The sequence below is a fragment of the Pseudomonas sp. JL3 genome, assembly GCF_031570575.1.
GTDB classification, from domain to species: Bacteria; Pseudomonadota; Gammaproteobacteria; order Pseudomonadales; family Pseudomonadaceae; genus Aquipseudomonas; species Aquipseudomonas cucumis.
In genome coordinates, this window is record NZ_JAKWJK010000006.1 from 1 (window position 1) to 113030 (window position 113030).

The following is a 113030-nucleotide window of genomic DNA, read 5'->3' on the forward strand; positions in this document are numbered from 1 at the left end:
CGTGGTAAATGGTGCTGGGTTTGCGCTTGGTGTCTTTGGGGGTGGGCGGCTTGAGGTAGTGGTCGAGGGCACGGTCGGCGGCTTCGTGGAGTTTTTTCGAATCGAGGGATTCGTAAGGGGAAGTTGGATCGTTTTCAGGGGGATTGGGTGTGGCTTTGAACATGGTGAAGCTCCTTGATGAGTGGAACTACCGCCGTTCGCGGTCAAACGAACAAGGTGGCAGCTGTACGCGGGTTGACCGACCGGACATCAAGGAATCCGGCACACCCGAAGGTGTCCCACGCACAGCCACCGCGACACGATATTTCAGACATGCCTGAAATAGGTCTTGGACGCTGGCGCGCCTTGATTTATTCGGACGGTCAAATCCGATCGCTGATTGGTCAGCGACCCGCAAACGATAGAGCCCGACCTCAAGGCGCACAAGCCGGCGGATTCTGGCGCAGCTGTAGGCAGCGACGCAAGGTTGTGTAGCCTCAGAGAGTTTCTGGAGATGTCGATTAAACATCTTTGTTTATTGATCACTCAGGCCCTGGTTCAGGCGGAGCGAACGGTAAATAAATACGTCCCCTTTTCGTCCCCTTTTCGAACGCCGGTTAAACGAGATGGTGGGTCTTTCATGATCGTTCCCACGCTCTGCGTGGGAATGCCTCAACGGACGCTCCGCGTTCGGCTCTGGAGGGGACGCGGAGCGTCCCGGGCTGCGTTCCCACGCAGAGCGTGGGAACGATCAACACAGGAATGGCGATTTTTTATTGTGTGGGGAGCCAGGCCCGGGTTGAAGATATCCGGCCCTGAGTTTTTTGTTGGGGCTTAGGGCCTCTTCGCGGGCAAGTCGGATCGACGCACCGCCCGCGAAGCTTTTGACTCAGGTCGCCTCGTTCAGGTATTTGCCCACGGTCGCGACGTTGTCGAGCGAGTACTGCTTGCTCAGGTTGGCGATCATTTTGTTCAGGGCTTCGGTCACGTTGAACTGATTCGTGGAGCTGTCAGTGTTCTGCTCGCGGCCGGCTTGCAGGGCGGCTTTCAGTTCATCGCTGCTGACGCCACCGCTGCTGTCGCTATCCAGAACCTTGAGCAATGCGGCGCTGGTATCGGTGCTGGTCGACGAAGTGCTGTCGCTGGCCAGGGCGCTGCTCAGTTCGGTGGCGGTGACACTGCCGTCGCTGTCGGTATCGAGCTGGCTGAACAGTTCTTCGCTGGACATCTGCTGAGGTGGCGGCGGTGTTGGGGTCAGGCTGGCGACGAGTTCGTCCTGGCTGACGGTGCCGTCTTCGTTCTTGTCCAGGGCCGAGAAGATTTCTGTGCTGTCGGCCGTGCTGCCGGCGCTGGTCAGGCCATTGCTCAGTTCATCGCTGCTGATGGCACCGTCGCCGTCAGTGTCCAGGGCGCTGATCAGCGCATCGGCCAGTTCGGTGCTCGGCGCCTGATCACGCGGTGGCGGCGGTGGAGCCATCGCGGCCATTTCTTCGCTGCTCAGGCTGCCGCTTTCGTCGCTGTCCAGGTCGCTGAAGTTTTTGCTCAGGCTGACCAGCAGACCGTCGTCGGTTTTCTGCGACAGGGCGCTCGTGAGCTCGTCCTGATCCACCGCGCCGTCGCTGTTGCTGTCGAGTTTGGCGAGCAGTTCTTTCTGGAATTGCTGGCTGCGGGCGCTGTTGGTGGAGGTGCTGCTGGTGCTGGTATAGCTCGTGTAGTTGCTGACACTACCGATCATTGTGCTCACTCCTTGGAATGGGAAACCGGTGAGTGCACCGGCTTATGCAGCCTCAAGGGGTGAGTTGTCGTGGGTATGTGGGGTTTGTACCGATGGGTACACACACACACACACACACAACTATTGGTCGGCTCAGATCCTGTGGGAGCGGGCTTGTTGTGGCTTAGAGACGGGGCAGGCGGATGACTGCGGTTAAACCACCACCGAAGGTCTCTTCCAGGCTCAACTGCCCACCCAAACGCTCCGCAGCTTCCCGGGCGATGGTCATGCCCAGACCGACGCCGCCGGAGTTGCGATTACGTGAACCTTCCAGACGAAAGAACGGTTCAAACACCGCTTCACGTTTATCCGCCGCGATACCCGGGCCATGGTCGATGACCCGAATCACCAGTTCCTCGCGGCTGTCTTCAAGCGTGATCAGCGCGTCCCCGGCATAACGCAGGGCGTTGTCCAGCAGGTTATTGATGCATGAGCGCAAGGCCATCGGCTGAACCTGCAGCGGCGCGCAATGGCCGCTGGCCTGGACATTGGAACCCTGGTCCTGGGCGTTTTCGCTCAGGGATTCCACCAGCGCCTGCACGTCCATCCATTGCGGCGCCTCGCTGGTGCGCTGTTCGTGCAGGTAGGTGAGGGTGGAATCGAGCATGCTGATCATGTCGTCCAGGTCCTGACGCATCTGGCCTTGCAGCTTGTCGTCATCGATCTGTTCCAGCCGCAGCTTGAGCCGCGACAGCGGCGTGCGCAGGTCGTGGGACACCGCGCCAAGCATTCGTGAGCGCTGCTGCACTTGCTGCAGAATGCGTTGCTGCATCAGGTTGAAGGTGTGCGCCGCTTGCCGCGCTTCCCGTGGCCCCGACTCATCCAGTGGTGGACTGTCGAGATTTTCACTCAGGCGCTCGGCGGCGTCGCTCAGGCGTTGGATCGGCCGGGTCAGCAACTTGGCGCCGTACCAGGCGGCGATGATCAGCGAGACAAACTGAAAGGTCAGCGGCACCAGCGGCCCGCCGAACCACGGCCGTGGCGGCCGATTGCCGAAGCGCGGGTCCGGCGGTGGGCGTTGTCCGTCGAAGCGTTCGGAAAATTCCGACGGCGGAGGAGGGGGAGGCGGTGGACCGTAATGCCTGAACCAGAAGAACGCCAACAAGTGCGCCAGTACGATCGCCAGCAGCAGCACGCCAAACAGGCGGCCGAACAGCGTATCGAAGCGCGCACGCATCAGCCGATGTCTCGTGCGTCGAACAGATAACCCTCGCCGCGAACGGTCTTGATCAGTTGTGGGGCTTTCGGGTCATCGCCCAGTTTCTGGCGCAGGCGCGAGACGAGCAAGTCGATGCTGCGATCAAAGGCTTCGATCGAGCGACCACGGGCGGCGTCCAGCAGCTGTTCGCGGCTGAGTACCCGGCGCGGACGTTCGATGAACACCCAGAGCAAGCGGAATTCGGCGTTGGACAGCGGCACCACCAGGCCATCGGCGGCGATCAACTGGCGCAGCACGCTGTTCAATCGCCAGTTGTCGAAGCGAATATTCGCACGCTGTTCGGTGCGGTCGTCGCGCACTCGACGCAGAATGGTCTGAATCCGTGCGACCAGTTCCCGCGGCTCGAATGGCTTGGCCATGTAGTCGTCGGCGCCCAGTTCCAGGCCGATGATCCGGTCGGTGGGTTCGCAGCGGGCGGTGAGCATCAGGATCGGAATGTCCGATTCGGCGCGCAACCAGCGGCACAGCGACAAGCCGTCTTCGCCCGGCAGCATCAGGTCGAGCACCACCACGTCGAAATGCTCGGCTTGCAGCACCTGACGCATCGCGGCGCCATCGGTGACGCCGCTGGCGTGGATACTGAACCGGGCCAGGTAGTCGATCATCAGTTCGCGGATCGGGACGTCATCGTCGACGATCAGGGCGCGAATGCTCCAGCGTTTATCGTCGGCCGGCGCTTTTTGATCGTCGTTCAGAGGTGCTGGGGAGTTGTGCATGCGTGCGTTCATCTGCCAGATAGGCTGCCAACCACAAAGATAGGCTGCGAGGTTGTGGCTTCAGCATAGGCGTCCGGCCGTGAGGCGGGAAGTGCTGTAGGACCTGTTGCGGCTGCCGAGGGTAGCGTTGGAGGGTGTTGTGGGCGTGTCGTGTGTGTATCGAACTCGACACAATTGACGCAGGAGCTAGTCTTGTCTTGACCGCGACGACGAATTACCGATCATCGGGTCCCGCAGCGGCGCTGGTTCCGCTACAATGCGCGCCGATTTCGACTTGCCTGAGAGCCCACTCATGTCCGCCTGCCAGACGCCTATCATCGTCGCCCTGGATTTCCCTACCCGTGACGCCGCACTGAAGCTGGCCGATCAACTGGACCCGAAGCTGTGCCGGGTCAAAGTCGGTAAAGAACTGTTCACCAGTTGCGCCTCGGAAATCGTCGGCACCCTGCGCGACAAAGGTTTCGAAGTGTTCCTGGACCTCAAGTTCCACGACATTCCGAACACCACCGCCATGGCCGTCAAGGCCGCCGCGGAAATGGGCGTGTGGATGGTCAACGTGCACTGCTCCGGCGGTCTGCGCATGATGGCCGCCTGCCGTGAAGTGCTCGATCAGCGTACCGGCCCGAAACCGCTGTTGATCGGCGTTACCGTGCTGACCAGCATGGAGCGTGAGGATCTGGCGGGTATCGGTCTGGACATCGAGCCACAGGAGCAGGTGCTGCGCCTGGCCGCGCTGGCCGAAAAAGCCGGGATGGACGGTCTGGTCTGCTCGGCCCTGGAAGCCCAGGCCTTGAAGGCTGCTCACCCGTCGTTGCAACTGGTGACCCCGGGAATTCGTCCGGCGGGCAGCGCCCAGGACGATCAACGCCGCATCCTGACCCCGCGTCAGGCGTTGGAGGCAGGTTCCGACTACCTGGTGATCGGTCGTCCGATCAGCCAGGCGGCGGATCCGGCGAAGGCGCTGGCGGCGGTTGTTGCCGAACTCGCTTAAACGCCACTAAACCTGTGGGAGCGGGCTTGCCCGCGATAGCGGTGTATCAGACAAGATTGATGTTGACTGACACGCCCTCATCGCGGGTAAGCCCGCTCCCACAGGGTTTTGTGATTCTTTCAAAATACCGGGTTAAATTTTCAACACCAACTTCCCGAAATTCTCGCCGCTGAACAATTTCATCAGCGTCTCCGGGAATGTTTCCAGTCCTTCAACGATGTCTTCCTTGCTCTTGAGCTGCCCCTTGGCCATCCACCCGGCCATTTCCTGCCCGGCAGCGCCGAACTGGGCGGCGTAATCCATCACCACAAAGCCTTCCATCCGCGCGCGGTTGACCAGCAGCGACAGGTAGTTGGCCGGGCCTTTGACCGCTTCCTTGTTGTTGTACTGGCTGATGGCGCCGCAAATCACCACCCGCGCCTTCATGTTCAGCCGGCTCAGCACGGCATCGAGAATATCGCCGCCGACGTTATCGAAATACACGTCGACGCCTTTCGGGCATTCGCGTTTGAGGCCGGCGTGTACGTCTTCGTTTTTGTAGTCGATGGCACCGTCAAAACCCAGTTCATCGATCAGGAACTTGCACTTGTCCGCGCCGCCGGCAATGCCGACCACACGGCAACCTTTGATCTTGGCGATCTGCCCGGCAATGCTGCCCACCGCACCGGCCGCGCCCGATAAAACCACGGTATCACCTGCTTTCGGTGCGCCGACATCGAGCAGGGCGAAATAGGCGGTCATCCCGGTCATGCCCAGCGCGGATAAATAGCGCGGCAGCGGTGCCAGTTTCGGATCGACCTTGTAGAAACCTCGTGGCTCGCCGAGGAAGTAATCCTGCACGCCGAGGGCGCCGTTGACGTAGTCCCCCACGGCGAAACCCGGATTGTTCGAAGCGATGACTTTGCCTACGCCCAATGCACGCATGACTTCGCCAATGCCGACCGGAGGGATGTAGGACTTGCCCTCGTTCATCCAGCCACGCATGGCCGGATCCAGGGACAGGTATTCGTTCTTGACCAGGATCTGACCCGTCGCCGGCTCGCCGACCGGTACTTCCTGATAGGTGAAAGTCTCGCGGGTAGCCGCGCCCACGGGACGTTTGGCGAGCAGGAACTGGCGATTGGTCTGGGTAGTCATGACAGGCACTCAAGATGAATGAAGTCTTGTTGATAGACCTTCATTGGCGATGCTGCAAGGTTGGCTGACGCTGCGAATGCACATCGATCCAGTGCAGTGATAGTCAGGGCGCCGGTTCTATCACTGCAACTCATGGGCAACCAACCGGCCTTCTGATAGTGCTGCCGTGCCATACGCCCCTATGACTAGACTGGGCACACGCGATCCCCCGCATTCTTCCCTCCGAGGACATAACAATGAGCATGACGTTTTCCGGCCAGGTCGCCGTTGTGACAGGCGCGGCCAATGGTATTGGCCGCGCGACCGCTTTGGCGTTCGCCGCCGAAGGTTTGAAAGTGGTGGTCGCTGATCTGGATGCGGCCGGTGGTGAAGGCACTGTGGCGCTGATTCGCACCGCGGGCGGTGAAGCGACTTTCGTGCGCTGCAATGTCACTGTGGAAAGCGATGTAAAAAATCTGATGGACGAGGTGGTGAATGCCTACGGCCGTCTCGACTATGCCTTCAACAACGCCGGTATCGAAATCGAGAAAGGCAAACTGGCCGAAGGCACGATCGATGAGTTCGACGCGATCATGGGCGTCAACGTCAAAGGCGTCTGGCTGTGCATGAAGTATCAGTTGCCTTTGCTGCTGGCCCAGGGTGGCGGCGCGATCGTTAACACCGCGTCGGTCGCCGGCCTGGGGGCTGCGCCGAAGATGAGCATCTACGCCGCCTCGAAACACGCGGTGATCGGCCTGACCAAATCGGCGGCCATCGAATACGCCAAGAAAAAGATTCGCGTGAATGCGGTGTGCCCGGCGGTGATCGACACCGACATGTTCCGTCGAGCCTATGAAGCGGACCCGAAGAAGGGCGAATTCGCCAACGCCATGCACCCGGTCGGGCGTATCGGCAAGGTCGAAGAAATTGCCAGCGCGGTGCTGTACCTGTGCAGCGACGGCGCGGCGTTCACCACCGGGCATTCGCTGGCGGTGGATGGTGGGGTCACGGCGTTTTAGTGTTTTGCCCACTTCTTCAAGCGCCGGTTCCCTGACGACGCCGGTCAATGTGTTTCAAATGGTTAGAACCGAGGGTTTTGGCGGCGTTGTCGCACATCTTCTCGAGCGCTCCTGTGATTAACTGTTTCCCGCAAAACGGAGAGGAGTTTGCTTGCTCATGGAGTTGAGAATCGATCGAGAGGCATTGGTGCCTGTCGTGCAGCAAATCGTCGACGCATTGGCCGAATGGCTCCGTCGCGGCGAGGTGTCACCGGGGATGCGTTTACCTTCCGTGCGGCAAATCGCGCGGATCAATCTGCTCAGTCAATCCAGTGTCGTCGAGGCCTGTGAACGGCTTGTGGCTCAAGGGTTACTGGCAACGCGTAACGGGACGGGTTTCTTTGTCGCGGTAACGGCGCTGGCTGCTCAGGGGCAACAGGATCTTCCCTGGTTCGAAGGGGTTGAGGAAAAGCAAAGCAGCCACGTCGGCGAACTGAAACTGGGTTGTGGCGGATTACCCGAGAGCTGGCGCGAGACTGACGACCTGAGCTACGCCATACGCCAGGTCAGCCGCACCGATATGGCCGGATTGTTCAACTACAGCACGCCGCTGGGCTTGCCTGCCTTGCGTCAGCAGATCCTCAAACGATTGAAACAGCTGAATATCACGGTGGATGAAAGCCGAATCCTGACTACGGCGGGGGCCAGTCATGGGCTCGACCTGATCGTACGGACATTATTCAAGACGGGCGATTGCGTGGTGGTGGAGAGTCTGGGCTATTCGATGCTGTTCGAGCTGCTCAGGCTGCACGGGATCAGCATGATCGAGGTGCCGCGAACCCCTCACGGGCCAGACACCCATGCCCTCGAGGCATTGTTGCTGAAGCACAAACCCCGTGGCTTGTTCATCAACAGCTTTTATCACAACCCCACCGGCAGCAGTCTGACCCCTGCGGTGGCTCAGCAAGTTCTGCAACTGGCCAAAAAAAATGGCGTGCTGGTGATTGAAGACGACGTCTATGCGGATTTGCACAGCGGCCCCGGCACGCGCCTTGCGGCACTCGGCATTGATGACAACGTGATCTATGTCGGCAGCTACTCCAAAACCCTCAGCAGTTCGTTACGGGTCGGCTTTGTCGTGGCTGGTGCCGATGTTATTTTGCGACTGGCCAGGGTCAAGATGATCAGCAGCATGGGCGCTTCACGATTCAGCGAGTCGGTACTGGCTTGTTTGTTGGCCAGTGGTGCCTATCGCAAGTTGGTGCAGCGTCAGCGTCAGCGATTAAGTACTGACAGGGAAGCGGCCTTGCAAATACTTGAAGACGCCGAATGGGAGGTTTTCGGCAAACCGGTGGGTGGCCTGTTCATCTGGGCGCGCTCACGCAACGCTGACTATGCTCAGGTGCGGACTCAGGCGCGGCGCTACGGTGTCCTGCTGTCTTGTCCAACGGCGTTCAGTCCGACTGGCCAGGCTCATGACTGGCAGCGGATCAACGTAGCTTATGCCTGTGATCCTCGTGCCCGGGCATTTTTTCAGGCCACCGCTCGGGATCGACCTCAAGCGTTCTGAAAGCGACGCGGGCGTAGCTTTTTGCCATTATTCCGACGCCAGAGACTTGTGTTGGCACCGGCCCGTTGCGAATCTGCATCAACAGACAATGGCAGGGGACTAAGCGCAATGATTTCGGCCGTGCAAGGACGTTTTGCCAACCTCGGTATGGCGAAAAAACTGGGTGTCGGGTTTGTACTGGTACTGCTGTTGACAGCCTTGGTGGCGGCCATCGGCGTATGGTCCCTGCAAACCATCAGTCAGCGCTTCGACGGGCTCAAGCAGATGTCGTCGCTCAACAGTGGTTTGCTCAAGGTTCGCCTGCTCGAGCAGGAATACGCCTTGCACGGTAATCCGAAAACCGCGGACGCCTTGCGCGCCGGGGTGGACGCTCTGGTTGCTCTGGCAACCGAACTCAAGGCACAGTCGGCGACCAATGTGCCGGTCATGAATGATGTCGAACAATCTCTGGGGGCCTATCGCAAGGCTTTTGACGAGTTTGTCTCGCTGAGTCAGGCCAAGGACCTGGCGCTGGAAATGGCCAGTTGGTCGGTCTCCAGCGTGGCCAATAACCTCGATGTGCTGCAGGCCGGTCTCGCCGACGATGGTGCCTATACCTTGAAAGAATCCGAGGGCAAGGACGGCGCGCAATTCATCGAGCAGGCCAATCAGGTCAGCCAGGTTTCGCGCTTGATGTTGCAGGCCATGAACGAAGCGCGCGTACGCCTGGACCAGAGCCGCAAGGGCGACGATAGCGGCGGGCAGGGCAAGATCGAGCAGGCCGATCAGGCATTGACGCAGGCCGGGCAACTGAAAACCACGATCAAGGATGAGGGGTACCAGACCGTCCTCAATGAAGTGTCCGGTCACATCGCCGGTTTCAGTGAAAAACTCGCCGAGTACACCGGCTTGTTGGCGCAGGAAAAGACCGTCTACGAGCAACTTCACCAGCGCGCCGCTCAAGTGGTGGCGCGGGTGGATCAGGCCTACGTTGCCGAAGATCAGTCGATGCAGGCAGAGCTGAAAAAGAACTCGCTATTGATCATCGGCTCCTCGGCACTGGCCTTGCTGGTGGGGCTGATTGCTGCGTGGGTGATCACCCGGTTGATCGTCGCGCCGCTGCGCAGTGTGATTCGTGTGGCTCAGCAGATCGCCGCGGGCGATTTGAGTGCAACGATTGAAGTGACCCGCCGTGACGAGATCGGCCAGTTGATGCAAGCCATGCAGCAAATGGGCGCAGGGCTCAGCAATATCGTCAGTGGTTTGCAAGCCGGTATCGAACAGCTGGCAAGCTCTGCTCAATCGCTGTCGGCGGTGACCGAACAGACCAACCTTGAAGTCAGCAGTCAGAAGGAAGAAACCGAGCAGGTCGCCACCGCAATGAACCAGATGACCGCCACGGTGCATGACGTTGCACGTAACGCGGAGGAAGCCGCCCAGGCCGCGCAGACTGCCGATGGCAAGGTCGAAAGCGGTCAGCAGGTGGTGCGTCAGAGCATGGCGCGGATCGAACAATTGGCGGACTCGGCCACCTCGGCCAGCTCCAGCATCGAAAGCCTCAGTGCGGAAATCCAGAACATTGGCACGGTGCTCAGCGTGATCAAAAGCGTTGCCGAGCAGACCAACCTGTTGGCGCTCAATGCGGCCATCGAGGCGGCGCGGGCCGGCGAGCAGGGCAGGGGGTTTGCGGTGGTGGCCGATGAGGTGCGAGCGCTGGCCAAGCGAACCCAGCAATCGACCGAAGAAATCGAACGGCTCGTCAGTGCCTTGCGCTCGGCGGCGCAGTCGTCGGTGCAGCAGATTCAGAACAGTGGCGAGTTGGTGAAGCTGGCGGTAAGCGATGCGTTGCAGACCGAGAGCGCCTTGGGGAGCATTGCGGCAGCGGTGTCGTTGATTCAGCAGATGAACCAGCAGATTGCGGCGGCTGCGGAAGAGCAGAGTTCAGTAGCCGAGGAGATTAATCGCAGTGTCACCAGTATTCGCGCCAGTGCGGATCAGTCGTCGCTGGCGATGCAGGGCAATGCCGCGTCGAGTATTGAGTTGGCGCAGTTGGGGGTTGAGTTGAAGGGGATGGTGGGGCACTTCAGGTTGTAGGGGCTGCCTCTCTATCAATCCCAACGCAAAAAAAAGCCACCTGACCCGGTGGCTTTTCAGCATTTGCGTGATCAGTCGTAGATCGCTTTTTTCTTCCAGTCGGCATCCGCCTCGACGTCTTTGAGGCCTTCAGTCAATTGGTTCATCTCGCCTTCTACCGGAGCGATCTTGTCCATGACCTGGGCGTTGGCGCGGGCCAGGAGTTTCTCCAGGTATTCCAGCTGTTCAGCGTAAATCTGCGGTTCCTGTTGTTTGCGCAGGTATTGCACACCGCGTTCAAAGGCCAGGCGAGCCTGGCCGGGCTGGTTCTGTTGTAGAGAATGCTGGCCCAGGTTGTTGAAGAATTCGATATGCAGCAGGACCAGGATGTGGCGCACTTCGCGGATCCAGCGCTTGGCTTCGTTGGTCGGCAGGAAGCCGTCCTGTGCGGCGCGGGTGATCTGGCCATGCATGGCTTCGAGCAGGAAACGCACGTCTTTGGCTTTGGCTTCGGTCTGGATCGGTGCCGGCGGGTTGTTGACCGGGATCGATTCGCCCTGGGCGACCAAGGCACTCAGCTCGGTAATCCGTGCCTTCAACGTGGCGTTGGTTTTTTCCAGGTTCAGCAGGCGCTGGCAGACGTTCAGTTCCAGACGGGTCAACAGCAGCTTGAGCGCCGGTGTCATCAACTGACCGGGGAAGGTCTCGGTGATTTCGCCGCAGCGACGCAGGCGGTCATTGAGTTCAACCTTGGTGCGGGCCTTTTCCAGCTTATTGTTCTCCACCACATGGTTCATGTAGCCAATGGCGATCAATAGTGCGATCCCGGCTACGACTAGCAGGGTGATCATGAGTGGTGTCACCGGTAAGACCTCTTATATAGGGTTCGCGTGCGTGTCGAGTGTAGTGGCTTGGCATTTGGGCGCCTAGGGCCGCTCGACGAGTTGAATCGGCTATGGCTTTGCTTATATCGGCCGTAACGCTGCATATATAAGTAAATAGCGTGTGAGGTGCACAGTGCCATCATCTCGGTGTGGACTATAGCGCCTTGCTGGAAGCCAGAATATAGGCGTCAAAGGTCAGTCGACGGAAAAGCCTGAATCGCTGCTGAAAGCAGGGCGAAGTCATTGATTTAAATAAATTTATATCTGGGGGTTGACGACCCCTCAATCCATCCATAGAATGCGCGCCACTTACAGCGTAAAGCACACAGCGAAACGCGGTAGGGAGTGAATGTTGTACGTGTGTCCCCTTCGTCTAGTGGCCTAGGACACCGCCCTTTCACGGCGGTAACAGGGGTTCGAGTCCCCTAGGGGACGCCAATGCGGGAATAGCTCAGTTGGTAGAGCACGACCTTGCCAAGGTCGGGGTCGCGAGTTCGAGTCTCGTTTCCCGCTCCAGTTTTAAACGGCTTTGCTTTCGGGCAGGGCTGAGTGAAACCAGAACCAAATCTTCGGATGCGGATCTGGGCACCGAAACACACACCATGTGTTCCGGGCAGCGTGTCCCCTTCGTCTAGTGGCCTAGGACACCGCCCTTTCACGGCGGTAACAGGGGTTCGAGTCCCCTAGGGGACGCCATTTGCGGGAATAGCTCAGTTGGTAGAGCACGACCTTGCCAAGGTCGGGGTCGCGAGTTCGAGTCTCGTTTCCCGCTCCAAATTCAAAGAAAACGCCGCTCATTGAGCGGCGTTTTTTGTGCGCGTGAAAAAAACCTGCCTCAACTCCCGAGGCTCTGCACCAGGCTTTCGAGCACTTCAGCGGTTGTATCCTCCAGCGCCGGTTGCGCTGCTACTGCTCTGAGTTGGCATGTCAAACGGTATTCGCTGGGCGTGCAGTTGACGAACTGCTTGAATGCGCGAGCGAAGTAGGACGGATCCTTGAAGCCGGCCTCATAGCCGATGCTGGTAATAGGCATCTGGCTATTGTCGAGCAGTTGCTTGGCGAAGCTCATGCGCTTGTTCAAGATGTAATCGGTGAAACCAACGCCATTGGCTTCCTTGAACAGGCGGCTGAAGCGAAAGGTCGTCATGCCGCAGCGCTTCGCCAACTCCCTCTGATCGATGCTGTCCCGAAAGTGCTGATCGATGTAAAGCATGACGTTGCTCAGCGCCTGGTGTTTTTGGTGCCCCGAGGTCAGGCGGATGCTGTCCGGCAGGGTAGGGGAGTGATCGATCAACGATGTCTGGCCCTGGCCGTTGGCATTTCGGCGCAACTCGCACAGCTGCGCCACCGCCGTCAGGTAACGCTTTCTCTCGTTGGATGAGAGCGGCAGCACCATGTATTCCCAGACACTGGAGCGCATGGCCCAGACAGCCAGTTCTTCCGAGTGCTGCACGGTGAACATGGTGATCGGGATGGTGGGGGTGGTGCGTTTGATCTCCAGCAACAACCTCAAGCCGGGTGTGTCTGGGCGGTCGAAATGGATGCAGATCATGTCTGCCTGTTCCGCGATGGGCAACGCGGAATTTTTTGCCAGTTTGCAGTCGCAGGTGCCCTCGAACTGCGCGATGAGTTCCTTTGTGGAACGATCGTGAGTCTGATCGAACCATAGTAGCGATGGCCTTCTGGTCAAATTGGACGTCATGTCTCTACTCTGCGGTTCTTCGTGCCGTTCTCGGTGAGTAGTATTGCTAACGTTCGATCACTTTGCAGACTAAATGCTTATAAGGAACTCATGCTTTAATTCTATGCGCTCTATATTTCGTTCGAAAAATAGCCCCTGCCCGATTGTTTCCTAGCGTGGAATCAATGTATCGAGCCTCAACCGCTCGTCGCTTGTGAATCAACGACAATCGCACTCGCAAGTCATTTCCTTCCTTACCCCGCCGTGCCTTCCAAAAGCCAACTAACGGTAGTTGGCACCCCCGCAAAAAAGTCCTAGTGATGTGCAAAATCTTCCTAACGCCTATGCCTTGCCCCTGACTAGTGTTGCATCCAGGCAGCGCAGAACGCACTGCCTTCCGAAAAAACAACATTCGAGAGGTGGGCAAAATGATCATGCAAACAATCAAGGCTTCGGTAATGAAGTTCATCAAAGACGAAGATGGCCTGACCATTGTGGAGTATGCGGTGGCGGGTGGGTTGATTACGGTGACTGTCGCCGCAGCGTTCGTGGCGCTTGGAGGTCAGGTGGAAACCAAAATCGATGCACTGTGCGCCGCGGTCAACGGTGGGGTCGCTTGCTAACGATAACTCGCAATCGGGAGACGTGCCATGTCCATGGAATTGCTGGTGTCGATAGTTGTACTGCTAGGACTGCTGGCCGTCGCGGTGGTGAGCGATCTGCTTCACCACCGTATTCCCAACATGCTGGTCTTGTTGGGCCTTGCCCTTGGATTGGCCGGTCAGACTTATTCAGGTGGTGTCAGCGGATTGGGTGACGGCCTGTTGGGTATGCTGATCTGTTTTGGGCTGTTTCTGCCCATGTACGCCTTTGGTGGCATGGCCGCCGGCGATGTCAAGCTAATGACCATGGTCGGCAGTTTTCTTCCGTTTCATTTCGCGTTGTGGGCTGCCTTATTCAGCCTGATAGCCGGTGGCGTGTGCGGTTTTCTGATAGTCCTGGTTCGCGGTCAATTGCGCCAGACCTTCGGACGCTATTGGTTGATTTTGAGAGCGCAGGCCTATTTTTCGCCGACTTCAGATGAAGTGGCTGGCAAACCTTTTCCTTATTCGATCGCCATCCTGATTGGCACTTTAAACAGCGTCTACTGGCAACTCGTTGCTGGTGGATTGGGAGCTTAGTCATGCACGTCATCGTCGATAGTGATGCCTACCCCAGCGACCGGGATGCGGTGCAACGACTGGCGCCTCAGCCGTGCACAATCAGCGATACCGGTCTGACAGACAGTTTTCTCGGTGAGCTGGTGTGCAAGCATCTGCATGACGCCGGCGTGCTCGACATGCCGCGGCTGGTAGATCGCCTGGCGCTGACCGGCGCCGTACTTGAAGAGATCCTGGCGTTTCTGCGCAAGGACGGCCGTGTCGAAGTGCTTGGCCAGATGGGGCAATCCGGTGGGCAGATGCTGCGTTATGGCCTGACCGAACGCGGACGCAGTGCCGCCCGCGATGCCTTGTCGCGCAGTGGCTATATCGGTGCGGCACCGTTCCCGGTGAGTACCTATCGGTCCCTGATCAAATTGCAGACCATTCACCATGGTCGCATCAACGCCAACGATATGCGTAATGCCCTTGCTGGGGTGGTGCTCACGGAGGGCATGCTCGATCAGTTGGGTGTGGCACTGAACTCCGGGCGCGCAATCATGATTTATGGCCCCGCGGGTACCGGCAAGACTTATGTCAGCAGTCGGCTGATTCGTCTGTTCGCCGAGGCCATCTGGGTGCCTCATGCCATCGTGATCAACGAGTCGGTGATAGAGATCTACGATCCGCAGGTACATCAGCGGCTCGATGAAAGCAGTCAACAGAACAATCTGATGCTCAACGAAGGGATCGACCGTCGACTGCTGTGCTGCAAGCGCCCGATCGTTATTACGGGCGGCGAACTGAGCATGGAACAGCTGGACGTTCGCTATGACTCCTCCACCCGTCAGTACCAGGCCGCCTTGCAGCTCAAGGCCAGTAATGGCCTGTTCATCATCGACGACATGGGACGCCAGCGCATGGCCCCCGCCGAACTGTTGAACCGCTGGATCGTCCCCATGGAAGAGAAGCGCGACTTCATCAACCTGGGCGGTGGTCGGCATTGCGAGCTGCCGTTCGATCTGATTCTGGTGTTTTCCACCAACCTCAATCCCCTGGAGCTGGCCGATGAGGCCTTCCTTCGCCGGATTGGCTACAAGCTGCAATTCGGTTACCTGAAGCCTGAGGAGTACGAAAAGATCTGGCGTCAGGAATGCGAGCGTCTGGGCATTCCTTTCGACCCGCTGCTGCTGCGTTACGTACTGCAAAGGCTTTATGCAAGCGAAGGCATGCCCCTGGTGCCTTGCCATCCCCGAGATCTCCTGAACATGGCGCTCGATCGCCAGCGCTATATGGGTGGTTCCGGACCATTGTCACCGCAAGAGTTGGAATGGGCCTGGCACAACTATTTCGTCCAGCTCGACTTTCTTTGATACGGAGATACTGACATGAGCTCTCGTACTCTTACCCTGGTAGGCATTTCTCTGGTCATGGGCCTTGGTGCTGCATGGATGGCCGACTCCTGGCTGAGCGCCCGGCTCAATGCCAGCCCGGATGACCACCTTCGAAGCGTGGTAGTCGCCACGGTCGAGATTCCATTCGGGCAGATGGTCGAGGCCCAACAGGTCACGACCCTGCGCATGCCCATGGACACGATCCCGGACGATGCCTTCGACTCCACCGACAAAGCAGTGGGCAAGATCGCAACGTTCGACATCCTGAAGGGCGACATCATGCGCGGCGCGCGTCTGAGTGAGCATTTGGGGGGCAGTACCCTGGCTTCTCTGATTGCGACAGACAAACGTGCCATCTCGGTACGGGTAGACGATGTGGTCGGTGTGGGCGGGTTCCTGTTACCCGGTAACCGGGTCGATGTGCTGGCGACTAAAAAAACTGATGGCGCCGGCAATAACGCTGTGTCCAGGACCATCCTCGAGAATTTGCGGGTGTTGGCGGTGGACCAGACGGCGGGTACCGACAAGACCCAACCGGTAGTGGTGCGTGCAGTGACGCTGGAGATGACGACCGCAGAGGCTGAAACCCTGGTCACGGCGCAAACGGAAGGGAAACTGCAACTGACCCTGCGCAATCCGCTGAATAGCGAGAAAAAAATCGCAGCCATTGCGCCTGCTGCACCGGTCATGGCGGTGGCTACCGCCACTGTGCCAAAACGCGTGATGCAGCGCAGCCGCGGCGAGAGTGGTGGGGCTATCACCATCATTCGCGGGATCGAAACCAAAGTAGTCAACATTCGCTGACAGGGCGCAACAGGTCCTAGACACCAGGTCTTGGCGGAGCCGATCCGGATCAGTATCGGCAAATGAGGGCTCGATGATGAATCTTCGTATTCGGCAGCCGTTCACTGCGACGCCAAGGCGCCAGGAAGGATCGGTGAGCGTATTGATGGTAATCGCGTTGGCGGCGATGGTGATGATGGCGGCGTTGGCGCTGGACGGCGGACACATGTTGCTGAACAAGACGCGCCTGCAGAATGCGGTAGACGCCGCCGCCCTGAGTGGTGCCAAAACCCTGAGTCAGGTGGCAGGAGAAGTCAACGCTGCCAGCGCGACGCAGGCTGCCGCGCTCAATACGCTGATGCAAAATGCCAATGCCACGGGCAATAACGAATTGGACACGGCGGTCGCCGGCAGTCCAGGCACATTTGCGGTGGTGGAACTGTCCAAAGAAGTCTATGGCCCGTTCTCCTATCCTGGCCCGACGGATGCCAAATACGTTCGGGTATCGGTACCGAGCTATAACCTGACGGGGTTTTTCTGGAACTTTGCTCAATCATTCGGCGCCGTGGGGAACAAAGCGGTGGCGGCGATTGCCACTGCTGGACCCAGCCCTACCAGTCCGTGCGATCTCGCACCTTTGATGGTCTGTGGCGAAGCGAGCCAATATGACCCGGATGCCGGCATGTTCTGGGGCTTCCAATTTGGTGATTTGCAAGTATTGAAGTCGGCTGCTGGCAATTCGTCCCCCATTGGTCCGGGCAACTTTCAGTTACTCGATTTCGGCTCGGGTGGCAGTTCAGTCAGGGACGATCTGGCCGGAGGAGGCTCGGTCTGCCGCAACGTGGGGGAGAATGTCCAGACCGCGCCTGGCAACAAGGTCGGCCCTGCGTCTCAAGGCCTGAATACACGTTTCGGTATTTACAATGGCCCAGTCAGCTCCTCGGACTATCCGCCGGACCTGGTGACGACGTCCAGTAACCCTGCGATCACTTATGACGACTCAGTCACCCCGCCACAAGCGAAGTATCAGGGGCAACCCGTCACATCGAGTGGTGGCAACCTTACCGCGGGCGGCAACACGATATATGACTACAACGACTGGCGTGCGAGCGTTGCCGCGTGTGTGGCAGGGGGCGGCAGTGGCTGTGAAAGCAACGGGGTGTTCGAGCGCCGGATGCTGAAAATCGTGGTGGGCGACTGCACCGGCAAACAGGGCGGTTCAACCACGGTCCCGGTTCTGGGGTTCGGTTGCTATTACGTGGTCCAGCCAATGAGCGGCGGCGGCACGGAGGCGCAGATCTTCGGACAGTTTGTGAAGGAGTGCGAAGGCGACAACGTGCCCAGCCCTACACCGGTGAACGATTCCGGTCCGCAGATCATTCAGCTCTACAAAACCTATCTCAACGGCAGCGGCACTCCGAGCACTGACTCATAGGAGGCGTCATGAGACTTCATGCTTTTAAACAATCGCAGCGCCAACAAGGCCTGGCACTGGTGGAATTCACCTTGGTCCTGCCGGTGTTGCTGTTGCTGTTGCTGACCTTCGGCGAGTTCGGCCGCATGCTCTATCAGTACAACGTCCTGCTGCAGGCCAGTCGTGATGCGGACCGTTTTGTTGCCAGCCAGGCCTGGAACTCGACGCTCGGTGAGGTCTCTCTGAGTAATGCCCTGCAGGACCAGACGAAAAATGTCGCGGTCTATGGTGTGCCCAGTAATACCGGCAGCCCTGTGGTGTCAGGGTTGACGACCGGTATGGTGGAGGTCGCCGCCGTGGGCTTCGACCATGTGCGGGTCACCATCACTTATACGTTTTGCCCGGTGATTGGCAGTGGCAATTGTACCGGCTCGATTCCGGGTTTTTTTGGTAGTCAGATTGCGCTGAGCATTCCGCTGGTCGCCACGACTGTCATGAGGGCACTGTGATGAATCGCAAACGCATGCGCGGCACCTATGTCGTGGAGTTCGCCATCATTGGCATGCTGGTATTCACGCTGTTGTTCGCCGTATTGGAAATGGGCCGCCTGTACTTCACGGTCAATGCATTGGATGAAGCAGCCCGTCGCGGTGCACGCCTGGCGGCAGTGTGCAATATCAGCGATCCGGTGATCCTGCAGCGGGCGATTTTCAATGCTGCGGGGGATGCCGGTACGAGCCAGCTGATCACCGATCTGACCACCAGCAACCTGGTACTGACTTATCTGGATGCAAACGGCGCTCTGGTGGCCAACCCTGGCGACACGAGTGGGGTTACTGGATTCCGTGCCATCCGCTACGTCCAGTTGAGCCTGCAAAACTTCGTTTTCAACCTGTTTATTCCCGGGTTCGGCGTGCCCATTACCTTGCCCACATTCAGGGCAACCTTGCCACGCGAAAGCCTCGGGCGTCATTCCGATTCCGGGGAGATCACACCATGCTGAATACCAAGGAAACGCCAGTCTCCAGCTCGACTGGCAAAGCCGGGCTCCGGTTGCTGATCAGCAGCCGTGATGCCACCTCTTTGCGCGATCTGCAGAGTGTCTGTCAGCGCATGCCCGGCCTTGAGGTGAGCACTCGCCTGGTGAGCAACGGGCATGTCGATCCGCTCTACGGTCTGGACCGGATGCCCGATCTGTTGCTGTTGCGCGTCAGCCACCTGTGGCGCGAGGAGCTGGCAGCGCTGTTGCTGCACCCGGCCCATGAGCGTCCACCGATGTTGGTTTGCGGTCTGCTGAGCGAACAGGAAGGCATGCGCATGGCGATGCAGGCCGGCGCCCGTGACGTGCTGCCCGAGCCCATCGCCGAGACGGAATTGGTTGCCGCCTTGAATCGGCTGGTCATGGAGGTTCGGACCGGCAGTGGGGCAGAAGGGAAATTGATCGCTGTGATGAGCGCCAAGGGCGGCTCCGGCGGAACCCTGGTGGCTTGCAACCTGGCCCAGCAGCTCAGTGCCAGGGGCGGCAGTACCCTGCTGCTGGATATGGATCTGCAATTTGGCAGCGTGACGCATTATCTGGATGTGGCGCAGTCACACAGCCATTTGGAGGTGTTGCACCAGATCGACGGCATGGACAGCGTCGCGCTACGCGGTTTTTGCAGTCACTTCAGCCCGACCTTGCATGTGCTGGGTGGCCGGGCCGGTGAGCTGTGCCTGCCGCAGGATGCCCAGCCCGAGCAGCTTGATGCCCTGTTGAAGTTGGCCCGCGCCAGCTATGACTGGGTGGTGATCGACCTGCCGCGACAAATCGACCACCTCACCGGCTCTGTGCTGGAGCAGGTGGATCGGGTGTACGTGGTGGTGCAACAGAGCGTCAGTCACCTGCGCGATGCCAGCTCCCTGGTGCGGATTCTTCGCGATGACCTGGGCGTGCGCGGGGATCAATTGCAGATAGTAGTCAACCGCTTTGACAAGGCGGCAGCGATCAGCCTCAAAGATATCGGCGAGGCGTTGCGCTGCACCAATCTGGCGAAATTACCCAACGACTTCAACCTGGTCAGCCAGAGTCAGAACACTGGCGTGCCGTTGGGGCTGCATGCGCCGAGGGCAGCGATTACTGCCGCACTGCGCGACATGACCGAGGACCTGGTCGGTCAACAGGTAGCCGGGAACAAAGGCTTACTCAAACGCGCCTTCAACCGTTTTTTCGGGGGATGACCCATGATCAGCGACTTTCGTAACCGCTTGCGCAAACAGTCCGGTAAACCCGCCTCTTCGTCGGCTACTCAGCTGGGCGACGACCTGCTGGACCCGGCAGAGGAAATAATGGCGTGGGAACGTGCGGCGCCGGACGTTCTTTACGAAACCAGAAGCCAGGTCACCCCGGTGGAAGCCGAGTGGCGGGAAAAGATCTACCAGCAGTTGCTCAAGGTCATGGACCTGTCCCTGCTGGACTCCCTTGAACAGGCCGAAGCCACGCGGCAAATTCGCGATATTTGCCAGCGCTTGCTTGATGAGCATTCGGCGCCAGTGAGTTCCGTCAGCCGCCAGTTGATCATCAAGCAGATCACCGACGAGGTGCTCGGCCTGGGTCCCCTGGAACCGTTGCTGGCCGATCACAGCGTGTCCGATATTCTGGTCAACGGCCATGCCTCGGTCTATGTCGAGCGCTTTGGCAAACTGCAACGGACCGATGTGCGCTTTCGCGATGATCAGCATTTGCTCAACATCATCGACCGCATCGTCTCCAGCCTGGGGCGGCGTATCGACGAGTCCTCGCCATTGGTGGACGCCCGGCTCAAGGACGGTTCGCGGGTCAACGCGATTATCCCGCCGCTGGCCATCGACGGCCCGAGCATGTCGATTCGCCGCTTCGCGGTGGACCTGCTCAATACCGACAGCCTGATCTCGGTGGGGACGTTAACCCCTGCAATTGCCCTGCTGCTCAAGGCGATTGTCCGTGGACGCTTGAACGTGTTGATTTCCGGCGGTACCGGCAGCGGCAAGACCACCATGCTCAATGTGCTGTCCAGTTTCATTCCGCAAAACGAGCGGATCGTCACCATCGAAGACTCGGCCGAACTGCAACTGCAACAGCCCCATGTGGTGCGCCTGGAAACCCGGCCTTCGAATATCGAGGGGCGTGGCGAGGTGAGCCAGCGGGAGTTGGTGCGTAACAGCCTGCGGATGCGTCCGGACCGTATTGTGATCGGCGAAGTGCGCGGCGCCGAGGCGCTGGACATGCTGACCGCCATGAACACCGGGCACGACGGCTCGCTGACCACCATCCACGCCAACACCGCGCGCGATGCGTTGGGGCGAATCGAGAACATGGTGTCGATGACCGGGGCGACTTTCCCGATCAAGGCCATGCGGCAGCAGATCGCTTCGGCCATTGATGTGGTGATCCAGCTGGAACGCCAGGAGGACGGCAAGCGCCGATTGGTGAGCGTGCAGGAAATCAACGGCATGGAAGGCGAGATCATCACCATGACCGAAATCTTCTCCTTTGCGCGTCAAGGCATGGGCGAGAACGGCGAAGTGCTTGGCGATTATCGCCCCAGCGGCATGATCCCGGCCTTCCGCGATGTACTGGCCAAACGCGGCATCGAATTGCCGCTTAACATGTTCAGGCCTGAATGGATGGAGGCACGGCAGTCATGAACAATATTCCCAGTGAATTCATTCTGATGTTCCTCGGCATGGTGTTTATCGCCGTATTCCTTCTGTCCCAGGGCGTGGTGGTGCCGGTGTTCGGCGAGGCCGGCAAGATGCGCAAGCGCATCCGCGGTCGTCTGCATGTGCTGGAGAAAGCCAACAATTTGCCCAACATGCAGACAGTGTTGCGGCAGAAATACCTGACGCGCTTGTCGCCATTGGAGGCCATGCTCGAGCAGTTGCCCTTTATGGCGAACCTGACACAGATGATCGAGCAGGCCGGGCATGAATATCGTGCTTATCGGGTGCTGTTGCTCGGGCTGTTCCTGGGCGTCTGTGTGGGCATCTCGATCTGGATGATCTCGTCGGTCTGGTGGATGGCGCTGCTAGCGGGTTTCGGGGTGTTCTGGTTACCCCTGCTGAAAATTTCTCGTGATCGTGGCAAACGCTTCGCTGAGTTTGAGGAAGGCCTGCCGGATGCGCTGGATGCCATGTGCCGTGCCCTGCGCGCTGGACACCCGTTCAACGAAACCCTGCGCCTGGTCGCCGAGGAGCATAAGGGAGCGGTCGCTCATGAGTTCGGCCTGACCTTCGCCGATATCAACTATGGCAACGATGTACGCCGGGCCATGCTCGGCCTGCTCGAGCGTATGCCGAGCATGACGGTGATGATGCTGGTGACCTCGATCCTCATCCATCGCGAGACGGGCGGCAATCTGACTGAAGTGCTGGAGCGTCTGAGTCGACTGATTCGTGGGCGCTTCCGTTTTCAGCGCAAGATCAAAACCTTGTCGGCGGAAGGGCGGATGTCCGCCTGGATACTGGTGGCCATTCCCTTCGTGCTGGCGATCGCGATCATAGTTACAAGCCCCACCTACATGCCTGTTCTGCTCAATGATCCCATGGGCCAAAAGCTGATCATCGGGGCGTTCTGCTCCATGTTGGTCGGGATTTTCTGGATACGCAAAATCATCCGGATTCAGGTTTAAGCGGTATTCGCTACCGGGAGGTACAGTTCATGGACTTTTTACTCGGGTTGTTCAGTCGGGTCACGGGGAACGAGGAGATGGGGCGTCTGTTGTTCCTCGGCGCAATCGGTTTGAGTACGGTGCTTGCGGTCGTCGCCGTGATTTTGCTGATGCTGGGTCTTCAGGACCCGGTGCAGCGTCGCCTGGCGCTGATCAAGCGTGGTCATTTAGGCAATACGACCGGGCAGGACGCTCCTGGTAATCTGCAACTGTTGCTGGAGCGGGTCGGCCAGCGCTTTGCCTCGACCGAATCCGCTCAGGCGTCCGTCACCCAGACCCTGTTGACGCATGCAGGGTACCGTTCCTCTTCAGCGGTGCAGATATATTGGGCGGTGCGCTTGCTGTTACCACTGTTGTTGGTCGGCATTGCGTTGTTGCTATTACCGATGATTCCCAAGGTTTCCTTGATCACGGGACTGTTGTTGGTGGTCATGATGGCCGCTGTCGGATGGCTGCTGCCAGCGATATATGTCGGCAAGCGCAAACAATCGCGACAAGGCCGGCTGCGTGCCGCGTTTCCGGACGCACTGGATCTGATGGTGGTGTGCGTGGAGTCGGGCCTAGCCCTGCCCACGACTATCGAGCGGGTGGCTGAAGAGATGTCGGTCAGTCAGGTTGAGTTGGCTGAAGAGCTGGCCTTGGTCAATGCGCAGATCCGCGCGGGCATTTCCAGTACCGAAGCGCTCAAGCAACTGGCCGTGCGCACCGGTCTGGATGACGTACAAGGGTTGGTCAGCCTGTTGGCGCAGAGCATCCGCTTTGGTACCAGCGTGGCCGATACTTTGCGCATCTATGCCGATGAGTTCCGTGACAGGCGTACGCAGGCTGCCGAAGAAGCGGGGGCAAAAATTGGCACCAAACTTATCTTCCCGCTGATTTTCTGCCTGTGGCCGAGCTTCTTCCTGGTCGCCATCGGCCCTGCCTTGATCGGTGTGGTGAGAGCATTCGGGTGAGGTAAACGGGTGGAGGCTGTCGAGCACGATGGCCTTGCCGCCCGAGTCTGATCTGCATTTGCCCGCCATAGGTTTACACATCCTCTGTAGGCGCTGCCGAAGGCTGCGATCTTTTGATTTTTCTGGCAGGCAATTTATTGCCTGGGCCTCTGAATCAAAGGATCGCAGCCTTCGGCAGCGCCTACAGAGATTTGCGTACATCTGTTAATCACGACTTGGCGCTGATTGTCGCGATACGCTCGGTGACAGGCTGGTCAAGGCAGAAGCAGTGGTTGCCAGGCACCCCTTTAAGGAACACCGACGCGGTCAAGCGTAGGAGCTGGCAAAGCCTGCGATCTTTTGATTTTGATGGCCGAGGAGAATCGCTGAGGAGCAAAAGATCGCAGCCTGCGGCAGCTCAGAGTAATCCGACCTGGCTTGGATAATCTGTAGATACCAATGCTTTCCTGCATACGACGTCTAGCCCGGCTTTGCAGCCAGGCCACTCTAGACGACGCCAGAGGCTGATCATCCATTGACGTGCCTCAGTTACTGCCAGGGATCTCTCCCGCCATATCCTGATCAAAAAACTCCGGAATCGGGTAGAGGAAACTATTCAGCCAACGCTGCATGGCCAGGTCACGTTCGGTAGCCGAAGCGGTTTGCAGTTTAGGCGAGGCAAACACACCACGAATCTGCATCTGCAACCACTGCTCGGTACCTTTTTGCTCCTTCGAAGAGGGGCCTGGTTCAATCGCCCAGGCACTGGTGGACAGGCAAGCCATGCACACGATCAACAGCCTCTTGGTATTCATCTCGACTCCTCGTACGTTTTACTTTGTCGCACTGGGTGAGGCAGCGGCTACCTCAGTCCTGCGATTCCCCTCCGAAGCCGCCACTTTTTTTGCGGAGGCCTTGAGTTTTTCCGCGCGGCTTTGAGCCTCGGCGACTTGCTGAGGACTCAAGCTGGCACGGTTCGCGAGTTCGGCAGCCGACTTCCAGTTATCCTGATAGATCAGCAGCGTCACCAAATTGAGTGCCGCCAATGAATTGGACTGTTTGAGCTCCATGGCGGTCATGAACTCGAAGCGTGCTTCAGGGATACGTCGTTGATTGAGGTAGACGACCCCCAGGTCATTGCGCATCCTGTCATCGGTGGGGGCCATCTTCACCGCACGCTCAAGGTGAGTGGTCGCGGTGGCGTAATCATTTCTGGCCGCGGCCAACTGGCCCAAGCCATGTTCCCCATCAGCGGCCAGACAGGTGCCGAGCAAGCTTTGATACAACGGCCCCGCCTCGTTACGCCCCATCAAGCGCAGCACCCGAGCCTTGCGCAGGCGAACCTGAACCAGGTTCTCGGGCAAACCTTCAAGATTCGCCAGGCTGGCATACAAACGGCCATCGTTGGCCATGTTGTCGGCCAGACTCAGGGCCAACTCTTGATCCGAATCGGGCTTGGCACAGATAGGAGGTCGCGAAGACAAACCATTAGTGGCACAACCCGTCAGCATTAATGTCGCCATTATTGCAATGACTGCTTTCATCGAATGTCCTTTGGCTACAACACGTTGAACGCTTGGCCAATGGCAATAAAGCTGGCCCGGCAAGCGCTCAAGGTCACCGTTAGGGGTGAGGGCGAGGCAAGTCTGATTCAGGCTCTGGCTCATTGTGAAAGCCCGGAGCGACTGTCGAAATCGCCATTTTCGAGGAAGAACATGCGGTAGAAATTCGGGTCGTAATTGCGCAGCTGTTCGCCAGGCAATGACGGTAGTTGTGCGTTGACAGCCAGTGGCTGGACCAGATGCGGGGTAACGATCATCAGCAGTTCACGCTCTTCACGGTTGATGGTGTTGTCGCGGAAGAACGCGCCCAGAATCGGGATATCGCCCAGCCCCGGAAACTTGTTCACCTGGGAATTGTTGCGGGTGCTGATCAAGCCGCTGATGACGAAGCTTTCGCCGTCGGCCAGGGAGATGCTGGTGTCGGTTCGGCGTATGGTCAGCGCTGGAACAATGGTGCCGGCGATGCTCACGGCGTTGGTGAAGTCCAGTTCACTGACTTCCGGTGCCACCTTCAGCGCGATACGGTTTTTGCCGATGATGGTCGGCGTCAGGGTCAGGCGGATACCGAATTCCTTGTACTCGATGGACACGTTATCGCTGCCGGAACTGGGCACTGGAATCGGCACTTCACCACCGGCCAGGAAGCTCGCACTCTGCCCGCTGAGCGCTACCAGGCTTGGCCGTGCCAGGGTGTAGGCGAAACCGCTGCCTTCCAGTGCGTTGATCGACACTAGAGTATCGCTGGACGCAAAAGCGAAGTTGAACATGCCGTTGTTCACTGGCACCGACGGCGTGACAATGCCGCCGACGGTGGGCAAGGTTCTCGGTGAGCCGAACAGGAAATTGCCTTGGCGGCCAAAAATCGAGGCATTGGCTTCCTTGAGTTTGGTCCGGCTGACTTCAACGAAGCGGATGTCGGTTTGCACCTGGATCGGCAACAGCGGGTCTTCGGAAGGCACTGTCGAGACGCTGGTCAGCGCCGCGGTGGCCTTGCCCTTGACGAACACCATGCTTTGGCGCGGCGTTTTCGAACAGGCGGTCCAGACCATCAGGCTGGTGGCCCCCGGCGCGAGGCCCGTGAGTATGAAGGCGTTGCTGCCGCTGGGTTGCACGTCGGCAATTTTCGGATCGCCGACTGCCAACTGCGTCACCGGGACGGGGACGCGCAGTTCATTCTGAAGCCCCTGACCGACCTCGAACGTTGCCGGCAAACTATCCAGTTGCGAACAATTGGCCGGCGCGGCCTGAGCCGCATTCACGCTGAGACCCGTCCAGAACAGGCCATGGATAATTCGCTTGAAAGCGGGCACGGTACGATAGCTCATTAAGTGCATCCTCGCTGAATAGGCCATCTTTGAGGCTAACTGGGTTGCCTCGGATCACTACAAGGGGCCTTGGTCGGCCCTCTACCCCGCCAGACCCCTGACTAATGGCCCCGGCAATATTCCGTGGTGCTACATGCAAGCAGGTGCAATACGCTGGTCTGACTGAACAGCGAGTGACCTTCGCTACAACGGTTTTTAGTGATCCAGATACCTGAGCTGTCGACCCGAACGATATGTTCAAGCTCGACCGCAACAGCAGCTAAAGACGGCACTTTGCGCCGACCTGACTCCCCTAAAAAGCAACCGGCAATCAACGTAAAGAGCCGGAAAATGCTTGCCAGGACCATAGTGAGGTAACTCCTTTTGCCATTCCGCTATCTGATCGCTGAACCTAACGTGCAATTTCAAACCGTTATGTCTTCTTCTTGTTTGAAAGGTAGTTCAACCAAGGCAAAGCGCCATGCCTTGAACGAAAACTTTCGATACAGATGTTGGTTTTTTTCTGAACGCCACGGTCAGGCCACGCAATCATTGGCATTGCGCCGGATGCTGATGAAATAAGGGGTGCTTCACGGTCCCGCGAGTTTTTCTTGGGGTTTTGCGCTGCATATTTCACAAAAACGCCACTCAATGAGTGGCGTTTTCAGGCGTGCCGTGTGTACTTTTCGAATGCAGACCAATAGTAACAACGGCATCTGGCGGGATATGACAAGCAAGCTGAATACGACGGACTATGTAGCTCTACACCTGTGAAGTGCAGGTTGGAGTATTGGCGCGCTTTGGTAAGTGTCTCGGTTATCGAACAAGAAATAATATCGACGGCCCACCAGTCAGCCTGGCGGGCCGTTTGTTTTACATCGACAGAATCAACCGGCCAGCGAACAGAATCAGGATCACCCCCATGGTTCGTTCGAACCAGTGCCCCATGCGCATGAACAGCAACCGCACCCGGGTGCTGGAAAAAAACAGCGCCACGATCACGAACCACAAGGCATTCACGAAACACATCCACACCCCGTACAGCGCCTGAATCTGCAGCGGTGTCGAGGCGCTGATGATGGTCGTGAAGATTGCCAGGAAGAACAGCGTGGCCTTGGGGTTGGTGGCGTTGGTCAGAAAACCTGTGGTGAACGCCTTCAGCAACGTTTGCTCGACCACCGGTTCGTCTGCACCTTTGTCGCCTTCCAGCACGGTTTTGGGTTTGCTGCGTATCAGGCTCACGCCGAGGTACAAAATGTAGGCACCCCCCACGACCTTGGCCACCGTCAACAACCAAGGCGTGGTGTGCATCAGTGCTCCCACGCCGAGCAAGGTGTAAAGCACATGCACGGAAATGCCCGCGCCGATGCCCAGCGCCGTGCAAATCCCCACTAAGCGGCCGAAACGCACGCTTTGGCGGATGGTCACGGCGAAGTCCGGTCCGGGAGCAACCACGGCCAGAAAGTGGATCGTGGCCAGCGCCAGAAACTCGCCCAGGTAATTCGAAAACATCTCAGCTCCAGAAAGTCAGGGGTGAAGCATTGCCGCGATAGCCGACAAAGAAGGAAAGGCTCAATCGCGGGTCGTCCACACCCGGGGTCACCGAGTGCATGCAGCGCGAATTGAACATGATGAAATCACCCGGCTCAGGACGAATCTCCAGGGTCGGCGGGCCGAGCAAGGCCGGGTCGATGCCGTAACTGTCGCCACGCATTTCGTCGAACTGGTCCGGGGAAATGTCGTGGTCCCACATTTGCAATGCGCCGCCCTCGGTCGGCATGTTCAGGTAGACGTTGCAGGCGAACTGCGCTTCCAGGCTTTTGGCCTGGAAACTGTCCGGGGCATCCTTGGCGAAAATGTCGTGATGGGCGAGGAAGCACACCCCAGGCTTGACGACCCGGGATAGCCCCACATACATCTTGCGGCCATAGAGATTTTCCAGATGCGCCCCCGCCGGCCAGGACTCGTCGAGCATGCAGCGCAACGTGTCGACAGGAGAGGAGTAGGGCGCGCAACGGCTGCGCAATTCGGCGATATTGCTGGTGGCGCGCTCGAAATAGTCCTCGATCAGCAGCGGCTGGTTTTCCGCTTCATAAAACGCCATGCCGATGCGGCCGATGCTCGGCGCGTTGATATAGCCTTCGAAGCCAGGGGCGAGGATCTTGTCGCCGATCTGGATCGCCAGCGGTCCAGGCAACAAGCCTTTGACGCGGATGGCGAGGACTTCTTCGTTGGCCAGTTTTTGTATGCACGTCTCATCGAGACGCTCGACGTCAAGCATCATGTTTTTAGGTCCATCTATCGATAGTCAACAGAGCCCGCGAATGCAGGCTCCCCCGGCGTCAGGCGATGACGGGGCCGACATCGCCCAAATGTTCAGTCCACGCTGTAGTGGACTGACAGCGTTCCCTTTTTCTGTGAAAGGGAAGCGATCGTGACCGTGCCCAAATCCTTCAGGCTCCGTACATGGGTACCGCCGCAGCCGTAGGCGGGCAGCTCACCGAAACCGATTTCCCGGGCGCCTTCGCGCAACGACGTCAGGCGCGGCAGGTCATGGGCGATCCATTGCGTGATGCCATGCTGAATCGTCTGCGCATCGACCTCCTGCGCGCTATCACCCGGCTTGAATTGGACACGTCCTTCATCCGGCCAGTGATGAGCCTTGGTCGGCATCCAGCCCATCGCCTGGACGAAGTGACCGATCAGGTGCCCCGCGGAATGCATGCGCGTGTTGAACCGGCGGCGTTGCTCGTCGACCCGAATCTGGGTCATGCCGAGTTTTACCGGATGATCGACGAAATGGATGATCCGGTCCGGATCCTGAACCACGCGCAGCACCTGGCTTTCGCCGATCCAGCCGGTATCCCAGGGTTGCCCGCCGCCCTGAGGATGAAACAGTGTGGCACGCAGCACTACTGCGAATTCGTTCTCGTAGGGCGTGCAATCCAGGACTTCCACATTGGCCTTGAGGTCATCACTATGGAAAAAGAGGCGAAGCGTCATATTCCATGCCCTTATTAAAGTTTCTATTTTTATTATATGAATCGTGGAATTGCGTGATAATCCGTTCAATCATCAAAGGACTGTTGCGCTGTGAGCATAAATCTTCCCCTGCCGCTGCTCGGTGAAATGGCGATTTTCGTCAAGGTCGTCGAGACTGGCAGTTTCTCCGAAGCAGCACGCCAATTGGGCTCCTCTCCCTCGGCGGTAAGTCGCAGCATTTCGCGGCTGGAGAAGGCACTCGCCACGCGGCTGCTGCAACGAACCACGCGCAAGCTGCGCCTGAGTGACGGTGGCGAAGAGGTGTTCAAGCGTTGCCAGGAGATGGTCAGCGCGGCGAAATCGGTGATGGAAATCAGCGGTCAGTTCACCCATGAGGCGGAAGGGCTGGTGCGCGTCAGCGTGCCTAAAGCCGTCGGGCGATTCGTGATTCATCCGCACATGCCGGAATTTCTGCGGCGCTATCCCAAAGTGAACGTGGAGTTGTTGCTCGAGGACCGTCAGGTGGATTTGATCGATGACAACGTCGATCTGGCGATCCGTATTACCGATCGCCCGCCTGCGGGGTTGGTGGGGCGGCAGTTGCTGACCATCGATCATTTGCTCTGTGCGACGCCGCAGTACCTGGCTGAACACGGCACGCCGACTCATCCCCACGACCTGCTTAACCACAGCTGTATCTATCTGGGCGAAACCCCGAGCGATGCGCGCTGGAAATTCAAGAAAGGCAGCAAAGCCGTCACCGTCGGCGTGCGCGGACGTTATGCCGCCAATCACACAGGCGTGCGACTGGGCGCGGTATTGCAACACATCGGAATCGGCAGCCTGCCGTACTTCACCGCCCGGTATGCGCTGGAACAAGGGTTGATCGTGCAAGTACTGCCAGACTGGACTTTTCTGGCGTCCTACCACGGAGGCGCCTGGCTGCTGCATTCGCCAACCCGTTATCTACCGCCCAAGTTACGGGTGTTTATCGACTATCTGGTGGAATGCCTGGAGAAGGAGCCAACCTTGAGCAGGCCGGGCAAGCCAAGTGGGTTGGGCAAGGTCGCGGCGGAGTATGAATTGCCCGAAAGTGATGGGTTGCTTTGATCTCCCCGGCCAACAAAAAAGGCCCGCATATTCAACCATGCGGGCCTTTTGCATTACTGATTGGGGATCAGTGCTTGCTGTCCTGGTTCGACATCGCCAGCAGCTGTTTTTCCTGATTCCAGTCGAACGGTTCATCGTTCTGTTCGGCTTCGAAGCGACGCTCTTCAAGGGCCTGGTACAGGTCGATTTCTTCGTCGGACAGGTAGTGCAGGCAGTCGCCGGCGAAGTACCACAGCAGGTCCCGTGGAATCAGGTGGGCGATTTGTGGATAACGGGAAATGACCTGCGTCAGGATGTCCTGGCCCAGGTACTGGCTTTCGATCGGTTCGATCGGCAGTGACGCCAGCAGTTCGTCGAAGCGCTCCAGGAACAAGGCATGGCTTTCTTCGGGAACCTGTTCGGCCTCACCTACGGCGACCAGGATGCTGCGCAGGTGGTCGAGCAAGACGAGATGATCGGCAACGACGTTGGACACGAGATAAGTCCTCAAGAGCAAAACGGGCGCGAGAGTATAAAGCTCTTGCGCCCCTTTTCCCATGATAGAGAGCACATAGTAAAGAGCCCCATGCAAGACACAGGCTCCGCCGGATCAGCGGACCTTGCCTTTGGCCATTACCAGCTCCTTTGGGTCGAAATCATCGACATCGATCACCTTGCGTCGCGCCACTTCTGCCTCGCGCAAGGCCTGGGCTTCAACCGGTTGCAAGACGCCACCCTCCAGAGCGGCATCGATGGCAGATTCTCCGAGAGCGGGTTTGACCTGGCGACTTTTCAACGCCGTATTGAGTTTTTTCTGTACCGGTTTGGCAGCGTTCAGCAAATCGCAAGCGTGCTGCAGGGCGCCGACTGAATCCTCTGGTGATTGTGGGCGATAGCAGCCACCCAGTAACTCCTCAAGTGTTGGATCGCCCTTGGGACGGCCGATGACGGCTGCGACTTGGGCCGCCAGTCTGTCCGACGGGCCTCTGTGGCGACGACCGAAAGGGAACACCATCACCCGCATCAGGCATCCGAGTACCTTGTTCGGGAAGTTGGTCAGCAGTTCGTCCAGCGCACGTTCGGACTGCCCGAGGCTCTCCTCCATGGCCCAGGCGAATAGCGGATGCATATGCTCGGGTGAATCGAGATCGTGATAACGCTTGAGTGCGCCGGAGGCCAGATACAGGTAGCTGAGCACATCACCCAGACGTGCGGACAGCCGTTCGCGACGTTTCAAATCACCGCCCAGCAGCATCATGCTCAGGTCTGCAAGCAGAGCAAAGGCTGCGGCCTGACGGTTGAGGGCGCGGAAATAGCCTTGGCTGAGCCTGTCCCCGGGCATGTGTTCGAAATGCCCGAGGCCGAGGTTCAGCACCAGGGTGCTGGCGGCGTTGCACACGGCAAAACCAATGTGGTCGAGCAGCAGCGCATCGAACTCGATCAGTGCCTGTTGTTTGTCTTCGCGATGGGCGAGGGCCATTTCCTTGAGCACGAACGGATGGCAGCGAATAGCGCCCTGGCCGAAGATCATCAAGTTGCGTGTCAGGATATTCGCACCTTCGACCGTGACGGCAATGGGCGCACCTTGCCAGTTACGCGCCAGGTAGTTGTTTGGCCCCATCATGATGGCCCTGCCGCCGTGAACATCCATGGCGTGGCTGATGCACTCGCGACCGCGTTCGGAGAGGTGGTATTTGATAATGGCCGAGGGTACCGACGGTTTTTCGCCGAGGTCGACCGCGTTGGCGGTGAGCATCCGTGCGCTGTCCATCAACCAGGTACTGCCGCCGATCCGCGCCAGTGCTTCCTGAATGCCTTCGAAGGCTGACAGCGGTGCGTTGAATTGTTCGCGAACCTGGGCATATTGGCCTGTCACCAGGCTGCTGAACTTGCCCGCAGCGGTACCGATGGCAGGCAGCGAAATGGAACGCCCGACCGACAGGCAGTTCATCAGCATCATCCAGCCTTCGCCGAGCATTTCCTGACCGCCGATGATGAATTCCAGCGGCACGAACACGTCCTTGCCAGCGTTCGGACCGTTCATGAAGGCGGCGCCCAACGGCAGGTGACGGCGACCGATTTCTACACCGGGGGTCTGGGTTGGGACCAGGGCGAGACTGATCCCCAGGTCGACTTTGTCGCCCAGCAGATGGTCCGGGTCATAGGCCTTGAAAGCCAGACCGATCAATGTCGCAACCGGGCCGAGGGTGATGTAGCGTTTTTCCCAGTTAAGACGCAGGCCGAGGGTTTCCTTGCCTTCCCATTCACCTTTGCAGATGACCCCGGTGTCGGTCATCCCGCCGACGTTGGAGCCTGCCATCGGGCCTGTCAGGGCAAAACAAGGGATATCGTCGCCGCGGGCCAGCCGTGGCAGGTAATGATTGCGCTGTTCGTCAGTGCCGTAATGCAGCAGCAGCTCCGCCGGGCCGAGGGAATTGGGCACCATGACCGTCGACGCCAGGTCGCCGCTGCGGGTGGCCAGTTTCATCGCTACCTGGGAGTGCGCATAAGCCGAGAAGCCTTTGCCACCGTATTCCTTGGGAATGATCAGGGCAAAAAAGCCATGTTGTTTGATGTGATCCCAAGCCTGGGGCGGCAGATCCAGCAATTGGCCGATCTGCCAATCGCTGACCATCGCGCAGAGCTCTTCAGTCGGACCATCGATGAACGCTTGTTCCTCTTCGCTCAGTTGCGCCTTTGGATAGGCCAGCAGCTTGTTCCAGTCCGGGCGACCGCTGAACAGCTCGCCGTCCCACCAGACCGTGCCAGCTTCAATGGCTTCACGTTCGGTTTGTGACATCGGCGGCAGGTTTTTTTGAAACCAGCTGAACATCGGGGCCGTGAAGAGTCTTCGGCGCAGATCCGGCAACAACAGGAAAGCGGCCACGACCGCGAGCATTACCCAGAAAATCAGCATCAGCCAGACGGGGGCATGGCTGAAGATGCCCATCGCCAGCAGATAGACAGCGATGATGCCCAAGGCGGGCAGAGGCGCAGTGCGCCGATGTGCCAGGTAGGCAATCCCGACCACCAGAATCAGTATCCACAACAGCAACATATTCAATTCTCCATGAAGCCAGGGGCAAAACCACTTTCAGAGCTTAGACGGCATCCATAAAAGTGGAGGTCAGAGCGATAGGTCTGAGTTTGTAGGAAGCAACGGTTGAAACTCGTCGGCTATTTCGAGGGCGGACGGTTAAGCGCTTTTGTAGAAGGGGCGCTAAACGCTGATATTTGGCCGAAACGTCGTTATCTCTGTGCTGAAGGTGTCGCTAGACTCGTGGCTTCCCCCAGGAGATTGTTCCCATGCACGCATGTCTGAGCCCCGGCCGCTTCATCGATAGTGACCATCCCTCGGTGGTGGAGTTCGCCGAAAAACATCGTGGCGCCGGGCGCGATCCGCTCGAACAGACGATCAATCTCTATTACGCAGTGCGTGAGGCCGTGCGCTACAACCCTTACACCTTCAGCCGCGATCCAGAGACCTTGCGCGGCAGCTATGCGCTGGCGGCGGGGGAGAGTTATTGCGTGCCCAAAGCCACGCTGCTGGCCGGTGCAGCCCGGCATTGCGGGATTCCGGCGCGTATCGGTCTGGCAGATGTGCGCAATCACCTGTCGACGCCGCGTCTGCTCGAACTACTCAAGAGCGATGTGTTCGCCATGCATGGTTACACCGAGTTGTACCTGAACGATCGTTGGGTCAAAGCCACTCCAGCCTTCAATCAACAGCTCTGCGAACTGTTCAATGTCGCGCCGCTGGAGTTTGATGGGATCAACGACAGCGTGTTCCACCCCTTCAACCGTGACGGCGAGCAGTTGATGGAATATCTGATCGATCACGGCCAGTTCACTGATGTGCCGGAAGCGTTCTTTTTCGAACACCTGGAAAAGTGCTATCCGCATCTGTTCGGCGAGCAATTGCCGGTGCTGCTGGGTGACATGCAGAGCGATTTGAGTCGCGTCTGATCCGGCGTATGCTGCCTGCGCATTCATCCAAGAAGGGGCGGTCATGCTGAAGATCTGGGGTCGGAAAAATTCGTCGAATGTCAGGAAGCCATTGTGGGCGGCCGAAGAACTGGGTCTGGCCTATGAAGCCATCGATGCCGGCGGCGCCTTTGGCGTGGTCGACACGCCTGCGTACCGCGCGATGAATCCCAACGGCCGCGTGCCGGTGATCGAAGACGACGGTTTCGTGCTGTGGGAATCCAACACCATCGTCCGTTACCTGATGGCCCGTCATGCCAGCGATACGGCCTGGTATCCGACAGACCTGCAGGCCCGTGCCTCGGCGGAAAAGTGGATGGACTGGACCACCTCAAGTTTTGCCGCTCCGTTCCGCACGGTGTTCTGGGGCGTATTGCGAACCCCGGAACACCAGCAGGACTGGCCGGCCATCAAGGCCGCGATCAAGGAATGCGACGATTTGCTGTCGATGGCCGATCAAGCGCTGGCGGTTAAGCCATACCTGTCGGGCGATGAGATCGGCATGGGCGACATTCCCTTGGGCAGCTTCATTTATGCCTGGTTCGAGATGCCGATCGAACGTGCGCCGCTGCCTCATCTCGAAGCCTGGTACGCGCGGTTGAAACAGCGTCCGGCGTATCAGAAGGCTGTCATGACCGCGTTGACTTAATACTCACTATCGACACGCGTGACTGTACTTGTGTGGCGGCGACAAGCACCATTGCGCTCATGCGCCGCGGTTGCATTGCTCGCCGCCCGCCCTTATTTATTCCTTTCTTCCCTTCCTGGTGCGTAAATCCGATATGAGTTCCGCTCTGTCCATCCGGCAGCTAACCAAAACCTACGGCAACGGTTTCCAGGCCCTGAGTGGTATCGATCTGGATGTCGCCGAAGGTGACTTTTTCGCCTTGCTCGGCCCTAACGGCGCCGGCAAATCCACGACCATCGGCATTCTCTCAACCCTGGTGACCAAGACCAGCGGCACGGTGAATATCTTCGGCCACGACCTGGACAAGGAACCGGCGGCACTCAAGCGCTGCATTGGTGTGGTGCCCCAGGAGTTCAACTTCAACCAGTTCGAAAAGACCTTCGACATTGTCGTGACCCAGGCCGGTTACTACGGCATCCCGGCGAAAATCGCCAAGGAACGCGCCGAGCAGTACCTGACTCAACTGGGCCTGTGGGACAAGCGCGATGTGCCGTCGCGCTCCCTGTCCGGCGGCATGAAGCGCCGCCTGATGATCGCCCGGGCACTGGTTCACGAACCACGCCTGCTGATCCTCGACGAACCGACGGCGGGGGTGGACATCGAATTGCGTCGCTCGATGTGGACCTTCCTCACCGAGCTGAACAAAAAAGGCATCACCATCATCCTCACCACTCACTACCTGGAAGAGGCTGAGCAGCTGTGCCGCAACATCGGCATCATCGATCACGGCAGGATCGTCGAGAACACCAGCATGAAGCAGTTGCTCAGCCAACTGCATGTCGAGACGTTCCTGCTGGACCTGAAGAACACGTTGCAAGTGGCGCCACAGTTGCTCGGCTACCCGACCAAACTGATCGACAGTCATACCCTGGAAGTCCAGGTCGACAAGGCCATGGGCATTACCGCGTTGTTCACCCAATTGGCGCAGCAGAACATCGAAGTGTTGAGCCTGCGTAACAAAACCAATCGCCTCGAGGAGTTGTTCGTGTCCCTGGTGGAGAAGAATCTGTCGAAGGTGGCGGTATGAGTTCCGAGCTGCAACCCAACCTCGTTGCCCTCAATACCATCGTCTACCGTGAGATCAAGCGCTTCACCCGGATCTGGCCGCAGACCCTGCTGCCGCCGGCCATCACCATGGTTCTGTACTTCGTGATCTTCGGCAATCTGATTGGTCGGCAGATTGGCGACATGGGTGGTTTCACCTACATGGAGTACATCGTGCCGGGGCTGATCATGATGTCGGTGATCACCAACTCCTACGGCAACGTGGTATCGAGTTTCTTTGGCAGCAAGTTCCAGCGTTCCATCGAAGAGTTGATGGTGTCGCCGGTGTCACCCCATACGATTCTGATCGGCTACACCCTGGGCGGCGTGCTGCGCGGGTTGATGGTCGGGATCATCGTGACGTTGCTGTCGCTGTTCTTCACCACGCTACAGGTGCATCACCTGGGCGTGACCGTTCTGGTGGTGCTGCTGACGGCGACGATCTTCTCGCTATTGGGCTTCATCAACGCGGTATTTGCGCGCAACTTCGATGATATCTCGATCATCCCGACGTTTGTGCTGACGCCGCTGACGTACCTGGGCGGGGTGTTCTACTCGATCAGCCTGCTGCCACCGTTCTGGCAGACCGTGTCACTGGCCAACCCGGTGCTGCACATGGTCAACGCTTTCCGTTACGGCATCCTCGGTGTGTCGGATATCAGGATCAGCGTGGCGATCGCCTTCATGCTCATTGCGACTGTTGTGCTGTACATCGGTTGTGCGCGGTTGCTGGTGAGTGGGCGTGGGATGCGTACGTAAGGAAGACCGAATCGCCTGCATCGCGAGCCTGCTCGCGATGACGTCAGCCCAGGCACCGCAAAAAAACGGCCTCCCAAGCGGAGGCCGTTTTTCATTCTTGCATCCGGCTTTTCTTACGCCGCTTCCACTGCCGACTCACCCACCAGCGCCAATACATCATCACCAGGCAATAGGCGAGGGCACCCAGCACCAACCCCGTGACCACCGAGCCGAGCAAGAACGGTTGCCACAGGCTTGAGAGTTCGCCGCTGATCCATTCCCAGGTCAGCTCATTCGGCAGGCTGCGGGCGGGGACGTCCATCAACCAGGCACCGGTCTGGTAAGTGCAGAAGAACACCGCCGGCATGGTGATCGGGTTGGTCAGCCAGACCAGGCTGACGGCAATCGGCATATTGCCGCGCACCACAATGGCAAGGATGGCCGCCAACAGCATCTGCAACGGGACGGGCAGAAACGCCGCGAACAGACCGACCGCCATCGCCCGCGCGACCGAGTGGCGGTTGAGGTGCCAGAGGTTGGGGTCATGCAGCAGGGTGCCGAGAAAGCGTAAGGATTTGTGTTCCCTGATGCTGGTCGGATCTGGCATGTAACGTTTGAATAAGCGCCGGGGCATAAGGCTTCTCGGTCGGTTAAGGCGGCAAGTATGTCTTGATTCTACGAACCGCCCATTCAGACTTTGTGACAATTGATAACGACATACGTGCGGCGCAGCGGCTACGCCTAGGGAGGGGACTCTCAAGGACGGGCTTATGCGCACAGGGATGATGGCGCTGGCGTTGGGTCTGCTGGCCTTGCGTTTTTTACCGGCATTACCGCCGGTCTGGTTGTGGCTGTTGTTACCGGTAGCGGGTTTGATGTTGCTGCCGTTTCGAACTTTTCCCTTGGCATTTTTTCTGTTCGGTTTCAGTTGGGCGGGCGCGAATGCACAGTGGGCGATGAATGATCGCCTGGCGCTGAAGCTCGATGGCGAGACGCGCTGGGTCGTAGGTCGTGTGGCCGGGTTGCCGCAGCAGGCCGACGAGGTGGTGCGTTTCGAACTCACGGACAGTCAGTCCCGTCGCACCAAGCTGCCTGGGCACCTGCGCCTGGCCTGGTATGGCGGGCCTCCCGTCAACAGCGGCGAACATTGGCGGCTGGCCGTCAAATTGAAGCGTCCTGCCGGGTTGCTCAACCCGCATGGGTTCGATTACGACGCCTGGCTACTGGCCCGGCACATCGGCGCCACCGGAACCGTCAAGGACGGCCAGCGCCTGAGGGAGGCGCAGTGGGCCTGGCGCGACGGCATCCGTCAGCGTTTGCAGGTCGTGGATGCCCAGGGGCGAACGGGCGCGCTGACGGCGTTGGTGCTGGGGGATGGCGCCGGGCTGAGTCGTGAGGACTGGCAGGTGCTGCAAGACACCGGCACCGTGCATCTGTTGGTGATTTCCGGGCAGCACATCGGCCTGCTGGCGGGGGTGGTGTATCTGCTGATTGCCGGATTGGCGCGTTATGGTGTGTGGCCCAAGCGCTTGCCGTGGCTGCCATGGGCGTGCGGGCTGGCGTTTGCGGCGGCGCTCGGTTACGGGCTGCTGGCCGGCTTCGAGGTGCCGGTGCGCCGGGCCTGCCTGATGATCGGTCTGGTGCTGTTGTGGCGACTACGGTTTCGTCACCTCGGCGCATGGTGGCCGTTATTGCTGGCGCTTGACGGTGTTTTGCTGCTGGACCCGCTGGCGAGCCTGCAACCGGGTTTCTGGTTGTCCTTTGCGGCGGTGGCGGTGCTGATTCTCACCTTCGGCGGGCGATTGGGTCCGTGGCGTTGGTGGCAAACCTGGACTCGTGCCCAGTGGCTGATCGCGATCGGTTTGTGTCCGCTGCTGTTGGTGCTGGGGTTGCCGATCAGTCTCAGTGGGCCACTGGCCAATTTGCTCGCAGTGCCCTGGGTCAGTCTGGTGGTCCTGCCGCCAGCTTTGCTTGGGACGATGTTGTTGCCCGTTCCTTATGTGGGCGAAGGATTGCTGTGGCTGGCCGGCGGTCTGATCGATCTTTTGTTCAAGGGGTTGGCGTTGATAGCGGGGCAATTGCCCGCATGGATACCAGTGGCGGTCCCGTTGTGGGTATGGGCGCTCGGCACGCTGGGCGCCTTTGTGCTGTTGCTGCCGCGAGGCGTGCCGTTGCGCCCGTTGGGTTGGCCGATGTTGCTGTTACTGGTTTTTCCGCCCCGACACACGTTGCCTGAAGGCATGGCCGAGGTTTGGCAGCTGGATGTCGGTCAGGGTTTGGCGATCCTGGTGCGTACCCGCCATCACACCTTGCTGTATGACGCCGGGCCACGGTTCGGCGATATCGACCTGGGTGAGCGGGTGGTGCTGCCATCATTGCGCAAACTGGGTGTGAGCAGCCTTGATCTGATGCTGATCAGCCACGCCGATGCCGATCACGCCGGCGGTGCGCGAGCAGTTGCCAACGCAATACCGGTGAAGCAAGTACTCAGTGGCGATCACTTGGCCCTGCCAGATCAACTCCACACCGAGGGCTGCGAGAGTGGTCAGCAATGGGCCTGGGATGGCGTGAAGTTTCAACTCTGGCAGTGGCCGTCAGCCAGCGACAGCAATCAGAAATCCTGCGTGCTACAGGTTGAAGCCAACGGCGAGCGCTTGCTGCTGACCGGCGACATCGATGCCGCAGCCGAGCGGGCGCTGCTCGACGGTCCATTGGCGGTGCGGACGGATTGGTTGCAGGCCCCGCACCATGGCAGTCGCAGTTCGTCTTCGGTGGCATTGCTCAGCGCCTTGCAACCCAAAGCGGTATTGATCTCCCGTGGTAACGGCAATTCTTTCGGCCATCCCCATCCCACGGTTGTGGCGCGCTATCAAAAACGCGGTGTGGCGATCTACGACAGCGCCGAGCAAGGTGCCATTCGTCTGCAACTGGGACGCTTCAGGCCGCCGTGGACGATGCTTCAAGAACGGCGCTTCTGGCGCGGTCCGCCACTATCCAGCCAGTAACCCGAACTATCGAAGCCCGACCGGATGCGACATCGCGGTCTTCGGTGCGTCCACCCCCTATGTTAGAGTGGCGCACTTTTCGAGGGGACTGTCACTGTGTGGGAATTGGTCAAATCCGGCGGCTGGATGATGCTGCCGATCATTTTGAGCTCCATCGCGGCCATGGCGATCGTCGCCGAGCGTCTCTGGACCCTGCGTGCCAGCCGCGTGACCCCGGAGCACTTGCTCGGGCAGGTCTGGGTCTGGATCAAGGACAAACAACTCAATAAAGAAAAGCTCAAGGAACTGCGCGCCAACTCTCCGTTGGGCGAGATCCTGGCCGCCGGCCTGGCGAATTCCAGGCATGGTCGCGAGATCATGAAAGAGTGCATCGAAGAGGCCGCCGCGCGGGTGATTCATGAGCTCGAACGCTACATCAACGCCCTCGGCACCATTGCCGCCATGGCCCCGTTGTTGGGGTTGCTGGGTACGGTGCTGGGCATGATCGATATTTTCAGTGCGTTCATGGGCACGGGCATGGGCACCAACGCCTCAGTGCTGGCCGGTGGTATTTCCAAAGCGCTGATCACCACCGCCGCAGGCCTGATGGTCGGTATCCCGGCCGTGTTCTTCCACCGTTTCCTGCAACGCCGGATCGATGAACTGGTGGTGGGCATGGAGCAGGAAGCGATCAAGCTGGTCGAGGTAGTGCAGGGTGACCGCGACGTGGATCTGGCTGAGGGTAAAGCGTGAAATTCCGTCGTAAACCACGGGAAACGATAGACATCAACCTCGCGTCGTTGATCGACGTGGTGTTTATCCTGCTGCTGTTTTTCGTTGTGACCACCACCTTCACCCGTGAAACCCAGTTGCGCGTCGACTTGCCGGAAGCAGTCAGCGGTTCCCCGGCCGAGGACCAGCAGGCCAAGCAACTGGACATCGCCATCAGCGCCGAGGGAGTGTTCTCGGTCAACAACCACTTGTTGCCCAAGAACGACCTGCCCAGCCTGATGGAAGCGCTGCAGAAAGAATCCAATGGCGACACCAACCTGCCATTGTCCATCAGCGCCGATGGCAAGACCCCCCATCAGTCCGTCATCACCGCGATGGATGCTGCCGGCAAGCTCGGTTTCAGTCACTTGCGCATGACCACAGTCGAGGCGGCGCCGGCGTCCTGATGGCCATGTCCGATCGATTGCTCGCGGCGTGGTACGAAGGCCATCCGGCGTTGAAGCTGTTGCAGCCTCTGGAATGGCTCTATCGACGCGTGGTCACCGGCAAGCGCAAACGCTTTTTGGCGGGCGAGGGCGAGATCTACCAACCGCCGGTGCCGCTGATCGTGGTCGGCAATATCACGGTGGGCGGCACCGGCAAGACACCGCTGATTCTGTGGATGATCCAGCATTGCCAGCGCAGCGGGCTGCGGGTCGGCGTGGTCAGTCGGGGCTACGGCGCCAAACCGCCGCAATTGCCGTGGCGGGTCAAGGCGGATCAAGATGCGGACGTGGCGGGCGATGAACCACTGTTGATCGTCCAGCGCACTGGCGTGCCGCTGATGATCGACCCGGACCGCAGCCGCGCGGTCAAAGCCTTGCTGGCGAGCGAGCCGCTGGACCTGATCCTCTCCGACGACGGCATGCAGCATTACCGGCTGGCCCGGCATCTGGAACTGGTGCTGATCGATGCCGCCCGGGGGCTGGGCAACCAGCGCTGCCTGCCGGCCGGACCGTTGCGCGAACCGATCGAGCGGCTGCAAAGCGTCGATGCGGTGCTTTATAACGGCGCCATGGCCGACCGCACCGACGGTTTCGCCTTCCAGCTGCAACCCACGGCACTGGTCAACCTGCAAAGCGGCGAACGCCGGCCCCTTGACCACTTCCCTGCAGGCCAGGCCGTTCACGCCGTGGCCGGGATTGGCAATCCCCAGCGTTTCTTCACGACCCTCGAAACGCTACACTGGCGGCCAGTGCCGCATGCATTTGCCGACCACGCCGAGTACAGCGTCCAGGCCTTGAATTTCACACCGTCATTGCCAGTGGTGATGACGGAAAAGGACGCGGTGAAGTGCCGTGCCTTCGCCGCCGCCGATTGGTGGTACCTGGCGGTCGATGCTGCGCCATCGCCGGCCTTCGTGGCCTGGTTCGATACGCAGCTGATGCGCCTGTTGCCGTCTCGTCTTTTGCCTTAAATCCGTTTCTATCCAGGGAATGTTCATGGACACCAAATTGCTTGATATCCTCGCTTGCCCGGTCTGCAAGGGCCCGCTCAAGCTCAGCGCCGACAAAACCGAGCTGATCAGCAAGGGCGCCGGCCTGGCGTACCCGATTCGCGACGGCATCCCGGTGATGCTCGAAAGCGAAGCGCGCACCCTGACCACCGACGAGCGTCTGGATAAATGACCACAGCCTTTACCGTCGTCATTCCATCACGCTATGCCTCCACCCGTCTGCCGGGCAAACCCCTGCTGCTGATCGCCGGCAAGCCGATGATCCAGCACGTCTGGGAACAAGCGAGCAAAAGCAGCGCCCAGCGAGTGGTCGTTGCCACTGACGATGTGCGTATTGTCGAGGCCTGCAAAGGCTTTGGTGCCGAGGTGGTGCTGACGCGCGAAGACCATAATTCCGGCACCGACCGACTGGCCGAAGTCGCGGCGAAACTGGGCCTGGGCCCGGACGCCATCGTGGTTAACGTTCAGGGCGACGAGCCGTTGATCCCGCCGAGGGTGATCGATCAGGTTGCCGCCAACCTGGCCGCCCACACCGAAGCGCGCATGGCCACCCTGGCCGAGCCGATTGAAGACGTGGAAACCCTGTTCAACCCCAACGTGGTCAAGGTGGTCAGCGACCTCAATGGCTTGGCGCTGACGTTCAGTCGTGCCACTTTGCCGTGGGCGCGGGACGCGTTTGCCAAAAGCCGCGAGCAGTTGCCGGAAGGCGTGCCGTATCGCCGTCACATCGGTATTTATGCCTATCGCGCCGGTTTCCTGCAGGACTTCGTCACCTGGGGGCCGTGCTGGCTGGAGAATACCGAAGCTCTGGAACAACTGCGGGCGCTCTGGCATGGCGTGCGGATTCACGTCGCCGATGCGCTGATCGCACCGCCTACCGGCGTCGACACCATTGAAGACCTCGAGCGCGTTCGTCGCTTGCTGGAGGCTTGATGCGGGTTCTGTTCGTCTGCCTGGGCAACATCTGCCGTTCCCCCACGGCCGAAGGCGTGTTACGGCATAAACTGCGTGAGGCGGGGCTGGTCGATCAAGTCGAAGTGGCTTCCGCCGGCACCGGTGACTGGCACGTCGGCAAGGCCCCGGACAAGCGCAGCCAGGCCGCGGCGAAACTGCGCGGCTACGACCTGTCCGCCCAGCGCGCTCAGCAAGTGACCCGCGCCGATTTCACCACCTACGACCTGATTCTGGCGATGGACAACAGCAACCTGCGCCACCTCAAGGCCCTGCAACCGGCCAAGGGCAAGGCCGAACTGGACCTGTTCCTGCGTCGCTACCAGTCGGAAATCGATGAAGTGCCGGATCCTTATTACGACGGCGACCAGGGTTTCGAACAGGTACTGGACCTGATCGAGCGCGCCAGCGACCTGCTGGTGATCGAATTGAAGGGACGGTTATGAGTTTGCAGGTACATCCGCTGGTATCGCTCAAGCCGTTCAACAGCTTTGGCGTGGATGTTCAGGCCCGGCTGTTTGCCGAGGCCCATAGCGATGCCGATGTGCGCGAAGCCCTGGCCTATGGGCTGGAACATGATGTGCCCATGCTGGTGATCGGTGGCGGCAGCAATTTGTTGCTGACGGCCGATGTCCAGGCACTGGTGCTGCGCATGGCCACACGGGGGATTCGCCTGCTGAGCGATGACGGCAACCAGGTGGTGATCGAAGCCGAGGCGGGCGAGCCGTGGCATCCGTTTGTGCAACACACCTTGGCGCAAGGGTTGTCGGGGCTGGAGAACCTCAGCCTGATTCCCGGCACCGTAGGCGCGGCACCGATGCAGAACATCGGTGCTTACGGCGTCGAGATCAAAGACGTTTTTGCCGGCCTGACGGCCCTTGATCGCCAAACCGGCGAGTTGCGGGATTTCACGCTGGCCGAGTGCAACTTTGCCTACCGTGACAGCCTGTTCAAACAGGAACCGGGGCGCTGGTTGATCCTGCGGGTGCGTTTCACCCTCAATCGCACCGCGCATCTGCACCTGGAGTACGGTCCGGTTCGCCAGCGCCTGACGTCGCAGGGCATCGATCACCCGACGCCTATTGATGTCAGCCAGGCCATTTGCAGCATTCGCAACGAAAAGCTCCCGGACCCGGCGGTGCTCGGCAATGCCGGCAGCTTCTTCAAGAACCCCTTGGTGCCGGCGACCTTGGTCGCGCAACTCAAGGAGCACTACCCGGATCTGGTGGCCTACGCGCAACCCGACGGGCAAATGAAACTGGCGGCGGGCTGGCTGATCGAACGGGCCGGCTGGAAAGGCTTTCGCGACGGTGATGCCGGTGTGCATACATTACAGGCGCTGGTGCTGGTCAACTACGGCACCGCAACGGGCCTGCAATTGCTGAACCTGGCGCAACGCATTCAAAAAGACATTTCAGAACGTTTCCACGTCGACCTGGAAATGGAGCCCAATCGGTATTGAGGCTACGCTTCAGGCTGATTCCAAAGCCCTGCACATCTTCAGATGTGCAGGGCTTTTTTGTTAATGCTGGGTTAACTTAGCTACCTAACGATGCAGCATTTGCTCCACCAAAGGCCCGATGCAGACGTCGCGTCCGCATAAGAGAGCCCATTAGCCTGAGTCGATCTGCGTGAAGGAACCCACGCGGCAGATTGTTCGACCCCATAACCTCTATCACTATGCGGGCGTGCCCATGATTACCCTGAAACTCAATGGACAAGATCATCAACTCGATGTCACCGAGGACATGCCGCTGCTCTGGGCGATCCGTGACGTGGCTGGTTACAACGGCACCAAATTTGGCTGCGGCATGGGCCTGTGTGGTGCCTGTACCATTCATATCGACGGCGCGCCTGCGCGCAGTTGCATCACGCCGATCGGCTCGGTAGTCGGCCAGAACGTCACCACTATCGATAACCTGCACGCCGACCCGGTTGGCAAAGTCGTCCAGCAAGCCTGGCTCGACAGCGCCGTGGCTCAGTGCGGTTACTGTCAGGGCGGGCAGATCATGTCAGCCACCGCGTTGCTGAAGTCCAATCCGAACCCCAGCGACGAGCAGATTGAAGAGGCGATGGTCGGCAACATTTGCCGTTGTGGCACCTACAACCGGATCAAGACCGCCATCCGCCAGGCATCCACTCACCTGAAGGGGGCCAAGGCATGAGCCAGTTACCGAATGACTTTGCGCTGAGCAACCTCAGCCGCCGTGGTTTCCTCAAAGGCGTGGGCGCCACCAGTGCACTGGTGCTGGCGGCAAGCTGGGGCTGGCAGGACGCGCTCGCTGCCGAAAAAGACAAAAAGTTCGGCGCCGACGGCATGCCTAACGGCTGGGTCGATGATCCTAAGGTTTACGTCAGCATCGCCGCCGACGGCAGCGTGACGGTGGTCTGCAACCGCTCGGAAATGGGCCAGGGCGTGCGCACCAGCCTGACCATGGTAGTGGCCGATGAGTTGGACGCCGATTGGGCGCTGGTCAAAGTGCAACAGGCACCGGGCGACGAAGTGCGTTTCGGCAATCAGGACACCGATGGTTCGCGCAGCATGCGTCACTGGTACGAGCCGATGCGCCGTTGCGGTGCTGCCGCGCGGACCATGCTTGAGCAAGCCGCTGCCGCGCAGTGGAAAGTGCCGGTCAGCGAGTGCCATGCGCAACTGCATAAAGTCATTCACCAACCGACCGGCCGTGAACTGGGATACGGCGCGTTGGCCGCTGCTGCCGGTGCACTGGCGGTGCCGGCCCGCGACAGCCTGCGGCTCAAGCAACCATCGGAATTCCGTTACATCGGCAAGGAAGGCACCAAGGCCATCGACGGTGCGGACATCGTCAATGGTCGCGCGGTCTACGGCGCCGATGTGCATTTAGATGGCATGCTTTTCGCCACCATCGCGCGTCCAGCGGTCTACGGCGGCAAGGTTAAATCCTTCGATGCCAGCGCCGCGATGAAAGTCCCGGGCGTAATCAAGGTTCTGCAAGTCGAAAGCCGTCCATTGCCGTCCGAGTTCCAGCCTCTGGGCGGTGTGGCCGTGGTGGCCAGCAATACCTGGGCGGCGATCAAGGGCCGCGAAGCGCTGAAAATCGAATGGGATGACGGCCCCAACGCCAGTTACGACTCGATCGCCTACCGCAAGGAAATTGAAGCCGCGTCCCTCAAGCCCGGCAAAGTGGTGCGCAATACCGGCAGCATCGACCAGGCCATGAGCAGCGCCGACAGCACCCTCGAAGCCTCTTACTATCTGCCGCACCTGGCACAATCGCCCATGGAGCCGATGGTCGCCATTGCCCGTTTCAAAGACGGCGTGTGCGAAGCCTGGGCCCCAAGCCAGGCGCCGCAAGTCACCCGTGAACGGATCGGCGAGCGCCTCGGCATCCCATTCGATAACGTCACGTTCAACGTCACCTTGCTCGGCGGCGGTTTCGGGCGCAAATCCAAGCCGGACTTCGTCGTTGAAGCGGCGATCCTGGCCAAGGAGTTCCCGGGCAAGGCGGTGCGGGTGCAATGGACCCGTGAAGACGACATTCACAATTCCTATTTCCACACCGTGTCGGCCGAATACCTGAAGGCCAGCCTGAACAAGGACGGCTTGCCGTCCGGCTGGCTGCACCGCACGGTGGCGCCGAGCATCACCGCGCTGTTCGCGCCGGGCATGAACCATGAGGCCGCTTTCGAGCTGGGCATGGGCTTTACCAACATGGCTTACGCGATCCCCAACGTGCGCCTGGAAAACCCTGAAGCGGCGGTCCATACCCGGGTCGGCTGGTATCGCTCGGTATCGAACATTCCCCATGGCTTTGCGATTCAGAGCTTTGTCGATGAACTGGCCCATAAGGCCGGTCAGGATCCGCTCAAGTACCAGATCAAGCTGCTCGGCCCTGACCGTCAGATCGATCCGCGCACCTTGAGTGAGGAGTGGAACTACGGTGAGTCCCCCGAGCGCTATCCGATCGATACCGCACGGATGCGCACCGTGCTGGAAACCGCCGCCAAAGCCGCCGGTTGGGGGCGTGAGTTGCCCAAGGGCCGTGGCCTGGGTCTGGCGGTGCATTACAGTTTTGTCACTTATGTGGCGGCGGTGATCGAGGTTGAAGTCAAAGACGATGGCACGTTGATTGTGCACAAGGCCGATATCGCCGTGGATTGCGGTCCGCAGATCAATCCCGAGCGTATTCGCTCGCAGTTCGAAGGCGCCTGCGTCATGGGCCTGGGCAACGCGGTACTGGGAGAAATCAGCTTCAAGGACGGCAAGGTTCAGCAGGACAATTTCCACATGTATGAAGTGGCGCGCATGTCCCTGGCACCAAAGGAAGTCGCCGTGCACCTGGTCACGTCACCGGGCGATGTGCCGTTGGGCGGGGTCGGTGAGCCGGGCGTGCCACCGATTGCACCAGCGCTGTGCAACGCGATCTTTGCCGCCACCGGCAAGCGCATCCGTAACCTGCCGGTACGCTATCAATTGCAAGGCTGGCAGAAGGCGCAAGCCTGATGGACAGCGTCGATCTGAACGTCCTGCGCAGCGTGCTGGAATGGCGCCGCGCCGGTCAGCGGGTGATGTTGTACAGCGTGGTCCAGACCTGGGGCACCGCGCCCCGGGCACCTGGCGCCATGCTGGCCTTGCGTGAAGACGGCGTGGTGATTGGCTCGGTGTCCGGTGGCTGCGTCGAGGATGACCTGATTGCCCGGCTGCATGATGGCCGTATCCCGGCCGATGGGCCGCCGGTGCAATTGATTACCTATGGCGTCACTCGTGAGGAGGCTGCACGGTTTGGTTTGCCGTGCGGCGGCACGTTGCGCCTGACCGAGGAGCGCGTCGGCGATCCGGCGTGGGTCGCCGAGTTGCTGACGCGCTGCGAGGCCCATGAAATCGTTGCGCGTGAGCTGAATCTGGCGACCGGTGAAGTGGTTTTACAGGCCGCGAGCAAGACTGATGCACTGGTGTTTGAAGGGCAGACCTTGCGCGCCATTTATGGTCCACGCTGGCGGCTGTTGCTGATCGGCGCCGGCCAACTGTCGCGCTACGTTGCCGAGATGGCGCGGCTGCTGGATTTCGAAGTGCTGATCTGCGACCCGCGCACCGAGTTTGTCTACGGCTGGGAGGAGCAACACGGTCGCTTCGTCCCGGGCATGCCCGACGAAGCAGTGCTGACCATCCAGACCGACGAGCGCACGGCTATTGTCGCCCTGACCCACGATCCGCGCCTGGATGACATGGCGCTGCTTACTGCGCTGGACTCCAAGGCGTTTTATGTCGGTGCGCTGGGTTCGCGGGTCAACAGCCAGAAGCGCCGGGACAACCTGGCTCAGCTAGGCTTGTCACAACAGGCCATCGAGCGCTTGCACGGCCCGATCGGTTTGCACATCGGCAGCCATACACCGGCGGAAATCGCCTTGTCGCTGCTGGCCGAAATTGTGGCGATCAAGAACGGCGTCGCGCTGAAACAGAAGAAGCCGTTGCAGGAGGGCGTATGAGCGACTCCATTGGCGTTATCGTTCTGGCCGCCGGGCAGGGCAGTCGGTTTCGACAGGTGGCGGGTGACGATAAGGACAAGCTGCTGGTGGACTGCACTGGTCGTAACGGCGTCACTGTGCATTCGATGATCGAGCAGGTGCTGGTGAATCTGCCGGCCGCGCTTGAGAAACGCGTGCTGGTGACCACAGCGGATCGCCCACAAGTCATTCGCATGGCTCAGGCCTATGGTTGCGAGATTGTGCGGATCGAATCGACCGGTCTGGGCGACAGCATTGCGGCAGGTGTGGCGGCATGTTCGCAGCTCGGTGGCTGGCTGATCGTGCTGGGGGATATGCCGTTTATCCTGCCGTCCAGCATTGAACAGGTCGTCGCAGCCATTGTGGATGACGGCATCAGTGTGCCGGTGCATGAGGGGCAATATGGGCATCCGGTGGGATTCGGACGAAGTTTTGGTCCGGGATTGATGGCGCTGACCGGTGATCAGGGCGCCAAGTCGCTGTTCGCGCAGGCGAGGGTGGTCGAGGTGGCGGTGGATGATCCTGGGGTATTGTGGGATGTGGATGTTTCCGAGAAATTGACCTTCCCGTAATGATCGTTCCCACGCTCTGCGTGGGAATGGAGCCCGGGACGCTCCGCGTTCCCAAGCGGACGCAGAGCGTCCATTGAGGCATTCCCACGCAGAGCGTGGGAACGATCAACACAAAGACAAGGACATAAAAAAGCCCCGCCTGGATCACCAGGCGGGGCTTTTTAGTGGCCGATGGAATCAGGCGAGGGGTTTAGGCTCGTGCTCTTTTTCCAGGGCTTGTTCGTGTTGCTCTACCGCTTCCTGAACGGAGCGCGGTGCTTCGTCGATCGCGGATTCAACCGGTTCGGCAGCGACTTCAGCGGCCGGGGCAGGGGCTGCCTCGACGACTTCAGCAACAACCGGTGCTGGCTCGACAGCGGCCGGAGCAGCAGTGGCAGCCAGTTCGGCTTCCTTCTGCAGACGCTCGGCTTCACGCTTGCGACGACGTACTTCACGCGGGTCGTTCGGCGCACGGCCACTTGGGGTCAGAGCGCTGACTGGAGCGGCTTCAACCACCGGTGCAGCCTCTTCGGCAACAACTGGCGCTTCAACAACCGCTGGGGCAGGCTCGGCGGCGGCAACCACTGGCTCGGAGACCATGGCTTCAGCAACCGGGGCTTCAGCGACTGGCGCAGGAGCTTCGGCAGCTACGGGTGGCTCGGCAACCCAGTTGAACGTGGTTTGCTCTTCGCGAACTTCACGGACCGGTTCAGCCACTGGCGCTTCAACCACAGGCTCAGCGGAAGCAGCAGGCTCGGCAGCAATGGACGGTTCAGCGGCAGCTTCAACTTCAGGCTGTGCTTCACGAACCGGTGCCACTTCGATTTCCGGAGAAGCAGTGACTTCTACCGGCGTGGTCGCTTCAACGACTGGCGCTTCAACCGGAGCGGTTTCCTGCGTGGCGGCAGTGGCGCGTTCGGCTTGCTCGTTGGCTTGTGCTTCGGCAGGTGCGCTGATCACGGAGCTGGCAACAGCTGCGGTAACAGCCAGGCCGGCGGCCAGATCGGCAGTGCTTGGCGTTTCGGCGTTTTCAGCCGATTCGGATTCTTCCGAACCTTCGATCACATTGCCGTTGGCATCGCGTTGACGCTCACGACGGTTGCTGCGACGACGCTGGCCACGGGAGCGGCGGCGTGGACGATCGCCTTCGGCGCCTTCCTGACCGTCTTCCTGCAGTTGCTCTTCGTTGGTGGTCAACTCTTCTTCGGCAACGGCGGCAGCGGCTTGCTCTACGCGTGGCTGACGTTCTTCACGCGGTGGGCGTGGAGCGCGTTCTTCACGTGGCGGACGGGCTGGACGCTCTTCAGCGTTGGCAGCGGCGGCCGGAGCGGCATCCAGAGGCTCGCGCAGTTCACGAACCGGGCGTTCTTCACGCTCGCCACGTGGCTTGCGATCTTCACGCGGGGCGCGCGGTGCTCGTTCTTCACGAGGGGCACGTGGGGCGCGCTCTTCGCGCGGAGCGCGTTCCTGGGCGACTGCTGGAGCTTCTTCGCGGGCTTCACGGGGCTCACGTGGTGCGCGTTCTTCACGCGGTGCACGTTCCTCACGAGGCTTGCGCTCTTCATCGCGGCGACCGTTACGGTTGCGGCTCTGCTGACGGCCGTTGCGACGCTCTTCGTTGCGGGCAGGGCGTTCGGTGGCTGGCTTTTCAACCACTACCGGCGCGGCAGGCTCTTCCTTGGTGGCGAACAGGCTGACCAGCGACTTCACCAAGCCTTTGAACAGGCTTGGCTCTGGCGCTACGGCGGCTGGTGCAGGCATTGGAGCAGCGGCGACTTCGGTCGGAACCGGAGCGTTGGCGCGGGCCGGAGCCGTTTTGACCGCGGCTTCCTGGCGAACCAGGGTGCGGGTCGCGGCGGCTGGCTGGACTTCTTCGACTTCGGCAGCGGCAGCAGCGATTTCGTAGCTGGACTGGTTGATGCTGGCTTCCGGGCTGTCATCGCGCAGACGCTGAACTTCGAAGTGCGGCGTTTCGAGGTGATCGTTCGGCAGAATGACGATGCGGGCACGGGTGCGCAGTTCGATCTTGGTGATCGAGTTGCGTTTTTCGTTGAGCAGGAACGCCGCAACCGGAATTGGCACTTGTGCGCGAACTTCGGCGGTGCGGTCTTTCAGGGCTTCTTCTTCAATCAGACGCAGGATTGCCAGCGACAGCGATTCAACGTCGCGGATGATGCCGGTGCCGTTGCAACGCGGGCAGACGATGCCACTGCTTTCGCCCAGGGATGGACGCAGGCGCTGACGGGACATTTCCAGCAGGCCGAAGCGCGAGATGCGACCGACTTGCACGCGAGCGCGGTCGGCTTCCAGGCATTCGCGGACTTTCTCTTCCACGGCGCGCTGGTTCTTGGCAGGGGTCATGTCGATGAAGTCGATGACGATCAGGCCGCCGATGTCGCGCAAGCGCAACTGACGGGCGATTTCTTCGGCGGCTTCAAGGTTGGTCTGCAGTGCGGTTTCTTCGATGTCGCTGCCTTTGGTGGCGCGCGCCGAGTTGATGTCGATGGACACCAGGGCTTCGGTCGGATCGATAACGATGGAGCCGCCGGAAGGCAATTCGACAACACGCTGGAAGGCGGTTTCGATCTGGCTTTCGATCTGGAAACGGTTGAACAGCGGAACGCTGTCTTCGTATAGCTTGATCTTGCTGGCGTACTGCGGCATCACCTGGCGAATGAAGGTCAGGGCTTCGTCCTGGGCTTCAACGCTGTCGATCAGCACTTCGCCGATGTCCTGGCGCAGATAATCGCGGATGGCGCGGATGATCACGTTGCTTTCCTGATAGATCAGGAACGGCGCGGAACGATCCAGCGAAGCTTCTTTGATGGCGGTCCACAGTTGCAGCAGGTAATCGAGATCCCACTGCATTTCTTCGCTGCTGCGGCCGAGGCCGGCAGTCCGAACGATCAGACCCATGTCGGCCGGGGCAACCAGACCGTTCAGGGCTTCACGCAGTTCGTTGCGCTCTTCACCTTCAATGCGACGGGAGATACCGCCGGCACGCGGGTTGTTCGGCATCAGCACCAGGTAACGACCGGCCAGGCTGATGAAAGTGGTCAGGGCAGCGCCCTTGTTGCCACGTTCTTCTTTTTCGACCTGAACGATGACTTCCTGGCCTTCGCTCAGGACGTCCTTGATGTTGACGCGGCCTTCGGGGGCTTTCTTGAAGTATTCGCGGGAGATTTCTTTGAGGGGCAGGAAGCCGTGGCGCTCAGAGCCGAAATCGACAAAGGCAGCCTCAAGGCTTGGTTCGATGCGAGTAATCCGGCCTTTATAGATGTTGGCCTTCTTCTGCTCGCGTGCACCGGATTCGATGTCCAGGTCGTAGAGGCGTTGGCCATCTACCAGTGCAACACGCAACTCTTCGGGTTGAGTTGCGTTAATCAGCATTCTTTTCATGTAGTACCGTCGGTTTCCGGGCTGCCGGAAACGGCGTTCGGCACACACGACTTCTCACGGTCGGTGTCAGGTGCGTCAGGAGTGGTTGGCCACTCCAGTGTCTAGCGAACCCCGGCCAATTGGGCCGGTGTCGCGACGTACGCGTCCTGCTTGCTGTGGCTACTTAAGCACTCAGTCAGGAGGAGGAATCAACCGGCGGCTGTGGACGAGATGAAGCGTCTTGATAAAGCCTATTGCTACACAGTCCAGCGGTTGTGCATCTCCACCCTACACGTATCCCTGATAATTCGGGTGCTGCCGCGCGCAGAATCCGCAGCGGGTTGGCATTTACCGTGAGCTCCGAAAGGGGAGGTCACGCATCATGGCTAATTTAGGCGGTGTTTCCGAAGCGTTCGCTCGGGGTCGTTCGCAGCTGACTGCACTTTGTGAACTGGCCGTGAATATTTGCTCGGAAGGCGAGTGAAAACTCTGCTTTGCGGCATGATTCAGGCCTTATGTCACCTGCGCTCGTTACAACTGCAAACTCTGCCGTTACGTAGCGAAAGCCCCGTAGGACGGCCTCTCGTCCTCGTGAATTGCGTTGGTCAGGGCCGGTTTTTGACCGTTAGTCCGCTGTCCAGGCCACTTTTGGCGGCGTTCGCGACTATAGCAGCAATGATTAAGTGCTTCAATTCCATAAAAAATTGTTATCATCCGCGCCATGACGACTACTGCCCCTTCGACCCCAGCCGTACAACTGCTGGAGGTCTCGCCGGAATATGCCGGCCAACGTATTGATAACTTCCTTCTCGCTCGGCTCAAAGGCGTGCCCAAGACCTTGATTTACCGCATTTTGCGCAAGGGCGAAGTGCGGGTGAACAAAGGTCGGATCAAGCCCGAATACAAGCTGCAGGCGGGCGATATCGTGCGCGTGCCGCCGGTTCGCGTGCCTGAGCGCGACGAGCCTGTGCCGCTGGCCCAGGGTCTGTTGCAGCGGCTCGAGGCCTCGATTGTCTACGAAGACAAGGCGCTGATCGTGGTCAACAAGCCTTGCGGCATTGCGGTTCATGGAGGCAGTGGCTTGACCTACGGCGTGATTGAAGCCTTTCGTCAGTTGCGTCCGGATTGCAAGGAGCTCGAACTGGTTCATCGTCTCGATCGTGATACCTCCGGCCTGCTGATGATTGCCAAAAAGCGCAGCATGTTGCGCCACTTGCACACGGCGTTACGCGGCGATGGCGTCGATAAGCGCTATATGGCGCTGGTCCGCGGCAACTGGGCTGCCTCGATCAAGCAAGTCCGTGCGCCGCTGGGCAAGAGCAATCTGCGGTCCGGCGAGCGCATGGTTGAGGTGGACGAGGAGGAGGGCAAGGAGTCTGTGACCGTGTTCAAGGTGCTGCGTCGCTTTGGCGACTTTGCCACTATGGTCGAAGCCAAACCGATCACGGGTCGCACTCACCAGATTCGCGTCCATACTCTGCATGCCGGACATTGCATTGCGGGTGATACCAAGTACGGCGATGAAGGTTTCAGCAAAGAGATTCGTGATCTGGGCGGCAAGCGTCTGTTTCTTCACGCCTACATGCTGACTGTGCCGCTGCCTGATGGTGGCGAGCTCAAGTTGCAGGCGCCGGTCGACGAGATGTGGGCCAAAACCGTGGAGCGCTTGAGTGCACCCTACTGATTACAAGCTGCTGATTTTCGATTGGGACGGCACGCTCGCTGACTCCATTGGTCGGATTGTCGAGGCGATGCATGTCGCGTCCGAGCGGTCCGGTTTTCAGTTGCGTGATGATTTTGCCGTCAAAGGCATTATCGGTCTGGGCTTGCCGGAAGCGATTCGCACCCTGTATCCCGAGATTGGCGACACCGAGCTGATAGCATTCCGTCAGCACTATGCGGATCACTACATTGCGGCGGAGGCCGAGCCTTCCCCGCTGTTTGAGGGCGTTATCGAGTCTCTCGAAGCGTTTCGTGTCGAGGGGTATCATCTGGCAGTAGCGACCGGCAAGGCTCGTCGTGGGCTGGATAGGGTGCTGAAGTCTCACGGTTGGGAAGATTATTTCGATATCACCCGTGCTGCCGACGAAACCGCCAGCAAGCCCCATCCGTTGATGCTTGAGCAGATTCTCGCCCATTGCGAGGTTCGTCCGGAGCAAGCGCTGATGGTTGGCGATTCGTCGTTCGACCTGCAGATGGCGCGCAATGCGGGCATGGATTCGGTGGCGGTCAGCTATGGCGCTCAATCGATCGACGCCTTGAAGCTATTTGAGCCGAGACTGGCCATTGATTGTTTTTCAGAGTTGCACACCTGGCTGAGTCAGCGGGTTTAATTGGTTTTTTTTGCTGGGGTACATGGCATGACCGACGAATGGAAAGCGCCCGCCAAGGCGAGTGCGGAAAGCGGTGACGAGAAAAGCTGGAAGCTGCTGGAAAAAACCTTGCTGGCTGGCGTGCAGGAGCAGCGCCGGTCTCGTCGCTGGGGAATCTTCTTCAAGTCGCTGACTTTTTTGTACCTGCTCGGCGCGTTGTTTCTGTTATCGCCGTTGATAAGCATGGAGAAAGGCGCAAGCCTAGGCTCTGGCTACACGGCGCTGATCGATGTAACGGGCATGATTGCCGACAAAGAGCCGGCCAGTGCCGACAATATCGTCGGCAGTCTGCGTGCAGCCTTCGAGGACAAGAAGGTCAAGGGTGTGATTCTGCGAATCAATAGCCCTGGCGGCAGTCCGGTGCAGTCGGGTTATGTCTACGACGAGATCCGTCGTTTGCGCGGCCTGCATCCGGATACCAAGGTTTACGCGGTAATCTCGGATCTGGGCGCTTCCGGTGCCTATTACATCGCTAGTGCCGCGGATCAGATCTACGCCGACAAGGCGAGCCTGGTGGGTTCCATCGGTGTGACGGCGGCCGGTTACGGTTTTGTCGGGACCATGGAGAAGTTGGGTGTGGAGCGTCGTACCTACACCTCCGGCGAGCACAAATCGTTCCTCGATCCGTTCCAGCCGCAGAAACCTGCGGAAACCCAGTTCTGGCAGAGCGTGCTCGATACCACTCATCAGCAGTTCATCAGCAGCGTCAAGAAAGGTCGTGGTGATCGCCTGAAGGACAAAGAGCATCCGGAGTTGTTCTCCGGGCTGGTCTGGTCGGGTGAGCAAGCGCTGTCGCTGGGCTTGATCGATGGTCTGGGCAATGCCAGTTCGGTTGCGCGCGATGTGATCGGCGAGAAAGAGTTGGTGGATTTCACTGTTGAGGAATCGCCGTTCGATCGCTTCTCGAAAAAGCTCGGCGCCAGCGTGGCTGAGCATTTGGCGATGTGGATGGGCTTTCAAGGGCCTTCGCTGCGCTAATCATCTGGCTGCATAAAGAAACCGGCCTGCGCGGCCGGTTTTTTTGTGCGAGCGCGGTCTCTGTGCAGAGGTGCGGTTCAGGGTATCTGTACGTTTTCAGCCAGCAGCATATCGATCAGGCGAATCAGCGGCAGGCCGATCAGGCTGGAGGCGTCAGGGCCTTCGGTGCTTTGAAACAGGCTCACCCCCAAACCTTCGGCCTTGAAGCTGCCAGCGCAGTCGTAGGGCTGTTCTGCGTGCAGGTAGCGTTCGATGCGCGCTGCGTCGAGTGTGCGCATGTGTACGGTAAACGGCACGCAGTCGACCTGGCAGTGGCCGGTCTGACTATTGAGCAGTGCCAGGCCGGTCAGGAAGGTCACGCTCGCACCGCTGGATGCCAGCAGTTGTTCACGGGCCTTTTCGAAGGTGTGAGGTTTGCCGATAATCCGCTCGCCGAGAACGGCGACTTGATCCGAGCCGATGATCAGGTGGGCTGGATGGCTGCCTGAAAGGGCGCGGGCTTTTTCTTCGGCGAGGCGCTTTACCAGTTCGACGGCAGACTCGTCCTCGCGATGGCTTTCGTCGATATCCGGCGAGCTGCACGTGAACGGCAGCTGCAAGCGGGCCAGCAATTCCCGGCGATAGGCCGAGCTTGAAGCAAGTAATAAAGGCAGCATGCGGATCTCCAAAGGGCGGGGGCGAATTCTAGCGCAGGCTCAAGTGACGGGCAGGGCTGAATTTCCTTTGACATGGCTGGGGGCATCCCTATAATGCTGCGCCTATGTTGAATGACCCGATTCCACCTCACGTTGACCCGCGCAAATTGGCTGACCGTGGCACCACCCTTCAAGGTGAACTGCTGCTGGCCGATTTGGAGAGACTCTGCGACCCGCTTTCCGATACTGTCGGTACGGTGCAGGCCAAATTCGTTTTTGAACGAGATGAACGTAAATCTGTGGTAATTCACAGCTTTATCGACACCGAAGTCAAAATGGTTTGCCAGCGTTGTCTTGAGCTGGTCACCCTGCCGATCCATAGCGAATGCAGTTATGCTGTGGTGAAGGAGGGTGCGAATACCCAGTCGTTGCCGAAAGGTTATGACGTGCTGGAACTGGGCGAAGATCCTTTGGATCTGCAGTCACTGATCGAGGAGGAGCTTCTGCTCGCCTTGCCCATTGTGCCTGCTCATCATCCGGAAGAATGCCAGCAGCCGGCGGGTCTCGATGAGCCCGAACCGAGCGAGGACGAGGTAACGCGGTCCAACCCGTTCAGTGTATTGGCGCAGTTAAAGCGTGACCCAAACGTTTAGGAGTTAATCAATTATGGCTGTTCAGCAGAACAAAAAATCCCGCTCTGCCCGTGACATGCGTCGTTCGCACGACGCTCTCGAGGCTAGCACCCTGTCTGTAGAAAAAACCACCGGTGAAGTTCACCTGCGTCACCACGTATCGCCAGAAGGCGTATACCGTGGTCGTAAAGTGATCGACAAGGGCGCTGACGAGTAATCCTTGTCCGCTCAAGTCATCGCGATTGACGCAATGGGCGGGGACTTCGGTCCCCGCAGCATTGTTCAGGCCAGTCTTGCTTGCCTGTCTGCTACACCCTCGCTACACCTGACCCTCGTCGGTCAACCCTCCCTTCTTGAAGAATTGATTGCCAGCCATTCGGCGGTGGATCGCGCGCGTCTGTCGATTACGCCGGCGTCTGAAGTCGTCACCATGGACGAAAAGCCTGCTCAAGCCTTGCGTGGCAAGCCCGACTCGTCGATGCGCGTGGCGCTCGAGTTGCTGCGAGACGGTAAGGTTCAGGCCTGTGTCAGTGCCGGCAATACCGGTGCGCTGATGGCATTGTCGCGGTTTGTGCTCAAGACCTTGCCGGGCATCGATCGGCCGGCAATGATCGCGGCCATTCCGACGCAGAAGGGCTACTGTCAGTTGCTCGACCTGGGCGCCAACGTCGATTGCAGCGCCGAGCAGTTGTTGCAGTTTGCAGTGATGGGCTCGGTGGCGGCAGAAACCCTGGGCATCGTTCGTCCAAGAGTTGCATTGCTGAACATCGGCACCGAAGACATCAAGGGCAATCAGCAGGTCAAGTTGGCGGCCACCTTGTTGCAGAATGCTCGTGGCATCAACTACATCGGGTTTGTCGAAGGTGACGGTTTATACCGTGGCGAGGCGGATGTGGTGGTGTGTGACGGTTTTGTCGGCAATATCCTGCTCAAGTCCAGCGAAGGCCTGGCGACCATGATTGCCGGGCGCATTGAGGCGTTATTCAAGAAAAATTTCGCGTCCAAAGTGGTGGGCGCACTGGCGCTGCCGCTGATGAAACGCTTGCAGGCCGAGCTGGCGCCAGCACGACATAACGGCGCAAGTTTCCTCGGTTTGCAGGGAATTGTCGTGAAAAGCCACGGTTCGGCGGGGGTGCAGGGTTTTCAGAGTGCGATTCAGCGTGCGTTGATCGAGATCCAGGAAAACTTGCCGGAGCGGCTTCATGGGCGCGTGGAAGATTTGTTGCCTTAGGCGTTTTCGTCGGACAATGCTTAAATGTGACCGCTCAGTTCAATGGGCCATCCAACTGTGAGTTTCTTGCGTTCCACAAACGGGACGTCATTTCTCCGACGACAAGATCATTAGGGGCTTGTTACATGTCTGCTTCCCTCGCATTCGTCTTTCCAGGACAGGGTTCGCAGTCCCTCGGCATGCTGGCCGAGTTGGGCGCGCAACATCCGGTGGTCCTCGAAACATTCAAAGAAGCTTCCGATGCTCTGGGTTACGACCTCTGGGCACTGACCCAGCAAGGGCCGGAAGAACAACTCAATCAAACCGATAAAACCCAGCCGGCCATTCTGACTGCCTCGATCGCCTTGTGGCGCCTGTGGCTGGCTGAAGGCGGTGCGCGTCCGGCGTACGTTGCCGGTCACAGCCTGGGCGAATACAGCGCCCTGGTGGCTGCAGGCAGTCTGAGCCTGGGCGACGCAGTGAAGCTCGTAGAGCGTCGCGGTCAGTTGATGCAGGAAGCCGTTCCAGCCGGGCAGGGCGGCATGGCTGCAATCCTGGGTCTGGAGGATGCCGACGTACTCGCAGCCTGTGCCGAAGCGGCGCAAGGCGAAGTGGTGAGCGCGGTCAACTTCAACTCCCCGGGCCAAGTAGTGATCGCTGGCGCGAAGGCTGCGGTTGAGCGCGCCATCGAAGGTTGCAAGGCACGTGGCGCCAAGCGCGCGATGCCATTGCCGGTCAGCGTGCCATCCCATTGCGAATTGATGCGTCCGGCCGCCGAGCGGTTCGCCGAATCGATCGCCGCGATCGACTGGCAGGCGCCGCAGATCCCTGTGGTACAGAACGTCAGCGCTAGCGTGCCGGCGGATCTGGAAACCCTCAAGCGCGATCTGCTTGAACAGCTCTACAAGCCTGTGCGCTGGGTCGAGTCGGTCCAGGCGCTGGCTGCCAAGGGCGCGACCGAACTGGTCGAATGCGGCCCTGGTAAAGTACTCGCCGGTTTGAACAAGCGTTGCGCCGAAGGCGTGTCGACCTCTAACCTCAATACCCCAGACGCTTTCGCTGCCGCCCGCGCAGCGCTGGCTTAACAAGGAGAAGCTTGCATGAGTCTGCAAGGTAAAGTTGCACTGGTCACCGGTGCCAGTCGTGGTATCGGCCAGGCTATCGCTCTGGAGTTGGGTCGTCAGGGTGCCATCGTTATCGGCACCGCGACTTCCGCTTCGGGGGCCGAGCGTATCGCTGCGACCCTGAAAGAAAATGGTATTCAGGGCACTGGCCTGGAACTCAACGTCACCAGCGATGAGTCCGTAGCGACCGTGCTGGCGAGCATTCAGGCGCAATTCGGTGCGCCGGCGATCCTGGTCAATAATGCCGGTATCACCCGCGATAACTTGATGATGCGCATGAAAGATGACGAATGGCATGACGTCGTCGATACCAATCTGAACAGTCTGTTCCGCCTGTCCAAGGGTGTTTTGCGCGGCATGACCAAAGCCCGTTGGGGACGAATTATCAGTATTGGCTCGGTTGTGGGTGCCATGGGCAACGCAGGCCAAGTAAACTACGCTGCCGCCAAGGCCGGTCTGGAAGGTTTCAGCCGTGCACTGGCGCGTGAAGTCGGTTCGCGTTCGATTACGGTAAACTCGGTGGCCCCTGGGTTCATCGACACCGATATGACCCGTGAACTGCCCGAGGCGCAGCGTGAAGCCTTGCAGACGCAGATTCCGCTGGGTCGTCTGGGGCAAGCTCAAGAGATCGCGTCTGTGGTCGCTTTTCTTGCATCCGACGGTGCGGCTTACGTTACTGGGGCTACAATCCCGGTGAACGGCGGGATGTACATGAGTTAAATGTGACGGATTGCTTCAAAAAAATGTCATACGAGCTGTCTAAAATCCGTTATAAAGCTGCAATCTATTTATAGACAGAGGGTCGCCGGGTTTGAGGAGTGAAGCTTTCAGTTGAAAAACTGAAAAGTCTTTCTATACACTTACCCACCGGCCAGCTGCCTGAATTTGTCCATTAGGAGTGAAAACAAGGTATGAGCACCATCGAAGAGCGCGTCAAGAAAATCGTTGCTGAGCAACTGGGCGTTAAAGAAGAAGAAGTGGTCAACACTGCTTCCTTCGTTGAAGACCTGGGTGCCGACTCCCTTGACACCGTTGAGCTGGTGATGGCTCTGGAAGAGGAATTCGAGACCGAAATCCCTGACGAAGAAGCTGAGAAGATCACTACTGTACAAGCAGCAATCGACTACGTTACCAGCCACCAGGCGTAATAGTTTTTAGTCGTCGCTCGCTGTCATGGAAAAACCGCACTGCCATCACGGCGTGCGGTTTTTTCTTTAGGCCTGATGCAAAGTCGTCATTTGAAAAAGGAGAGTGCTGTGTCGCGTAGACGCGTCGTAGTCACCGGTATGGGTATGTTGTCGCCACTGGGCACGGATGTGCCGAGCAGCTGGCAGGGCATTCTGGCTGGCCGCAGTGGCATTGGTCTGATCGAACACACCGACCTTTCTGCCTATTCCACCCGTTTCGGCGGTTCGGTAAAGGGCTTCAATGTCGAGGAATACCTGTCGGTCAAGGAAGCTCGCAAACTCGACCTGTTCATTCAATACGGTCTGGCTGCAGGTTTTCAAGCCGTGCGTAACGCAGGTCTTGAGGTCACCGATGCCAACCGCGAGCGCATCGGCGTGGCCATGGGGTCGGGTATTGGCGGTCTGACCAATATCGAAGACACCAGCCGCACGCTGCATGATTCCGGCCCACGACGGATTTCTCCGTTTTTCGTGCCTGGCTCGATCATCAATATGATTTCCGGTTTCCTGTCCATCCACTTGGGCGCACAGGGACCGAACTACGCCATCGCCACGGCGTGTACCACCGGTACGCACTGCATCGGCATGGCGGCACGCAACATCATGTACGACGAAGCCGACGTCATGATCGCCGGTGGTGCCGAGATGGCCGCGTGTGGTCTGGGCATGGGCGGCTTCGGTGCCTCCCGCGCACTATCGACCCGCAACGACGAGCCGACCCGTGCCAGCCGTCCATGGGACAAGGGCCGTGATGGCTTCGTGCTGTCCGACGGCGCCGGCGCACTGGTGCTCGAAGAACTGGAGCACGCCAAGGCCCGTGGCGCGACCATCTACGCCGAGCTGATCGGTTTCGGCACCAGTGGCGATGCTTATCACATGACCTCGCCACCGGCCGATGGCGCGGGAGCTGCGCGTTGCATCACCAATGCCTTGCGCGATGCGAAGATCAATGGCGATCAGGTCCAGTACATCAACGCCCACGGCACTTCGACCTCGGCTGGCGACCTCGCCGAAGCCTGTGCGATCAAATCCGTGTTCGGCGATCACGCCTACAAGTTGGCGGTCAGTTCGACCAAATCCATGACCGGTCACCTGTTGGGTGCGGCGGGCGCGGTCGAGGCGATTTTCAGCGTATTGGCAATCAACAGCCAGGTGGCACCACCGACCATCAACCTCGATGAGCCGGACGAAGGTTGCGACCTCGACTTCGTACCCCATACCGCGCGTGGCATGGATATCGACGTCGTGCTGTCCAACTCCTTCGGATTTGGCGGTACCAATGGCTCGCTGGTGTTCCGCCGGTTCGCTGACTGATGGACAGCTGGGTCGACGGTCAACCGGCTGACGCTTTGTCGCTGAAGGATCGCGGCCTGGCTTACGGTGATGGTCTGTTCGAGACCATCGCGGTCAAGGGCGGGCAGCCGCTGCTGCTGGATCGACATTTGTCGCGTCTGGCCGAGGGTTGTTCGCGCCTGGCGATTGCCGCCGATCATCAACTGATCCGCGCGGAGCTGCTGGCCTATTCCGCCGCGCTGGGCGAGGGCGTGCTCAAACTCATCCTCACCCGCGGCGACAGCCTGCGCGGTTATGCCGCCGATCCCTCGGCTCAGGCTCGACGTATTCTGCAAGGCAATCCTCCTGCGGCTTATCCGGCTGTTCATGCGGAGCAAGGCGTTCGGCTGTTCCCTTGTGCGACACGGCTTTCCAAACAACCATTGCTCGCCGGTCTCAAGCATTTGAATCGTCTGGAGCAGGTCATCGCCCGTTCCGAATGGCAGGACACCGAGCATGCCGAAGGCTTGATGCTGGATCAGGTCGGGCGGGTGATCGAGGGCGTGTTCAGCAATCTGTTCCTGGTGCGCGATGGCGTGCTGGTGACCGCCAATCTCAAACGCTGTGGCGTGGCGGGTGTGATGCGTGCCGAATTATTGTTTCAAGCCAAGTCATTGGGAATTCCCACGCAAGTCACCGATATCACCCTCGAGCAGCTGCAATGGGCTGACGAGGTCTTTGTCTGCAACAGCGTGTATGGCGTTTGGCCGGTGCGCGCCTATGCCGCACTGAGCTGGCCGGTTGGGCCGCTCACCCGTAAACTCCAAACCATTGCTCGTGCGCTACTGGATGCTTGATTCGTGAGACGTAAATTCTTGCTGCTGCTGGAAACCGGATTGGTTCTGGCGGGGCTGTTGGCGGGCGCTTGCGCCTGGAAAATCGATTCGGCGCTGGAACAGCCGCTGAACATCGCCCAGGAAGAGCTGCTGGAGGTGCCCAAAGGCACTACGCCAAACCGCACTTTCCTTCGACTTGAAGCTGATGGCGTTATCAAGGACGCTTTCTGGCTGCGCGTGTATTGGCGTTTCAATCTGGCGGGACAACCGCTGCACAGCGGCGAATACCGCATGGTGCCTGGTATGACAGTCAACGGGCTGATCGACCTGTGGAAGCGCGGAGAAATGGTGCAATACAGCCTGACGCTGGTTGAAGGCTGGAATTTCCATCAGGTTCGCGCAGCCCTGGCCAAGGACGAAAAACTCGAGCAGACCCTCAACGGTCTGAGCGACAGCGAAGTGATGGACAAGCTCGGGCACAGCGGGATTTTTCCGGAAGGACGATTCTTTCCCGACACGTATCGTTTCGTGCGTGGCATGACCGACGCCGATTTGCTCAAGAAAGCTTACGATCGCCTCGACGAGGTCCTCGCCAAGGAGTGGAGCCAGCGCGCTGCCGACGTCCCCTACACTGAGCCCTATCAGGCTCTGATCATGGCCTCGTTGGTGGAAAAGGAAACCGGTGTGCCGCAGGAGCGTCGGCAGATTGCCGGTGTGTTCGTGCGGCGCATGGAGATGGGCATGCTGTTGCAGACCGATCCGACTGTGATCTATGGTCTGGGGGATCGTTACAACGGCAAGTTGACCCGCGCCCATCTCAAGGAACCTACGCCCTATAACACTTATATGATCCCCGGCCTGCCGCCGACGCCGATTGCGATGGTCGGCCGCGAAGCGATCCATGCGGCGTTGAATCCGGCGGACGGCAACAGCCTGTATTTTGTCGCGCGCGGCGATGGCAGCCACGTGTTCTCCGATGATCTGGACGCCCACAATAATGCGGTGCGCGAATTCCAGATCAACCGACGTGCCGATTACCGCTCCAGCCCTGCGCCGACTGTTACGCCGCCGACGGAGGATACCCAGGCTCCGATCCCGGCGGCTTCGCCCAATACGGCGCCCGAAGACCTGCCACCAGTAGCGCCGCAAGATTCCGTGCAAGACCCCGTGGAAGACCCCGCACAAGAACCTGCGCCGGCACCCGAGGCGGATGCCCCCGCGCCGCAAAGCCCGCAATGACTCTGACTAAGGACTGCCTGTGACTGGCTTGTTTATTACCCTGGAAGGCCCGGAAGGTGCCGGCAAGAGCACCAATCGCGAATACCTGGCCGAGCGCCTGCGCGCTGCCGGGATCGAAGTGGTGTTGACCCGGGAGCCCGGCGGCACACCTCTGGCCGAACGGATCCGTGATGTACTGTTGGCGCCAGTCGATGAGGTCATGAACCCCGACACCGAGCTGCTGTTGGTGTTCGCCGCGCGAGCCCAGCATCTGGCCGAGGTGATCCGTCCGGCGCTGGCCCGTGGCGCGGTGGTCCTGTGCGATCGCTTTACCGATTCGACCTACGCTTATCAGGGCGGTGGTCGTGGTTTGTCACTGGAGCGCATCGCGACCCTCGAAACATTCGTCCAGGGCGATCTGCGCCCGGACTTGACGCTGATTTTCGATCTGCCGGTAGAAGTAGGGTTGGCCCGCGCCAGCGCCCGCGGTCGGCTGGATCGCTTCGAGCTCGAAGGCCGAGGTTTTTTTGATGCGGTGCGCACTGCCTTCCTCGAGCGCGCCAAAGCGGATCCTGCGCGTTATGTCCTGGTGGATGCCGCTCAGCCGCTGGCGCAGGTTCAGCAGTCTCTGGATGCGTTGCTGCCACGTCTGCTGGAGTTGACCCGTGACTGAAGCCTATCCGTGGCAGGACAGTCTCTGGCAGCAATTGGCCGGTCGTGCCCAGCACGCTCACGCCTATTTGTTGCATGGCCCGGCCGGGATCGGCAAGCGTGCGCTGGCTGAGCGTTTGATGGCCAGTTTGTTGTGCCAGCGCCCCACCGCCCAGGACGCGTGCGGTGAGTGCAAATCCTGCCTGTTGCTGAAGGCCGGTAGCCACCCCGATAACTACATCCTGGAACCGGAAGAGGCGGACAAGGCGATCAAGGTCGATCAGGTCCGTGATCTGGTCAGCTTCGTGGTTCAGACCTCGCAGATGGGTGGTCGCAAAGTGGTGCTGATCGAGCCGGTCGAGTCGATGAACATCAACGCCGCCAACGCCTTGCTCAAAAGCCTTGAAGAGCCGTCCGGCGATACCGTATTGCTGTTGGTCAGCCACCAGACCAGCCGTCTGCTGCCGACCATCAAGAGCCGTTGCGTGCAGCAGGCCTGTCCGTTGCCAAGCGAAGCCATGAGCCTGGCCTGGCTGGCCAGCGCATTGCCGGACTGTTCCGAAGAAGAGCGCATTGAACTGCTGACCCTCGCCGCCGGTTCGCCATTGGCCGCGGTCAAATTGCAGGCTCAGGGCGTACGCGAGCAACGAGCGCTGGTGGTTGAAGGCGTAAAGAAACTGCTCAAGCAGCAGCAATCGCCGACGCAACTGGCCGAAGAGTGGAAAGCCATTCCCATGTTCCTGCTGTTCGACTGGTTCTGCGACTGGTCGAGCCTGATCCTGCGTTATCAGTTGACTCAGGATGAAGCAGGGCTGGGCCTGGCAGACATGCGCAAGGTGATTCAATACCTGGCGCAGAAATCCGCACAGGACAAAGTCCTGAATATCCAGGACTGGATCCTCGCCCAGCGGCAGAAAGTGATGAGCAAAGCCAACCTCAATCCTGCGTTGTTGCTGGAGGCGCTGTTGGTGCAATGGGTATCCTTGCCTACCCAGAAGTGACTGTCGTGCCTAGACTCTGATCATCAGACAGCGGAGGTCAGCATGAACGAACCCGTCAGTCCCGGGCCGCGCAATGGCATTTTGTCCTTGACCATCAAGGACAGGGCCGTGCTCTATGCGGCCTACATGCCGTTCATCAAGAACGGTGGCCTGTTTATCCCGACCAACAAAAGCTACAAGTTGGGCGATGAAGTCTTCATGCTGTTGCACCTGATGGATGAACCGGAAAAGATTCCGGTCGCCGGCAAGGTCACCTGGATCACCCCCAAAGGTGCCCAGGGCAACCGCGCCGCCGGGGTTGGCGTGCAATTCAACGAAGGCGACAATACCGCGCGCAGTCGAATCGAAACCCATCTGGCCGGAGCCCTGAAGTCCGACCGTCCCACTCATACGATGTAAGTTGCAGCCCTTTTATGCTCGTAGATTCCCATTGCCACCTTGATCGCCTCGACCTCACCGCCCACGACGGCTCCCTGGATGCCGCGCTCGATGCGGCCCGTGCGCGCGGGGTAGGGCACTTTCTGTGCATTGGCGTCAGCGCCGATAACGCCGCCGACGTCAAAGCCCTGGCCGAACGTTACGACGATGTCGACTGTTCGGTCGGCGTGCATCCGCTCGATGTGCAGCCGGGTGTCGCGCCGGCGCTGGATTGGCTGTTGCACGAACTCAATCATCCGCGGGTGGTGGCGATTGGTGAAACCGGCCTGGATTATCACTACGAGCCGGAGGCTGCAGCGTTGCAGCAGGAGTCGTTCCGCCTGCACCTGCAAGCGGCGCAACAGACCGGCAAACCGGTGATCATCCATACCCGTGGCGCACGGGCCGATACCCTGGAGCTGCTGCGCGAGGCGGCGCTACCTCAGGCGGGCGTGCTGCATTGCTTCACCGAAGACTGGGAGATGGCCAAGGCTGCGCTGGACATGGGGTATTACATTTCCTTGTCCGGTATTGTCACTTTTCGCAATGCCGATGCCCTGCGGGATGTGGCCAGCAAGGTACCGGCTGACCGGTTGCTGGTGGAAACCGACTCACCGTATCTGGCGCCGATCCCTTATCGCGGCAAACCGAACCTGCCGCAATATGTGCGTGAGGTCGCGGAATTTCTGGCAATGTTGCGAGGTGAGTCCTACGAGCGATTTGCCGAGCAGACCACCGAGAATTTCAAGCGTTTGTTCCCGTTGGCGCACGTCAGGACATCGGTGTAACGTTAAAAGAGATCCCAGCCTTTGGGATTTTTTGACCGCTGAATCGCAGGCAAAAAAAACCCGGGTTCTGGGGGGTGAATCCGGGTTAAGACCATTAGGAGTAAAACAAAGGCACACAATCCTTTGGTACCTTCATCGGCGCGACACTTGGGGGAGATGCCTCGCCGACAGTTGAAGTATTGATCAGTATTGCGCCGAGTCCAGTTTAGCTGGTCGGGTTTTTAAACAAATTTGGAATACGCGCGCTTCGGTTGAGTTCTCATCAACCGGCGAGGTTGCGCGAATTCATCAAGAAACACATATATGGTCGGATGATCCGTGCATTTTGGCGTAAGTTAGGCATAATACGCGGCTTCGAATTTTGACCCCTACAGACCTTTTCTTATGCATAAAGAACCTCGTAAGGTCCGTGAGTTTCGTCGCCGTGAGCAAGAAATTCTCGATACCGCGCTCAAGCTGTTCCTCGAACAAGGTGAAGACAGTGTCACCGTCGAGATGATTGCTGATGCCGTGGGTATCGGCAAAGGCACGATCTACAAGCACTTCAAATCCAAGGCGGAGATCTATCTGCGCCTGATGCTCGATTACGAGCGCGATTTGAACGAGCTGTTGCATTCCGCCGATGTCGATAAGGACAAGGAAGCCCTGTCCCGGGCCTACTTCGAATTCCGCATGCGTGATCCGCAACGCTATCGGTTGTTCGATCGCCTGGAAGAAAAGGTGGTCAAGGGCAATCAGGTGCCGGAGATGGTCGAGGAACTGCACAAGATCCGCGCCTCGAACTTCGAACGCCTGACCCTGCTGATCAAGGGCCGGATCAGCGAAGGCAAGCTCGAAGACGTGCCGCCTTACTTCCATTACTGCGCGGCCTGGGCGCTGGTGCATGGCGCCGTGGCGCTGTACCACTCGCCGTTCTGGAGCAACGTGCTGGAAGATCAGGAAGGTTTCTTCCAGTTCCTGATGGACATCGGCGTGCGCATGGGCAACAAGCGCAAGCGCGACACCGACACGCCGAGCAGCTGAACCATTCAGTTGCCTTATTGCGCCATGATTTAGCTACATGGCGCAGTACCGCAGGAATATACTCAGGCATAGGGCTTGCTAAAACTTGATTTGTGAGTCAAGTTTTGCGCGTTCGAATCTTCTTTCGCCGGAGTGATCCATGATCGTTGACCGTCAAGGCAGGCGTTTTCGCAATTTGCGGATCAGTCTGACCTCCGCCTGTAATTACGCTTGTACCTACTGCGTGCCCAATGGCAAGCGGCTGGTGGCTGCGCAGGATGAGTTGTCGGCGGAGGCCATGGCACGCGGCGTGGCCTATCTGATCGAGGCCGCGGGCATCGAGCGATTGCGCATTACCGGTGGCGAGCCACTGGTCAGTCCCAAACTCGAAGCCTTCATGACTGCCGTCGGGCAGATGGGCCTGGCGGACATCAGCTTGACCACCAATGGTCAGTTGCTGGCGAAGAAACTGCCACTGCTGGTGGATGCCGGCATTCGGCGCATCAACGTTTCCCTAGATACCCTGGATGCCAGTGCTTTTCGCAGTATTGCGCGCGGCGGTGATCTGGCGACCGTCCTCGACGGCATGGACCAGGCCGCCGCGGCCGGCATGAAGATCAAGGTCAATATGGTGCCGCTGCGCGGGCAGAACCTCGATCAGGTGATGCCATTGCTCGATTACTGCCTGGAGCGCGGCTACGAGTTGCGCTTCATCGAGTTGATGCGCATGGGCCACCTGGCCAGCGACTCCAACGCCTTCCTGCAGCAGTTCGTCAGCCTTCAGCAGCTGCTGAGCCTGATAGGCGAGCGCTACGAGTACCTTCAGGCCGATGCGCCAGTTGATGCCACGGCGGTGCGTTACCAGATTCCAGGGGTAGGCCACTTCGGCGTGATCGCCAACGAAAGCGTTCCGTTTTGTCGCACGTGTTCGCGTCTGCGTTTGTCGTCCACGGGTTGGCTGCATGGTTGCCTGTCGTCGAGCAATCGTCACTATGTCGGCGACCTGCTGGACAAGCCTCGTCACCAGGCGCTGCCGGCCTTGCAGCGACTGCTGGTCAAGGCCTTGGGGGACAAGCAGGAAGTGGCGTTCTCCGGTGGCGCGACCATCATGAAAATCATTGGCGGCTGATCGGGCCGCATCGCGGGCAAGCCATCCTCCATTCACCCCAAAAACAACTGACACACCCCTGCACGTTGAGCTGGCGCGGAAGCTGCATCCCATGGCCATTCGCCGGTTTTCCGTCACCGGCCTCTGGAGGGTAGGATGCGTAGCCTGGTTTTGCTGCTGGCCGTTTTGGCGCTTGGTGGCTGCATGAATGTCAGCGATATGGCCGAAGGGACTCGCTACCACATGAGCGACGCGGGCCTGCTGGACCACAGCGACAGCCGTCGCGTGAATAACTTCCGCATACAGCCGGACTCATTCATCTACATCGCCCAAGGTGCGTTCGCGCCGCCGGGCAGTGCTTACCCTCGACCTAACGTGGTGGCCGAAGAAGCCTTCAACGGCTTTATCGAATATTTCCCGATGGTCCGCCGCGCTCGCGCGCCGGAAGGCCTCGACGCTGCCATGGGCGAAGCCCGTGCCGCCGGCGCCCATTACCTGCTTTACACCCGTTTCGCCAAGGCCGACGACCGCATCGGCAACTCGGACGAATGGCTCGACCAGGAACACGTGGATCGCCTCGGAATCGACAATGGCGTGATTCAGATCATGTTGATCGAGACCAGCACCCAGTATTTGATCGATACTGCACGTATCAAGAGTCGTGGCGGTTTACTGACGTTCCACGACAACAAGCCAGAAGACTTGCTGGGCCCGCCGCTGGAGCAATACGCTCGTAGCCTGCTGGGGCTCAGCGGCCAGTAAATCAAAGGAGAACGCCATGAGTGGCCCGCAAAAAGCCAACGACCTGTTGGGGCAAATCCCCAAAACCAAAGGCTTGCCGCCGGTCCACTTGTGGAACCCCGACTTCTGCGGCGATATCGACATGCGCATCGCCCGCGACGGCACCTGGTATTACCTGGGCACGCCGATCGGGCGCAAGCCGATGGTCAAGCTGTTCTCCACCATCATTCGCCGCGACGGCGATGATTACTTCCTGATTACCCCGGTCGAAAAGGTGGGCATCAAGGTCGACGATGCACCGTTCGTGGCAATCGCCGTGGAAGTCGAAGGCGAGGGGGAGGCTCAGGTCTTGCGCTTTACCACGAATGTCGACGAAACGACCGATGCCGGCGCCGAGCACCCTATGCGCGTGGTGATCGATCCGGTTACTCAAGAGCCCGCGCCATACGTGCATGTGCGCACCAACCTTGAAGCACTGATTCACCGCAATGTGTTCTACCAATTGGTGGAGCTGGCGGTGAGTCGTGAAATCGACGGGCAGCGTTGGCTAGGCGTGTGGAGCGGTGGCGAATTCTTCCCTATCGGACTTGAGCCGTAACGCGCTGTGCTTCTGTGCTGTACAAAAAAACGGCCCGTTATTTCAACGGGCCGTTTTTTTTTGGCTTACAAACCTTTGCTCTTGAGTCGCTCTGCATGTTCCAGGTAGAGCCTGACCGGGCTCACGTTCCAGCTGTCGACTCCGGCTATCTGATTGACTGCATCAAAGTGGTCCATCGGGTAATCCGAGCGAATCACTTTGCCCAAGTGCGAGCTGTAGCGGCCGACCAGCCCATCGTTGGCGTTTTCCTCTTTATAAAACAGCTTCGATAGCACGATACAATTCAAATGACTCGGGTCGAGTGGTTGCAGACTTTGGAAGTTCTGCACGATCCCGCTCCAGGAATAGTAATACACGCCGTTTTCAACTTCGTTGCCTTCGCCGCCCCAAACCTTTGGCACCCCTTGTGGGTACTTGCGATTGAAGGCAGCCAATCCCGCGCTGGTCAGCGATTCGAAAGCCGATTCAGCGTCAATCGGGTTTTCCGGGTGGCCGCTGATCAATGAGATGAAGGTGCCAACGGCGCCCAGCAGGGCCAGTACGAAGGCTTCGGGCAACTCTCCGGGCGTCAGCGCCTTATGCAATTGGTCGGCAATCTCCGAGCCATGATTGGGGCAACTGACCGAGGTGACCGACGCAACCTTGTCCGGGTGCAGGGCTGCTACGTAGCGTGCGGCCAAGGGGCCTTGGCTATGGCCGATCAGATTGACCTTGTCCGCTCCCGTTTCCAGCAAAATGCGGTTGACGTGTTCGAGCAGTTTTTCTCCGCGTTCTTCATTCCCGTTGACGGCTGGAATGTTGACGGCAAACACCTGAGCGCCAGCGCGTTCCAAGGCTTCCTCGATTTCAAAGAAGTAAGGATAACCGGCGATTTTATCGAAGCCGAAAAGACCGTGAACCAACACAATGGGGTATTTCGTAGACGCATCCATGTCCATGTTCATACCTATCAATAGCGGATTTGAAGGGGGACAGATCGCTGACGGCTTGATCTGCTGCGGCTAACCGTAGTTTACAAAGTGGATGGGATCAAAGGGCTTCGAGCAGGATTCGGACGAACAGCCATGTTCGTATTGGCGGGGCAGCAGAAAATCCAATTGACACCCAATCATATGATGATTAGCGTGGACACCCATCGCGAACACACTTTGTGTCGTTTGTTTTTGATCACCGGTCGACGAGGTACCCATGTCCAGCAGTTTTCATGCGTCGACGGTCGACTGGCTGGGGTGCTGGATTGCTGCCGGCCAGGTCAAACCCGGCGAAACCATCAAGATCGAAGCTGATCTGGGCGAGCAACTCGGTGTCAGCCGTACGGTCATCCGCGAAGCCATCAAAACCCTGGTCGCCAAAGGCATGCTCGAAGTCGGGCCGAAGGTCGGCACACGCGTATTGCCGGTGCGGCGCTGGAATCTCTTCGATCCGCAAGTCGTCGGCTGGCTGTCGCGCAGCGGCTTGCCGGAAAACTTCGTCGACGACTTGCTCGACCTGCGTCGCACCATCGAACCCATGGCGGTGCGCTGGGCCTGCGAGCGGGCGACGGTGGAACAGGTGCAAGCCGTACTCCAGGCCTACAACGCGCTGGAACGGGCAGTGGACAGCGGCATCGATTACAACCGTGCCGACCAGTTCTTTCACGAGTGCATTCTCGCCGCCAGCCACAATCAGTTCATCGAACAAATGGTCCCGGCCCTCGGCGCGTTGCTGGCAGTGTCTTTCGAAGTGTCTGCCGCCGACCCGGACGAACTGCGCCGAACCTTGCCCATCCACAAAGACATGGCCGACGCCATCGCCGCCCGGGATGCCGCACGGGGTGTTTGGGCGTGCATGACCCTGATCGATAACGCGGACCTGGCGATCAAACGCTTCTACCCCCAAGTCATGGCCGACAAGAAGGCCAGCTAATCAGACGAACTCTGTGGGAGCGGACTTGCTCGCGAAGGCGATGTGTCAGGCGACAGAGATAGTGAATGTCACGGCCTCTTCGCGAGCGAGCCCGCTCCCACATAAAAGCAAAAAGACAGGAGGTTTCATGACGTGGACTGCGGTTACCGGACACCGTGCGCAACTCGGCGAAGGCCCGTTCTGGGATGCTCCGACCCAGGCGCTGTATTGGGTAGATATCGCCGGTAAACAAGCGCTCCGGCTGATCGGCGCCAATGTGGACATCTGGCAGATGCCGGAGCCCGTGTCCGCGTTCATTCCCTGCGAAAGCGGTGATGCCCTGGTGACATTGAGCAGTGGGGTTTATCGATTGGATCTGGATTCTCCAGGCCTGGAACCTCGGCTGACCTTGTTCTGCGTCGCCGATCCGCAACCCGGCAATCGCCCCAACGAAGCCCGCTGTGATGCCCAGGGCCGGCTCTGGCTGGGCACCATGCAAAACAACATCGGTGAGCAGGGCGAAGATTTGCCCGTCGTGCGCCGCTCGGGTGGCCTGTTTCGCATTGACCGCGATGCTAGGGTCACGCCGCTGCTTCGAGGAATAGGTATTCCTAACACGTTGCTGTGGAGCGATGACGGCACGACCCTGTATTTCGCCGACAGCCTCGACAAAACGCTTTATCGGCATTTCATCCATGCCGACGGCAACCTGGACACCGCCTATGTCTGGTTCGGCCCCCACGAACGTGGTGGCCCCGACGGCTCGGCGATGGATGCCGAAGGCTATATATGGAACGCCCGCTGGGATGGCAGTTGTCTGCTTAGACTGAACCCAGACGGTTATGTGGATCGGGTAATCGAACTGCCGGTCAGCCGTCCCACCAGTTGCGTGTTCGGTGGTGAAGACCTCAAAACCCTGTACATCACCAGCGCTGCAAGCCCGCTCAATCATCCGTTGGATGGCGCGCTGTTATCGATTCGAGTGGATGTGCCCGGAAAAACCTGTCGGAGATTTGCTGGGTAAATCCCAAAATATGGGATGTAAAATTATATATTGAGATTATTTGGTGGTCGGGTTTATAGTCGGCCCCATCAGTTACACGCACTCACACTTAAAAAAAACAAAACAGGTGAAGTGATGCAGCGATATTCCACCGCACTCCCTTGCGGAGTCAGTGCTTCAGGCCGCCTCGGCGCCCGGGCGTTTTCGCGCCTGCCTGCCTATTCCCAACAGCTTTTTGACCGGACATCGACAGATGCCCGGTTTTCGTCGTGCCTTCGAACAGGAGTGTTGATCCATGGCTGAACCTCTTTCCTTGCCTCCGGTGCCCGAACCGCCCAAGGGTGAGCGGCTGAAAAATAAAGTCGTGCTGCTGACCGGTGCTGCTCAGGGTATCGGCGAGGCGATTGTCGCAACCTTCGCCTCTCAGCAGGCCAAGCTGATCATCAGTGATATCCAGGTCGAGAAAGTCGAAAAAGTCGCGGCGCATTGGCGTGACCAAGGCGCGGATGTCGTGGCGGTCAAGGCCGACGTGTCGCGCCAGCAAGACCTGCACGCCATGGCCAGATTGGCCATCGAACTTCACGGCCGGATCGACGTGCTGGTCAACTGCGCCGGGGTCAACGTGTTCCGCGACCCGCTGGAAATGACCGAAGAAGACTGGCATCGCTGCTTCGCCATCGACCTGGACGGCGCCTGGTATGGCTGTAAAGCCGTGTTGCCGCAAATGATCGAGCAGGGCATCGGCAGCATCATCAACATCGCCTCGACCCATTCCACTCACATCATTCCCGGCTGCTTCCCGTACCCGGTGGCCAAGCATGGCTTGCTCGGGCTGACCCGCGCCTTGGGCATCGAATATGCGCCCAAAGGCATTCGCGTCAACGCCATCGCGCCGGGCTACATCGAAACCCAACTGAACGTCGATTACTGGAACGGTTTTGCCGACCCCCATGCCGAACGTCAGCGGGCCTTTGACCTGCATCCACCGCGGCGTATCGGTCAGCCGATTGAAGTGGCGATGACCGCTGTGTTCCTGGCCAGCGATGAAGCGCCGTTCATTAACGCTTCATGCATCACCATCGATGGTGGGCGCTCGGTCATGTACCACGACTGAATAACTCGGGTTTCAGGCGCGAAACTACGTCTGAAATCCAATCATCATACGATATGACTATTGGCTGCATGCTTCGACTGCTGTATTGGCTTTCAAATAACGCTCAAAAAAAATAACAAGGAGTCAGCTTATGAAACGTCGTCGTGGGATCCGTTCCCTGTGCTGTGCCGCTTTGGCGGTCACCGCGGTCAGCCTCAGCAGTACATTGCTGGCGGCCGAGGAAGTGAAGATCGGTTTTCTGGTCAAGCAAGCGGAAGAGCCCTGGTTCCAGACCGAATGGGCCTTCGCCGAAAAAGCCGGCAAGGACAAGGGCTTCACCGTCATCAAGATCGCCGTGCCTGATGGCGAGAAAACCCTCTCGGCCATCGACAGCCTGGCGGCCAACGGCGCCAAGGGCTTCGTGATTTGCCCCCCGGACGTGTCCCTCGGCCCGGCAATCATGGCCAAGGCCAAGCTCAACGGTTTGAAAGTGATCGCTGTCGATGACCGTTTCGTCGATGCCGGCGGCAAGTTCATGGAGGACGTGCCGTACCTCGGCATGGCCGCCTTCGAAGTCGGCCAGAAGCAGGGCGCCGCCATGGCCGCCGAAGCGAAAAAACGCGGCTGGGACTGGAAAGACACCTACGCGGTGATCAACACCTACAACGAACTCGATACCGGTAAGAAACGCACTGACGGTTCTGTCAAAGCGCTGGAAGACGCCGGGATGCCGAAAGACCACATCCTCTTCTCGGCGCTGAAAACCCTCGACGTACCGGGCAGCATGGACGCCACCAACTCGGCCTTGGTGAAGCTGCCGGGTGCGGCGAAAAACCTGATCATCGGCGGCATGAACGACAACACCGTGCTGGGCGGCGTGCGCGCCACCGAAAGCGCCGGTTTTGCCGCGGCCAACGTGATCGGCATCGGCATCAACGGCACCGATGCCATCGGCGAACTGAAGAAACCCAACAGCGGCTTCTTCGGCTCGATGCTGCCGAGCCCGCACATCGAGGGCTACAACACCGCGAGCATGATGTACGAGTGGGTCACCACCGGCAAAGAACCGCCTAAATACACCGCGATGGACGACGTGACGCTGATCACGCGCGACAACTTCAAGCAGGAACTGGAAAAGATCGGCCTGTGGAACTGAGGCGCGGTTGATTTCATCGGCAGCCCTGGCGACGGGGTTGCCTGACCGGTGTGATGAGGTGGGTTTATGCACGCACAAGTACAGACAGATCAACAGAGCATTGGCGGCAGCCTGCGCTTCAACGGGATCGGCAAAACCTTTCCCGGGGTGAAGGCGCTGGACGGCATCAGCTTCGTCGCCCATCCGGGGCAGGTTCACGCCTTGATGGGCGAGAACGGCGCCGGTAAGTCCACGCTGCTGAAAATCCTTGGCGGTGCTTACGCGCCGAGCAGCGGCGATCTGCAAATCGGCGAGCAGAAGAGGGTTTTCAAGTCCACCGCCGACAGCATTGGCAGCGGGGTCGCGGTGATCCATCAGGAGTTGCACCTGGTGCCGGAAATGACCGTCGCCGAGAACCTGTTTCTCGGCCATCTGCCGGCGAGTTTCGGCCTGATCAATCGCGGCGTTTTGCGGCAACAGGCATTGGCCTGCCTCAAAGGCCTGGCCGATGAAATCGACCCGCAAGAGAAAGTCGGGCGCTTGTCCCTCGGCCAGCGGCAACTGGTGGAAATCGCCAAGGCGTTGTCCCGTGGCGCGCATGTGATTGCATTCGACGAACCCACCAGCAGCCTGTCGGCACGGGAAATCGATCGTTTGATGGCGATCATCGGGCGCCTGCGTGACGAAGGCAAAGTGGTGCTTTACGTCTCCCATCGTATGGAAGAAGTGTTCCGTATCTGCAACGCGGTGACGGTGTTCAAGGACGGTCGCTTCGTGCGCACCTTCGAGGACATGAGCGCGCTGACCCATGATCAGTTGGTGACGTGCATGGTCGGTCGCGACATCCAGGACATCTACGATTACCGCAGCCGTCCGCGCGGCGCAGTGGCGCTCAAGGTCGACAGATTACTGGGGCCGGGCTTGCGTGAACCGGTGAGTTTCGAGGTGCACAAGGGCGAGATTCTCGGGCTGTTCGGCCTGGTCGGGGCGGGGCGCACCGAACTGTTCCGGATGCTCAGCGGGCTGACGCGCAATACCGCCGGGCGCCTTGAGTTGCGCGGTCGTGAACTGAAACTGCGTTCGCCACGCGATGCCATTGCGGCTGGGGTTCTGTTGTGTCCCGAGGACCGCAAGAAGGAGGGCATCCTGCCGCTCGCGAGCGTTGCCGAGAATATCAACATCAGCGCACGCGGTGCTCATTCCACGTTCGGCTGCCTGTTGCGCGGCCTGTGGGAAAAGGGCAACGCCGACAAGCAGATCAAGGCGCTGAAGGTGAAGACGCCCAACGCCGCGCAGAAAATCATGTACCTGTCTGGCGGCAATCAGCAGAAGGCGATTCTCGGTCGCTGGCTGTCGATGCCGATGAAAGTCCTGCTGCTCGACGAGCCCACCCGGGGCATCGACATCGGGGCCAAAGCCGAGATCTACCAGATCATCCATAACCTGGCGGCCAGCGGCATCGCGGTGATTGTGGTGTCCAGCGACCTGATGGAAGTCATGGGCATTTCCGACCGCATCCTGGTGCTCTGCGAAGGCGCGATGCGCGGCGAACTGACCCGCGAACAAGCCAATGAATCCAACCTGCTGCAACTGGCGTTGCCACGCCAACGCGCCGCCGACGTGGCGAACTGAGAGGTGACTATGACCATCCAAAACAACGCTTTGCCAACCCCGCGCAAACCTCTGGACCTGCGGCGCTTTCTCGATGACTGGGTGATGCTGCTGGCGGCCGTCGGGATCTTCGTGCTCTGCACCTTGCTGATCGACAACTTCCTGTCGCCGCTGAACATGCGCGGTCTGGGCCTGGCGATTTCTACTACCGGGATTGCCGCGTGCACCATGTTGTATTGCCTGGCGTCCGGGCATTTCGACTTGTCGGTGGGCTCGGTGATTGCCTGCGCCGGCGTGGTCGCGGCGGTGGTGATGCGCGACACCGACAGCGTGTTCCTCGGCGTCAGTGCGGCGCTGGTGATGGGGCTGATCGTCGGGCTGATCAACGGCATCGTGATCGCCAAGCTCCGGGTCAATGCGTTGATCACTACGCTGGCGACCATGCAGATTGTGCGTGGCCTGGCTTACATTTTTGCCAACGGCAAAGCGGTGGGCGTTTCACAGGAACAGTTCTTCGTGTTCGGCAACGGTCAGTTGTTCGGCGTGCCGGTGCCGATTTTGATCACCATCGTCTGCTTCCTGTTTTTCGGCTGGTTGCTGAACTACACCACCTACGGGCGCAACACCATGGCCATCGGCGGTAACCAGGAAGCAGCGTTGCTGGCCGGGGTCAACGTTGACCGGACCAAGATCATCATCTTCGCCGTGCACGGTGTGATCGGTGCGTTGGCCGGGGTGATTCTGGCGTCGCGCATGACGTCCGGTCAGCCAATGATTGGCCAGGGTTTCGAGCTGACGGTGATCTCGGCCTGCGTACTCGGCGGGGTATCGCTGAGTGGCGGGATCGGGATGATTCGGCATGTGATTGCCGGGGTGCTGATTTTGGCGATCATCGAGAATGCGATGAACCTGAAGAATATCGATACGTTTTATCAGTACGTGATTCGCGGTTCGATCCTGTTGCTGGCGGTTGTGATTGATCGGTTGAAACAACGCTGATTTTCCATGTGGGAGCGGGGTGTCACCGATCATTCCCACGCTCTGCATGGGAATGCAGCCCGGGACGCTCCGCGTCCATTGAGGCATTCCCACGCGGAGCATGGGAACGATCATTTGGAGGATCCTTCACCCACTTTCACAAAATATCCCTTGCTCGCCCCAACCCCTTTCAGCTATGACGGTACACCCGAGGTGTACATGATTAGACCGCTACGAATTGACAAGAAACAACAGGCGCTCGACGAGCTCGTCCGGCGCATCGAAAACGGCCTCATGGAGGACGGCGTTCTATTGCCGGGCGAACATCGGTTGGCTCAAGAATTCAAGGTCAGCCGTGGCACGTTGCGTGAAGCCCTGGCCGAACTGAAACGGCGCCAGTACATCGCTTCGCAAAGCGGGGTGGGGTCCATCGTCACGTTCGACGGTGTGGTGCTCGATCAGCGCAGCGGCTGGGCCCAGGCGTTGGCCGACAATGGGGCGCTGATCAATACCGAAGTGCTGCGGCTGGAGGCGGTCACCCGTCCTGACCTGCTACCACGTTTCGGCACCGACCAGTTCATCACGCTCGACCGTCGCCGCCGTGGCACCGATGGCACGCTGGTGTCCCTTGAGCGTTCATTGATGCCCGCCACCGGAGGCCTGGAAGGCCTGCCGCGAGTCGGTCTGATCGATGACTCCCTGACCATCACGTTGGCCGCCTACGGCTATATCGGCGACCACGGGGATCAGTGGATCGGCGCCGAACCCTTGAATGCCGAAGACGCCGAATTGCTCGGGCGCCCGGAGGGTACGGTATTCCTCAAGGCCCTGCGCACCACTTACGACCGTCAGAACCGCTTCATGGAACAGGTCGAAAGCCTGCTCGATCCGGTGCATTTTCGTCTGCACCTGCAAATTGGAACTTCAAAATGACCGCGCTCGACCGTGCCCTCGGCGCGTTCTATGGACTGGCCCTGGGCGATGCGCTGGGCATGCCCACCCAATCCCTGAGCCGCGCCGAGATCAAGACGCGCTTCGGCGAAATTACCGATCTGCAAGACGCTGGCCCGGATCAACCAATCGCCGCAAACATGCCCAAAGGCTCGATCACTGACGATACCGAACAGGCGATCCTGGTCGGTCAGTTATTGATTCAAGGCGAGGGCTGGATCGAACCGGCGGTGCTGGCCCAGCGCTTGATCGAATGGGAAGCCGCGATGCAAACCAAGGGCTCGCAGGATTTGCTCGGCCCCTCGACCAAACGCGCGATCGAGATGATCCTCGCCGGCCGCTCGCTGGAAGAGGCAGGTCGCCACGGCACCACCAATGGCGCGGCGATGCGCATCACGCCGGTGGGGATTGCGGCCGACGTTGCCGATCCCGAACGTTTCATCCGCGCCGTGGTGCAAGCCTGTCAGGTGACCCACAACACCACGCTGGGAATTGCCAGTGCGGCGGCGGTGGCGGCGGTGGTTTCTGCCGGGATCAACGGCATGGACCTGGGCGAGGCATTGGACCTCGGCCAGCAGATCGCTCAGCAAGCCGAACATCATGGGCACTGGGTCGCTGGCGGACGTATCGCCTCGCGTATCAGTTGGGCGTGGAGCATCAGCGTCGACAGCGACAAGGCGTTGCTGGCGGACTTGTTGTACGACGTGATCGGCACGTCGGTGGCCTCGCAGGAGTCGGTGGTGGTGTCGTTTGCGCTGGCTCGGCAAGTGGCTATCGGGCAGATGACGGCTTTCGAAGCGTTGTGCATGGCTGCCAGCCTGGGCGGTGATACCGACACCATCGCGGCAATTCTCGGCGCCATGCTTGGGGCCTGTCTGGGGCTTGAGAGTTGGCCGGTGGCGATGATCGAGCAGGTTAAGGCGGTAAATGATTTGCAGCTGGAACCGTTGGTGCAGGGGCTGTTGGCCTTGCGTTGACTGTACTGAAGCCATCGCGGGCAAGCCCGCGATAGGCCCACCGCATATTTGAATTTTTCATCCGCAATGGAGCGCACTGATATGGCCAGGACCGCCGGAAAGTTATGTCGACTTCCGAATTGCCCGCAACCACAACAATGGCAACAGGAGCAGTTTTCATGAGTTCATCGAACACCGGGCAAAGTGCCGGGCAATTGGAAACCCGTGGTATCGAGCCGGTGCCGGAAGGGGAGTGCAATGGTCATCCGCAGCAACTGTTCTGGGTCTGGTTTGCGGCTAACATTTCCATTCTCGGCTTGCCGTTGGGCGCCACGCTGGTGGCCTTCCGCGGCCTGGCGATCTGGCAGGCGATCATCGTCGCCATCCTCGGTGCCGCCGGTTCGTTCGCAGTGGTCGGGATCATCTCCATCGCCGGTCGCCGTGGTCGCGCACCGAGCCTGACGTTGTCGCGAGCTATCTTCGGTGTGCGCGGCAATATCGGCCCGACCCTGGTCTCGCTGATGTCGCGTCTGGGTTGGGAAACCGTCAATACCACCACCGCCGCGTTCGTCTTGCTATCGCTGTGCTCAATCCTGTTCGGCTCGCCGGTGGAAGCCAAAAGCGCGCCGCTGCTGACCCTGGTGTTCATCGCGATTTTTGTGCTGCTGACGTTGTCGGTGTCCGGCCTCGGTCACGCCACGTTGCTGGTGATCCAGAGATGGGCGACCTATGTGTTCGGTGCGTTGAACATCCTGGTCGGCGGTTTCCTCTGCGCGACCATCGACTGGGGCGCCGTGTTCAATGCGACGCCTGCGCCACTGAGCGCAATGATCATCGGCATCGGCACCATGGCCGCCGGCACCGGGATCGGTTGGGCCAACGCCGGTGCCGACATGTCGCGCTACCAGCACCGCAGTGTCAAAGCCGTGCGTCTGGTGGCGTCGGCGGCGTTCGGTGCGGGGATTCCGCTGGTGCTGCTGATCACCCTCGGCGGCCTGCTGTCAGTGGGCAACCATGATCTGGCCTCGGCCACTGACCCGATCGTCGCGATCCGCGACATGCTGCCGACCTGGATGGCCGTGCCGTACCTGATTACCGCGTTCGGCGGGCTGCTGCTGTCGAACAACCTGTCGGTGTACTCCGCCGGTTTGACCACGCTGACCCTCGGCCTGAAGGTCAAGCGCGTGTATGCGGTGGTGCTAGATATCATTGCGATTTTCGCCGGTTCGATCTACTTCATGCTGATCGCCGAGAGCTTTTACGGCCCGTTCATCACCTTCATTTCCTTGCTGGCCGTGCCGATCACGGCGTGGGTCGGGATCTTCGTGGTCGACCTGATTCATCGGCATTACTACAGCCCCAAGGACCTGCTGGACGTCAGCCCGAGCAGCGCCTACTGGTATCGCGGCGGCGTCGAGTGGCGCGCCTTCGGTGCATGGGCGTTGGCGATTGTGCTGGGTTTCAGCTTCACCACCATTGGCACCACCGAGCAAGATGTCTGGTTCCGCGGCTTTTTGTCCGACTCCTGGCTGGGCCACAACGGCCTGGGCTGGATTGTGACGTTCCTGGTGGCCGGCGGCATTTACTGGGTACTCGGCGGTGCCAAGGATCGCCGCACTGCGTTGATCGAGCCGGCTCATGCCTAAAATGCTACACACCGGCCAGGTCATGATCGACCTGGTCATGGCCGTGGATAAATTGCCTCAATCGGGCGGTGACGTGTTGGCGCAATCCGCCCGTTTCGAGGCTGGCGGTGGCTTCAATGTGATGGCCGCGGCCCGGCGAAACGGCTTGCCGGTGGTCTACCTCGGCGGCCACGGCAAGGGCCGTTTCGGCGACATGGCCCGAGAGGCGATGACGGCTGAAGGCATTCGGATCGGCATCGATCAGAGCACCGAGCGCGACACCGGGCTGTGCGTCGCGCTGACCGAAGCCTCGGCCGAGCGCACGTTCATTTCCTGCATCGGTGCCGAAGGCGAATTGACCGCCGAAGACCTGGCGAGTGTGCCGGCCGAGGCGGGCGATTTTGTCTATGTCAGCGGCTATAGCCTGCTGCATGGCGGCAAGGCTCAGGCGCTGGTGGATTGGGTGCTGGATTTGCCGGACGGGGTCAAGGTGGTGTTCGATCCGGGGCCGTTGGTGGCTTCGCCAGACGCGCCACTGATGAAGGCCTTGTTACCGCGCATCGATCTGTGGACCAGCAACCGTGTCGAGGCGCTGCGGTTTACCGGGGCGACGGACATCGGCGAGGCATTGCATCGATTGGCGGATCATCTGTCCTCCGAGGTGTTGACGGTGGTTCGCGATGGGCCACAAGGGTGCTGGATCAGCCAGCGTGGCGATCACCAACATGTGCCGGGATTCAAGGTCGAGGCGGTGGACAGCAATGGCGCAGGGGATGCTCACGCGGGCGTTTTTGTCGCCGGGTTGGCGCACGGATTATCGGCGGCCGAAGCGGCGCGGCGGGCGAATGCGGCGGCGGCATTGGCGGTCACTCGCTGGGGGCCGGCGACTTCGCCGGGGGCGGTGGAGGTGGATGCGTTGATCCGCGAGACTTTCGGCGCTTGATCCACCGCTTTCGCGAGCAAGCTCACCTCAAATCCGGACCCTTACCCGGCCTTGCGCAACGCCTCGATCAACTCCTGCTTGCGCATGCTCGAGCGCCCTGGAATCTTCTTCGCCCGGGCTTCTTTCATCAGGCTGTCCACCGTTTGCGTATCGCGCGAAGCCTTGCTGTTGCGCGGCTTGCCTTCACGGGTGGCCACTGCACGTCGGGATGATTCCTTGCGATCTGCAGACTTGGCGCTGGCCGGTTTCTTGCGCCCGGAGCCGCCAGCGCGTTCACCGCCACCGGACTGCTTGTTCACCGTGGCCCAGGCGCGAGCTTCGGCTTCATCTTTCGACACGCCTTTGTGTTCGTAGCTTTCTTCGATGTGTTCGGCCTTGCGTTTTTGCTCGGCGGTGTATTTGTCTTTGCTTCCACGAGGCATGGAATTTCTCCTGGTTGTAGGGGCTGGCGAAGCCTGCGATCTTTGCTCTTCAAACACTCACAGGCAAAGATCGCAACCTGTTGCAGCGCCTATCGGTTAAATATCCAGCTTGCGCGCCGCTTCAACCCCTGCGGCGCTGAGTTTGATTGGCAGGTTCAGCGAGTGCTCGCCGGCTTCGTTGCAGGTCACATGACCGTGCTGGATCAATCCGCGCTCCTGCAGAGTGGCGAGGGTGCTGGCCACGACTTTCTCCCCCCGGTAATTGTCCAGAACCTCCTTGCCCAAGCCACTTGGGTGGGCGTGCAGCAGGCGGGTCAGGACTTCTTTTTCCAGGTTTTTATCGACGTTCATGGTTACCTCTTCGTTAGTATCGACAGGTATTGCATGTCTCTCGCATCGGCGAACTTATGGGCTAGTACTACGGCCTTCGGAGCCCGAGCCACCGGTGGTGGTTTTCGAGCCGACGCCGGTTCCGGCGTTGTCGGGTGTCTGGGTCATGCCGCCCTGACGGCTCGCGTCGTCGTGATAAACCCGTGGGTCTGTGGCCGTCGGAGAAGGCGACCGGCCGCTGTCGATGCCGTGGGTGGCCGCAGATTTGGGCCTTTCGACTGGATCGGTCGGGTCGGTCCCGGAAGAGGTGGTCGCGGCGAACGCGACAGAGGCGAGCAATGTGGTGAGAGCGAGGGCGGTCAGTCGGGATGTGATCATGGTGTGGTCTCCGTTGATTAGAGTCCTTACCCGATATTGGTCCTTCCTGACCTGAATTGGTGCCTGATGAACGACGAGTGGTGTCGTCCTGGCTGATTATTCGACACCGATTTCTTCCTTGAACAGCTCCATGAAACCCTTCAGGCGTTCGTGGCGAATCTGTGCCAGACGTTGACCGGTGGTCGTTTGGAAACCGTCCGCCAAGTGCAGCAACTTGGTATGGAAATGATCGAGGCAAAAGCGCTTGTCGTCGTAGTCCCGTTCTTTGGCCTCTGGGTCCAAAGGGTCATACAACGCACTGCCCATGCGCCCGGCAATGTAGAAAGTACGCGCCACACCGAGCATGCCAAGGGAATCGAGGCGGTCGGCGTCCTGGATGATTTTCGCTTCGAGGGTGATGGGCGTGATGTTGGCGCTGAAGCTATGGGCTTCGATGGCGTGGACGACCGCAGTGGTTTTTGCGCCAGGCCAATCCATGGCTATCAGAACTGTCGACGCTTTCTGTGCCGCCAGCCGTGAGGCCTGTGAGCGCAGCGGCGAGTTTTTCTCCACCGCCACGCAATCGTGCAACAGCACGGCTGCCAGCAGCACCTCAAGATCGCCGCCTTCTTCGGCATGAAGCGTGCGCACGTTGTGCCACACCCGCTGCAAGTGCGACAGGTCATGGGCGCCATCCTCGCCAGGTTCCAGTGCATGAGGCAGCAGTTCACAAGCCAGAGTGTGCAGCGGCGCGAAAGTGGCGTTGGTCATAAAAGTCCTTTTGTGGGAAACGCTTTGGCGAAGGAGTTTGGCTTAATGCCTGTAGCAGCTGCCGAACGCAGCCTCGCAGGCTCGGCAGCTGCTACAAGGAGTGCGTCGCAGCTGAAATCTTCTTAACTCATCGACATTAGCTACAAAGGCCCCTCACCACCATTTCTCATGTGACGAGCGCCGCGCGCGGACTTAGTATGGCGTTTTCAACTTTTCACAAGGCACGTTCATGACGATCGAAATCCGCCCGGCAACCCCCAGCGATGCTCCGCAAATCCTCGCGTTCATCACTGAACTGGCCGACTTCGAACGTGCCCGCCACGAAGTCATCGCCAGCGTCGCCGACATCGAGCGCAGCCTGTTCAGCGAAGGCGCCACCGCCCATGGCCTGATCTGCCTGCGCGATGGCCTGCCGATCGGCTTCGCGGTGTTCTTTTTCAGCTATTCCACCTGGTTGGGCAGCAATTGCCTGTACCTCGAAGACCTCTACATCACGCCCGAACAACGGGGCGGCGGCGCCGGTAAAACCTTGCTGCGCCACCTGGCGAAAATCGCCTGCGCCAATGACTGCGGCCGTTTCGAATGGAGCGTGCTGGACTGGAACAAGCCGGCGATCGAATTCTACAAATCCCTTGGCGCACAGCCACAGGAAGAGTGGGTGCGGTATCGGATGGATGGGGCGGTGTTGAGGGATTTTGCCGAGGGCGGCTGATCGATTGATGGCGATCTGATACGCATCGGTTGTCTACACCGCTCTAGTCCGGCATTCTGTGCGCCTTTTGCGCGCTCACGGACGACACTTGCAATGCCCTTGGCACTCTTCCTCCACGCCCGTGGAGCCTTTGCTACGTCAATGAGTGACTGGCGATGAGCGGACTTCGGGCGACGATGCGTTTGTATGGCCTGGTGAAAAACCTTGGCTCCACGGACGACCGCCATCGCCAGCCGGTGGACATCCTTTGCACTCTCAACCGCACGGGCGGTAAGGCGATCCGGGCGTTCGTCTCGCGTCTGGATGCCGAGTTGATGATGCGTAGTCGCGGTCTTGAGGAGTACCGCGTTGTTCCGCTTCGCACGTTCGATCCAAATCAGTTGATCCAGGATCATCAGGGCTGGCTGACGCTACACGTCTGCTGTGGCTTCGTTGTCCTGGCGGATCAATCGTTATTGAATAATGGCACATTGTTACCCATGGGCTGGTACGTCTATTCCGACATCGGTCAATGGACCGCAGAGCATTACATCGACTTCGGCCCGCAGATGACCAGCCTGCTGCAAACATCCTATGACCGGATCGGCTTGCGCGACTACAACGCCTGGCTCAACGACTTCGACAGCGTCTCGGATGCGGATCTGGAATGGCAAGTCGCCGAGGCCTGGCAAACCCTTCACAACGTTTCATCTTCCAGCCATGACGATTGTCACGCGCTATTCGACCCGGTCGATAACCGCTGGCGCTTCGCCGCGGCCGAAATTGATGTCTATCAGCCTCACCCTGAATCTCAGAAGCAAGGAGCTTTGACTTGAGTGGAAACCCGCTGCGCGCGTCACCGACCCGACCGCGTGCCCGTTGCCGGGCCATGGCACCAACCCGATCGTGTCCGGTTCCCCGGATGTGTTCTTCGACGGCCTCGCCGCTGCACGCATGACCGATAAATCCGCCTGCGGCAGCCCGATCACCGGCGCCGTCTCCAGCACGGTATTTATCAATGGCCTCAACGCTGCAACGCTCGATAGTACTGGTGGTCACGGCAACGTGGTGGTTGGTGGCTCCGGAACTGTGATTATTGGGCAAAGTGGAGGAGGCGCTGCATTTAGTGGATTGCTGCCGATGCCGGTGCACTTCACGGACAGGTTGCAAGTGGTCAATGAGGCAACTGGAGAGCCGGTTCCCTATCACCCCTACACCATTCAGCGTGGGGACGGCAGCGAAGAGCATGGCATCACGGATGCGTCCGGGTTTACCCATACCGTCAGTTCGCATTTGGCTGAAACCATTAAATTGTTTGTGGAGTGACCAAGGATGGCCGGTGAAAACGCGACGGTAGAAACACCCTTGGCAAAAAGAGAGGTCAAAACTCATACGCTTACGTGCAAGACAGATCAGTCTGTCAAGCAGGTTTCTGTTGGCTTGCGAGATTTGGTTATATTTTTTATAGGTGGCGCGGGGGATCAAGAAAGCTATTATCTTACTGGTCCGAATAATAACATTGGTTATGTTCGTGATATAGCTATTGCAGATGCAAAAAAGTTGAATATATTTAATCGCTGTCCTTCGTGGGCTCTCAGCTATAATGCATTTATTAGTGATGAAGACTTAGAAAAGAATGTAATCAGTCGAATACCCAATTGCTCCACAGCGGTTTACATTGTGGGCCATAGTCTCGGTGGATGGAATGGTGCTCATTTATCTAGTGTTTTGACCGATAGGGGGTTTAAAGTAAAGATGTTGATGACTTTAGATCCTGTCGGTGAGGGTAAAGTTGTTTACGGTATATCAAACATTTACAGGCGAGAGCCAAAGCCGAAAGCCGAATACCGGGTGAATATTCGAGCAGTTGCTGTCAACTGGAATTTTTCGGATCTGGTGGCAGACTTTGGTGAGCAATGGGAAGTCACGCAAGGTCCGAATGTCATGGGCAGGGTCGATATCAACCATGCGGATGCCAACCTGATGTTTATGCAAGTATTGCCAACCGGAAAGTCGGCTCGTCAGATATTCAATGAGTCTATTTTAAGCTATTTCAGGGAGTGATATCTGTATGCGTAAGCTCTGTCTTTTTTTTGTAATTTTAATGTGCTCGGCCTGTTCTTTAAATCATGGAAAACCTATCGCTACGCTCCATTATTCAAAAGTTGAACAGCTTCGAGAAACAGGTATCTATCAAGTTTATTTTACGTCTGATGTGGCGATTCTCGGATTGTTCAAGTCACGAATTGGTGAAGGGCTTGTATGTTCGTTGGAAGATGACATGGATTTCTCTCAAGCGCATCACATTAGACGTTCCGGTTTTGGCTTTGTAGAAAGGGTTGTGGACAGTCCACAAGAAATCTATAAGGCTGACGTTATTTTCAGTGAGTCTGAAAGTGGTAAGGGAGGGGAGAAGTATTTGCAGGGTGAAGCATTAGTCCCGTTGTTGAGAGGGCGTGATTATATTTCTTGTGTGTTTAGAGTTCATACCACCACATACAAGACGTATTTCTCAAACCTCATGTATGTACCAGTCGGAGAGTTGTTGAAGGCTGCCACTAAAAAGTAAAAGTAGAAAACTCCCTGCCAATAAGGCTCGCTGTTTTAAAAGGGCAAGCGGCCTTATCACTCCGTTGCTTCCCAGTTACCGCTCATCAGACTCTTGAAAATCCCGGTCTTCCCTTCATCGAAGGCCGATTTCCAGTACGTATACCCCTGACTGAAATCAGCAATCTCGGCGGTCTAACTCACGCGGTGGGTGAGGCCGAGTTGCAGAGCTTTGGCGAAGAAAATCTAGCTATATTTGTAAATCCCATAATGTGGGAGTGATATTTATATATTGAGATTTCTCTGCATCCAGGTCTATAGTCCAGCTCACTCACTGCCAAAAAACAAAACAGGTGAAGCGATGCTGGCGCAATTGATCGCGCTCGATTGGGGGACAACCTCATTACGTGCTTACAAACTCGGCTTCGGTGGCCAGGTGCTGGAACAGCGCTCGCTGTCGTCCGGGATCATGCAGCTGCCCAAGACGCCGCGAATCATCGCCGGCCAGGAATGTGCCGACGGTTTTGAATTGGCCTTCGATGAGGCGTGCGGTGACTGGCTCGACGCGCAGCCCGATTTGCCGGTGATTGCTTGCGGCATGGTCGGCAGTGCTCAGGGCTGGCGCGAAGCGGCCTACTGCGACACGCCGGCGAACGTCGCCAATCTCGGAACTTCCCTACAAACCGTTCGTAGTCTTCGCGGTGTCGATGTGCACATCGTGCCGGGCGTGATTCAGCGTTCGCGTTTGCCGAACGTGATGCGCGGCGAGGAAACCCAAGTCCTCGGCGTGTTGCAGAGTCTGCCGAGCGGGGCGGGCAACGATCTGTTGATCGGCCTGCCGGGCAGCCATTCGAAATGGGTGCAAGTGGCCGACCGCTGCATCGTGCATTTCGATACCTTCATGACCGGCGAAGTCTTCGCCGTGCTCAGCGAACACAGCATTCTCGGGCGCACACAGCAGCGCGGCGGGTCTTTTGATGGCGAGGCGTTTGACCGTGGCGTGCAAGTGGCGCTGTCGGCGGATGGCGAGATCGGACCGCTGTCGACGCTGTTCAGTGCCCGCAGCCTGGGGCTGACCGGCGAACTCAGCGCCACCGCTCAGCCGGACTATCTGTCCGGCCTGTTGATCGGCCATGAACTGTCGGCCCTGGCCAATGTTCAGCGGCGTCGGCGCAACAGCGTGCACCTGCCCTCGATCGTCCTCATCGGCAACGCTCAACTCTGCGCTCGCTACAGCCGGGCGCTCGACGCCTGCGGTTTTACCCGGGTGACCCTGGCCGAGCAGGCCACCGAACGCGGCTTGTGGCAGTTGGCGGTCGCCGCCGGACTGATCACTGCAAACCCATCCCGTTAAACCTGACTGGAGGTCTGACATGCTCAAGCAAGCACTGGCACAAAACGGTCTGATCGCGATTCTGCGTGGCCTGCGTCCGCAAGAGGCGGCAGCCGTCGGCGAAGTCCTGTATTCAGCCGGATTTCGCGTCATCGAGGTGCCACTTAATTCCCCCGAGCCGTACGAAAGTATCCGCATCCTGCGCAGTACGTTACCCGCCGATTGCCTGATCGGTGCGGGCACGGTGTTGACGCCGGAACAGGTCGAGCAGGTGAAAGCGGCGGGCGGCCAGGTGATCGTCATGCCCCACAGCGATGCCAAAGTGTTGCGCGCGGCGAAGGCGGCGGGGCTGTTGCTGTCGCCGGGCGTGGCAACGCCGACCGAAGCCTTTGCTGCATTGGCCGAAGGGGCGGATGTGCTGAAGATGTTCCCGGCCGAACAGATGGGCCCCGCCGTTGTGAAAGCCTGGCTGGCGGTGTTGCCGGCAGGGACGGTGCTGGTGCCGGTGGGTGGGATTACGCCGGACAACATGCAGGTGTTTGTCGAGGCCGGCGTCAAAGGTTTCGGCCTCGGTTCCGGGTTGTTCAAGCCGGGCATGACACCTGAGCAAGTGGCAGTAAACGCCAAGGCGTACGTCGCTGCATGGAATGCATTGCGTTAAGACTTTTTGGCGCTGTGAGCGCTGCATCTACAAGAGAGACAATAGAGATGAAAATCACCAAACTCACTACCTTCATCGTTCCGCCGCGCTGGTGCTTCCTCAAGGTCGAAACCGACGAGGGCGTGACCGGTTGGGGAGAGCCCGTGGTCGAAGGCCGCGCGCACACCGTCGCTGCTGCGGTTGAGGAATTGTCCGACTACCTGATCGGCAAAGACCCACGCAATATCGAAGACATCTGGACCGTGCTCTACCGTGGCGGCTTCTACCGTGGCGGCGCGATCCACATGAGCGCCCTGGCCGGCATCGATCAGGCGTTGTGGGACATCAAGGGCAAGGCGCTGGGTGTGTCGGTCAGCGATCTGCTGGGTGGTCAGGTGCGGGACAAGATTCGCGTTTATTCGTGGATCGGTGGTGATCGCCCGGCGGACACCGCTCGCGCCGCGAAAGAAGCGGTCAGCCGTGGTTTCACCGCGGTGAAAATGAACGGCACCGAAGAACTGCAATTCCTTGATTCCTTCGAGAAGGTCGACTTGGCCTTGGCCAACGTCGCCGCCGTACGCGATGCGGTCGGCCCGAATGTCGGCATCGGTGTGGACTTCCATGGTCGGGTGCACAAGCCCATGGCCAAGGTGCTGATGAAGGAACTCGACCCGTACAAACTGATGTTCATCGAAGAGCCGGTGCTCAGCGAAAATTACGAAGCGCTGAAAGAACTGGCGCCGCTCACCAGCACGCCGATTGCACTCGGCGAGCGGTTGTTCTCGCGTTGGGACTTTAAGCGGGTGCTCAGCGAAGGCTACGTCGACATCATCCAGCCGGATGCCTCCCACGCGGGCGGCATCACCGAAACCCGCAAGATCGCCAACATGGCCGAAGCCTACGACGTGGCATTGGCGCTGCATTGCCCGTTGGGCCCGATTGCCCTGGCCGCGTGCCTGCAACTGGACGCTGTTTGCTACAACGCGTTCATCCAGGAACAGAGCCTGGGCATCCATTACAACGAGAGCAATGACCTGCTCGATTATGTGAAAGATCCGCGGGTGTTCGACTACGACAAGGGCTTCGTGAAAATCCCCAACGGCCCGGGCCTGGGCATCGAGATCAACGAGGAATACGTGATCGAACGCGCCGCTGTCGGCCATCGCTGGCGCAACCCGATCTGGCGCCATGCCGATGGCAGCTTTGCCGAGTGGTGATACTCACGCGGTGATCGTTCCCACGCTCTGCGTGGGAATGCCTCACCGGACGCTCTGCGTCCGCTCTTGGGACGCAGAGCGTCCCTGGCTGCATTCCCACGCAGAGCGTGGGAACGATCAACAAGTCTTCAAATTGACCTCAATAAACATAAGAAGAGGCACCCCCCATGCAACCGCAAACCCTCACCGGGCAGGCGTCGTTGGTGACGCCGAGCCGCAAGCGGTTTTTCATCATGGTCCTGTTGTTCATCACCGTGGTAATCAACTACCTGGACCGCAGCAACCTGTCCATTGCCGCCCCGGCGCTGACCAGCGATCTGGGCATCGATCCGATCCATGTCGGGTTGATCTTTTCCGCCTTCGGCTGGACCTACGCCGCCATGCAGATCCCCGGCGGCTGGCTGGTGGACCGGGTGCCGCCGCGCATCCTGTATAGCGTCGCATTGCTGCTGTGGTCGATTGCCACGGTAATGCTCGGCTTCGCTGCCAGTTTCATCGCGCTGTTCGTACTGCGCATGGCCGTCGGTGCCCTGGAAGCGCCGGCGTATCCGATCAACAGCCGCGTGGTGACGACCTGGTTCCCCGAGCGCGAACGCGCCACGGCCATTGGTTTCTACACCTCCGGGCAGTTCGTCGGCCTGGCGTTTCTCACGCCGGTACTCGCCTGGCTGCAACACCAATATGGCTGGCACATGGTGTTTGTCAGCACCGGCGTGGTGGGCATTATCTGGGCGGTGATCTGGTACGCGGTGTATCGCGAACCACGGGACTTCAAGGGCGCCAATGATGCGGAAATCGAGCTGATCCGCGAAGGCGGCGGGCTGGTGGATATCCAGGCTGAATCCGCGAAAGCCAAGGCGAAGTTCAGCTGGGTCGACCTTGGGATTGTCCTGAGCAAGCGCAAGTTGTGGGGCATCTACCTCGGTCAATTCTGCCTCAATTCGACGTTGTGGTTTTTTCTGACGTGGTTCCCGACCTACCTGGTGAAATATCGTGGCATGGACTTCATCAAGTCTGGCTTGCTGGCGTCGCTACCGTTTCTGGCGGCTTTCGTCGGTGTGCTGTGCTCGGGGTTTTTCTCGGACTTTCTGATCCGTCGCGGCTACACGGTGGGCTTCGCCCGCAAGTTGCCGATCATTGGCGGCCTGCTGATTTCCACCTCGATCATCGGCGCCAACTTCGTCGAGTCGACGCCGCTGGTGATTGCGTTCCTCGCGTTGGCCTTCTTCGGCAACGGCCTGGCTTCGATTACCTGGTCGCTGGTGTCGACCCTGGCCCCGGCGCGCTTGCTTGGATTGACCGGTGGGGTGTTCAATTTCATCGGCAACCTGGCGGCGATTACCACGCCGATCGTCATCGGTTTCCTTGCCTCTGGTGATTCGTTTGCTCCGGCGATCACCTATATCTCGGTTCTGGCGTTGTTGGGCGCGCTTTCCTACGTGATGCTGGTGGGCAAGGTCGAGCGTATCAAGTTGTAGTCGCAGCCTTCGGGCGACCATAATGCCGCCCGTTCACTCGCTCAACGGTAAAGGCTGGATATGCAGGAAGACGCCCCAAAAATCGCCAAGGACGCCGCGCCGACTGGCACCCAGACACTGCTTCGTGGTTTGGGTGTGGTTCAGGCCGTGGCCAGTGGCGCCCGCGATCTCAAGGAAATCGCCCGGCTGATCGGCACCACACGCAGCACCACTCATCGTCTGGCCAGTTGCCTGGTGGACGAGCGTTATTTGCGGGTGGTGCCGCAAGTTGGTTATCTGCTGGGGCCGAAACTGATCGAGCTGGGTTTCCAGGCACGTGAAGAGCTGCCGCTGGTGACGCTGGCCGGGCCGTATCTGGATGAATTGTCGGCGTCGACCGGCGACACCATTCACCTGGCGATTCGCGAGGGCGACGAGGTGCTGTACCTGCTCAAGAATCCGGGGCGCAATGGTCCGGAAATGCGCTCGCGGGTCGGTCATCGCATGCCGTTGGCGCGTACCGGGATCGGCAAGGCGCTGATGCTCGACGACACACAGGAAGAATGGCAACGGCTGTATGAAATCAGCTTGCCGGTGGGTGGGAAAAATCAGTTCTGGCCGCAGCACCCGGAGCAATCCTGGGAGCAGTTTCAGCAGCGCATGATCGAGTACGTGGCTGGCGGTTATGCCTTCGACCTGGAAGACAACGAACCGTCGATCCGCTGCGTGGCGGCGCCAATTCGCGATGCCAGCAAGCGCATCGTTGCCGGTATCAGCATCGCCAGCACCGTGCCGTACATGCCATTGGAAAAAATGGCCGAGCTGATTCCCCTGATCAAAGGGGTCACAGCCCGGCTGTCGGCGGAGCTCGGCTTGAAGGTATAAGTCGAGCGGGTCTGATCAGACTTTCAGCGTCGCCATATCGATCACGAAGCGGTACTTCACGTCACCGGCAATCATGCGGGTGTAGGCCTCGTTGATCTGGCGGATGTCGAGCATTTCGATGTCGCAGGTGATGCCGTGCTCGGCGCAGAAATCCAGCACTTCCTGGGTTTCGGCGATGCCGCCGATCAGCGAGCCGGCCAGCACGCGACGACCCAATACCAGTTTGGCAGCGTGGACCGGTGGATCAATCGGTTCGATCAAGCCCACCAGAATGTGTACGCCGTCGAAACGCAACGTATCGAGGTAGGGATTGAGGTCGTGTTGCACCGGAATGGTGTCCAGCAGGAAGTCGAAATATCCTGCGGCGGCTTTCATCTGTTCTGCGTCGGTGGACACGATCACGTGGTCCGCGCCTTGACGACGACCTTCTTCAGCCTTGCTCGCCGAGCGGGTGAACAATGTCACTTCAGCGCCCATCGCCTTGGCGAACTTGATCCCCATGTGACCGAGGCCACCCATGCCGAGAACCCCGACCTTGTCGCCGGCCTTGACGCCGTAGTGCTTGAGCGGCGAGTAGGTGGTGATGCCGGCGCACAGAATCGGCGCGGCGCTGGCCAGGTCGAGTTTCTCCGGAATACGCACGACAAAGTGCTCGCTGACCACGATGCTGTCGGAGTAACCGCCCATGGTGTTGCTGCCATCGACCCGGTCCGGGGTGGCATACGTCATGGTCGGACCTTCGAGGCAGTATTGCTCCAGATCCGCCTGGCAGGCTTCGCAGTGACGGCACGAGTCGACCATGCAGCCGACGCCGACCAGGTCGCCGACCTTGTGTTGGGTCACATTCGCACCGACGGCGGTCACTTTACCGACGATCTCGTGGCCGGGCATCAGCGGGTAAACCGCAATGCCCCACTCGTTGCGTGCCTGGTGGATGTCGGAATGGCAGACGCCGCAGTAGAGAATCTCGATCGCCACATCGTCGGCCCGGGGGCTGCGGCGTTCGAATTTCATCGGGGCGAGGGGAGTGGTGGCTGACTGAGCGGCGTATCCGATGGCGGTGTACATGGTGAACCTCGCAAAAGCAGTGACAGGTGAGGCGAGCCATTCTGGGCACCCCACGGGTTACCGGCCATGGCGATTCCTCCGGGTGTCATGCCTAATCCTCCGGCATGCAGCGTTGATTGGTCGCATTGGCGTTCAGACCTGCGATGATGCTTTCATCCCTTTTTCGCGACTTTTTTGAAGAGCTCTTCATGTTGTTGACCCGTCATCTCGATGCCAATGCCACGCTGGTTTCGCTGATCCAGCCGCTAACCATTCGCGATGGTTTCGCTAAGACTGCGTTGCCGGGCGTGCAGGTTATGCGAGCCAGTTGTGATGTCGCCCGTGGCCCGCAAATCTACGAGCCAAGCCTGGTGATCATCGCTCAAGGCAGCAAGTTGGCGTACCTGGGCCCGCGTACTCTGGAGTACGGTGCCGGGCATTACCTGATCCAGGCGTTGCCGGTGCCCTTCGAATGCGAGACGTTTTCGGCTCCGGATGGCCCGATGCTGGGCGTTTCCATCGCCATTGACCGGGTGTTGCTCAGTGAGTTGGTATTGGCCATGGGGCTGGCGCCGGGGCGCACTGTTCCCGCACAGACGCCCGAGTCCATGACCTCGGCGGTGCTCGACGATGCCATGCGCGGCTGCGTGGAGCGGTTGTTGCGCTGCCTGCACGATCCGCTGGAATGCCAGATCATGGGCCCGGCGCGCTTGCGTGAATTGTTGTTCGTGGCGTTGCGCGGGCCGCAAGCCGATGTGTTGCGAGCGTTGGTGGAACAGCAGGGGCAGTTCGCGCGGATCGCGGCGTCGCTGAGTCATCTGCATGCGCATTACACCGAGCCGCTGAACGTCGAGACCCTGGCCAGTTGCGCCAACATGAGCGCGTCGACGTTTCATGAGCATTTCAAACGCAGCACGTTGTTGTCGCCGGTGCAATATTTGAAGCGTTTGCGCTTGCTCAGGGCCCAGCAGTTGTTGCTAGGCGAAGGCTTGGGCGTGGCCCAGGTGGCGCATCGGGTGGGGTATCAGAGCACGTCGCAGTTCAGCCGTGAGTACAAGCGCTACTTTGAGCGTAATCCTGGGGATGAGCGGGCTGCTTGATGTCAGGCACCGCTTCGCGGGCAACAAAAAGGCCCCCATTGCGGGAGCCTTGTTGTTCAGCGATTCAACTTACATGTTCGGATAAGTCGGGCCGCCAGAGCCTTCCGGCGCCACCCAGGTGATGTTCTGTGCAGGGTCCTTGATGTCGCAGGTCTTGCAGTGAACGCAGTTCTGGGCGTTGATCTGAAAGCGTTTCTCGCCGTCTTCCTGTGTGACCACTTCGTACACGCCGGCCGGGCAGTAACGCTGGGCAGGTTCATCGTACAGCGGCAGGTTCTTGCTGATCGGGATGCTCGCGTCGGCCAGCTTCAGGTGGCACGGCTGCTCTTCTTCGTGGTTGGTGCCGGAGATGAACACCGAGCTGAGTTTGTCGAAGCTGAGCTTGCCGTCCGGTTTCGGGTAGTCGATCTTCTTGCAGTCGGTCGCCAGTTTCAGGCATGCGTAATCCGGCTTGGTGTCGTGCAGGGTGAACGGCAGTTTGCCGCCGAAGATGTTCTGGTCGATCCAGTTGAAACCGCCGCCGACGATGGCGCCGAACTTGTGAATCGCCGGGCCGAAGTTGCGGCTGGCGAACAGTTCGTCGTAGAGCCAGCTCTTCTTGAACGCGTCGACGTAAGTGGTCAGCTCTTGCGTGCCGTCCAGATCGGCGAACAGCGCATCGGCCACGGCGTCAGCGGCGAGCATGCCGGACTTCATCGCGGTGTGACTGCCTTTGATCTTGGCGAAGTTCAACGTGCCGAGGTCGCAACCGATCAACGCGCCGCCCTTGAAGACCATTTTCGGCAGCGAGTTCAGACCGCCTTTGGAGATAGCACGCGCGCCGTAGCTGATGCGCTTGCCGCCTTCCAGGTATTGCTTGAGTACCGGGTGATGCTTGAGGCGCTGGAACTCGTCGAACGGCGACAGGAAGGTGTTGCTGTAGGAAAGATCGACGATCAGACCGACCACCACCTGATTGTTTTCCAGGTGATAGAGGAACGAGCCGCCGGTGTTCTCGGTGCCCATGATGTCCAGCGGCCAACCGGCGGTGTGGACCACCAGGCCTGGCTGGTGCTTGGCCGGGTCGACTTCCCAGATTTCTTTCAGGCCGATGCCGTAATGCTGGGCGTCGGCTTCGCTGTCGAGGTTGAAGCGCTTGATCAGCTGCTTGCCGATATGGCCGCGGCAACCTTCGGCGAACAGCGTGTACTTGGCGCGCAGTTCCATGCCTGGGGTGTACAGGCCTTCTTTCGGGTTGCCTTCGCGGTCAACGCCCAGATCGCCAGTGATGATCCCGCGTACCACGCCATTCTCGTCGAACAGCGCTTCCTGGGCGGCGAAGCCCGGGTAGATTTCCACGCCCAGGTTCTCGGCCTGCTGGGCCAGCCAGCGGCACAGGTTGCCCAGGGAGATGATGTAGTTGCCTTCGTTGTGCATGGTCTTGGGCACAAAGAAGTCAGGAATCTTCTGCGCGCTGTCGGCGTTTTTCAGAACGAAGATGTCATCGCGTGTGACTGGCGTATTCAGCGGCGCGCCGAGTTCTTTCCAGTCCGGGAACAGTTCGTTCAGGGCCCGTGGTTCGAACACGGCACCGGACAGGATGTGAGCGCCGACTTCGGAGCCTTTTTCGACCACGCAGACGCTGATTTCCTTACCGGCTTCGGCGGCCTTCTGCTTCAAACGGCAGGCGGCGGACAGGCCAGCGGGGCCGGCACCGACGATGACCACGTCGAATTCCATGTATTCGCGTTCCACAGGCTATCTCCTACTCAAGGCTCAACAGTTTTTTTTCTAATTGGAGGTTGGGTGTCGCATTCATGAATTCCCCACGGTGCGGCACAGAGGACAATCGATGAACCACCTTTCTCTTTGGGTGGCGCATTATATCTACACCACTCTTAGCGTCCAATACAAACGTTTGTTTGAATCGGCTCAAAGCCAGAGAAATCAAAGTCACGCGGCTTATGACTGGCCATTTTGCCGTATTGACCGGAATAGGTGTTCCGGTCAAGATACGGTCGGTTTTGCGCTCGCCGTAGGCTGAATGTAGGTTTCAAGAGCACCTCTAAAGACAGGGCGATGGCAGTACAAGGTGAAGCGCCGCGCAGGTATCGCGCGCAGTTTACACGCCACGGTAATGAATGACTTGTCGGTCACCACTGACGAACGGTTATCAGCCTCGTGAGCAGAGTTCACCCGATACACCTGCCAGCGTTTTTAGAGGTGCCCTTGCGCCGATGAGCATCAACCGCCAGGTTCGCCTAGGCGACTTTCTTTTCACCGGAGAGTAACGAGGAATCCATGAAGGTTCTTGTAGCTGTCAAACGCGTTGTGGATTACAACGTCAAGGTTCGCGTCAAGGCGGACAATTCCGGCGTCGACCTCGCCAACGTCAAGATGTCGATGAACCCGTTCTGCGAAATCGCAGTGGAAGAAGCCGTACGTCTGAAAGAGAAAGGCGTGGCGACTGAAATCGTCGTCGTCTCCATCGGCCCGTCCACCGCTCAAGAGCAATTGCGCACCGCGCTGGCTCTGGGTGCCGACCGCGCCATCCTCGTCGAATCCGCTGAAGATCTGACTTCCCTGGCGGTTGCCAAGTTGTTGAAAGCTGTTGTCGACAAGGAACAGCCTCAGCTGGTGATCCTCGGCAAACAAGCCATCGACAGCGACAACAACCAGACTGGCCAGATGCTCGCTGCATTGAGCGGCTACGGTCAGGGCACCTTCGCATCGAAAGTTGAAGTGTCGGGCGACAGCGTTGCCGTGACCCGCGAAATCGACGGCGGCGCGCAGACGGTTTCCCTGAAACTGCCGGCCATCGTCACCACCGACCTGCGTTTGAACGAGCCGCGCTACGCGTCTCTGCCAAACATCATGAAAGCCAAGAAGAAGCCTCTCGAAGTGCTGACTCCGGACGCTTTGGGCGTTTCCACCGCCTCCACCAACAAGACCCTGAAAGTCGAAGCGCCGGCTGCACGCAGCGCGGGTATCAAGGTCAAGTCGGTGGCTGAACTGGTCGAGAAACTGAAAAACGAAGCGAAGGTGCTTTGAGTTAAGGAGCCAGAAATGACTATCTTGGTTATTGCAGAACACGACAACAAAGTACTGGCTCCGGCCACGCTGAACACCGTTGCTGCCGCCGTCAAAATCGGTGGTGATATCCACGTTCTGGTTGCCGGTCAGGGCGCTGGCGCCGTGGCTGAAGCCGCTGCGAAAATCGCTGGCGTGGCGAAAGTGCTGCTGGCGGATAACGCCGCCTACGCTCATCAACTGCCGGAGAACGTTGCTCCGCTGGTTGCAGAGTTGGGCAAGGGCTACAGCCACATCCTGGCTGCCGCTACTTCGAACGGCAAAAACATCCTGCCGCGCGTTGCCGCGACCCTGGACGTTGACCAGATCTCCGAGATCATCTCGGTTGAAAGCGCTGATACCTTCAAGCGCCCGATCTACGCCGGTAACGCCATTGCTACCGTACAGTCCAACGCTGCGGTCAAAGTGATCACCGTGCGTGCCACCGGTTTCGACCCGGTTGCTGCTGAAGGTGGTTCGGCGGCTGTTGAAGCCGTTGCGGCTGCTCACGACGCTGGCACTTCGAGCTTCGTCGGCGAAGAACTGGCCAAGTCCGATCGTCCGGAACTGACCGCTGCCAAAATCGTCGTTTCCGGCGGTCGCGGCATGCAGAACGGCGACAACTTCAAACACCTGTACGCCCTGGCCGACAAGCTGGGCGCTGCCGTTGGTGCTTCCCGCGCCGCGGTCGACGCAGGTTTCGTACCCAACGACATGCAGGTCGGTCAGACCGGCAAGATCGTTGCTCCACAGCTGTACATCGCCGTCGGGATTTCCGGCGCGATCCAGCACCTGGCCGGCATGAAAGACTCCAAAGTGATCGTTGCGATCAACAAGGACGAAGAAGCGCCGATCTTCCAGGTGGCCGATTACGGCCTGGTGGCAGACCTGTTCGAAGCCATCCCCGAGTTCGAGAAGCTGGTCTAATCCGGCGGCTTGACTTATAAAGAGCCCGACCTTTTGGTCGGGCTTTTTTTTGTTCTTCTGTAGGAACTCCTACGGGCGAAAATTATGGGTTGTAGGGAGTGTCGCCATGGATTTACGCCGCGTGTGTGGCTGGTCATTACTGCTGGGGCTGACGCTGTTGCCAGGGCTGTCCATAGCCGCGGGCAAATGCGAGCGCCTGGTGGTGACCGGCAGTCCGGACGCGCCGCCGTACCTGTGGCAAGACCCGCAAAACCCCAAGCATCTGATTGGCGCCAGCGCTGACCTGTTGCAGCAAGTGGCGGGGGAGTTGGGCATCAAGGTCGAGCTGCTTTACGCCGGCAAACGCTCCCAGGCCCTGGACGAAGTGCGCAGCGGGCGCATGGACATGCTGGCCGATGTGCCGTTGACGGTCAGTGAGTTGGAAAATCTGGATTACATCCATCCACCGCTGCTGGAAAACGATTACCTGGTCTGGACCCGCAATGATTCATTACTGGTCTACAACGAAGCGCAGGACCTTCGCGGTCATCCCGGCGCCTTGTCGGAAAAGGCTCGGGTAACCCCATCATTTGGTACTTTTTCCGAGCAGCAATTGACCCTGTTGCGCACGCCCAATCTGACCCAGGCCTTTCAGAAATTGCTGCTGAACGAGGTAGAGTTTGTCCTCGCCGGACGCTACTCGGGCATGGCTCTGGTGCAAACGCTGGGGATGGCCAATGACTTGATGGCCCACCCACACCCCATCGACAAACCCGGCCTGTATCTCGCGGTTTCCCATAACTCCGCCTGCAACGATCCTTGGTTGCGCGGACAGCTGGCCAAAAAGATGACAGAATTGCCCGCGTCCGGACTGACAGAAGCTGCGCTGCTGCGCAATATCGAGCGTTGGAAAGCGCAACTCTCACAACCGCAGCCACAACCTGTCAGTACCCCAAAACAGTAGGGATTCTTAGTGAGTATTCGACCTCTTTTCGCTGCCCTGGCCGTTCTGGCTCTGGCGGGTTGTGCAGCCGATCCGGCGCCGAATGAACAAATACGCCTGACCGAGCGGGCCCTCGAACAAGCCAAGGCCGTGGGTGCTACCGCCGACGAAGTGCCGGAGCTGAAACTGGCTGAAGACAAGTTCAAGCGTGCCAAGGGCAACATGGCCGACCAGTCCTTCAAGAATGCGCGCATGCGGGCTGAGCAGGCCGAGCTGGACGCGCGTCTGGCCGAGGCCCGGGTTCTGACCCTCAAGAGCGAGGAGCAGTTGAACGTGCTCAATACCCGCATCACTCGCCTGCGCAAGCAGCTGGGAGATGCCCAATGAGCCTGAAAACCAAAGCACTCGGCGGTTTGATTCTGGCCGGTTGCGCCAGCCTTTATGGTTGCGCCGGTCAACACAGCGAAGCCGCAATCCAGCAGGCCGGCACCGACTTTCAGAAGGTCAAGGAAGACTCCAACGTGCTGCGCATTGCGCCCAAAGACGTGATCCGTGCCGGCGAGTCGCTGGCCCGAGCCGATCGTCTGTCCACCTACTGGGGCAGCGGTTCGGACGTTGTGCATTACGCCTACCTGAGCCGGCGCTACAGCGAAATCGCCCGGGAGCACACCAATCAAGTGCTCAACGAGGAACGCGCTGCGAAGCTCGAACTCGAGCGTCAGCGCCTGCAGTTGGCCCTGCGTGAGTCCAAGTTGCTCAGCGTGCAGCAACAGGGCAAGTGGCTCGAAGAGCAGATTGTGGCGTTGGCGACTACCCAAACCGACCGTGGTCTGGTAATGACCCTGGGCGATGTGCTGTTCGATACCGGTGAAGCAGAGCTGAAAAGCTCGGCAAACCGCGTGGTGCTGAAGATCGTCCAGTTCTTGCAGCTCAACCCCAAGCGCGTGGTGCGGATCGAAGGCTATACCGACAGCACTGGCGGTAAACAGGAAAACCTCAAGCTGTCCCGCGACCGTGCGCAATCGGTGGCTGACGTGCTGATGGACCTGGGCATTGACGACAAACGCATCCAGGTTGAAGGCTATGGCGATGAATACCCGGTGGACGTGAACGCTTCCGAGCGCGGTCGTGCACAGAACCGTCGGGTGGAAATTGTGTTCTCCGACGAAAAAGGCCAGCTCGGCGCCGCCCGCTAAGGGCTGCGTTACTGGAAAACCCGGCCTGTCAGCAGTGCCGGGTTTTTTTGTGCCTGCTAATCAGCGCAACACTCTCCATAAAACAGTACAGTTTTTGCTGACAATGCACTGTACGGTCGACTATTGTGGCAACTGTCCCAGTACACTTCAAAACTGTTCCGGTATTGTTTCACACAAGAATAAAATGCCCGTGAAATCGAGTGCTGCGTCATGACCAATCTCTTGCTCTATCAACGAATTGCTCAGCAACTGGCCGAAGACATCCGCCGCGGCGTCTATCAACCCGGGGAGCGCGTGCCTTCAGTGCGCAAGATGAGCTCGCAGCTCAACGTCAGCCATGCAACGGTGTTGCAGGCCTACGCCAATCTTGAAGATCAGGGGCTGATTCGCGCCCGGCCGCAATCCGGTTACTACGTGCACCAGACGCCCGCGCTCACGGCGCCAACCCCGGACATCGCCCGGGTCGAGCGACCTGGCCTTGTCACACGCAGCAGCATCATTCAGCAAGTCCTGGTCGAATCCCGCCGCGAAGGTGTCTTTCCGTTGGGCGCCGCCGTACCGAGCGTCGACTATCTGCCGGTGCGAGCCCTGCATCAGCAACTGGCCAAAGTCACCCGTTTCCATAGCCCGCGGGCGTTCAGCTACATGTTCAGCCCCGGCTTCGAGCCTTTGCGTCGACAAGTGGCGATCCGCATGCGCGATGCCGGCGTGGTGGTCGACCCGTCGGAAGTGGTGATCACCCACGGCTGCGTTGATGCGTTGCAGATGTCTCTGCGCGTATTGACCCGGCCGGGCGATCTGATTGCGGCCGAGTCGCCAACCTATTACGGTTTGCTGCAACTGGCCGACCTGCTGGGGCTGAAGGTCATCGAGATCCCCAGTGATCCGGCTACCGGCATGAGCCTCGAAGCGCTGCAACTGGCGGCCAATCAGTGGTCGATCAAGGCGCTGGTGCTGACCACGCGCTTGAGTAATCCTTTGGGCGGCACCATGCCCGAAGAGCGGCAGAAACAGTTGCTGCGCCTGGCTTCGGATTTCGATATCCAGATCGTCGAAGACGATATTTATGGCGAGCTGATGTTCGAGCAGGGCCGCACCAAATCGCTCAAGGCCTATGACCGGCTGGATCGGGTGATTTACTGCTCCAGTTTCTCCAAGACCCTGTCGCCCGGAGTGCGGATCGGCTGGATGATTGCCGGCAAGTACCAGCAGGAAATCCAGCGCTTGCAGACCTTCAGCACCCATTCGGCCTGCAGCGTCACGCAAATGGGCATTGCGGCCTACCTGGAAAACGGCGGTTACGACCGGCATTTGCGTTATATCCGTCAGGAGTACCGCAAGAACCTCAGCGCTTTTCAACTGGCGGTTCAGCAGTACTTCCCGGAAGGCACGCAAATGACCCGGCCCACCGGCGGCTTCATTCTGTGGGTCAGCCTGCCGGGGCGGGTGAATACGCAGGAACTGCATGTGCGTGCATTGCAGCAGGGCATCAGCATTGCGCCGGGGCTGATTTTCAGTAATACCGAGCAGTTCAATCACTGCATTCGCCTGAACTGTGGCATCCCCTGGAACCGCGAGGCCGAGCGTGCATTGATGACGTTGGGGTTGCTGGCGACGCAACTTTGTCAGGAGACGGCGAGCGGTTTTTGAGCGGCTGGGCAGTTCTGAACTGTCCGCTTGTCTTGTCGTCTCCAACAGGCGAGCATATAGCCTTCTGCCGTTCACGCTGTTGGGTCCATGAAGCCGATTTTTCCTGCCGCCTGGTTGTTGATCTGCCTGCTAATGACCTGTCACCCGGAAGGGGTCATGGCGGCTTCCGTTCAGGAAAAACCGACAGCCAGCACACCCGCGAAAAAAGCGGCGCCGGTCAAAAAAACAGCGCCGGCCAAAAAGAAGGCCGCAGCGGTCAAAAAACGCTCCCCCATTGCTTCCAAGTCGAAACCGGCCAGCGAAGTCGTGAAAACCAAACTCCCTTCGGCAAATCTCGACTTGAGCTTGCCCAAGGACATGGTCGAAGAACTGAAGCCGGTCGGCACGGTAACGTTGCCTCGACGCGATGCGCTGTTGCCACAAATGTTCGGTGACAAGAGCAGCCCGTTCCAGATCAACGGTCGTCTGCTCAGCAACGAAATGCAGTTGCAACTGCGCAATGAAGAGCGTCGGGAAGTTGAAGGCGCGGCACTGGACTTCGAGTTCAAGCAGTAAACCCCTCCCATTCGTGACCCGCGGACCAGACGCTTTGTCGGAGACTGGTCAGTCACGTTCGTTTGAGCGAAAAAACCTGGGCGCAGGTAATTTTAAACAGTCGTTTTAGCCGTTACTCTGTGCCACGTCCCTTTACCCGTCGCGAGGAGCTTGTCGTCATGAGATGCCGTGAAGGCTGTGGCGCCTGTTGCATTGCCCCTTCCATCAGTTCGCCGATTCCCGGCATGCCCAATGGCAAAGCCGCCGGTGAGCGTTGCGTACAGCTGTCTGCCGATAACCTGTGCAGCATTTTCGGCAAGCCGGAACGCCCTGTGGTGTGCTCGGCATTTGAAGCCGATGTCGAAGTCTGCGGAAGCAGCAGCGGCGAAGCGATCAAGTTGCTGGGCTGGTGGGAGCAAATGACGGCCGCGTGATGTGTTCAACGAACGGAACTTCAACAATAAGGAATAAGGTTATGGGTTCGCTGCATCGTATGGCTGTGCTGTGTGGTTTGACGGTTTTGCTGGCCTCCACGGCCCAGGCCGAAGAATGGAAAACCGCCAAGGAAGAAGAGGGCATCAAGGTGTCCTTGAGTGAAGTGGCCGGCTCCCAATACAAGGCTTACCGTGGCGTGACCGTCATGAAGACCACGATGGCCAAACTGCGAGCATTGCAGGAAGACGTGCCGGGTGCCTGTGCATGGATTCACGAGTGCAAGACTCAGAAGTTGCTCAAACACGAAGGTAACCAGAGCTGGACCTACACCCAATTCAACACCCCTTGGCCGGTCACCCCTCGCGACTCCGTGTTGCATGTCACAACCATTGAAAGCGCCGATGGCAGCCTGACCCGAGAGTTGGAAGGACAGCCGAAGTACCTTCCGGAAGAAAAAGGTTTTGTACGGGTCGCCCAGGTCAAAGGTTTCTGGAAGCTGGTGCCTAAAGGCGATCAAGTCGAAGTGACCTATCAGGCCCATACCGAACCCGGCGGCAGCGTGCCATCGTGGTTGGCCAACAAGTTTGTGGTCGATGCGCCGTTCAACACCCTCAAAGCCCTGAAAGAACGTGCCGAGAAGTAACCACGTATACTTGCGATAATGCCCGTTCAACAGCGCCCCGATCTGATCGGGGCGTTTGCGTTTTTTACCAAGGGACGGGGCTTTATTTTGTTTCTGGATATGCGTTGAACGAAATTTTCACAAAGTCTCCAAGACAATTCATTCGCGCACCAACTTGTCTGCCTCCGCAACTTTGCGCCGCGTCTCTTGTCCCAGAGCGCTACAGGCGACAGTCGGGCCTGCGGGTCAGTAATCAATGGTAATGCCGCGGGTGATCGTGCAACATTTGCGCACCGCGCAAGCTCCGGGCCCAGGATGACCAACAGAGGGTAAGGCGCCGCTGTATTTTTGAAACTTCAACTTCCAATGGGTCCTTAAACGACATGGCAAACCCGGACGCCCTGAGTCAGCAGCGAGCTTCTAGTCGCCTGCTGCAACCGACCGTCAAATCGCATCTGGCCTACACACTGTTGTGTGCCCTGGTCATGATGGTCATGTTCAGCCTGCTGCGCGTGGCGCTGCTGGTCTACAACAGCTCGATGATCCTCGACACACCGGCTTCGACATTTCTGGAAGCGTTCGCCAACGGCCTGCGTTTCGACTTGCGCCTGGTGGTTTACCTCAGCATTCCGCTGCTGCTGGCATTGTTCAGCGCCCGGGCGATGGCCGCCCGCGAATTCTTCCGGTTGTGGCTGACCGTTGTCTCGAGCATCGCGCTGTTCCTCGGCCTGATGGAGATGGATTTTTACCGCGAGTTCCACCAGCGCCTCAACGGTCTGGTCTTCCAGTACGTGAAAGAAGACCCGAAAACCGTGATGAGCATGCTCTGGTACGGTTTTCCGGTGGTTCGCTACCTGTTGGCCTGGGCCGTGGGCACGTTGATCCTGACCCTCGCGTTCAAGGGCGCCGACCGTGCCACGCGTCCTCGCGGGCCGTTCAGCGGTGGCAGCATTGGTGCGCGGCAGGTCGCTCCGTGGTATGCGCGTGGCGTAGTGTTCGTGGTCTGCCTGCTGGTCTGCGTGGTCGCGGCTCGTGGCACTCTGCGTCAGGGCCCGCCAATGCGTTGGGGTGACGTTTACACCACCGACTCGAACTTCGCCAACCAGTTGGGCCTCAACGGCACGCTGTCGTTGATCGCGGCGGCCAAGAGCCGGATGTCCGAACATCGCGACAATATCTGGAAGGCAACACTGCCACAGCCCCTGGCCCAGCAGACCGTGCGCGATATGTTACTGACCTCGAGCGACAAGCTGGTCGATCCCGAGACCGCCGCGGTGCGTCGCAACTACAGCCCGGACACCAACAAGACACTGCCAATCAAGAACGTCGTGGTGATCCTGATGGAAAGCTTCGCCGGTCACTCTGTGGGTGCTCTGGGTCGACCAGGTGAAATCACCCCGTACTTTGACAAACTGTCGAAAGAAGGCCTGTTGTTCGACCGCTTCTTCTCCAACGGCACCCATACCCACCAGGGCATGTTCGCCACCATGGCCTGCTTCCCGAACTTGCCGGGTTTCGAATACCTGATGCAGACGCCTGAAGGCAGCCACAAACTGTCCGGCCTGCCGCAGTTGCTCAGCGCCCGTGACTACGATGACGTGTACGTCTACAACGGCGACTTCGCCTGGGACAATCAGTCTGGCTTCTTCAGCAACCAGGGCATGACCAACTTCATCGGGCGTAACGACTTCGTCAACCCGGTGTTCTCCGATCCGACCTGGGGCGTGTCCGACCAGGACATGTTCAACCGTGGCCTGGAAGAATTGAAGGCCCGCGATGGTAAGGACAAGAAGCCGTTCTATGCCTTGCTGCAAACGCTGTCCAACCACACGCCGTATGCTTTGCCGACGCCATTGCCGGTGGAGCCTGTGACCGATCGCGGCAACCTTAACGAACACTTGACCGCCATGCGTTACTCTGACTGGGCGTTGGGTCAATTCTTCGAACAGGCCCGCAAAGAGCCGTACTTCAAGGAAACCTTGTTCGTGGTTGTCGGCGACCATGGTTTTGGCAATGAACAGCAAATTACCGAAATGGACCTGGGCCGCTTCAACGTACCGATGCTGATGATCGGGCCGGGCGTCCAGGAAAAATTTGGTCAGCTCGACCACACCGTGGGCACCCAGATCGACGTCGTGCCGACCATCATGGGCCGTATCGGTGGTGACGTGGTTCAACAATGCTGGGGTCGCGACTTGCTGAACCTGCCGGAAGGCGACAAGGGTTTTGGCGTGATCAAGCCGTCGGGCAGCGATCAGACGGTCGCATTGCTTACCGGGGATCGCGTGCTGGTACTGCCCAAAGAGATGCCGCCGAAGTTGTATCAATACGAACTGGGCGCCAACCCGAAAGGTGAAGTGATCCCGGCATCGGCTGACGAAGCGGCGCTCAAGCAAAAGCTCGAGTCGTTCATCCAGACGGCCACCAAAAGCCTCATCGATAACACCGCCGGTGTGGTTGACGGCAAGCCGGACTAAGTTTTGGCGCAATAGAAAAGAGGCCCTTCGCAGGGCCTCTTTTTTTGCCGGAAAAATCTTTATATCTTGCCAAGCAGCAGCAGGATCAACAGCACCACCAACACTACGCCGATGATACCGGACGGGCCGTAACCCCAACTTCTGGAGTGCGGGAAGACCGGCAAGCCACCTATCAACAACAGGATAAGAATAACGATAAGAATTGTGCCCATGTCTGTTTCCTTGTTGGAAGCGTTGTGGATTTGACCTAGCGTTTTAGCTTTAGCCATCAGCTGGACTTGTATTAATCCTAGCTGCTTACCAAATCCGACTCATGGATATGAAGAAAAATTCCAGGTTTTTTTAATGTATTTGGAAAGTATGTTTATTTCTTTTACTGCGTCTCAAAGTTGAAACAACCGGACCGCGCCGTGGTTCATTGCTGGCCATTCAGCAATCTGATGGAGCGTGGGTCGCGCATTATCCTTCGCTACACTCGGTGCATCTTCCCCGGAACAACAAGGCTGTTTGCTATGCAAAATCGCATGATGATCACTGGCGCGGGCTCAGGCCTGGGTCGCGAAATCGCGCTGCGTTGGGCGCGTGAAGGCTGGCAGCTGGCCTTGTCGGACGTCAGTGAACCCGGCTTGCAAGAAACCCTGAAGCTGGTTCGCGAAGCCGGTGGCGACGGGTTCATCCAGCGTTGTGATGTGCGCGACTACAGCCAACTAACGGCGTTCGCCCAAGCCTGTGAAGAGAAGTTCGGCGGCATTGATGTCATCGTCAACAACGCCGGCGTGGCCTCGGGCGGGTTCTTCAGTGAACTGTCGCTGGAAGACTGGGACTGGCAGATCGCGATCAACCTGATGGGCGTGGTCAAGGGCTGCAAGGCCTTCCTGCCGCTGCTGGAGAAAAGCAAAGGTAAGATCATCAACATCGCCTCGATGGCGGCACTGATGCAAGGTCCGGCCATGAGCAACTACAACGTGGCCAAGGCAGGCGTGGTGGCCTTGTCCGAAAGTCTGTTGATCGAACTGGCCCACGAGGAAGTCAGCGTGCATGTAGTGTGCCCGTCGTTCTTTCAGACCAACCTGCTGGATTCCTTCCGTGGCCCGACCCCCGCCATGAAAGCTCAGGTCGGCAAGTTGCTGGAAAGCTCGCCGATCAGCGCAGCCGACATTGCCGATTACATCTATCAACAGGTCGCCGTTGGCGAATTCTTGATCCTGCCTCACGAACAGGGCCGTATGGCTTGGGCGATCAAGCAAAAAGACCCGCAAGTGCTCTACAACGAAATGACCGTGATGGCCGACAAGATGCGCGCCAAGGCCAAACAATCCGCAGGCTGAACTTGCCCGTGCGCAATACCGTCGTTAGGGTGGCCGCAACCGGCCATCCTCACGAGACATCTGCATGATCAATTACCTGTGGTTTTTCCTTGCCGCGCTGTTCGAAATCGCCGGCTGCTTTGCCTTCTGGATGTGGCTGCGTCAGGGTAAAAGTGCTTGGTGGATCATCCCTGCATTGCTCAGCCTGATCTTGTTCGCGGTGCTGCTGACCCGGGTCGAAGCGAGTTACGCCGGCCGCGCCTATGCCGCCTACGGTGGCATCTACATCATTGCGTCGATCGGCTGGCTGGCAGTGGTCGAGCGGATTCGTCCACTGGGCTCGGACTGGATTGGCGTGGCGCTGTGTGTGATCGGGGCGAGCGTCATCCTGTTTGGCCCGCGTATTTCCGCTGCCTGAAGGATTGGTCCTTCATTCCAACCGGTTTGTCGGATAAGTCCTTCGGGCGAAGCATCTTGTGCTGTAGGGCGAGACTGTTTTGCTGCCGTTGCATTGAAGACTCACCACGGGCCGGGCATCTTCAAGGGCCAGTAACCCTGAAGGATGAATGCCATGCTTGTACTTAGCCGCGTTGTGGGCGAATTGATATCCATTGGTGACAACATTTCCGTGCGGGTTCTCGCCGTCAACGGAAGCAGCGTGCGCTTCGGCGTTGAAGCGCCGCAGCAGGTCAACGTTCATCGCGCCGAAGTTTATGAGCGCATCCAGATCAAACAGGCCAAAGCCAAAGCCCGTTAAGAACCTCAGTCGAACAGGTGCTTGGGCACGTCGTGCTTGAGCATCAACTGGCATTGCTCGCTTTCCGGATCGAAGACGATCAACGCCTGGCCCTTGGTCAATGCCTGACGAACACGCAAGACGCGGGTTTCCAGCGGTGTGTCATCGCCGTTGTCCGTGCCGTCGCGGGTTACGAAATCCTCGATCAGGCGGGTCAGGGTATCGACTTCAAGTTGGTCGTGGGGGATCAGCATAAGGCACCTCGGCTAAACAATGGCGCGATGCTACGGCGAATGAAGGGGGGCGGCTAGCCTTGACCTGATGTGTTGGCTGATCTGTCCTCATCGCGGGCAAGCCCGCTCCCGCAGTGACCACATTTCCCTGTGGGAGCGGGCTTGCCCGCGATGGCAATCTTTCATGCGAAGAAAATGCCTGGGTCAGCTATCTGTGCGCTGTCCGATGAGGCTGTCCACCGACGGCACCCGCGTATCGCTTTCCATCTGCGTCTCGTGTTCGATCTGATGACTGAACCGGTCCAGGGAGCCCTTGGCCGGTTGTGCATCGCTGGCGAATACCGGCGGACTGAGGATGTAGGCGCCAAGCAGGCGGCTGAGGGCGGCGAGGCTGTCGATGTGGGTGCGTTCGTAGCCGTGGGTGGCGTCGCAACCGAAGGCCAGCAGGGCCGTGCGAATGTCGTGGCCGGCCGTGACGGCGGAGTGAGCATCGCTGAAGTAATAGCGGAACAGGTCGCGGCGCGCCGGCAGTTCGTTGTCGCTGGCTAGGCGCAGCAGATGGCGCGACAGGTGATAGTCATAAGGCCCGCCCGAATCCTGCATTGCCACGCTCACTGCGTGTTCACTGGAATGCTGGCCGGGCGCGACCGGCGCGATGTCGATGCCGACGAATTCGCTGACATCCCAGGGCAGGGCCGCCGCCGCACCGCTGCCGGTTTCTTCGGTGATGGTGAACAATGGATGGCAGTCGATCATCAACTCTTCGCCGCTGTCGACAATAGCTTTCAGCGCCGCGAGCAGGGCGGCAACGCCGGCCTTGTCATCGAGGTGACGGGCGCTGATATGGCCGCTTTCGGTGAACTCCGGCAAAGGGTCGAAGGCGACGAAATCGCCTACGCTGATCCCCAGCGAATCGCAATCAGCGCGGGTGGCGCAATAGGCGTCCAGGCGCAATTCGATGTGATCCCAACTGATCGGCATTTCATCCACGGCAGTGTTGAACGCGTGCCCCGAGGCCATCAACGGCAACACGCTGCCGCGGATCACGCCGTTGTCGGTGAACAGGCTGACGCGGCTGCCTTCGGCAAAACGGCTGGACCAGCAACCGACTGGCGCCAGGGTCAGGCGACCGTTTTCCTTGATCGCGCGAACCGCTGCGCCAATGGTGTCCAGGTGAGCGGAGACCGCGCGGTCCGGGCTGTTTTTCTTGCCCTTGAGGGTGGCGCGGATGGTGCCGCGACGGGTCATCTCAAAGGGAATACCCAGCTCTTCGAGACGCTCGGCGACGTAACGCACAATGGTGTCGGTGAACCCGGTGGGGCTGGGAATGGCGAGCATTTCCAGCAGGACTTTTTGCAGGTAATTGAGATCCGGTTCGGGAATTTTGCGGGTCATGGAAACTCCTGATGGGTTGAGAGCTGATCGTTCCCACGCTCTACGTGAGAATGCAGCCAGGGACGCTCTGCGTCCCAAGCGGACGCGGAGCGTCCGAGGAGTCATTCCCACGCAGAGCGTGGGAACGATCATGAGGCCGGGAAGTACATCACTAAGAGGCTGCCGGCTGACTATGCGGAAACAACAAATCCACAAACCGCTCGGCCGTCGGCTGCGGTTCATGGTTGGCCAGCCCGGCGCGTTCATTGGCTTCGATAAACACATACTCCGGCTGGTCGGCGGCCGGCACCATCAGGTCGAGCCCGACCATCGGAATATCCAGCGCTCGCGCCGCGCGCACCGCCGCATCCACCAAGGTCGGATGCAGAATCGCCGTGACGTCTTCAAGAATGCCGCCGGTATGGAGATTCGCCGTGCGCCGGACAAACAAGTGCTCACCCGAGGGCAGAATGCTGCTGTAGTCGTAACCCGCAACCTTCAAGGTGCGCTGGGTCTCATGGTCCAGCGGGATCTTGCTTTCACCGCTGGTCGCCGCCTGACGGCGACGGCTCTGGGCTTCGATCAGCGCACCGATGGAATGTTGACCATCACCCACCACTTCCGCCGGCCGTCGAATGGCGGCCGCGACCACCTCGAAGCCGATCACCAGAATCCGCAAGTCGAGGCCTTCATGGAAGCTTTCCAGCAGCACTCGACTGTCGAATTTACGAGCGCTTTCGATGGCTTGCTGGACCTCTTCGATGGTGCGTAAATCCACCGCTACCCCTTGGCCCTGTTCACCGTCCAGCGGTTTGACCACCACCCGTTCGTGCTCGTCGAGAAACGCCAGATTGTCGTCCGCGCTCCCCGCCAGTTGTTGGGCGGGCAGTTTAAGGCCAGCGTTTTTCAGCACCTTGTGGGTCAAGCTTTTGTCCTGACACAACGTCATGCTGATGGCGCTGGTCAGATCGCTCAAGGATTCGCGGCAACGTACCCGACGACTGCCGTGAATCAAGGTAAACAGGCCGGCTTGCGCGTCATCCACCTGTACATCAATGCCGCGTCGATGTGCCTCCTCAACGATGATTCGCGCATACGGATTGAACGCGGCTTCGGGGCCAGGGCCGAGAAACAACGGTTGGTTGATGCCGTTTTTGCGCTTGATGGCGAAGGTCGACAAGTTGCGAAAACCGAGCTTGGCGTAAAGACTTTTCGCCTGACGGTTGTTGTGCAGCACCGACAGGTCCAGGTAACTCAGGCCACGACTCATGAAGTGTTCGATCAAGTGCCGCACCAGCACTTCTCCGACGCCTGGGCGGGAACATTGCGGATCGACCGCCAGGCACCACAGGCTGCTGCCGTTTTCCGGATCGTTGAACGCCTTGTGATGATTCAGGCCCATGACGCTGCCGATGATTGCGCCGCTGTCCTCATCTTCGGCCAGCCAGTAAACCGGGCCGCCCTGGTGATGAGGCGTCAGCAAACTCGCATCAATCGGCAGCATGCCGCGCGCCTGATACAGCTGATTGACGGCCTGCCAGTCCGCTTCGCTTTGCGCCCGACGGATGCGGAAACCGCGAAACACCCGGGTGGACTGACGGTAGTCGCTGAACCACAGGCGCAAGGTATCGGACGGGTCGAGAAACAGCTGAGCCGGCTCCAGCCCCAGCACTTGCTGGGGCGCGGCAACGTACAAGGCGATGTCCCGCTCACCGGGCTGCTCATTGAGCAACTCTTGGGCAAGGCTCGCGGCATCGGGAAAGGTATGGCCGATCAGCAACCGGCCCCAGCCGCAGTGCACCGCGATTGGCGCGGCGCCCAATTCACTGCCGTCTTCGGCCAGACGCGCCTGCAAGCGTTCGTAAGAGGGCGCCTGACCGCGCAACAAGCGTTGGCTGTAAGCCGTGGCGTGAGGTTTCATCGATCAGATTCCTTGTTCACTGAGCCACAGGTTCAGGGCCGCCAATTGCCACAGCTTGGAGCCGCGCAACGGGGTCAGTTGACCTTGCGGATCGGTCAGCAGGCGGTCGAGCATGGCGGGGTTGAACAGGCCACGATCCTGACTCGGATCGAGCAGCAGTTCACGCACCCAGTTCAGCGTGTCGCCCTGCAAATGCTTGAGGCCGGGGACAGGGAAGTAACCCTTTTTGCGGTCGATCACTTCACTCGGAATGACCAGCCGCGCCGCTTCTTTCAAGACTTGCTTGCCGCCATCCGGCAGCTTGAATTTGCCCGGCACCCGCGCCGACAACTCCACCAGGCGATAGTCGAGAAACGGCGTACGCGCTTCCAGGCCCCAGGCCATGGTCATGTTGTCGACGCGTTTCACCGGGTCGTCCACCAGCATCACCGTACTGTCCAGACGCAGGGCTTTGTCCACCGCGGCGTCGGCACCGGGCTGAGCGAAATGCTCTTTCACGAAGTCGCCGGCAGCGTCGTTGGCCGTCAGCCATTTCGGCTGCACCGTGGCGGCATAGTCGGCGTAGCTGCGGTCGAAAAACGCATCGCGATACGCTGCGTACGGATCGCT

The 113030-nt window shown here is 59.2% G+C and carries 114 protein-coding genes, 4 tRNA genes and 2 pseudogenes (1 of these 120 running past the window's edge); 91 read left to right on the plus strand and 29 right to left on the minus strand.

The annotated features are described in order from the left end of the window. Positions 1-868 precede the first annotated feature (868 nt). The 3 genes from xopAW to MMG91_RS12700 form a co-directional block, all read right to left on the minus strand. Positions 869-1714, minus strand: coding sequence for a XopAW family type III secretion system calcium-binding effector (gene xopAW / locus MMG91_RS12690; RefSeq protein WP_310659788.1), 846 nt, complete (start codon positions 1712-1714; stop codon positions 869-871). 163 nt (positions 1715-1877) lie between these two features. Continuing rightward, positions 1878-2930, minus strand: coding sequence for a HAMP domain-containing sensor histidine kinase (locus MMG91_RS12695; RefSeq protein WP_305446538.1), 1053 nt, complete (start codon positions 2928-2930; stop codon positions 1878-1880). Then, on the minus strand, positions 2930-3688 hold the full coding sequence (locus MMG91_RS12700; RefSeq protein WP_310659789.1) for a response regulator: 759 nt from the start codon (positions 3686-3688) through the stop codon (positions 2930-2932). Before MMG91_RS12700 ends, MMG91_RS12695 begins: the two co-directional genes overlap by 1 nt. A 292-nt stretch (positions 3689-3980) precedes the next feature. Between MMG91_RS12700 and pyrF the strand changes: the two genes are divergently transcribed. Then, positions 3981-4679: an orotidine-5'-phosphate decarboxylase gene (pyrF, locus tag MMG91_RS12705; RefSeq protein ID WP_305446537.1), complete on the plus strand. Its 699-nt coding sequence runs from the start codon at positions 3981-3983 to the stop codon at positions 4677-4679. Between the two features lie 132 nt (positions 4680-4811). Here pyrF and MMG91_RS12710 read toward each other — a convergent pair whose 3' ends face one another. Further along, entirely contained in the window at positions 4812-5816 is a 1005-nt protein-coding gene (locus tag MMG91_RS12710) for an NADP-dependent oxidoreductase (RefSeq protein WP_310659790.1), read from the minus strand. A gap of 236 nt (positions 5817-6052) precedes the next feature. On the opposite strand from MMG91_RS12710, the gene MMG91_RS12715 reads away from it, so the two are divergent. From MMG91_RS12715 to MMG91_RS28985, 4 genes and pseudogenes are all read left to right on the plus strand, one after another. Beyond that, positions 6053-6814 carry an SDR family oxidoreductase gene (locus MMG91_RS12715; protein WP_310659791.1) on the plus strand — a complete coding sequence of 254 codons (762 nt, stop codon included), beginning with the start codon at positions 6053-6055 and terminating at the stop codon, positions 6812-6814. A gap of 157 nt (positions 6815-6971) precedes the next feature. Further along, entirely contained in the window at positions 6972-8363 is a 1392-nt protein-coding gene (locus MMG91_RS12720; RefSeq protein ID WP_310659792.1) for a PLP-dependent aminotransferase family protein, read from the plus strand. 987 nt (positions 8364-9350) lie between these two features. After that, positions 9351-9527, plus strand: a pseudogene (locus MMG91_RS28980) (HAMP domain-containing protein); the annotation flags it as partial. A gap of 204 nt (positions 9528-9731) precedes the next feature. Next, a complete protein-coding gene (locus tag MMG91_RS28985) occupies positions 9732-10436 on the plus strand; it encodes a methyl-accepting chemotaxis protein (protein WP_405046538.1) in 705 nt (234 codons plus the stop codon). 71 nt (positions 10437-10507) lie between these two features. Here the strand turns inward: MMG91_RS28985 and MMG91_RS12730 are convergent, their stop codons facing one another. Next, positions 10508-11266: a hypothetical protein gene (locus MMG91_RS12730; protein WP_305502932.1), complete on the minus strand. Its 759-nt coding sequence runs from the start codon at positions 11264-11266 to the stop codon at positions 10508-10510. A gap of 395 nt (positions 11267-11661) precedes the next feature. Between MMG91_RS12730 and MMG91_RS12735 the strand changes: the two genes are divergently transcribed. The 4 genes from MMG91_RS12735 to MMG91_RS12750 all read left to right on the plus strand — a co-directional run bounded on the left by MMG91_RS12735 (position 11662) and on the right by MMG91_RS12750 (position 12074). Further along, positions 11662-11737: transfer RNA gene (locus MMG91_RS12735), tRNA-Glu, on the plus strand. A 2-nt stretch (positions 11738-11739) separates the two neighbouring features. Further along, positions 11740-11815: transfer RNA gene (locus MMG91_RS12740), tRNA-Gly, on the plus strand. A gap of 104 nt (positions 11816-11919) precedes the next feature. Then, positions 11920-11995, plus strand: a tRNA-Glu gene (locus MMG91_RS12745). Between the two features lie 3 nt (positions 11996-11998). Next, positions 11999-12074: transfer RNA gene (locus tag MMG91_RS12750), tRNA-Gly, on the plus strand. Positions 12075-12134: 60 nt separating this feature from the next. Here MMG91_RS12750 and MMG91_RS12755 read toward each other — a convergent pair. Then, positions 12135-13001, minus strand: a complete 867-nt coding sequence (locus MMG91_RS12755) for a DNA-binding response regulator (protein WP_310659793.1) — start codon at positions 12999-13001, stop codon at positions 12135-12137. Between the two features lie 407 nt (positions 13002-13408). On the opposite strand from MMG91_RS12755, the gene MMG91_RS12760 reads away from it, so the two are divergent. From MMG91_RS12760 to MMG91_RS12810, 11 genes are all read left to right on the plus strand, one after another. Next, positions 13409-13603 carry a Flp family type IVb pilin gene (locus MMG91_RS12760; protein WP_258616531.1) on the plus strand — a complete coding sequence of 65 codons (195 nt, stop codon included), beginning with the start codon at positions 13409-13411 and terminating at the stop codon, positions 13601-13603. A 27-nt stretch (positions 13604-13630) separates the two neighbouring features. Continuing rightward, entirely contained in the window at positions 13631-14161 is a 531-nt protein-coding gene (locus tag MMG91_RS12765; protein WP_310659794.1) for a prepilin peptidase, read from the plus strand. Between the two features lie 2 nt (positions 14162-14163). Continuing rightward, positions 14164-15492: an AAA family ATPase gene (locus MMG91_RS12770; protein WP_310659795.1), complete on the plus strand. Its 1329-nt coding sequence runs from the start codon at positions 14164-14166 to the stop codon at positions 15490-15492. Between the two features lie 15 nt (positions 15493-15507). Beyond that, positions 15508-16317, plus strand: a complete 810-nt coding sequence (cpaB, locus tag MMG91_RS12775; RefSeq protein WP_310659796.1) for a Flp pilus assembly protein CpaB — start codon at positions 15508-15510, stop codon at positions 16315-16317. 73 nt (positions 16318-16390) lie between these two features. Then, on the plus strand, positions 16391-17731 hold the full coding sequence (locus tag MMG91_RS12780) for a Tad domain-containing protein (protein WP_310659797.1): 1341 nt from the start codon (positions 16391-16393) through the stop codon (positions 17729-17731). 8 nt (positions 17732-17739) lie between these two features. Then, the gene (locus MMG91_RS12785) at positions 17740-18219 is read left to right on the plus strand and encodes a TadE/TadG family type IV pilus assembly protein (RefSeq protein ID WP_310659798.1); all 480 of its coding nucleotides are present in this window, start codon (positions 17740-17742) and stop codon (positions 18217-18219) included. Beyond that, positions 18219-18713 (plus strand): TadE/TadG family type IV pilus assembly protein, encoded by a 495-nt coding sequence (locus tag MMG91_RS12790; protein ID WP_258616519.1) that lies wholly within the window; start codon positions 18219-18221, stop codon positions 18711-18713. The genes MMG91_RS12785 and MMG91_RS12790 overlap by 1 nt, the downstream gene beginning before the upstream one ends. Further along, positions 18707-19927, plus strand: a complete 1221-nt coding sequence (locus MMG91_RS12795) for an AAA family ATPase (RefSeq protein WP_310659799.1) — start codon at positions 18707-18709, stop codon at positions 19925-19927. Before MMG91_RS12790 ends, MMG91_RS12795 begins: the two co-directional genes overlap by 7 nt. A 3-nt stretch (positions 19928-19930) precedes the next feature. Then, complete coding sequence (locus MMG91_RS12800) at positions 19931-21373, plus strand: CpaF family protein (RefSeq protein WP_310659800.1); 1443 nt, start codon at positions 19931-19933, stop codon at positions 21371-21373. Beyond that, positions 21370-22356, plus strand: coding sequence for a type II secretion system F family protein (locus tag MMG91_RS12805; protein ID WP_310659801.1), 987 nt, complete (start codon positions 21370-21372; stop codon positions 22354-22356). The genes MMG91_RS12800 and MMG91_RS12805 overlap by 4 nt, the downstream gene beginning before the upstream one ends. Positions 22357-22385: 29 nt before the next feature. Continuing rightward, the gene (locus tag MMG91_RS12810; RefSeq protein WP_310659802.1) at positions 22386-23348 is read left to right on the plus strand and encodes a type II secretion system F family protein; all 963 of its coding nucleotides are present in this window, start codon (positions 22386-22388) and stop codon (positions 23346-23348) included. 524 nt (positions 23349-23872) lie between these two features. Here the strand turns inward: MMG91_RS12810 and MMG91_RS12815 are convergent. From MMG91_RS12815 to MMG91_RS12840, 6 genes are all read right to left on the minus strand, one after another. Next, a complete protein-coding gene (locus MMG91_RS12815) occupies positions 23873-24142 on the minus strand; it encodes a DUF3613 domain-containing protein (RefSeq protein ID WP_310659803.1) in 270 nt (89 codons plus the stop codon). Between the two features lie 18 nt (positions 24143-24160). After that, complete coding sequence (locus MMG91_RS12820) at positions 24161-24871, minus strand: tetratricopeptide repeat protein (protein WP_310659804.1); 711 nt, start codon at positions 24869-24871, stop codon at positions 24161-24163. Between the two features lie 119 nt (positions 24872-24990). Further along, positions 24991-26214 (minus strand): type II and III secretion system protein family protein, encoded by a 1224-nt coding sequence (locus MMG91_RS12825; RefSeq protein ID WP_310659805.1) that lies wholly within the window; start codon positions 26212-26214, stop codon positions 24991-24993. Positions 26215-27066: 852 nt separating this feature from the next. Then, the gene (locus tag MMG91_RS12830) at positions 27067-27705 is read right to left on the minus strand and encodes a LysE family translocator (RefSeq protein ID WP_305425693.1); all 639 of its coding nucleotides are present in this window, start codon (positions 27703-27705) and stop codon (positions 27067-27069) included. A gap of 1 nt (position 27706) precedes the next feature. Beyond that, complete coding sequence (locus MMG91_RS12835; protein WP_305446515.1) at positions 27707-28477, minus strand: 2OG-Fe(II) oxygenase; 771 nt, start codon at positions 28475-28477, stop codon at positions 27707-27709. Positions 28478-28569: 92 nt separating this feature from the next. Beyond that, a complete protein-coding gene (locus MMG91_RS12840; protein WP_038982069.1) occupies positions 28570-29196 on the minus strand; it encodes a serine-tRNA(Ala) deacylase AlaX in 627 nt (208 codons plus the stop codon). A gap of 90 nt (positions 29197-29286) precedes the next feature. Between MMG91_RS12840 and MMG91_RS12845 the strand changes: the two genes are divergently transcribed. Continuing rightward, positions 29287-30285 (plus strand): LysR family transcriptional regulator, encoded by a 999-nt coding sequence (locus tag MMG91_RS12845; protein ID WP_305446514.1) that lies wholly within the window; start codon positions 29287-29289, stop codon positions 30283-30285. A gap of 67 nt (positions 30286-30352) precedes the next feature. Here MMG91_RS12845 and MMG91_RS12850 read toward each other — a convergent pair whose 3' ends face one another. Together MMG91_RS12850 and MMG91_RS12855 are read right to left on the minus strand one after the other, a co-directional pair. Continuing rightward, positions 30353-30760 (minus strand): PA2817 family protein, encoded by a 408-nt coding sequence (locus MMG91_RS12850; protein WP_008012462.1) that lies wholly within the window; start codon positions 30758-30760, stop codon positions 30353-30355. 114 nt (positions 30761-30874) lie between these two features. Next, the gene (locus MMG91_RS12855; protein WP_310659806.1) at positions 30875-33322 is read right to left on the minus strand and encodes an acyl-CoA dehydrogenase; all 2448 of its coding nucleotides are present in this window, start codon (positions 33320-33322) and stop codon (positions 30875-30877) included. A gap of 248 nt (positions 33323-33570) precedes the next feature. Here MMG91_RS12855 and MMG91_RS12860 point away from each other — a divergent pair, with 248 nt between their 5' ends. The 4 genes from MMG91_RS12860 (at position 33571) to MMG91_RS12875 (ending at position 36739) form a co-directional block, all read left to right on the plus strand. Continuing rightward, the gene (locus MMG91_RS12860) at positions 33571-34230 is read left to right on the plus strand and encodes a transglutaminase family protein (protein WP_305446511.1); all 660 of its coding nucleotides are present in this window, start codon (positions 33571-33573) and stop codon (positions 34228-34230) included. A 43-nt stretch (positions 34231-34273) separates the two neighbouring features. Further along, the gene (locus tag MMG91_RS12865) at positions 34274-34897 is read left to right on the plus strand and encodes a glutathione S-transferase (protein ID WP_310659807.1); all 624 of its coding nucleotides are present in this window, start codon (positions 34274-34276) and stop codon (positions 34895-34897) included. Between the two features lie 133 nt (positions 34898-35030). Then, positions 35031-35963, plus strand: a complete 933-nt coding sequence (locus MMG91_RS12870; RefSeq protein WP_305446509.1) for an ABC transporter ATP-binding protein — start codon at positions 35031-35033, stop codon at positions 35961-35963. Next, positions 35960-36739, plus strand: coding sequence for an ABC transporter permease (locus MMG91_RS12875; protein ID WP_305502900.1), 780 nt, complete (start codon positions 35960-35962; stop codon positions 36737-36739). The genes MMG91_RS12870 and MMG91_RS12875 overlap by 4 nt, the downstream gene beginning before the upstream one ends. Positions 36740-36830: 91 nt before the next feature. On the opposite strand, the gene MMG91_RS12880 is transcribed toward MMG91_RS12875, so the two are convergent. Continuing rightward, complete coding sequence (locus tag MMG91_RS12880) at positions 36831-37352, minus strand: DUF2062 domain-containing protein (RefSeq protein WP_305446507.1); 522 nt, start codon at positions 37350-37352, stop codon at positions 36831-36833. A 136-nt stretch (positions 37353-37488) separates the two neighbouring features. Here MMG91_RS12880 and MMG91_RS12885 point away from each other — a divergent pair, with 136 nt between their 5' ends. From MMG91_RS12885 to MMG91_RS12940, 12 genes are all read left to right on the plus strand, one after another. Next, entirely contained in the window at positions 37489-39723 is a 2235-nt protein-coding gene (locus tag MMG91_RS12885) for a DNA internalization-related competence protein ComEC/Rec2 (protein WP_310659808.1), read from the plus strand. Between the two features lie 96 nt (positions 39724-39819). Continuing rightward, entirely contained in the window at positions 39820-40455 is a 636-nt protein-coding gene (locus MMG91_RS12890) for a MotA/TolQ/ExbB proton channel family protein (RefSeq protein WP_008067747.1), read from the plus strand. After that, positions 40452-40880, plus strand: a complete 429-nt coding sequence (locus MMG91_RS12895) for a biopolymer transporter ExbD (RefSeq protein WP_310659809.1) — start codon at positions 40452-40454, stop codon at positions 40878-40880. The genes MMG91_RS12890 and MMG91_RS12895 overlap by 4 nt, the downstream gene beginning before the upstream one ends. Then, positions 40880-41890: a tetraacyldisaccharide 4'-kinase gene (lpxK, locus tag MMG91_RS12900; RefSeq protein WP_305446505.1), complete on the plus strand. Its 1011-nt coding sequence runs from the start codon at positions 40880-40882 to the stop codon at positions 41888-41890. Before MMG91_RS12895 ends, lpxK begins: the two co-directional genes overlap by 1 nt. A 25-nt stretch (positions 41891-41915) precedes the next feature. Continuing rightward, positions 41916-42101, plus strand: a complete 186-nt coding sequence (locus MMG91_RS12905) for a Trm112 family protein (protein WP_003179363.1) — start codon at positions 41916-41918, stop codon at positions 42099-42101. Continuing rightward, entirely contained in the window at positions 42098-42862 is a 765-nt protein-coding gene (gene kdsB, locus MMG91_RS12910) for a 3-deoxy-manno-octulosonate cytidylyltransferase (protein ID WP_310659810.1), read from the plus strand. Before MMG91_RS12905 ends, kdsB begins: the two co-directional genes overlap by 4 nt. After that, positions 42862-43326, plus strand: a complete 465-nt coding sequence (locus MMG91_RS12915; RefSeq protein ID WP_310659811.1) for a low molecular weight protein-tyrosine-phosphatase — start codon at positions 42862-42864, stop codon at positions 43324-43326. The genes kdsB and MMG91_RS12915 overlap by 1 nt, the downstream gene beginning before the upstream one ends. After that, the gene (gene murB / locus MMG91_RS12920) at positions 43323-44342 is read left to right on the plus strand and encodes a UDP-N-acetylmuramate dehydrogenase (protein WP_310659812.1); all 1020 of its coding nucleotides are present in this window, start codon (positions 43323-43325) and stop codon (positions 44340-44342) included. Before MMG91_RS12915 ends, murB begins: the two co-directional genes overlap by 4 nt. Before the next feature lie 232 nt (positions 44343-44574). Next, positions 44575-45045: a 2Fe-2S iron-sulfur cluster-binding protein gene (locus MMG91_RS12925; protein ID WP_310659813.1), complete on the plus strand. Its 471-nt coding sequence runs from the start codon at positions 44575-44577 to the stop codon at positions 45043-45045. Next, positions 45042-47363, plus strand: a complete 2322-nt coding sequence (locus MMG91_RS12930) for a xanthine dehydrogenase family protein molybdopterin-binding subunit (protein WP_310659814.1) — start codon at positions 45042-45044, stop codon at positions 47361-47363. Before MMG91_RS12925 ends, MMG91_RS12930 begins: the two co-directional genes overlap by 4 nt. Beyond that, positions 47363-48346, plus strand: a complete 984-nt coding sequence (locus MMG91_RS12935; RefSeq protein WP_310659815.1) for an XdhC family protein — start codon at positions 47363-47365, stop codon at positions 48344-48346. The genes MMG91_RS12930 and MMG91_RS12935 overlap by 1 nt, the downstream gene beginning before the upstream one ends. Then, a complete protein-coding gene (locus tag MMG91_RS12940; protein WP_310659816.1) occupies positions 48343-48936 on the plus strand; it encodes a nucleotidyltransferase family protein in 594 nt (197 codons plus the stop codon). The genes MMG91_RS12935 and MMG91_RS12940 overlap by 4 nt, the downstream gene beginning before the upstream one ends. 177 nt (positions 48937-49113) lie before the next feature. Here the strand turns inward: MMG91_RS12940 and rne are convergent, their stop codons facing one another. Then, a complete protein-coding gene (gene rne / locus MMG91_RS12945; protein WP_305502890.1) occupies positions 49114-52314 on the minus strand; it encodes a ribonuclease E in 3201 nt (1066 codons plus the stop codon). A gap of 700 nt (positions 52315-53014) precedes the next feature. Between rne and rluC the strand changes: the two genes are divergently transcribed. From rluC to sppA, 3 genes are read left to right on the plus strand one after another with little or no spacing between them, the layout of a single operon-like run. Next, complete coding sequence (rluC, locus tag MMG91_RS12950; RefSeq protein ID WP_310659817.1) at positions 53015-53977, plus strand: 23S rRNA pseudouridine(955/2504/2580) synthase RluC; 963 nt, start codon at positions 53015-53017, stop codon at positions 53975-53977. Then, on the plus strand, positions 53964-54626 hold the full coding sequence (locus tag MMG91_RS12955; RefSeq protein WP_310659818.1) for an HAD-IA family hydrolase: 663 nt from the start codon (positions 53964-53966) through the stop codon (positions 54624-54626). The genes rluC and MMG91_RS12955 overlap by 14 nt, the downstream gene beginning before the upstream one ends. A 27-nt stretch (positions 54627-54653) precedes the next feature. Continuing rightward, positions 54654-55643 (plus strand): signal peptide peptidase SppA, encoded by a 990-nt coding sequence (gene sppA, locus MMG91_RS12960; protein ID WP_310659819.1) that lies wholly within the window; start codon positions 54654-54656, stop codon positions 55641-55643. Between the two features lie 77 nt (positions 55644-55720). On the opposite strand, the gene MMG91_RS12965 is transcribed toward sppA, so the two are convergent. Beyond that, the gene (locus MMG91_RS12965) at positions 55721-56299 is read right to left on the minus strand and encodes a nucleoside triphosphate pyrophosphatase (protein WP_310659820.1); all 579 of its coding nucleotides are present in this window, start codon (positions 56297-56299) and stop codon (positions 55721-55723) included. Between the two features lie 104 nt (positions 56300-56403). Between MMG91_RS12965 and MMG91_RS12970 the strand changes: the two genes are divergently transcribed. From MMG91_RS12970 to MMG91_RS13050, 17 genes are all read left to right on the plus strand, one after another. Further along, on the plus strand, positions 56404-56931 hold the full coding sequence (locus tag MMG91_RS12970) for a YceD family protein (RefSeq protein WP_004371317.1): 528 nt from the start codon (positions 56404-56406) through the stop codon (positions 56929-56931). A gap of 13 nt (positions 56932-56944) precedes the next feature. Next, entirely contained in the window at positions 56945-57127 is a 183-nt protein-coding gene (gene rpmF, locus MMG91_RS12975) for a 50S ribosomal protein L32 (RefSeq protein WP_003179396.1), read from the plus strand. A gap of 3 nt (positions 57128-57130) precedes the next feature. After that, a complete protein-coding gene (gene plsX / locus MMG91_RS12980) occupies positions 57131-58141 on the plus strand; it encodes a phosphate acyltransferase PlsX (protein WP_310659821.1) in 1011 nt (336 codons plus the stop codon). A 125-nt stretch (positions 58142-58266) separates the two neighbouring features. Then, positions 58267-59205, plus strand: a complete 939-nt coding sequence (gene fabD / locus MMG91_RS12985; RefSeq protein WP_305446491.1) for an ACP S-malonyltransferase — start codon at positions 58267-58269, stop codon at positions 59203-59205. A gap of 15 nt (positions 59206-59220) precedes the next feature. Beyond that, positions 59221-59964, plus strand: a complete 744-nt coding sequence (gene fabG / locus MMG91_RS12990) for a 3-oxoacyl-ACP reductase FabG (RefSeq protein ID WP_310659822.1) — start codon at positions 59221-59223, stop codon at positions 59962-59964. A gap of 191 nt (positions 59965-60155) precedes the next feature. After that, positions 60156-60392 (plus strand): acyl carrier protein, encoded by a 237-nt coding sequence (gene acpP / locus MMG91_RS12995; RefSeq protein ID WP_003175607.1) that lies wholly within the window; start codon positions 60156-60158, stop codon positions 60390-60392. A 108-nt stretch (positions 60393-60500) separates the two neighbouring features. Then, a complete protein-coding gene (fabF, locus tag MMG91_RS13000; RefSeq protein ID WP_007942005.1) occupies positions 60501-61745 on the plus strand; it encodes a beta-ketoacyl-ACP synthase II in 1245 nt (414 codons plus the stop codon). Beyond that, positions 61745-62560, plus strand: coding sequence for an aminodeoxychorismate lyase (gene pabC / locus MMG91_RS13005; RefSeq protein WP_310659823.1), 816 nt, complete (start codon positions 61745-61747; stop codon positions 62558-62560). Before fabF ends, pabC begins: the two co-directional genes overlap by 1 nt. A 3-nt stretch (positions 62561-62563) precedes the next feature. Next, the gene (gene mltG / locus MMG91_RS13010; protein WP_310659824.1) at positions 62564-63778 is read left to right on the plus strand and encodes an endolytic transglycosylase MltG; all 1215 of its coding nucleotides are present in this window, start codon (positions 62564-62566) and stop codon (positions 63776-63778) included. A gap of 19 nt (positions 63779-63797) precedes the next feature. Then, positions 63798-64430, plus strand: coding sequence for a dTMP kinase (tmk, locus tag MMG91_RS13015; RefSeq protein ID WP_310659825.1), 633 nt, complete (start codon positions 63798-63800; stop codon positions 64428-64430). Beyond that, complete coding sequence (locus MMG91_RS13020; protein ID WP_310659826.1) at positions 64423-65409, plus strand: DNA polymerase III subunit delta'; 987 nt, start codon at positions 64423-64425, stop codon at positions 65407-65409. The genes tmk and MMG91_RS13020 overlap by 8 nt, the downstream gene beginning before the upstream one ends. Before the next feature lie 42 nt (positions 65410-65451). Next, entirely contained in the window at positions 65452-65808 is a 357-nt protein-coding gene (locus MMG91_RS13025) for a PilZ domain-containing protein (RefSeq protein ID WP_305502880.1), read from the plus strand. A gap of 14 nt (positions 65809-65822) precedes the next feature. Next, on the plus strand, positions 65823-66614 hold the full coding sequence (locus tag MMG91_RS13030; protein ID WP_305446486.1) for a TatD family hydrolase: 792 nt from the start codon (positions 65823-65825) through the stop codon (positions 66612-66614). A gap of 384 nt (positions 66615-66998) precedes the next feature. Then, positions 66999-67637: a TetR/AcrR family transcriptional regulator gene (locus tag MMG91_RS13035; RefSeq protein WP_007942012.1), complete on the plus strand. Its 639-nt coding sequence runs from the start codon at positions 66999-67001 to the stop codon at positions 67635-67637. 139 nt (positions 67638-67776) lie between these two features. Further along, complete coding sequence (locus MMG91_RS13040) at positions 67777-68745, plus strand: radical SAM protein (RefSeq protein WP_310659827.1); 969 nt, start codon at positions 67777-67779, stop codon at positions 68743-68745. A 135-nt stretch (positions 68746-68880) separates the two neighbouring features. After that, a complete protein-coding gene (locus MMG91_RS13045; protein ID WP_310659828.1) occupies positions 68881-69486 on the plus strand; it encodes a DUF4823 domain-containing protein in 606 nt (201 codons plus the stop codon). 16 nt (positions 69487-69502) lie between these two features. Further along, positions 69503-70063, plus strand: a complete 561-nt coding sequence (locus MMG91_RS13050) for a DUF1285 domain-containing protein (RefSeq protein ID WP_310659829.1) — start codon at positions 69503-69505, stop codon at positions 70061-70063. A 65-nt stretch (positions 70064-70128) separates the two neighbouring features. Here the strand turns inward: MMG91_RS13050 and MMG91_RS13055 are convergent, their stop codons facing one another. Then, positions 70129-71001, minus strand: a complete 873-nt coding sequence (locus tag MMG91_RS13055; protein ID WP_310659944.1) for a triacylglycerol lipase — start codon at positions 70999-71001, stop codon at positions 70129-70131. Between the two features lie 250 nt (positions 71002-71251). Here MMG91_RS13055 and MMG91_RS13060 point away from each other — a divergent pair, with 250 nt between their 5' ends. From MMG91_RS13060 to MMG91_RS13105, 10 genes are all read left to right on the plus strand, one after another. After that, entirely contained in the window at positions 71252-71968 is a 717-nt protein-coding gene (locus MMG91_RS13060) for a FadR/GntR family transcriptional regulator (protein WP_310659830.1), read from the plus strand. 127 nt (positions 71969-72095) lie between these two features. Continuing rightward, on the plus strand, positions 72096-72971 hold the full coding sequence (locus tag MMG91_RS13065) for an SMP-30/gluconolactonase/LRE family protein (RefSeq protein WP_310659831.1): 876 nt from the start codon (positions 72096-72098) through the stop codon (positions 72969-72971). Between the two features lie 274 nt (positions 72972-73245). Continuing rightward, a complete protein-coding gene (locus MMG91_RS13070) occupies positions 73246-74064 on the plus strand; it encodes an SDR family oxidoreductase (protein ID WP_305446483.1) in 819 nt (272 codons plus the stop codon). 130 nt (positions 74065-74194) lie between these two features. Next, positions 74195-75199: a substrate-binding domain-containing protein gene (locus MMG91_RS13075; RefSeq protein WP_008012080.1), complete on the plus strand. Its 1005-nt coding sequence runs from the start codon at positions 74195-74197 to the stop codon at positions 75197-75199. A gap of 66 nt (positions 75200-75265) precedes the next feature. Then, the gene (gene araG / locus MMG91_RS13080) at positions 75266-76810 is read left to right on the plus strand and encodes an L-arabinose ABC transporter ATP-binding protein AraG (protein WP_310659832.1); all 1545 of its coding nucleotides are present in this window, start codon (positions 75266-75268) and stop codon (positions 76808-76810) included. Positions 76811-76819: 9 nt separating this feature from the next. Then, positions 76820-77788 (plus strand): L-arabinose ABC transporter permease AraH, encoded by a 969-nt coding sequence (araH, locus tag MMG91_RS13085; protein ID WP_123357792.1) that lies wholly within the window; start codon positions 76820-76822, stop codon positions 77786-77788. A 198-nt stretch (positions 77789-77986) separates the two neighbouring features. Further along, a complete protein-coding gene (locus tag MMG91_RS13090; RefSeq protein ID WP_310659833.1) occupies positions 77987-78700 on the plus strand; it encodes a GntR family transcriptional regulator in 714 nt (237 codons plus the stop codon). Continuing rightward, positions 78697-79695, plus strand: a complete 999-nt coding sequence (locus MMG91_RS13095) for an ADP-ribosylglycohydrolase family protein (RefSeq protein ID WP_310659834.1) — start codon at positions 78697-78699, stop codon at positions 79693-79695. The genes MMG91_RS13090 and MMG91_RS13095 overlap by 4 nt, the downstream gene beginning before the upstream one ends. Before the next feature lie 158 nt (positions 79696-79853). Then, complete coding sequence (locus MMG91_RS13100) at positions 79854-81320, plus strand: cytosine permease (protein WP_310659835.1); 1467 nt, start codon at positions 79854-79856, stop codon at positions 81318-81320. Continuing rightward, positions 81313-82242 carry a PfkB family carbohydrate kinase gene (locus MMG91_RS13105; RefSeq protein WP_310659836.1) on the plus strand — a complete coding sequence of 310 codons (930 nt, stop codon included), beginning with the start codon at positions 81313-81315 and terminating at the stop codon, positions 82240-82242. The genes MMG91_RS13100 and MMG91_RS13105 overlap by 8 nt, the downstream gene beginning before the upstream one ends. 41 nt (positions 82243-82283) lie before the next feature. Here the strand turns inward: MMG91_RS13105 and MMG91_RS13110 are convergent, their stop codons facing one another. From MMG91_RS13110 to MMG91_RS13125, 4 genes are all read right to left on the minus strand, one after another. After that, positions 82284-82664 (minus strand): Rho termination factor N-terminal domain-containing protein, encoded by a 381-nt coding sequence (locus MMG91_RS13110; RefSeq protein WP_038982111.1) that lies wholly within the window; start codon positions 82662-82664, stop codon positions 82284-82286. A 96-nt stretch (positions 82665-82760) separates the two neighbouring features. After that, entirely contained in the window at positions 82761-83015 is a 255-nt protein-coding gene (locus MMG91_RS13115; RefSeq protein WP_030131987.1) for a hypothetical protein, read from the minus strand. Between the two features lie 54 nt (positions 83016-83069). Then, positions 83070-83372, minus strand: a complete 303-nt coding sequence (locus MMG91_RS13120; protein WP_310659837.1) for a hypothetical protein — start codon at positions 83370-83372, stop codon at positions 83070-83072. A 96-nt stretch (positions 83373-83468) separates the two neighbouring features. Then, entirely contained in the window at positions 83469-84122 is a 654-nt protein-coding gene (locus MMG91_RS13125; RefSeq protein WP_310659838.1) for an HD domain-containing protein, read from the minus strand. A gap of 229 nt (positions 84123-84351) precedes the next feature. On the opposite strand from MMG91_RS13125, the gene MMG91_RS13130 reads away from it, so the two are divergent. The 10 genes and pseudogenes from MMG91_RS13130 to MMG91_RS13175 all read left to right on the plus strand — a co-directional run bounded on the left by MMG91_RS13130 (position 84352) and on the right by MMG91_RS13175 (position 92892). After that, positions 84352-84834, plus strand: coding sequence for a GNAT family N-acetyltransferase (locus MMG91_RS13130; protein WP_018926195.1), 483 nt, complete (start codon positions 84352-84354; stop codon positions 84832-84834). A 155-nt stretch (positions 84835-84989) separates the two neighbouring features. Further along, positions 84990-85649, plus strand: coding sequence for a hypothetical protein (locus MMG91_RS13135; RefSeq protein ID WP_310659839.1), 660 nt, complete (start codon positions 84990-84992; stop codon positions 85647-85649). 4 nt (positions 85650-85653) lie between these two features. Continuing rightward, positions 85654-86139, plus strand: a pseudogene (locus tag MMG91_RS13140) (PAAR domain-containing protein); the annotation flags it as partial. Between the two features lie 6 nt (positions 86140-86145). Then, positions 86146-86877: an alpha/beta hydrolase gene (locus tag MMG91_RS13145; RefSeq protein WP_310659840.1), complete on the plus strand. Its 732-nt coding sequence runs from the start codon at positions 86146-86148 to the stop codon at positions 86875-86877. Positions 86878-86884: 7 nt separating this feature from the next. Further along, the gene (locus tag MMG91_RS13150; protein ID WP_310659841.1) at positions 86885-87382 is read left to right on the plus strand and encodes a hypothetical protein; all 498 of its coding nucleotides are present in this window, start codon (positions 86885-86887) and stop codon (positions 87380-87382) included. Positions 87383-87721: 339 nt separating this feature from the next. Further along, positions 87722-88714, plus strand: coding sequence for a 2-dehydro-3-deoxygalactonokinase (locus MMG91_RS13155; protein ID WP_310659842.1), 993 nt, complete (start codon positions 87722-87724; stop codon positions 88712-88714). A gap of 19 nt (positions 88715-88733) precedes the next feature. Beyond that, positions 88734-89354 (plus strand): 2-dehydro-3-deoxy-6-phosphogalactonate aldolase, encoded by a 621-nt coding sequence (locus tag MMG91_RS13160; RefSeq protein ID WP_305446467.1) that lies wholly within the window; start codon positions 88734-88736, stop codon positions 89352-89354. 47 nt (positions 89355-89401) lie between these two features. Next, complete coding sequence (dgoD, locus tag MMG91_RS13165; protein ID WP_007903915.1) at positions 89402-90550, plus strand: galactonate dehydratase; 1149 nt, start codon at positions 89402-89404, stop codon at positions 90548-90550. Positions 90551-90717: 167 nt separating this feature from the next. Then, complete coding sequence (locus MMG91_RS13170; RefSeq protein ID WP_310659843.1) at positions 90718-92028, plus strand: MFS transporter; 1311 nt, start codon at positions 90718-90720, stop codon at positions 92026-92028. Between the two features lie 60 nt (positions 92029-92088). Beyond that, complete coding sequence (locus MMG91_RS13175; RefSeq protein WP_310659844.1) at positions 92089-92892, plus strand: IclR family transcriptional regulator; 804 nt, start codon at positions 92089-92091, stop codon at positions 92890-92892. Between the two features lie 15 nt (positions 92893-92907). On the opposite strand, the gene MMG91_RS13180 is transcribed toward MMG91_RS13175, so the two are convergent. After that, complete coding sequence (locus tag MMG91_RS13180; protein ID WP_310659845.1) at positions 92908-93960, minus strand: NAD(P)-dependent alcohol dehydrogenase; 1053 nt, start codon at positions 93958-93960, stop codon at positions 92908-92910. Between the two features lie 188 nt (positions 93961-94148). Between MMG91_RS13180 and MMG91_RS13185 the strand changes: the two genes are divergently transcribed. Next, on the plus strand, positions 94149-95039 hold the full coding sequence (locus tag MMG91_RS13185) for an AraC family transcriptional regulator (protein ID WP_305446463.1): 891 nt from the start codon (positions 94149-94151) through the stop codon (positions 95037-95039). Positions 95040-95108: 69 nt separating this feature from the next. Here MMG91_RS13185 and MMG91_RS13190 read toward each other — a convergent pair whose 3' ends face one another. Then, positions 95109-96773, minus strand: a complete 1665-nt coding sequence (locus MMG91_RS13190; protein ID WP_310659846.1) for an electron transfer flavoprotein-ubiquinone oxidoreductase — start codon at positions 96771-96773, stop codon at positions 95109-95111. A 546-nt stretch (positions 96774-97319) separates the two neighbouring features. On the opposite strand from MMG91_RS13190, the gene MMG91_RS13195 reads away from it, so the two are divergent. From MMG91_RS13195 to MMG91_RS13240, 10 genes are all read left to right on the plus strand, one after another. Continuing rightward, complete coding sequence (locus tag MMG91_RS13195) at positions 97320-98069, plus strand: electron transfer flavoprotein subunit beta/FixA family protein (RefSeq protein WP_159994520.1); 750 nt, start codon at positions 97320-97322, stop codon at positions 98067-98069. Positions 98070-98084: 15 nt separating this feature from the next. Continuing rightward, a complete protein-coding gene (locus MMG91_RS13200; RefSeq protein ID WP_310659847.1) occupies positions 98085-99014 on the plus strand; it encodes an FAD-binding protein in 930 nt (309 codons plus the stop codon). A gap of 106 nt (positions 99015-99120) precedes the next feature. Then, positions 99121-99957, plus strand: coding sequence for a transporter substrate-binding domain-containing protein (locus MMG91_RS13205; protein ID WP_310659848.1), 837 nt, complete (start codon positions 99121-99123; stop codon positions 99955-99957). 9 nt (positions 99958-99966) lie between these two features. Further along, positions 99967-100323, plus strand: a complete 357-nt coding sequence (locus MMG91_RS13210) for a DUF4398 domain-containing protein (RefSeq protein ID WP_305446459.1) — start codon at positions 99967-99969, stop codon at positions 100321-100323. Beyond that, on the plus strand, positions 100320-101132 hold the full coding sequence (locus MMG91_RS13215) for an OmpA family protein (RefSeq protein ID WP_305446458.1): 813 nt from the start codon (positions 100320-100322) through the stop codon (positions 101130-101132). The genes MMG91_RS13210 and MMG91_RS13215 overlap by 4 nt, the downstream gene beginning before the upstream one ends. A gap of 210 nt (positions 101133-101342) precedes the next feature. Beyond that, positions 101343-102782: a PLP-dependent aminotransferase family protein gene (locus tag MMG91_RS13220; RefSeq protein WP_019582609.1), complete on the plus strand. Its 1440-nt coding sequence runs from the start codon at positions 101343-101345 to the stop codon at positions 102780-102782. An 87-nt stretch (positions 102783-102869) separates the two neighbouring features. Next, a complete protein-coding gene (locus tag MMG91_RS13225; RefSeq protein ID WP_305446456.1) occupies positions 102870-103337 on the plus strand; it encodes a translation initiation factor 2 in 468 nt (155 codons plus the stop codon). 158 nt (positions 103338-103495) lie between these two features. Beyond that, positions 103496-103750 carry a YkgJ family cysteine cluster protein gene (locus MMG91_RS13230; RefSeq protein WP_310659849.1) on the plus strand — a complete coding sequence of 85 codons (255 nt, stop codon included), beginning with the start codon at positions 103496-103498 and terminating at the stop codon, positions 103748-103750. 41 nt (positions 103751-103791) lie between these two features. Beyond that, complete coding sequence (locus MMG91_RS13235) at positions 103792-104394, plus strand: START domain-containing protein (RefSeq protein WP_305446454.1); 603 nt, start codon at positions 103792-103794, stop codon at positions 104392-104394. A 362-nt stretch (positions 104395-104756) separates the two neighbouring features. Then, a complete protein-coding gene (locus MMG91_RS13240; RefSeq protein ID WP_310659850.1) occupies positions 104757-106850 on the plus strand; it encodes an LTA synthase family protein in 2094 nt (697 codons plus the stop codon). A gap of 59 nt (positions 106851-106909) precedes the next feature. Here MMG91_RS13240 and MMG91_RS13245 read toward each other — a convergent pair whose 3' ends face one another. Then, positions 106910-107062 carry a DUF3309 family protein gene (locus MMG91_RS13245; RefSeq protein ID WP_008012020.1) on the minus strand — a complete coding sequence of 51 codons (153 nt, stop codon included), beginning with the start codon at positions 107060-107062 and terminating at the stop codon, positions 106910-106912. Positions 107063-107362: 300 nt separating this feature from the next. Here MMG91_RS13245 and MMG91_RS13250 point away from each other — a divergent pair, with 300 nt between their 5' ends. From MMG91_RS13250 to csrA, 3 genes are all read left to right on the plus strand, one after another. After that, complete coding sequence (locus tag MMG91_RS13250; protein ID WP_305446452.1) at positions 107363-108178, plus strand: SDR family oxidoreductase; 816 nt, start codon at positions 107363-107365, stop codon at positions 108176-108178. A gap of 64 nt (positions 108179-108242) precedes the next feature. Further along, complete coding sequence (locus MMG91_RS13255; RefSeq protein ID WP_305446451.1) at positions 108243-108575, plus strand: YnfA family protein; 333 nt, start codon at positions 108243-108245, stop codon at positions 108573-108575. A gap of 153 nt (positions 108576-108728) precedes the next feature. Beyond that, positions 108729-108914: a carbon storage regulator CsrA gene (gene csrA / locus MMG91_RS13260; protein WP_064616631.1), complete on the plus strand. Its 186-nt coding sequence runs from the start codon at positions 108729-108731 to the stop codon at positions 108912-108914. A gap of 5 nt (positions 108915-108919) precedes the next feature. Here csrA and MMG91_RS13265 read toward each other — a convergent pair whose 3' ends face one another. The 4 genes from MMG91_RS13265 to MMG91_RS13280 all read right to left on the minus strand — a co-directional run. Further along, positions 108920-109147 carry a YheU family protein gene (locus tag MMG91_RS13265; RefSeq protein ID WP_003199186.1) on the minus strand — a complete coding sequence of 76 codons (228 nt, stop codon included), beginning with the start codon at positions 109145-109147 and terminating at the stop codon, positions 108920-108922. A gap of 183 nt (positions 109148-109330) precedes the next feature. After that, complete coding sequence (locus MMG91_RS13270) at positions 109331-110521, minus strand: osmoprotectant NAGGN system M42 family peptidase (protein WP_305446449.1); 1191 nt, start codon at positions 110519-110521, stop codon at positions 109331-109333. Positions 110522-110672: 151 nt separating this feature from the next. Beyond that, positions 110673-112421: an N-acetylglutaminylglutamine synthetase gene (gene ngg, locus MMG91_RS13275; RefSeq protein WP_310659851.1), complete on the minus strand. Its 1749-nt coding sequence runs from the start codon at positions 112419-112421 to the stop codon at positions 110673-110675. Between the two features lie 3 nt (positions 112422-112424). After that, positions 112425-113030: the 3' end of an N-acetylglutaminylglutamine amidotransferase gene (locus MMG91_RS13280; RefSeq protein ID WP_305446447.1), read on the minus strand. The gene runs 1167 nt beyond the window's last position; the window shows 606 of its 1773 coding nt (coding positions 1168-1773); the start codon falls outside the window, past its right edge — the gene reads right to left on this strand; the stop codon is at positions 112425-112427.

Coding starts and splice junctions, on each gene's coding strand:
- MMG91_RS13230 (WP_310659849.1), top strand. CDS start 103,496: ATGAGATGCCGTGAAGGCTGTGGCGCCTGTTGCATTGCCCCTTCCATC.
- MMG91_RS12730 (WP_305502932.1), bottom strand. CDS start 11,266: ATGATCACCCTGCTAGTCGTAGCCGGGATCGCACTATTGATCGCCATT.
- MMG91_RS13160 (WP_305446467.1), top strand. CDS start 88,734: ATGCTCAAGCAAGCACTGGCACAAAACGGTCTGATCGCGATTCTGCGT.
- dgoD (WP_007903915.1), top strand. CDS start 89,402: ATGAAAATCACCAAACTCACTACCTTCATCGTTCCGCCGCGCTGGTGC.
- MMG91_RS13100 (WP_310659835.1), top strand. CDS start 79,854: ATGAGTTCATCGAACACCGGGCAAAGTGCCGGGCAATTGGAAACCCGT.
- MMG91_RS13040 (WP_310659827.1), top strand. CDS start 67,777: ATGATCGTTGACCGTCAAGGCAGGCGTTTTCGCAATTTGCGGATCAGT.
- sppA (WP_310659819.1), top strand. CDS start 54,654: ATGACCGACGAATGGAAAGCGCCCGCCAAGGCGAGTGCGGAAAGCGGT.
- fabG (WP_310659822.1), top strand. CDS start 59,221: ATGAGTCTGCAAGGTAAAGTTGCACTGGTCACCGGTGCCAGTCGTGGT.
- acpP (WP_003175607.1), top strand. CDS start 60,156: ATGAGCACCATCGAAGAGCGCGTCAAGAAAATCGTTGCTGAGCAACTG.
- MMG91_RS13130 (WP_018926195.1), top strand. CDS start 84,352: ATGACGATCGAAATCCGCCCGGCAACCCCCAGCGATGCTCCGCAAATC.
- MMG91_RS12755 (WP_310659793.1), bottom strand. CDS start 13,001: ATGACGTCCAATTTGACCAGAAGGCCATCGCTACTATGGTTCGATCAG.
- MMG91_RS12905 (WP_003179363.1), top strand. CDS start 41,916: ATGGACACCAAATTGCTTGATATCCTCGCTTGCCCGGTCTGCAAGGGC.
- rne (WP_305502890.1), bottom strand. CDS start 52,314: ATGAAAAGAATGCTGATTAACGCAACTCAACCCGAAGAGTTGCGTGTT.
- MMG91_RS12820 (WP_310659804.1), bottom strand. CDS start 24,871: ATGAAAGCAGTCATTGCAATAATGGCGACATTAATGCTGACGGGTTGT.
- MMG91_RS13250 (WP_305446452.1), top strand. CDS start 107,363: ATGCAAAATCGCATGATGATCACTGGCGCGGGCTCAGGCCTGGGTCGC.
- MMG91_RS13035 (WP_007942012.1), top strand. CDS start 66,999: ATGCATAAAGAACCTCGTAAGGTCCGTGAGTTTCGTCGCCGTGAGCAA.
- MMG91_RS12970 (WP_004371317.1), top strand. CDS start 56,404: ATGTTGAATGACCCGATTCCACCTCACGTTGACCCGCGCAAATTGGCT.
- MMG91_RS12835 (WP_305446515.1), bottom strand. CDS start 28,477: ATGATGCTTGACGTCGAGCGTCTCGATGAGACGTGCATACAAAAACTG.
- MMG91_RS12780 (WP_310659797.1), top strand. CDS start 16,391: ATGATGAATCTTCGTATTCGGCAGCCGTTCACTGCGACGCCAAGGCGC.
- MMG91_RS12815 (WP_310659803.1), bottom strand. CDS start 24,142: ATGAATACCAAGAGGCTGTTGATCGTGTGCATGGCTTGCCTGTCCACC.
- araH (WP_123357792.1), top strand. CDS start 76,820: ATGACCATCCAAAACAACGCTTTGCCAACCCCGCGCAAACCTCTGGAC.
- MMG91_RS13155 (WP_310659842.1), top strand. CDS start 87,722: ATGCTGGCGCAATTGATCGCGCTCGATTGGGGGACAACCTCATTACGT.
- MMG91_RS13255 (WP_305446451.1), top strand. CDS start 108,243: ATGATCAATTACCTGTGGTTTTTCCTTGCCGCGCTGTTCGAAATCGCC.
- MMG91_RS13185 (WP_305446463.1), top strand. CDS start 94,149: ATGTTGTTGACCCGTCATCTCGATGCCAATGCCACGCTGGTTTCGCTG.
- MMG91_RS13235 (WP_305446454.1), top strand. CDS start 103,792: ATGGGTTCGCTGCATCGTATGGCTGTGCTGTGTGGTTTGACGGTTTTG.
- MMG91_RS12840 (WP_038982069.1), bottom strand. CDS start 29,196: ATGACGCTTCGCCTCTTTTTCCATAGTGATGACCTCAAGGCCAATGTG.
- MMG91_RS12865 (WP_310659807.1), top strand. CDS start 34,274: ATGCTGAAGATCTGGGGTCGGAAAAATTCGTCGAATGTCAGGAAGCCA.
- MMG91_RS13175 (WP_310659844.1), top strand. CDS start 92,089: ATGCAGGAAGACGCCCCAAAAATCGCCAAGGACGCCGCGCCGACTGGC.
- MMG91_RS12795 (WP_310659799.1), top strand. CDS start 18,707: ATGCTGAATACCAAGGAAACGCCAGTCTCCAGCTCGACTGGCAAAGCC.
- MMG91_RS12925 (WP_310659813.1), top strand. CDS start 44,575: ATGATTACCCTGAAACTCAATGGACAAGATCATCAACTCGATGTCACC.
- MMG91_RS12870 (WP_305446509.1), top strand. CDS start 35,031: ATGAGTTCCGCTCTGTCCATCCGGCAGCTAACCAAAACCTACGGCAAC.
- MMG91_RS12695 (WP_305446538.1), bottom strand. CDS start 2,930: ATGCGTGCGCGCTTCGATACGCTGTTCGGCCGCCTGTTTGGCGTGCTG.
- MMG91_RS12805 (WP_310659801.1), top strand. CDS start 21,370: ATGAACAATATTCCCAGTGAATTCATTCTGATGTTCCTCGGCATGGTG.
- MMG91_RS12940 (WP_310659816.1), top strand. CDS start 48,343: ATGAGCGACTCCATTGGCGTTATCGTTCTGGCCGCCGGGCAGGGCAGT.
- murB (WP_310659812.1), top strand. CDS start 43,323: ATGAGTTTGCAGGTACATCCGCTGGTATCGCTCAAGCCGTTCAACAGC.
- MMG91_RS13125 (WP_310659838.1), bottom strand. CDS start 84,122: ATGACCAACGCCACTTTCGCGCCGCTGCACACTCTGGCTTGTGAACTG.
- MMG91_RS13225 (WP_305446456.1), top strand. CDS start 102,870: ATGAAGCCGATTTTTCCTGCCGCCTGGTTGTTGATCTGCCTGCTAATG.
- MMG91_RS13200 (WP_310659847.1), top strand. CDS start 98,085: ATGACTATCTTGGTTATTGCAGAACACGACAACAAAGTACTGGCTCCG.
- MMG91_RS13055 (WP_310659944.1), bottom strand. CDS start 71,001: ATGGACATGGATGCGTCTACGAAATACCCCATTGTGTTGGTTCACGGT.
- rluC (WP_310659817.1), top strand. CDS start 53,015: ATGACGACTACTGCCCCTTCGACCCCAGCCGTACAACTGCTGGAGGTC.
- MMG91_RS13050 (WP_310659829.1), top strand. CDS start 69,503: ATGAGTGGCCCGCAAAAAGCCAACGACCTGTTGGGGCAAATCCCCAAA.
- MMG91_RS13075 (WP_008012080.1), top strand. CDS start 74,195: ATGAAACGTCGTCGTGGGATCCGTTCCCTGTGCTGTGCCGCTTTGGCG.
- MMG91_RS13245 (WP_008012020.1), bottom strand. CDS start 107,062: ATGGGCACAATTCTTATCGTTATTCTTATCCTGTTGTTGATAGGTGGC.
- MMG91_RS12875 (WP_305502900.1), top strand. CDS start 35,960: ATGAGTTCCGAGCTGCAACCCAACCTCGTTGCCCTCAATACCATCGTC.
- MMG91_RS12770 (WP_310659795.1), top strand. CDS start 14,164: ATGCACGTCATCGTCGATAGTGATGCCTACCCCAGCGACCGGGATGCG.
- pabC (WP_310659823.1), top strand. CDS start 61,745: ATGGACAGCTGGGTCGACGGTCAACCGGCTGACGCTTTGTCGCTGAAG.
- MMG91_RS12765 (WP_310659794.1), top strand. CDS start 13,631: ATGTCCATGGAATTGCTGGTGTCGATAGTTGTACTGCTAGGACTGCTG.
- MMG91_RS12700 (WP_310659789.1), bottom strand. CDS start 3,688: ATGCACAACTCCCCAGCACCTCTGAACGACGATCAAAAAGCGCCGGCC.
- MMG91_RS13135 (WP_310659839.1), top strand. CDS start 84,990: ATGAGCGGACTTCGGGCGACGATGCGTTTGTATGGCCTGGTGAAAAAC.
- MMG91_RS13095 (WP_310659834.1), top strand. CDS start 78,697: ATGACCGCGCTCGACCGTGCCCTCGGCGCGTTCTATGGACTGGCCCTG.
- MMG91_RS12965 (WP_310659820.1), bottom strand. CDS start 56,299: ATGCTGCCTTTATTACTTGCTTCAAGCTCGGCCTATCGCCGGGAATTG.
- MMG91_RS12930 (WP_310659814.1), top strand. CDS start 45,042: ATGAGCCAGTTACCGAATGACTTTGCGCTGAGCAACCTCAGCCGCCGT.
- MMG91_RS13150 (WP_310659841.1), top strand. CDS start 86,885: ATGCGTAAGCTCTGTCTTTTTTTTGTAATTTTAATGTGCTCGGCCTGT.
- MMG91_RS13170 (WP_310659843.1), top strand. CDS start 90,718: ATGCAACCGCAAACCCTCACCGGGCAGGCGTCGTTGGTGACGCCGAGC.
- MMG91_RS12810 (WP_310659802.1), top strand. CDS start 22,386: ATGGACTTTTTACTCGGGTTGTTCAGTCGGGTCACGGGGAACGAGGAG.
- MMG91_RS12855 (WP_310659806.1), bottom strand. CDS start 33,322: ATGTTGCTGTTGTGGATACTGATTCTGGTGGTCGGGATTGCCTACCTG.
- ngg (WP_310659851.1), bottom strand. CDS start 112,421: ATGAAACCTCACGCCACGGCTTACAGCCAACGCTTGTTGCGCGGTCAG.
- MMG91_RS12760 (WP_258616531.1), top strand. CDS start 13,409: ATGATCATGCAAACAATCAAGGCTTCGGTAATGAAGTTCATCAAAGAC.
- xopAW (WP_310659788.1), bottom strand. CDS start 1,714: ATGATCGGTAGTGTCAGCAACTACACGAGCTATACCAGCACCAGCAGC.
- pyrF (WP_305446537.1), top strand. CDS start 3,981: ATGTCCGCCTGCCAGACGCCTATCATCGTCGCCCTGGATTTCCCTACC.
- MMG91_RS13070 (WP_305446483.1), top strand. CDS start 73,246: ATGGCTGAACCTCTTTCCTTGCCTCCGGTGCCCGAACCGCCCAAGGGT.
- MMG91_RS12825 (WP_310659805.1), bottom strand. CDS start 26,214: ATGAGCTATCGTACCGTGCCCGCTTTCAAGCGAATTATCCATGGCCTG.
- MMG91_RS12880 (WP_305446507.1), bottom strand. CDS start 37,352: ATGCCCCGGCGCTTATTCAAACGTTACATGCCAGATCCGACCAGCATC.
- MMG91_RS12860 (WP_305446511.1), top strand. CDS start 33,571: ATGCACGCATGTCTGAGCCCCGGCCGCTTCATCGATAGTGACCATCCC.
- araG (WP_310659832.1), top strand. CDS start 75,266: ATGCACGCACAAGTACAGACAGATCAACAGAGCATTGGCGGCAGCCTG.
- csrA (WP_064616631.1), top strand. CDS start 108,729: ATGCTTGTACTTAGCCGCGTTGTGGGCGAATTGATATCCATTGGTGAC.
- MMG91_RS13120 (WP_310659837.1), bottom strand. CDS start 83,372: ATGATCACATCCCGACTGACCGCCCTCGCTCTCACCACATTGCTCGCC.
- MMG91_RS12935 (WP_310659815.1), top strand. CDS start 47,363: ATGGACAGCGTCGATCTGAACGTCCTGCGCAGCGTGCTGGAATGGCGC.
- MMG91_RS13105 (WP_310659836.1), top strand. CDS start 81,313: ATGCCTAAAATGCTACACACCGGCCAGGTCATGATCGACCTGGTCATG.
- MMG91_RS13115 (WP_030131987.1), bottom strand. CDS start 83,015: ATGAACGTCGATAAAAACCTGGAAAAAGAAGTCCTGACCCGCCTGCTG.
- MMG91_RS28985 (WP_405046538.1), top strand. CDS start 9,732: ATGACCGCCACGGTGCATGACGTTGCACGTAACGCGGAGGAAGCCGCC.
- cpaB (WP_310659796.1), top strand. CDS start 15,508: ATGAGCTCTCGTACTCTTACCCTGGTAGGCATTTCTCTGGTCATGGGC.
- fabD (WP_305446491.1), top strand. CDS start 58,267: ATGTCTGCTTCCCTCGCATTCGTCTTTCCAGGACAGGGTTCGCAGTCC.
- MMG91_RS13265 (WP_003199186.1), bottom strand. CDS start 109,147: ATGCTGATCCCCCACGACCAACTTGAAGTCGATACCCTGACCCGCCTG.
- MMG91_RS13030 (WP_305446486.1), top strand. CDS start 65,823: ATGCTCGTAGATTCCCATTGCCACCTTGATCGCCTCGACCTCACCGCC.
- rpmF (WP_003179396.1), top strand. CDS start 56,945: ATGGCTGTTCAGCAGAACAAAAAATCCCGCTCTGCCCGTGACATGCGT.
- MMG91_RS13045 (WP_310659828.1), top strand. CDS start 68,881: ATGCGTAGCCTGGTTTTGCTGCTGGCCGTTTTGGCGCTTGGTGGCTGC.
- MMG91_RS13025 (WP_305502880.1), top strand. CDS start 65,452: ATGAACGAACCCGTCAGTCCCGGGCCGCGCAATGGCATTTTGTCCTTG.
- lpxK (WP_305446505.1), top strand. CDS start 40,880: ATGGCCATGTCCGATCGATTGCTCGCGGCGTGGTACGAAGGCCATCCG.
- MMG91_RS12800 (WP_310659800.1), top strand. CDS start 19,931: ATGATCAGCGACTTTCGTAACCGCTTGCGCAAACAGTCCGGTAAACCC.
- MMG91_RS12720 (WP_310659792.1), top strand. CDS start 6,972: ATGGAGTTGAGAATCGATCGAGAGGCATTGGTGCCTGTCGTGCAGCAA.
- MMG91_RS12790 (WP_258616519.1), top strand. CDS start 18,219: ATGAATCGCAAACGCATGCGCGGCACCTATGTCGTGGAGTTCGCCATC.
- MMG91_RS13270 (WP_305446449.1), bottom strand. CDS start 110,521: ATGACCCGCAAAATTCCCGAACCGGATCTCAATTACCTGCAAAAAGTC.
- MMG91_RS12785 (WP_310659798.1), top strand. CDS start 17,740: ATGAGACTTCATGCTTTTAAACAATCGCAGCGCCAACAAGGCCTGGCA.
- MMG91_RS13090 (WP_310659833.1), top strand. CDS start 77,987: ATGATTAGACCGCTACGAATTGACAAGAAACAACAGGCGCTCGACGAG.
- MMG91_RS13195 (WP_159994520.1), top strand. CDS start 97,320: ATGAAGGTTCTTGTAGCTGTCAAACGCGTTGTGGATTACAACGTCAAG.
- MMG91_RS13240 (WP_310659850.1), top strand. CDS start 104,757: ATGGCAAACCCGGACGCCCTGAGTCAGCAGCGAGCTTCTAGTCGCCTG.
- kdsB (WP_310659810.1), top strand. CDS start 42,098: ATGACCACAGCCTTTACCGTCGTCATTCCATCACGCTATGCCTCCACC.
- MMG91_RS13145 (WP_310659840.1), top strand. CDS start 86,146: ATGGCCGGTGAAAACGCGACGGTAGAAACACCCTTGGCAAAAAGAGAG.
- MMG91_RS12715 (WP_310659791.1), top strand. CDS start 6,053: ATGAGCATGACGTTTTCCGGCCAGGTCGCCGTTGTGACAGGCGCGGCC.
- MMG91_RS12915 (WP_310659811.1), top strand. CDS start 42,862: ATGCGGGTTCTGTTCGTCTGCCTGGGCAACATCTGCCGTTCCCCCACG.
- MMG91_RS13215 (WP_305446458.1), top strand. CDS start 100,320: ATGAGCCTGAAAACCAAAGCACTCGGCGGTTTGATTCTGGCCGGTTGC.
- MMG91_RS12830 (WP_305425693.1), bottom strand. CDS start 27,705: ATGTTTTCGAATTACCTGGGCGAGTTTCTGGCGCTGGCCACGATCCAC.
- MMG91_RS13180 (WP_310659845.1), bottom strand. CDS start 93,960: ATGTACACCGCCATCGGATACGCCGCTCAGTCAGCCACCACTCCCCTC.
- MMG91_RS13205 (WP_310659848.1), top strand. CDS start 99,121: ATGGATTTACGCCGCGTGTGTGGCTGGTCATTACTGCTGGGGCTGACG.
- MMG91_RS12710 (WP_310659790.1), bottom strand. CDS start 5,816: ATGACTACCCAGACCAATCGCCAGTTCCTGCTCGCCAAACGTCCCGTG.
- MMG91_RS13110 (WP_038982111.1), bottom strand. CDS start 82,664: ATGCCTCGTGGAAGCAAAGACAAATACACCGCCGAGCAAAAACGCAAG.
- MMG91_RS13065 (WP_310659831.1), top strand. CDS start 72,096: ATGACGTGGACTGCGGTTACCGGACACCGTGCGCAACTCGGCGAAGGC.
- MMG91_RS12885 (WP_310659808.1), top strand. CDS start 37,489: ATGCGCACAGGGATGATGGCGCTGGCGTTGGGTCTGCTGGCCTTGCGT.
- MMG91_RS13220 (WP_019582609.1), top strand. CDS start 101,343: ATGACCAATCTCTTGCTCTATCAACGAATTGCTCAGCAACTGGCCGAA.
- MMG91_RS13060 (WP_310659830.1), top strand. CDS start 71,252: ATGTCCAGCAGTTTTCATGCGTCGACGGTCGACTGGCTGGGGTGCTGG.